Below are 114,249 nucleotides of genomic sequence, written 5' to 3'. Positions count from 1 at the left end.
TCGTCGTAGTCGTCTTCGCCGTAGAGGTCGTAGACGTCCGGCTCGTCGAATTCCTCGTCGTCGAAGGGCAACAGCTGCTCCTCCCAGTCCTCGGCCTGATCGGCGGCGAGCGACAGGACGTCGAAAAGCCGGTCGAAGTCGGTGAAAGACCCCAGGTCCAGGACCTCGTCCACGACGTCGGCGCCGCCGAAGAGTCGCTGCTTGTCCTCGTCGCTCAAGGTGGCCTCGGCGTCGGACTCCCAGAACTCGTCGATGACCTCGTCCAGCAGGTCGTCCTGCTGGGAGCCCACGGTCAAAAATTCCACGGCGGCGGTGGGCGTCTCGCCGACGACCTCGACCAGGACCTGCAGCTCCGAGTTCTCTCCGACCTCGGCGCGCACCAGGTTGGCGTTCACCGTGTCCTGGAAGAACTCCAGGTCGCCGATGCGCTCGTCGGTGCCCTCCAGCAGGTCGCGCAGCACGGTGACCACCTGGTCGGTGGCCACGTGGCGGGCGACGGTGCTCGCGGCGTCCGCCACGGAGAACACCACCGAGACCAGCACGGCCTCAAAATCCTCGTCGTCCTCGTCGACGTCGGCGGCGGCGATGTAGACGTTGGCCGCCGGCATCAACGCGTCGATTTCCACGAACTGGATCTCCAGATCGGACGTGATCGGCACGAACATGGTGTCGTCGTGAACTCGGGATTCGATGCCGTCCTGGTCGAGCGCTGCCGCGATCTCCTCGAAAAAGCTCATGTTAGACCGTCGTCCTTCCCTGATCGGGGTCCAAGGTGAATCAACCGCCCGGGCTTGGGCGGAGGACCTCCTCCAGCCTAGCCCCGCCGCCTACGCAACGCCGACCATAAGCCCCTGGTTCCCGCGTCTTTGCCGGGGGAACCCGGCTCCGGCGCAGCGGCCACCTCATCCGCCTCGCCGTCGACGTCCTCCGGGCGATCCCCGGCGGCGACTTCGGCGAGGAGGCCGAGCTCCGCGAGCAGGTCCGGACGACCCACGCCCCACTCGGTGAGGTCGAAGCCTTCCCAGGCGACGCGCTTTTCCGGCTCGGGGTCGTGGACGACCTCGGACTCGACGTTGAAGATCATCGTGGCCCGCTTCTCCCCCAGGCGGGAGTCGGTGACGTACTCGGGCCAATCCGGGGCCACGCCGCCGGTGTGGAAGAAGTGCGCCCACTCGTACTGCATGGTCTCCATGACCTCCTCCAACCCGCCGAGGCCGCCGTACTTGGCGAAGTTCACCGCCCGGTGCGCCCCCGGGTCGCCGAAGATGACGGACAGCTCCAACGAGTGCATCGCGCCGAGCCCCAGCCAGCGCAGCAGCTGCGGGGCGTAGTCGAAGCGGTAAAGCCAAGTGGGCGCCCACTGGCTGTGCGCCTCCGCGACGCGTACGGCGGGCGCCCAGAACACGGCGTCGCTGAGCAGGTCGGCAAAATCCTTGCGCTGGACGCCGCCGTCGTAGGCCTCGAGCACGCCTGGGGCGGCCAACGGGTCGAAGACCTTCAGCAGCTGCCGGGCGACGCTGCCGCGCTTTTTGGAGCGCTGGTACATGAAGCGGGAAAACCCGATCTCATCGAGGTTGGAGCCGATGACCAGCGGAATTTTCATCTGGTCGCCGGCCGCGAAAGCCTCGAAGGGGTGGTCCGGCAGCAGTTCACCGTCCACCGTCGGAGAAAAGCACGGGTTGAGGTGCATGAGTTCGCGCCCCTGGAAGAGCATGGTCTGCCCGGCACGCACGAGTTCGGCGGCGTCCAGATCGCGCAGGTCGCCGAGGGTGATGTCTTCGGCGGCGGTGTCGTCGACGTCGAGGCCGGCGAGCAGGTCGCGGATCCACATCGTGGATTGGGCGCGGGAGTGGATGGAGGCCACGGGCGGGGATTGGGCGATGGCGCGGTGGAAGAGTCCTTCGGCCGCGGGCACGCACATCAGGGTGGTCACGGCGGCGCCGCCGGCGGATTCGCCCATGAGGGTGACGTTGTCGGGGTCGCCGCCGAATTCGGCGATGTTGTCGCGGACCCATTCCAGGGCGAGGAGTTGGTCGTGGATGGCGGGGTTGGCCACGCAGGGCTCGTCGTCTTCGCCGAGGGGTACGGAGCGGTAGTCGAGGTAGCCGAGGGCGCCGAGGCGGAAGTTCACGGAGACGTAGACGACGTCCATGCCCAGCGCCATTTCGTAGCCGCGCAACAGGCGTTGGTGGCTGGCGCCCATGAGGAAAGAGCCGCCGTGGAGGTAGACCACGACGGGCAGGGTGGCGTGGGTGGCGGGGCGGACGATGTCGAGGTGGAGGCAGTCTTCGCTGCCGGCGACGGCGTCGTTCAGCGAGTAGGTCGGCTGCGGGGCGGGTGGGCCGAAGTCGATGCAGTCGCGGACTCCGGTCCAGGGTTGGGCCGGTCGGGGGGCGGAGAATCGGTGCGCCCCGGAGGTGTCGGCGCCGAAGGGGACGCCGCGCCAGGTCATCAGTTCCCGGTCCTCGTCGAGCAACCCGCGCACGTCGCCGGCGGTGGTGGGGACCACGGGGCCGGACAGTGTTGTGGCGGTAAGTGTCATGCTTTCCAGAATAACTTTCTTTACTGGATATTGCCTGTGCATTTTATGCGCTGACCTGCTTGTTTTCTCCTGGCTGGAATTAGCCGGTACCTGTTGATGTTGGAGAGGGTGTACCGGGCGGGAGTAGAACGTGAATCACGCTCCCCCGACCACCGCATCCGAAGAACAGTGAGGCGATCGACCATGGCCCGACACACCACCGACGCCGACTCCACGCGCCTCGACGACTCCGTCCTCGACGCGCTGGGCTCGGACCCCAAGACCATCGAGGACAACGCCGGACCGGCCGCGCGCGTGTTCATCCAGGCGCTCGACCGGGCGGTGGCGCTGCAGACCGGCGTCATCGTCAAGTACGTCGCCCGGCTGCGCCGCAAGAACCCGGACGCCTCCCCCGCCCAGATCCAGGACAAGCTCGACGCCCATTTCCGGCGGCTGGCGACCGGCTCCGGCGCGAGCGTCGGCGCGACCGCCGCCATTCCCGGCATCGGCCTGCTCACCGGCACGGCCGCCATCGGGGCGGAGTCGCTGCTGTTTCTGGACGCCGCGGCCTTCTACACCCTGGCCAGCGCGCACCTGCGCGGCGTGGACGTCACCGACCCGCAGCGCCGCCGCGCACTGATCCTGGTGGCCTTACTGGGCTCGCAGGGCTCCGCGATCGTCGACACCGTCGTCGGCGATTTGAGCTCCGCCAGTGCCGCACGCGCCGCGAAGGTCCCGGCCACCAGCTGGATCGGCCGCCTGTCGCCGGTCAAGCTCGGCGGGATCAACAGCCGGTTGTTGAAGGCGGCGCTCAAGCGCTTCGGCAAACGCCTGACCCGCGGTTGGGTGGGTAAAATCATGCCGTTGGGCATCGGTGCGGTCATCGGCACCGTGGCCAACCGCAAACTGGCCAAGGACGTCATCGCCAACACCGCGTTGTCCTTCGGCCCCGCCCCGCGCGATTTCACCGTCGAGCTCGACGCGCTGCCCCAGCCCACGAAGGAGGAGGCCGCCGTCATCGACGAGCTGGACGACTGACCCTTCCCCGACCATCATCCCCGCCACTGAAGGAGGCGCCCCCATGAGCCGAGGTTTCCGCCTCCTGACCCGCGCCGTCGTGCGCCGCAAGAACATCGCCGCCCTCGCCGTGCTCTTCGCTTTCCTCGCCGTAGGGCTGCAGGTGCTGGTGCCGCTGCTGACCGGCTCCGCCATCGACGTGGCCACCGGTGCAATCGGCGCGGACGAGACCACCGCCGCCGGCCGGCTGTTTCCGACCCTGACCACGCTGCAGGCCACCGTGGTCACACTCATCGTGGTGGCGGTGGGCCAGTACGCCTTCAACGTCGTGCGCCGGTGGGCGCAGGCCCGGCTGTCCGTGGACACCCAGCACGACATGCGCGTGCGCATCCTGGATACGCTGCAACGCCTCGACGGTCCGGGCCAGGACCGCATCGTCACCGGGCAGGTAGCCTCCCGCGCGATCAGCGACCTGGGCCAGGTCCAGACCGTCATGGCGTTGGGCCCCATCGTCGCCGGGCGCGCGCTGCAGCTGCTGCTGACCGTGGGCGTCATGCTCACCGTCTCCCCGCGGTTGACGGTCGTGGCGCTGGTGATGATCCCGCTGCTGGCGGTGACCGCCTTCGTCTCGCGTAAGTCGCTCTACGCGGCCACCTGGGTCAACCAGCAGGCCACGGCGGACCTGTCGACCCAGGTCGAGCAGTCCGTCACCGGCGTGCGCGTGGTCAAGGCCTTCGCCCAGGAGGACCGGGAGATCGACCGGCTGGACGCGTTGGGTCGGATCCTCTACTCGGTGAAGATGCGCGCGGCGAAGCTCACCGCGCGGTTCCAGCCCACCATGACGCAGCTGCCGCGCCTGGCGCTGGTGGCCACCATCCTGCTCGGCGGGATCCTGGTCATGCGCGGCGACATCACCGTCGGCGTCTTCTTCGCCTTCTCCGCGTATCTGACCACGCTCACCCAGAACGTGACCATGCTGGCCAACTCCTACATCACCTACCAGCTGTCCGTCGCCTCGGTCGAACGCATCGACGACATCCTGGCGCTGGAACCGGAGAACCCCGCCTACGACGAACCCGCCGATCCGGCCCCGCTCCCCGACGGCCCGCTGGGCCTGCGTTTCGACGGCGTCGAGTTCTCCCACGGCGACCACCGGGTGCTCGACGGGTTGAGCTTCACCGTGCCCGCCGGTGGCTCGCTGTCGATGGTCGGCCCGCCCGGGTCCGGCAAATCCGTCGCCGTCCAGCTCGCCGGCGGCTTCTACGCCCCCGACGCCGGGCGGATCTCGCTGCTGGACGCCGACGGAAACGCCCTCGGTTACGAGAAGGTCTCCACCACCGCGCTGCGCGACGCGGTGATCTGCGTCTTCGACGAGGCCTTCCTGTTCTCATCGTCCATCCGCGACAACATCGCGATGGGTTCGTCCGCCACCGACGCCGAGGTCGAGCACGCCGCCCGGCTCGCCCAGGCCCACGACTTCATCGTCGAACTCGACGAAGGTTACGCCACCGTCGTCGGCGAACGCGGCCTGACGCTCTCGGGCGGGCAACGCCAGCGCATCGCCTTGGCCCGCGCCCTGCTCGCGCGCCCGCGCGTGCTCATCCTCGACGACGCCACCAGCGCCATCGACGCCGCCACCGAACACGCCATCCTCACCGGACTGCGTGAGGAACTCACCGACGTCACCGTCGTGGCGATCGCCCACCGGCGTTCCACGCTGGCGCTGACCGAGGAGGTCATCGTCGTCGACCACGGACGCGTCGACGCCGACGCCGAGGTGCTGCCCGAGCGTCCCGCCGAGGCCGTCGAACCCGACCCGGCGCTGCTGTGGCCGGACGTCGAGGCCGGTAGTTCCGAGCACGTCATCGACGCCTCCGCCTCCCTCGGCGGGCACCGTTCCGCCGCCGCGATCACGGCGACCGAGGAGCTGTTGGCGGACGTCGACAAGCTCCCGCCCGCCACCGAGCAACCCGCCCTCGACGCGCAGTCGCTGCGCGCCAAAGACACCCCGTTCCAGGTCCGCGACCTTTTCGGCGCGGTCAAGTGGCTCATCGCCGCCGCCGTCGGCCTCATGATCGTCGGCGTGCTCGCCGACCTGGCGTTCCCCGCCCTGATGCGCGTGGCCGTCGACGACGGCACCCAGGACCCCACCGGGCGCACCCTGTGGCTGATCGCCGCCGCGGGCGTGGCCGTGGTCGCCGTGGCCTGGGTCGCCGCCTGGGCGCAGACCATCATCACCTCGCGCTCCGGCGAACGCCTGCTCTACGGACTGCGGCTGCGCTCGTACGCGCACCTGCAACGGTTGGGGGTCGACTATTACGACGCCACCCTGTCCGGCAAGATCCTGACGCGCATGACCACCGACATCGACACCCTGTCGCGCTTTTTGCAGACTGCGCTGGCCCAAGCCGTGGTCTCGCTGGGCACGCTGCTGGGCGTGCTCGTCCTGCTCGTGGTCACCGACCCGGGCCTGTCGCTGATCGCGGTGGCCGCCATCCCGCTGATCGTGGTGGCCACGGTCATCTTCCGGCGCATCTCCCGGCGCTACTACAGCGCCGCCCGCGAGCAGATCTCCGCCGTCAACGGCGATTTCCAGGAAAACATCTCCGGGCTGCGCATCACCCAGATGCACTCCATGACCGGGCATCTGCTGCGACGCTTCACCGCCGAAGCCGACGTCTACCGGCGCCTGCGCGTGCGCTCCCAGGTCATCGTCTCCCTCTACTTCGCCGGCATGCAGGCGATCTCACAGATCACCACGGCGATCGTCTTGGGATTCGGCGCGGTTGCCGTCGCGGACGGAGAACTTTCCGCCGGCGTGCTGGTGGCATACCTGATGTACCTGGGCCAGCTCTACGGGCCGATCCAGTCGCTGGGCTCGGTCTTCGATTCCTGGCAGCAGGCCTCCGTCAGCTTCGGCCGCATCACCGACCTGCTGGACACGACCCCGAGCGTGCGTGACGACGGCCGCCGCCCCGGCGCCGCGTCCGCCGCCCGCGGTGAACTCGCGCTCGAAGGCGTCGACTTCGCCTACTCCGCGGAGGCGCCGAACGTCGCCGAGGATCTGGACCTGCGCATTGAACCCGGCACCACCGTCGCCGTGGTCGGCCCGACCGGGGCCGGCAAGTCCACCGTGCTCAAACTGCTGGCCCGCTTCTACGACCCCGTCGCCGGGCGGGTGTCCGCCGACGGCACGGACGTCCGTGACTTCCCGCTGCCCGAGTGGCGCCGCGCCATGGTGCAGGTGCCGCAGGAGGCGCACCTGTTCATGGGCACCGTCGCCGACAACATCCGCTACGGCTTCCCGGAGGCCACCGACGCCGAGGTGGAAGAGGCGGTGCGCCGCATCGGCGCGCTCGACGTCATCGCCGACGTCCCGGGCGGCTTCCACGCGGCGGTCGGTGAACGCGGCCGCGGATTATCCGCCGGGCAGCGGCAGATCATCGCGTTGGCGCGCGCTGAACTCTTAGACCCGGACGTGATGCTGCTCGATGAGGCGACCGCCACCCTGGACCCCGCCACGGAAGCGGCGTTTTTGGCCGCGTCCGACCGCGCCACCCGGGGCCGGACCTCCGTCGTCGTCGCGCACCGGTTGGCGACCGCGCAACGCGCGGACCGGATCGTGGTCATCGCCGACGGACAGGTCATGGAAGACGGATCTCACATTCAGCTGCTAGAAAATGAGGGCATTTACGCGGAAATGTGGGCGGTCAACCGATAATGGGGGTGGCGCGCCTGATCGGCGCTGACTAGAGAAGGGCCGGATAAGCGCTACTCTGGGTAGGACACCTACAGTTGGTGAAAACCATACGCGAATCAATTTAGAGGAGAGCCTCTGCCGTGAGCAGCGCTAGTACTTTCGGCCAGAACGAATGGCTGGTAGACGAAATGTTCCACCAGTTCCAGCAGGACCCCAATTCCGTGGACAAGGAATGGCGGGACCTGTTTGAAAAGGGCGGGGCCCCCACCACCGCGTCCCGCTCCGGATCCCAGGACAAGTCCCAGGGCACCCTGCGCACCGAGTCGGCCACCGCCGACAAGGCGCGGGCCTCGGGCGCCAACAAGGAGGCCGGACGGGCCGGCGCCGCTGAGAAGAAGCAGGCCGAGAAGGCCGCTCAGCGCGAGTCCGCCGAGCCGAAGAAGCCGGCGAAGAAGGCCCCGACCTCGCCGATGGACCGCGCCAAGGACGCCCCGGAGGCCGGCTCTGCCCAGCTCAAGGGCATGTTCCGCGCGATCGCCAAGAACATGGATGAGTCGCTCGAGGTGCCCACGGCCACCACCGTGCGCGACATGCCGGTCAAGCTGATGTTTGAAAACCGGTCCCTGCTCAACGACCACCTCAAGCGGGTCGGCGGCGGCAAGGTCTCCTTCACCCACATCATCGGCTACGCGCTGGTCCGTGCGGTCATGGCCCATCCGGACATGAACGTCTCCTACGAGCTGGACGACAAGAACAAGCCGTCCGTCGTCACCCCGGAGCACGTCAACCTGGGCCTGGCCATCGACCTGCCCCAGAAGGACGGCTCCCGCGCCCTGGTGGTCGCCGCCATCAAGGAATGCGAGAAGATGTCCTTCGACGAGTTCGTCGACGGCTACGACGACATCGTCAAGCGCTCCCAGACCGGCGACCTGAAGCTGGACGATTACCAGGGCGTGACCATCTCCCTGACCAACCCGGGCGGAATCGGCACCCGCCACTCCATCCCGCGCCTGACCAAGGGCCAAGGCGCCATCATCGGCGTCGGCGCCATGGACTACCCGGCCGAATTCGCCGGCTCCTCCGAGGACCGCCTCGCCGAGCTGGGCATCGGCAAGCTCGTCACCTTGACCTCGACCTACGATCACCGCGTGATCCAGGGCGCCGAGTCGGGCGAGTTCCTGCGCACCATCTCCCAGCTGCTGGTCGACGACAAGTTCTGGGACCACATCTTCGAGTCCAAGAACGTCCCGTTCCAGCCGATGCGCTGGTCCCAGGACCTGCCGAACACCGGCATCGACAAGAACACCCGCGTCATGCAGCTCATCGACGCGTACCGCTCCCGCGGCCACCTGATCGCCGACACCAACCCGATCGGTTGGCAGCAGCCCGGACTGGCGATCCCGGACCACCGCGACCTGGACATGCGCTCCCACGGCCTGACGCTGTGGGACCTGGACCGCACCTTCAACGTCGGCGGTTTCGCCGGCCGCGAGACCATGACGCTGCGCGACGTGCTCACCACCCTGCGCGAGGCCTACACCCTGCAGGTCGGCACCGAGTACAGCCACATCCTGGACCGCGACGAGCGCGAATGGCTGCAGGACCGCCTCGAGGCGGGCATGCCGAAGATGACCACCGCGGAACAGAAGTACACCCTGCAGAAGCTCAACTCCGCCGAGGCCTTCGAGAACTTCCTGCAGACCAAGTACGTCGGCCAGAAGCGCTTCTCGCTGGAAGGCGCCGAGTCGCTCATCCCGCTGATGGACGCCGCCATCGACACCGCCGCCGGCCAGGGCCTCGACGAGGTCGTCATCGGCATGCCGCACCGCGGCCGCCTGAACGTCCTGTTCAACGTCGTGGGCAAGCCGCTGGCCCAGATCTTCACCGAGTTCGAGGGCCAGATGACCGGCGGCCAGGTCGGTGGCTCCGGCGACGTCAAGTACCACCTGGGCTCCGAAGGCCGCTACCTGCAGATGTTCGGCGACGGCGAAATCGACGTCTCCCTGACCGCCAACCCCTCGCACCTCGAGGCCGTCGACCCGGTCATGGTCGGCCTGGCGCGCGCCAAGCAGGACCTGCTGGACAAGGGCAACGAGGAGGACGGCTACACCGTCATGCCGCTGATGCTGCACGGCGACGCCTCCTTCGCCGGCCTGGGCGTGGTCCAGGAGACCATCAACCTGTCCCAGCTGCGCGGCTACACCGTCGGCGGCACCGTCCACATCGTGGTCAACAACCAGGTCGGCTTCACCACCACCCCGGACTCCGGCCGCTCGACCTACTACGCCACCGACCTGGCCAAGGGCTTCGACTCCCCGGTCTTCCACGTCAACGGCGACGACCCCGAGGCCGTCGTCTGGGTGGCCCGCCTGGCCACCGAGTACCGCCGCCGCTTCGGCAAGGACGTCTTCATCGACCTGATCTGCTACCGCCGCCGCGGCCACAACGAGGCCGACGACCCGTCGATGACCCAGCCGCAGATGTACGACCTCATCGACGACCGCCCGACGGTCCGTGCCCAGTACACCGAGGAGCTCACCGGCCGGCACGACCTGAGCGAGGAAGAAGTCGAGGCAGCCGCCCGAGACTTCGCCGACCAGATGGAGTCCGTCTTCCAGGAAGTCAAGGAAGCCGAGAACGCCGGTCCGGAAGAGCAGACCGGCATCACCTCCTCCCAGGAGCTGTCCACCGGCCTGGACACCTCCGTCACCCAGGAGACCCTCGACCTGCTCGGCGAGGCCTACGGCACCCCGCCGGAGGGCTTCAACTACCACAAGCGCGTCAAGCCGGTGGCCAAGAAGCGCTCCCAGTCCGTCACCGACGGCGGCATCGACTGGGGTTGGGGCGAACTGCTCGCCTTCGGTTCTCTCGCCGCCGAAGGCAAGCTCGTCCGCCTCGCGGGCGAGGACTCCCGCCGCGGCACCTTCACCCAGCGCCACGCCGTCGCCCTCGACCCGGAGACCGGCGAAGAATACAACCCGCTGCACGAGGCCGCGCAGGAGACCGGCAACGGCGGCAGGTTCCTGGTGTACAACTCGGCGCTGACCGAGTTCGCCGGCATGGGCTTCGAGTACGGCTACTCCGTGGGCAACCTCGACGCCGTCGTCGCCTGGGAGGCCCAGTTCGGTGACTTCGTCAACGGCGCCCAGACCATCGTCGACGAGTACGTCTCCTCCGGCGAGGCCAAGTGGGGTCAGCTGTCCAAGGTCATCCTGCTGCTGCCGCACGGCTACGAGGGCCAGGGCCCGGACCACTCCTCCGCCCGCCCCGAGCGCTTCCTGCAGATGGCGGCCGAAGGCTCCATGACCGTCGCCCAGCCGACCACCCCGGCCAACCACTTCCACCTGCTGCGCCGCCACGCGTTGGGCACCATGGCCCGCCCGCTGGTCGTCTTCACCCCGAAGTCGATGCTGCGCAACAAGGACGCCACCTCACAGCCGAGCGACTTCACCGACGTGAAGAAGTTCCAGTCCGTGATCAACGACCCGCGCCTGGTCGACCGCGACGGCAAGAAGGTCGGCGACGTCGACGCCGTCAAGACCGTCATGCTGGTCAGCGGCAAGATCTACTACGAACTGGAAAAGGAGCGCGCCAAGCGCGAGCGCGAGGACGTCGCCATCGTCCGCGTCGAGATGCTGCACCCGATCCCGTTCAACCGCCTGCGCGACGCCTTCGAGTCCTACCCGAACCTCGAAAACGTCCGCTTCGTCCAGGATGAGCCGGCCAACCAGGGCGCCTGGCCGTTCTACAACGAGCACCTGCACGAGCTGCTGCCGGAGATGCCGCGCATGACGCGCGTCTCCCGCCGCGCGCAGTCCTCGACCGCAACCGGCATCGCCAAGGTCCACCAGCTGGAGCAGAAGCAGCTGATGGACGAGGCCTTCGACTTCTAGCGCACTTCAAAGCGCCAGGCGAAGACCACGCCCCCGCCTCCCCCACCTCGGCGACATGCCGAGGGCGAGGGAAGCGGGGGCGTATTTTTGTGCCGGGGCTACGGCGTGTACAGGTAGCTCACGTCTTCCCGGTCGTCTTCGAAGGCGCCGCCGGAGCGTGCCTCGTTGTCCAGCACCCACTCATCCACCGCCTCCACCACCGAACCGGTCTCCTCCGCCGCCTCCTCCATGTCCTCGAGGTCCGCGGTGGTGATCAACCGGGTGATGCCGGTCAGCGCCTCGCGCTGCTCGCGGTCGAACAACGTCGCACCGAAAATCGGCACCACCTGCTGGGTCAACCCCTGCTCCTCGGCGGCGTCGTCGCAACTGGTGGCGGACGACGGGTCGGTGGCGGACAGCCGGGAGGGAAGGGAGGCGATCAGCTCGTCGTAGACGACGAAACCGCCGACGCCCTCCTCCTCGAGCTCCGGCCACTGGTCGATGATCTCCTCCGCCCCGGCCGGGTTGAAGTCCGCGAGCAACTCCCCCGTGCACCCGACGATGAAGTCGGCCTCCCCCGCCAGCAGCCGATCCGCGCTGGACACCGGATCCTGTGCGGAGTGGATCTCCAACTGCACGTCGTAACCGCCGCTGGTCAGCACCCGGGCGTAGACCTCGCCGAGGATGGCCAGGTCGACGTCGCCGTCCGTGACGGAAATCACCGTCGGGCGCGCGTCTTCCGCCCGGGGCGCCGCGCCGGGTTCCGCCGCGGTGCATCCGGTGACGGCCAGCGCCGCGGCGAGCAGCGCCGCCATTCCGGTCCGGGGACCGTAGGGGTGGCGCGGGCGTCGGCGGCGGTTCATCGTGCTCCCAGGGAAAGATAGGCGGTGAAAGGGGTTCCGCCGATTCTAACGCCCCTGGCCGTCGTCGCCTTCCTCCGGGCGCGGGGCGGGGTCCTCCTGCGGCGAGTGGCGCAAAGCGACGCCCATCTGGGCGATCATGTCGCGGGCCCGGGTGGCGTGATCCGGCGCGCAGAGAACGTCGTAGCGGCCGGCGACGATCTGGGTGTGGGAGGTGAAGTCGCGGTCACCGCCGCTCACGCCGTAAGGCACGGCGGCGAAGATGATGCCGAAGATCGCGCCGATGACGATGCCCCACAGCAGGGCGCCCAGCAGGGGCCCGCCCAGGATGCCGAAGAGCAGTCCGAAGAAGATGCCCATCCACGCGCCGGAGGCCGCGCCGCCGCCAATCACCTTGCCCCAGGTCAGCCGGCCGGTGACTTTTTCCACCTCGACGAGGTCCACGCCGACGATGGACAACTTCTCCACCGGGAACTTCTCGTCGGAGAGCCGGTCCACGGCGGCCTGTGCCTCGGCGTAAGTGGTGAAGCTGCCGACCGGCCAGCCGGTGGGGCGTTGGCGTGGTTGGTTGGAGCGGGCGGGCTGCGGGTTGGTCATGCCACTTCCTTTTCATAGGTTTACTTGATGAACTTTCCTCTATTCAACGATTATAACGAAAGATAAGTTCCCCCGCACGGGGGTTTACACTGGCGTCCATGAGTGAAACCGCCCGCGTCTACGCCGGACGCCTGTCGGGGCTGCAGGTCCGCGGCCCGGACTTCGAAGTCATCGGCCGCGTCCGCGACGTGGTCGTCACCGTCCGTCCCCTGCCGACGCCGTCCCGGGCGCTCGGACTCGTCGTGGAACTGGGCAACAGCCGCCGCATCTTCGTGCCCATGCTGCGCATCGCCGCCATCGAACCCGGCGACGTCACGCTCGCGACCGGTTCAGTCTCCCTGCGCACCTTCCAGCCCCGCGCCGGCGAAGCGACCGTCATGGGCGATCTCGTCAGCGCCAAGATCTACACCGACGACCCCGAGCTGCCGGAGCTGCACGGCAAGGCCGTCGAGATCGCCGACGTCGAACTGGCCCGCACCCGCACCCGCGACTGGGTCATCAGCCGGGTGGCGGTGTTCCCGCAGCGGGCGAAGTTCCGCCGCGCCCGCGCCCTGCACATCGTGCCGTGGGCCAGCGTCCACGGGCTGGACACGGGCGACGCCGGCGCGTCGGCCTCCTTGATGGAGTCGTTGGCCGCCATCGAGGACATGCGCCCCGCGGACGTCGCCCGCTACCTCAACCGGTTGCCCGACCCGCGGCGCCGGGAACTGGCCGGCGAGCTCGACGACGAACGCCTCGCCGACGTCATGGCGGAGCTGCCCGACGACGACCAGGCGCAGCTGCTCGAGGCCTTGGACATCGAACGCGCCGCCGACGTCCTCGAAGAGATGGACCCGGACGACGCCGCCGACATCCTGCATGACTTGGACCACGCCAAGGCGGAAGTCCTGCTGGAGCTGATGGACCCGGTGGAATCCGCCCCGGTGCGCCGCCTGATGACGTTCAAGGAAGGCACCGTCGGCGCCATCATGACCCCCGAACCACTCGTGCTGACCCCGCAGACGACGATCGCGGAAGCGCTCGCGCTGGCCCGGGACCCGGGTCTGCCGACGTCGCTGGCGTCCCTGATTTTCGTGGCCCGCCCGCCCACGGCCACCCCCACCGGCCAGTATCTGGGCTGCGTACACCTGCAGAAGCTGCTGCGCGAGCCGCCCTCCACGCTGATCGGCGGGGTGCTCGACCCCGACCTCCCCTCGCTGCGGGTGGACGACGACCAGGAGACCGCGGCCCGCTATTTCGCCACCTATAACCTGGTGTGCGGCCCCGTCGTCGACGGCGACGGCCACCTGTTGGGCGCCGTCGCCGTCGACGACCTGCTCGACCACCTGCTGCCCGAGGACTGGCGGGAAACCGGCATCCGACCGCATGAGAGGGAGACCCACCGTGGCTGACGACAACCGCTCGGACCTGTCCGTCCCGACCGGCGGCAAACGCCGCCGCCTGATCCGTCTCGACGACGAAACGATCGGCGCCGCCGCCGAAAAGGTCGCCCGCTTCTTCGGCACCGGGCGCTACCTGATGTGGCAGACCGCGATCGTGATCGTCTGGATCGCCTTGAACATCGGCGGCTTCTGGTGGAACTGGGACCCGTACCCGTTCATCCTGCTCAACCTGGCGTTTTCCACGCAGGCGGCCTACGCGGCGCCGCTGATTCTGCTCGCCCAGAACCGGCAGGAGGACCGCGACAAGGTCACCATCGCCGCCGACCGCCGCCGCGACGAACAGACCCGTGCGGACACCGAATTCATCGCCCGGGAGCTGGCCAACGTGCGGCTGAACATCGGCGACATGGTCTCCCGCGACTATCTCCGCCACGAGCTCGAGGACATGCGTTCCCTGCTGGAACGCATGGAATCGAAGCTCGACGACGTCTCCTCCGACCTCACCACCACCTCCCCCGAAGACCTGGCGGACCCCACCCAAGGCGATGTGGCGGACCCCTCGATTAACAACGAGCAAAATCGGGGCTAAGATCACCATCATCATGACCACTATTACTGAGCAGACAGTCCGCGGCGCGCTCGCGACCGTGGAAGACCCGGAAATCGGCAAGCCCATCACGGAGCTGGGCATGGTCAAGTCCATCGACATCGACGGCGCGGACGTCGCGGTCGAGGTCTACCTGACCATCGCCGGCTGCCCGATGAAAAGCACCATCCAAAACAACACCCGCGCGGCCGTCGCCGACCTCGAGGGCGTCGGTGACGTCACCGTCTCCCTCGACGTGATGAGCGACGAGCAGCGCAAGGAGCTGCGCAACAGCCTGCGCGGTGACGCCCACGAACCGACCATCCCCTTCGCCCAGCCCGACTCCACCACGCGCGTGTGGGCCGTGGCCTCCGGCAAGGGCGGCGTCGGCAAGTCCTCGATGACCGTCAACCTCGCGGTCTCCATGGCCCGTCGCGGCATGAAGGTCGGCGTCGTGGACGCCGACATCTACGGCCACTCCGTGCCCGGCCTGATGGGCTCCACCCAGAAGGCCACCGCCGTCGAGGACATGATCATGCCCCCGATCTCGCATGGCGTGAAGCACATCTCCATCGGCCAGTTCGTCGACGGCAACGCGCCCGTCGTCTGGCGCGGCCCGATGCTGCACCGCGCCATCCAGCAGTTCCTGGGCGACGTGTTCTGGGGCGATCTGGACGTGCTGCTGCTGGACCTGCCGCCGGGCACCGGCGACGTGGCGCTGTCGGTGTCGCAGCTGCTGCCCAACGCGGAGCTGCTCATCGTCACCACCCCGCAGAACGCCGCCGCCGAGGTCGCCGAGCGCGCCGGCTCCATGAGCCAGCAGACCCGGCAGCGCATCACCGGCGTCATCGAGAACATGTCCGCCATGGTGATGCCGGACGGCTCCACCATGGACGTCTTCGGCTCCGGCGGCGGCCAGACCGTCGCCGACCGCCTCAGCGTGCTCACCGGTTCGGACGTCCCGCTGCTCGGCCAGGTGCCGCTGGACCCGCAGCTGCGCGTCCACGGCGACGACGGCCACCCGGTGACCATCTCCGACCCGGAGTCCCCGTCGGCCAAGCGGATCGAGGAGATCGTCGAGAAACTCGTCGTGCGTCGTGACTCCCTGGCCGGCAAACCCCTCGGCCTGGGCGTGACCCGGAGCTAAAATTCCGGCTAGGTGACGTCCGCCCAGGAAAAGCCTCCGCCGGTGCCGTAGTCGCCCTTGGAGTCCCCAGACTCGGGCGCGGGCTGCGGCGGCTGTTGCGCCCGGCCGGACGGCTGCTGCCGCCGGGCGTTTTCAATCATCTGCTCGCGCCGCGCCTCGAGCGGATCCTTCTCCGCCGGCGCGGCCTTACGTTCCGGCCGCGTGGCCGAGGAGGACGTCGTGGTGGGGTCGCCGACGATCTTCTTCGGGTCGAAGTCATCCAAGAAAGAATCGTCGTCGTCGAACAGCGCCTTGGTCACCGCCTTACGCGGGCCCAGCCTACCCCATTCCGCCGCCTTGGAGATGGGTTCCCGCAGTTCATCGAACTCCTCCCCGAAACCGCCGTCGAGCTCGGCGCGGGCATTGTTGATCGCCTTACGGGCCGCGTACGCGGCGGCACGCACGTCCTTGATCAGGTCAGGAAGGCGTTCTGGACCGATGACGATCACCGCAATGATGATCAGGACGAGTATTTCGCCCCAGCCGATATTGTCAAACACACACTCACCTTAGTAAAAGCGCCGGGGGGAAGCTCATCGAACGCCCCACCCCAGGAGTCTCAGCGTTCGACGCCGCGCCCGTTGCGTCGACGCAAGGCCCGGAAAGTCGTCGCCATCCGGTCGAAGAAATCTTCCGTCCCGGCCGCCTGCAAGGAATCTGCGTCCGGCCCCGGCGTCAACGGGCCCGCGGACAGCGACGCCAACCGCGCCACCAGATCGCGGGGCGCGCGCACGTCCTCCGCCAGATGGGTCCCTCGCAGCCAGTCCGCGGTCCCGCGCTGGCTGTGCGTGTCGAAGCGGCATACGTCGCACTGCACCAGATGCACCCGCGCCCGATGCGCGGCGGAGCCGGCCAGCTCGTTGTCCGCGAACGCGGCCACGGCCTCCGGGCTCAGGTGCTCAGTCGAGCTGAAATGGCGTTTCCGGCGCGGTCGACGGGCCCGCGGGCCCGCACTGTGATCCAACAAAGACTTCAGTCCTCTCCTCACCGACGCCGGTCACCGCGAACGGATCAGCAGCTTCGCGTCCTCGTCTTCGCGGGCGACCGCCTCAATGTGGTTGCGCAGCTGCGTCCTGCCCCGGTGGATACGGGAACGCACGGTACCCATCTTCACCCCGAGTGTATCCGCGATCTCGTCGTAGCTCATGCCCACGACGTCGCAGAGCACCACCGTGACGCGGTAATTCGGGCTGAGCTCATCCAGCGCCTCCTGCAGCGTCGGGTCCAGGTTGGACACCGTGTAGGCCTGCTCCGGGGTCATCTCCCTGCCCGGGACCCGCTCGTAGTCGTCGGGCAGCGCCTCCATCCGGATCTTGCCGCGGTGCCGGACCATGTCCAGGAAGAGATTCGTGGTGATGCGGTGCAGCCAGCCCCGAAACGTGCCGGGGCGGTAGTCCTTGAGCGAACGAAACACGCGCATGAAGGTTTCCTGGGTCAGGTCCTCGGCGTCGTGTTGATTGCCCGACAGCCGGTACGCCAGGCGGTAAACGCTGTCCGCGTGCTCGGCCACCAGCTCCCCCCAGCCGGGCATGGCCCCCTTACCCGCGTCGAAAGCCTCGGTGGCGCTCAATTCTTCGCCCTCCGGGGCGCCCGGGGTCTGCGCCGGATCATGCGGATCCGAAGCGACCTCGCTGACGGGACCGGCAGGGAAAGGATCGTCTGAGCCACGCTTCTTCGTCATGACTCCCATTGTCACAAACGACGCTCACCACAGGCCAATAAAACTATGACATGACGCTGTGAATCCGACGCCGGGCCAGATTTTTTCGCCCTCGCTCCCCCGGGCCGCCTGGATCTGTACCGCTCGGCCACCCGGGGCACCTAGACTGTAGGCGTGACTGATCCGGCATATGACGCACTGACCACCTACATCGAAGAGACCAGCGAAATCTCCCCGGCGCTGCGGGACGCCCGCGCCGACGCCGCTGAGTTCGGGCTCACTGTCCCCGACGAGGTGACCGGGCAGTTGTTGAGCACGTTGGCGGCCTCCGGCGGACAGGGAGGCTCGGGCGCCGTCGCCGTCACCCCCGCGGCCGCGGTGGTGGGGTTGTACCTGCTCGCCGGCCTGCCCGCGAAGTCCACGCTCACCTGCATCGACCCGGAGGCCACGCACCACAACAAGGCCAAGCGCCTCTTCCGTCAGGCTGGCCACGCCGGGTCCCGGGTGCGGTTCCTGCCGTCCCACCCCTTGGACGTGATGGGGCGGCTGGCCACCGGCGCCTACCAGCTCGTCTACGTCGACGTGCACACCATCGACCTGCCCGTCGTCATCCAGTCCGCGTGGCCGCTGCTGAGCCCCGGCGGGACGCTGGTGCTGGTGGACGCGCTGCTCGACGGCACCATCGCGGACGAGACCCGCCGCGACCGCGACACTGCCGCCGCCCGCCAGGCCGAAGAGATGGTCCGGGAACTCGACGACGCCCTGGTCACCCGCCTACCCTTCGGCGCGGGCATGACGCTGGTGACGCGCAGCTCCTGACGCCGCGCCTAAAAGCTGCGACAGCACGAAAGCCCGCCCGGCGACCTCGTGACGGTGCGCCGGGCGGGCTGTTCACAGCCGGCCGGGGCTAGACCACTTCGTTCTTGCCCACGACCACGACGCCGCCGGCAGAGACCTTGAAGCGGGATTCGTCGCGGGTGCGATCCACCCCGATGATCTCGCCTTCCCGGACGTAGACGTTCTTGTCCAGGATGGCGTGGCGCACCACCGCACCCTTGCCGATGTGCACGCCCGGCAGCAGGACGGAGCCTTCGACCGTCGCGCCTTCGTCGATGTGCACGTCGGAAGAAACCACCGAGTTGCGGACGGTGCCGCCGGAGATGATCGAACCGGGGGCCACCATGGAGGACTGCGCGATGCCGCCCTGCACGAACTTCGCCGGCGGGAGGTTCGAGTCGTCCGTGGTGTGGATCGGCCACGCACTGTTGTACAGGTTGAACACCGGGTGCACGGAGATCAGGTCCATGTGCGCCTCGTAGTAGCTGTCGAGGGTTCCCACGTCGCGCCAGTAGCCTTGGTCGCGCTCCGTGGAGCCGGGGATCTCGTTCGCGGAGAAGTCGTAGACGTGGGCTTCCTCGCGTTCCACGAAGTACGGGATGATGTCGCCGCCCATGTCGTGCTGCGACTCCTGGTTCTGCTCGTCCTCGAGCAGCGCGGAGATCAGGTCCTCGGTGGTGAAGACGTAGTTGCCCATGGAGGCGTAGGCGGCGTCCGGGTCGTCGGGGGTGCCCGGGGGATCCGCCGGCTTCTCCAGGAAGCTGGTGATGGTGCCTTCCTCGTCGGCGTCGATGACGCCGAAGGCGGTGGCCTCCATGCGTGGCACGCGGATGCCGGCGACGGTGCAGGCCTTGCCGGAGGCGATGTGGTCGGCGACCATCTGCGACGGATCCATGCGGTAGACGTGGTCGGCGCCGAAGACGATGACGTAGTCGGGCTTTTCGTCGTAAATGAGGTTGAGCGACTGCACGATGGCGTCGGCGGAGCCGTTGTACCAGCGCTTGCCGCGGCGCTGCTGGGCAGGCACGGAGGCGATGTACTGGCTGGTGGGGCCCGAGAGGTTCCACGCCTGGGAGATGTGTCGGTCCAGGGAGTGGGACTTGTACTGCGTCAGCACGGCGATCTTCAGGAAACCGGCGTTGACCAGGTTCGACAGCACGAAGTCAATCAGTCGGTAGGTTCCCCCGAACGGGACCGCGGGCTTGGCGCGGTCTTCCGTCAGCGGAAAGAGTCGTTTCCCTTCGCCGCCGGCGAGGACGATGGCAAGAACATTTGGCTGTGTTTTCACAACACTAACCTTATTTAAGTTTCGCCACCTCTGCAGGGGTTCGTGGCCCCGTTTGGAGGCGGTCGTCGGAATTGCCCCCGAACGGGACTGCACCGAAAGTTTTTCCTGATTAGTCTGGCAAGCATGAGAGTCGGAATGATGACAAGAGAATATCCGCCGGAAGTTTATGGTGGGGCCGGTGTGCACGTGACGGAGCTGACCCGCTTCATGCGCGACGTCGACGGCGTGGAGGTCGACGTCCACTGCATGGGCGCCCCACGGGACGAGGCCGGCGTCTTCGTCCACGGCGTCGACCCCGTGCTCGAGGAGGCGAACTCCGCGGTCCGGACCCTGTCCACCGGCCTGCGGATGGCCAACGCCGCCACCGACCTCGACGTCGTGCATTCGCATACCTGGTACGCGGGCCTCGGCGGGCACCTCACCGGCCAGCTCTACGGCGTCCCCCACATCGCCACCGCCCACTCCCTGGAGCCGCACCGCCCGTGGAAGCGGGAGCAGCTCGGCGGCGGCTACGACGTCTCCTCCTGGTCGGAGCGCAACGCCATGGAATACGCCGACGCCGTCATCGCCGTGTCCGCGGGGATGAAGGGATCCATCCTCGACGCCTACCCCCGCATCGACGAGTCGAAGGTACACGTCGTGCTCAACGGCATCGACACGGCGATCTGGACTCCGCGCGAGGCCTTCGCCGAAGATTCCTACCTGACGCAGTTGGGCGTCGACCCGCAGCGTCCGATCGCCGCGTTCGTCGGCCGCATCACCCGCCAGAAGGGCGTGGAGCACCTCGTGCGCGCCGCCAAGTTCTTCGACGAGGACGTGCAGCTGGTGCTGTGCGCCGGCGCCCCGGACACCCCAGAGATCGCCGAGCGCACCCGCGTGCTCGTCGAGGAGCTGCAGGCTGAGCGTGACGGCGTGTTCTGGGTGCAGGACCACCTCAAGCAAGATCAGATCGCGCAGATCTATTCGGCCGCCGACACTTTCGTGTGCCCGTCCATTTATGAACCGCTGGGCATCGTGAATCTGGAGGCGATGGCGTGCGGCACCGCGGTCGTCGCTTCGGACGTCGGCGGGATTCCGGAGGTCGTCGTCGACGGAGAAACAGGTACGTTGGTGCATTACGACGAGAACGACACCGAAAGCTTCGAGCGCGACATCGCTGAGGCCGTCAACGCCATGGTCGCCGACCGCTCGCGGGCTCAGGCCTTCGGCGCAGCGGGACGCACCCGTGCGGAGGAGAAGTTCTCGTGGGCGACCATCGCCCGACAAACCGTCGACATTTACGCCTCGCTTCGTTAAGGAGAAAACTCAGTGGCAGCAGACATTCACCGCCCTGAACTTCATGTGACCGCCGAAATCGGTGTTCTGAATGCCCCCGCGGGCATTCTCAGCAACGGCAACGTGTGGCACATGTTTTATCAGTTTCAGCCCAAGCCGGGCGGCCCCGCCCGGTGGGGACACGCCATCGGGTCAGACGGCCCGCTGGACTGGGACTTCTGTGATGACGTCCTCGCGCCGGAGGGCGACGAAATCACCGTTCGGGCGGGCTCCGTCGTCGCGGAGGGCGACGGCATTGGCCTGTACTTCACGTCCGCTACGGAAGACAACAACACGATCAAGTACGCGGAGGCCGCGACCATTCCGGACGACTGCCCGATCTCCGATGAACCCACCGCGCTGGACGACCAGTTCCGCCGAGTCACCACCGCCGTCGCCGACCGTGACGGCCACGCCCGTTTCCGTTCCCCCTGCGTCGTACCCGGCTGGAACAGCGAGCAGGACCGCGACGCCGGACATGAAGGCTTTTTGATGCTGGCGGTCTCCGGCCCCATGGATGCCCCGCAGCCGGTCATCCTCACCAGTGAGGACGGTCGCGACTGGGACTTCCGGGGCCCGCTGACCTTCAGCGGCGACGCCGACATCGAGCTCTCCTCCCTGGTCGCGCCGCGCATCATGCGGCTGCGTGACGAAGTCGACGGGGAAATCTACGACATCCTCCTCGTCACCCAGGAACGCGACGGCATCGACCACTCCGGTTACCTGGTGGGTCAGCTCGAAGGCACGGAATTCACCATCACCCGTGGTTTCACCCGCATCGATTACGGGCACGACTTCACCCGCCCCCGCAACGCGACGTTCACCCCAGGCACCGTCCCGGAGGCGGAGCGCGATGACCAGGCCATCATGTTCGGACTGCTCAACGGGGTCGGCCGACAGGACGACGCCACGCAGCACTACTCCCTGGAGCTCGGGGGGTGGGTGAACGCGTTGTCCGTCCCCCGCGTGGTCACGCTGCAGGGCGGGCTGCTCTACCAGACGCCGGTCTCCGGTATGCCGGAGATGGTCCGTTCCACTAAGCGGGCCCGGTCCTGGACGGGGCTGTGCGAGATTCCGGAGGGTTCCACCCTGTCCGTGTCGCTGTTCAACGGCGAGGGTGAGGTCGCCTGCCGGATCACGCATTCGGGCGACGAACTCACGCTGGACCGGTCGATGGATCCGCGTTTCGCGGACGCGCCGGCCACCGCCCCACTGCAGGAGGGCGACACCGATTCCCTGACCATCCTCGTCGACGGCTCCACCGTGGAGGTCTTCGCGGACGGCGGCCAGGTCACGATGGCGTCGCGCGTGTACTTCGACGGCGGCTGCAGCGGCATCACCGCGGAGACGACCGGCGACGCGGAAATCCTGCGTGACTGGCAGGGGGCCGGCAGCCGGGTGTAGCGGTCTCCGTCACACGGTCAAGCGCGTGAGCGTGGCCTTACCGGTGACCGTCATGGTCTCCGGCAAGGACGCCACGCGCTCATCTAATTCCGCGGCCTCGATGTGTCGGGCGGAGGGGCTCATCGCGACCTGGGCCGCGATCGACCGCTTGTCCAAGGTCATGGGGAAAGTGATGTGCGTGCTCTCCCCCACCTGGCGCAGGTGCCCGGAGGCCTGCTCGAGCATGCGCTCGACCTTGCCTTCCTCCACGTCGATGATGCCCAGCGGCTCCCGCAGCTCGGCGAGATGCCCGGCGTCCGGGGTGAGCACGATGACTTCGCCGCCGTCCTTGAGCACCCGGGCGAACTCCGCCGGGTTACGCGGCGCGAACACCACGCAGATGACGTCGACGGACTTGTCCAGCAGCGGCAGCGACGACCAGACGTCGGCCACCACGGCGCCGACGCGGGGATGGGACTTGGCCAGGAGCTTCGCCGCGGAGGTGGACACGTCCAACCCCACGCCGCGGGCGCCGTCGATGTGATCGAGGGTGTGCGAGAGGTAATAGCCGGTCCCCGCGCCGACTTCCAGGATGACCGGGTCGGCGTCGTCCGGCACGGACGCTTCGTCGAGAGCGTCGAGCGTTGCCGCGGAGACGGCCTCCACTAAGGGGGCGAAGTGTCCCTGCGACAGGAAAGTCTCCCGGGCCGCCACCATCTCCGCGGAGTCACCCGAGTGATTGAGTCCGGCCCCGCCGGCGAGCGTCACGTAGCCCTGGCGGGCGACGTCGTAGCTGTGGCCGGACACGGAGACCAGTCGGGTGAAATCGTCGGCGCCGCTCAACGCGGTGCCGTCGACGGGGTCGGCGAGCACGTCGATGATGTGTGAAAGCATGATGTCAATCTACCCGGATCCCGGTGCGCGGGGACATTGTGCATCGGCCACGACACAAAACAACCCACGACATCGGTCGTGGGTTGTGGGCGCAGATGTGAGCATGGCGTTATTCGCCGGCGGCCTCCAGCAGAAGGCCACCCAGTTCGCTGGCCTCTTCCTGGGAGAGTTCGACCACGAGCCGGCCGCCGCCGTCGGATGGAATCCTCATGACGATTTTACGGTTTTCGACCACAGCTTCCATCGGGCCGTTCACACCGCGGGGCTTCATAGCAGCCATCTTGAATTGACTCCTTCTCCAAGGTATTGTTTCTCAGCCCATTCTACTCGATGGATCGTGGCGAGGTCCCATAATTTTTTTCTGCGCGCCCCTCACCAGTAATTTCTCCCAGCCGCGCGCGTAAAGCATCCCGTTCCGCGGTCGTTTCCAGCAGTCTCCGGTGCAGCTGATCCAGCACGTCGTCGACCTGCGCCGGGCGGTAACCGCGGGTGGCCAACTCGAAACGCACGTCCGCGACGTCGCCGCCGTCCACCAGCCGCCGGTTGTGTTCGACGGTGGTCTTCGGCTCCGGCATCGGGGCCAGCACCTCGCCGCGGCCGAAGATTTTTCCCCAGCTCCAGGTGCCCACGACGACGAGCGCCGCGAGGACGATGATCAGCAGGATCCAGGTGAGCATGTGCCGAGGATACCTGACAGCGGCGGGCGTTCGGCGACGTTCGCGCCGGACAGCCCGGCCCGGCCCAGAATGGTGGCGGCCACCACGTCGGCCATGGGGCCCAACTCGGCCAAGGGCCGGTTGCGGTGCCGGCGCGGCCCCAGCGGCACCTGGGCGACGGCGTCCGGCCCGAAGCGGCGGGCGACGTCGATGAGCAGCCCGGCCTCGACGCCGTAGCCGTCGACGAACGCCAGGTCCCAGGCGGTGGAGCGACGGATCGCGTACTCCCCGGCCAGCGGCTGGCGCACGTCCGCCAATTCTGGGAAGCACAGGCGCAGCAGTGGTTTGGCGGTCAGTTCGGTGACCCGGCCGCCGCCGGTGGACGCACCGTGGATGGTGCGCGGGTAGTCGGCCTTGACCAGGTGGACGCCGTCGTCGCCGAAAGGCTCGGCGAGGGCCGCGACGGCGCCCGGGGTGACGACGTCCAGGTCGGCGTCGATGAACACGACGACGTCGCCGCTCGCCGCCGCCACCCCGCGCCACAGGGACTCGCCTTTGCCGGGGCGCGGCGCAATCTCAGGGAGGACCTCACGCCAGCCGAGCACCCGCGCTCCGGCGCGGGCGGCTTCGGCGGCGGTGCCGTCGTGGGAGTCGGCGTCGACGACGATGACTTCGTGCGGGGCGTCGTCGAGCACGGCCGCAACGACGCCCGCGACGGTGGCTTCCTCGTTGAGCGCCGGGATGACGACGGAGACTCTCACGCGAGCCCCCGGACCGTGTTGAGCGGGGCGGCCTCGCCGGCCATGGCGGCGGTCATGCGGATGACGTCGACGGTTTCGGCGACCTCGTGGACGCGGAAAGCGGCCACTCCCCGGGTGGCGGCCCAGGCGGTGGCGGCCAACGTCCCGGCGACGCGGTCGCCGACGGGGCGGTCGAGGGTTTCACCGATGAAGTCCTTGTTGGACAGCGCCATGAGCACGGGCCAGCCGGTGGCGACGACCTCGTCGATGCGCCGCAGCAGTTCGAGGCCGTGGAAAGTGTTTTTGCCGAAGTCGTGGGTCGGGTCGATCAGCACCTGTTCCTCCGGCACGCCGGCGGCGACGGCCTTGTCCGCGAGCGCGGTGGTTTCGGCGATGACGTCGGCGACCACGTCGTCGAAGTGGACGCGGTGCGGACGGGTGCGCGGGGTGACGCCGCCGGTGTGGGAGCAGACGTAGCCGACGCGGTGGTGGCCGGCGACTTCGACGAGTTCGGGGTCCCACCCCGCCCAAGTGTCGTTGATCAGCCGCGCCCCGGCCCGGATGGCTTCGTCGGCGACGTCCGAGCGCCAGGTGTCGACGGAGACGGTGACCCCCGGGTGTCGGTGCGCGACGGCCGTGACCAGCGGAAGCACCCGGTCGATTTCCTCCGCGGCCGAGACGTCTTCGCCGGGGCCCGCTTTCACCCCGCCGACGTCGACGATGGTCGCGCCCTGGGCGATGACCTCGTCGCAGCGTCGCAACGCCTGCTCGAGGGCGAAGGTGGCGCCTTTGTCGTAGAAGGAGTCGGGGGTGCGGTTGACGATGGCCATCACTTGGGCCAACGGGTCAGTCATCGAGGCCCGGGTGCTGGAGGCGGCCGTCGGTGAGCGTCTGGTGGCGTTCGACGATGTGGTTGACGGCCTCGTCGATGGAGTCGGTGATCAAGAATAGATCCGTGTCCTCCTCGGAGATCAGCCCCTGGCCGCGGAGCCGCTCCTCGATCCAGGTGGCCAGCCCGGACCAGAAGTCGACGCCGATGAGCACGATCGGGAAGTTGGTGACCTTGCCGGTCTGGACCATGCACAGCACCTCGAAGAGCTCGTCGAGGGTGCCGAATCCGCCCGGCAGGGAGATGAACGCCTGCGAGTACTTGAGGAACATGGTTTTACGGACGAAAAAGTACCGGAAGTTCAGGCCGAGGTCGACCCAGGCGTTGAGCCCCTGTTCGTGGGGCAGTTCGATGCCCAGGCCGACGGACAGACCGTCGGCCTCGTGGCAGCCGCGGTTGGGGGCCTCCATCAGTCCGGGCCCGCCGCCGGTGACGACGGCGTAGCCCGCCTCCGCGATCGCGCGGCCGAGCGCCACCCCTTGGTCGTATTCGGGGGTGCCCTCACCCAGGCGTGCGGAGCCGAAGACGGTGATCGCCTTGGGCATGCGCGACAAGGCGTCGAAGCCGGAGACGAACTCGGACTGGATGCGCAGGATGCGCCACGGGTCGGCGTGCTGCCAGTCATGGTCCGCGCCCAGCTCCAGCAGCCGCTGATCGTATGTCGAGGTCTGCTCGTCGCTCTCGGTGCGCATGAGCACCGGTCCACGCAACTTGCGCTTCTTTTCGGGTTCGGGCTGGATGGTGGGGGCCATGGCGTGCGGTCTCGACTTCTCGTGTGCGGGGATGTTTATGTTCGGACTGCCCAGCGTAATTTACCCCCGCGACGCCGTCCACCCCGGCGAGACCTTCAAGATGTGGCGTCGCGCCGGGGGTCGTAGGATAAGCGCCATGACGAAGCAAGGCGCCCGCGCCAAAGGTATCGCCAACATCGCGATGGATGGGACGATCCTCGACACGTGGTACCCCTCCCCCGCCCTCATCGACGGCGCCGGCCTGGTGCCGGGCACGGTCCGGCTCGGCGCGGCGGACATCCCCGACTCTTACCTCAAGCTGATCATGCGCGACGACGACCGGCTGGTTGAACAGGTCGCCGTGGAGACCACCATCGCGGACCTGCAGTCCCAGGCCGTCGACGCGCACGACGTGTACCTTCGGCTCCACCTGTTGTCCCACCGGCTGGTCAAGCCGTTGACCATCAACATGGACAACGCGTTGCGGACGTTGTCCACGGTGGTGTGGACCAACAAGGGCCCGGCGTTGCCCGACAACTTCGAATTCCAGCGCACCGAACTGCGCTCCCGCGGGCTGATCCATGTCTACGGCATCGAGAAACTGCCCCGGATGGTCGATTACGTGGTGCCGTCGGGCATCAACATCGCCGAGGCCGAGCGCGTGCGGCTCGGTGCGTACCTGGCCCCGGGCACCCGGGTGCTGCGCGAAGGCTACGTCTCCTTCAACTCCGGCACCCTCGGCGCGGCGCGGGTGGAGGGGCGGCTGTCGTCGTCCACTCTCGTCGGCGAGAGCTGTGAGGTGGGCCTGTCATCGACGTTCATGGCCAAGCGCCGCCACGACACCCTGCGGGAGCCGATCACGATGGGAAACAACTGCCGCCTGGGCGTCAGCTCCGGGGTGTTGGGCATCTCCCTGGGCGACGATTGCACGGTGGAGCCCAACATCGTCATCGCCCCGGACACCCAGCTCTACGACACGAGCCTGGACCAGCACGTCCGGGGCTCCACCCTGGACGGTCTCTCCGCCTGGACGGTGCGGATGTCCCCGGATCACTCCGTCCCGGTGGTGCACTGGAACAACCGTCGGTGATTCCGAACCCGGCCCTTTTCACTGAGTGTCAGGTCACACGATAGGATTTCCCCTCATGAGCACGAATACCAGCCTCGGGAGCGGCCTTAAAACCCGCCATTTGACCATGATGGGATTGGGCTCCGCCATCGGCGCCGGCCTTTTCCTCGGGACCGGCGTGGGCATCCGCGCCGCCGGCCCCGCCGTCCTCCTCGCCTACATCGCGGCGGGCGCCATCGTCGTCCTCGTGATGCAGATGCTCGGTGAGATGGCGTCGGCCCGCCCGTCGTCGGGTTCCTTCTCCACGTACGGGCGTCAGGCTTTCGGCCACTGGGCGGGTTTCGTGCTGGGCTGGTTGTACTGGTTCATGCTGGTGATGGTCATGGGCGCAGAGATGACCGGCGCCGCCGCCATCATGGGTTCCTGGTTCGGCGTGGATCCGTGGATCCCGGCGTTGGTGGCCGTGGTGTTCTTCGCGTTCGTGAACTTCGCCAAGGTCCGCGGGTTCGGCGAGTTCGAGTTCTGGTTCTCCTTCATCAAGGTCGCCGTCATCATCGGTTTCTTGATCGTCGGCGTGCTGCTGTTCTTCGGTCTGCTGCCCGCCAGTGAGCCGATCCTGTTCAGCAACATCAGCGAGGTCGACTTCGCCCCAAACGGTCTGCCCGGCATCGCCGCCGGCCTGCTGGCCGTGGCCTTCGCCTTCGGCGGCATCGAGCTGGTGACCATCGCGGCGGCCGAGTCCGACAACCCTTCCCAGGCCATCGGCACCGCCGTGCGTTCGGTGATCTTCCGCATCATCGTCTTCTACCTGGGCTCGGTGCTGGTCATCATCATGCTGGTGCCCTACGACCAGATCCAGGACGCCTCCACCGCCGCGGAGTCCCCGTTCACGCAGGTGCTGTCTCTGGCGAATCTGCCCGGCGTGGTCGGCTTCATGGAGGCCGTCATCGTCCTGGCCCTGTTGAGCGCCTTCAACGCCCAGATCTACGGCACGTCCCGGCTGGTCCACGACCTGGCCCGAGAAGGCGACGCCCCGCGGATCTTCAAGGTGACCAACCGAGAGAACGTCCCCATCAACGCGGTCATCCTGTCGATGATCTTCGCCTTCATCTCCGTCGGCCTGCAGTGGTGGAACCCGACCGGCCTGTTGACGTTCCTGCTCAACGCGGTGGGTGGTTGCCTGATCGTCATCTGGATCATGACCACCGCCAGCTTCCTGAAGCTGCGCCCGGCCATCGAGGCCGCGGGCGAGACCCCCTCCGTGCGCATGTGGGGTTACCCGTGGCTGAGTTGGGTGACGATGGCCCTGCTCGTGGGGTTGGTGGCGCTGATGCTTTTCGACGAGGCCGCGCGCTCTCAAATCGTCTCAGTCGTCGTTGTCACCGGTGTTCTGGCTATACTGTCGCTGACCACGAAAAACAACAAGAAACGGAAGATCACGACGTGACCTCCAGCGCCTATGCCCGGGGCCTGGCCACCCTGACCTATGACGGCACCGTCCTAGATGTGTGGTACCCCGCCCCGAAGTTGGATGAGCCGGTGACCGCAGCCGGCACCGAGCGGCTGGAGACCACGCCGCAGCAGTTCGCCGCCCTGGCCGGCCCGGACGAGACCCGCGGCGTGGCCCGCGTGCCCGTCGCCACCCGCATCAGCGACCTCGGCCAGGCGCCGGTGGACGCCTACGACGTCTACCTGCGGCTGCACCTGCTGTCCCACCGGCTGGTCAAGCCCGGCGAGGTCAATCTCGAGGGCGCCCGTGAGCACCTGGCCAACGTGGTGTGGACCAATTACGGTCCGTGCGCGATGAAGGACTTCCAGATGATCCGTGGCCAGCTGGCCGGCGGGGCGCCGGTGACGGTGTTTTCCGTCGACAAGTTCCCGCGCCTGCTGGACTACGTGGTGCCCGACGAGGTCACCGTCGTCGACTCCGGTCGCGTGCGCCTGGGCGCCTACCTGGCGCCGGGCACGGTCGTCGGCGCGGACGCCTTCATCGACTACGGCGCCGGCTCGTTGAGCGCGGTGACCGTGAACGAGCGCGTCTGCTTCGGCGAGACCGTCGGTTAGCGGCCCAACGCCGCGTACACTTCCCTGCCACGTTCGGTGGCGGGGAAGTTTTCTATGATCTCACCCAGTTCGGCACGAGTGCCGTTGGCTCCGAAGGCCGGGCTGAACGGCTGCAGCCGCACCCCTTCGGGCAGCCCGCCGATGTAGAGCGGATCGAAGCCGACGTCGTCGATCAACCCCATCACGGTCTCGCCGGCGGCGCGTGGCCCGGCGACGGCGATCGCGCGACGATCAGGGTCTCCGGCGGGGCGGCCCAATTCGTCGAGGTCGTGGTAGCCCATGTGGTTGAAAGCTTTGACCACGGTGGACTCCGGCAGCTGGGACTGGATGAATTCGCTGGTGGAGGCGTCCGCCGCACCGAAGGGGCTGTCGCGCCCGTCGGTCTCCCACCAATAGTTCATGGCGTCGACGACGATTTTCCCGCGCAGCTGCTCCACGGGCAGGGTGTCGTGTTTGCGCAGCGGGATGGCCACGATCACCAGGTCCGCCTCCTCGGCGGCGTGCGCGCTGGTCGCGGTCGTGGCCCCGGGGGCGAGCACGCTGGCGATCAAGTCGATGTCGGCGGGGTCGCCGGAGGCCGCCAGGTAGGTCTCATACCCGGCCTCCACCGTCAGGCGGGCCAGAATCGTGCCCACTTTGCCTGCGCCGAGAATTCCGATCTTCACACAAACCTCCAGTTGTTGCCGTGTCACCATGGACAACGTCCGGAGGCCGCAGACTATTCCTGCGTGGCCGGCATACGCTCCTGCACCACCACCACTTTGGGCTTGCGGAAGGTCCAGAGCTTGTTGATGACGAAGTTCACCGGCATCGCCACGATCACGGAAATCGCCGCCGCCCAGTAGAACTTCGTCCGCAACCCAGTGGAGTTGTCGAAGATCTCGTCCGGCAACGCCACCGGCGACGTCGGGTTCATCATCAACGTGGCAGCCAGCTGGCTGACCAGAAACGCGAAGAAACCGGTGGCCAAAAACGGAAAGAATCCCCGCCACCAGCTGCGTTTGGTGACCCCGCGGAAAGTCCAGGAGCGGTTGAGCTGATAGTTCCAGGTGTTCGCCACCAAAAACGCGATCGTCATGATCACGTGGTACCAGCGGATGTTCCAGGGCGTGCCCGGCAGTCCGGCCACCACGTCCTCCGGCGTGAGCCCCGCGCCACTGAGCAGCATCCTGGTGACCACGTAGACGACGAGGAGGTTGACCAGGGTGCCCGACCCACCGACGAGGCCGAACATGAAAAACTGCCGCAGCGTCGAGAGCATGTCCACGGTGCTGAACTTCTTTTTCACCGCAGTGGAGCCCGATTCTCCCATGCCGCGTCCTCCCCTTGCCTGGCGTACCTGTAATCAATCAAGGTTAGCCGGTAGCCCCCGCAAAGACGTAAAGACCCGCTCGCGCCCGTCGACCGGGTCCGCGAACTCCACGCCCGCGGCCAGCAAGTGCAGCGGGGAAGAATAGTCACGCAGCTTGAGGCCGAGATCGCGCGGGTACACGTCGTCGCCGACGATCGACGCCCCGAGGTGAGCCAGCAACACCCGCAACTGGTGGGTGTGTCCGGTCAGCGGCTCCAGCTCCACGACGGTGCCCGCCCCGCGCAGGCGGGTGACGGTCATCGTCCCCTCGTCGTCGACGGCCACCGACCGCCCGCCCGGCTGTTTGCGCATGGGCACCGACAGCTCCCGCCACGTCGGCTGCCCCACAGCCGTCACCGTGCGCGCGAGGTAGCGTTTGCGCACTTTTCGATCCTGAAAGAGACGCTGGTAGGCGCCGCGGGTCGCCGGGCGCCGGGAACAGACCACCACCCCGGCGGTGAGCCGGTCCAGGCGGTGCAGCGGGGTGACGTCCTCGCCGAAGTCGCGGCGCAGGCGCGTCTGCACGGTTTCCCGGACGATCCGGCCGTTGCTGGTCGTCGGCAGAAAATGCGGCTTGTCCACGACGATGAGCTCTTCGTCGACGTGGAGCACATGGTAGTCGAAGGGGATCGGCGGTTCTTCGGGAATCACCGGAAACGTCCACGCCGGGACGGGACGCTCCAGGACTGTGCCCGGGGCGATCAGTTCGCCCGGCCGGTAGGGCGAGTCGCCGGCCCGGGCGGCGAAGAACTCGCCGACGGGAGTGGTGCCGCGTAGCACCGTGCGCACGGCGGTGAGGCCGCCGCGGGCGGGCGGGCGGCCGTCGGCACGCTCAGCCGACACGGAGTCGCTCGACGGCGGCGTCGATGCGCTCGTCCGTGGCGGTCAGCGAGACACGCACGTGCTCGCCGGAGTTCGGCCCGTAGAAATCACCCGGAGCCGTCAGGATGCCGCGCTCAGCCAGCCACGCGACCGTGTCGCGGCCCGGCTCCCCGCGGGTGGCCCACAGGTAGAGCCCCGCCTCGGAATCGTCGACCCGGAAACCGGCCTTGAGCAGAGCTGAGAGCAGCTTCGCGCGACGCGTGGCGTAGCGCAGCTTCTGCAGCTGCTCTTGACCGTCATCGTTTAAGGCGGCGATCATGGCGTGCTGGATCGGACCCGGCACCATGAGCCCCAGGTGCTTGCGCACCCCGGTCAGTTCGGCGATCAGCGCGGGGTCGCCGGCGAGGAAACCGGCGCGATAGCTAGCCAGGTTGGAGGACTTCGACAGCGAGTGCACCGCGATCAATCCGGTCAGGTCGCCGTCGTTGACGCGCGGGTCGAGGATGGACAGCGGCACGTTCTCGTCGTCCCAGCCCAGGCCGATGTAGCATTCGTCCGCGACGAGGATGACCCCGCGGCTGCGCGCCCAACCCACGACTTTGCGCAGGTGGTCGACGCCCAGCACCTTGCCGGTCGGGTTGGACGGCGAGTTGATGAACATCAGGTCCGGGGTGGCCGGGCCGATCTTCAACAACGAGTCGGAGCGCAGCGTGCGGCAGTCCGCGAGGGTCGCCGCGACCTCGTAGGTCGGGTAGGCGATCTCGGGGATGACGACGGTGCCGCCGCGCACCCCCAGCAGCGTGGGCAGCGTCGCGATGGCTTCTTTCGTGCCGGTCACCGCCAGCACCGCCTCCGTGTCCACACCCGTGACCCCGTAGCGGCGGCTGAGCCAGTCGGCGATCGCCTCCCGCAGCTGCGGCGACCCGGTGGTCGGCGGGTAGCCGGGGTCGCCGGCCGCCTCCGCCAGGGCCAGCTGGATGCCGGGTGCCACGGCGTCGACGGGGGTGCCGACCGAGAGGTCGACGATACCGTCCGGGTGGGCGGCGGCGGTGTTCTTCGCCTCGGTCAGCGTGTCCCAGGGAAAGTCAGGCAGCCGCTCCCCCAGCGGCGTTCGCGCAGCCAAGGCCTAGAGCTCGACGTCTTGGTTCTGCGGGGGCAGCGCGGCGATCTTCGGGTGGTCGAAGTCCAGCGGGCCGGACGCGGCGGCGCCGCCCGGGGAGCCGAGGTCGTCGAAGAAGGCCACGTTGACGTCGTAGTACTCCTCCCACTCGTCGGGGGTGTCGTCCTCGTAGAAAATCGCCTCAACCGGGCAGGCGGGTTCGCAGGCGCCGCAGTCCACGCACTCGTCAGGATGGATGTAGAGCATGCGCTTGCCCTCGTAAATGCAGTCGACGGGGCATTCCTCGACGCACGAGCGGTCGAGGACGTCAACGCAGGGTTGGGCAATGATATAAGTCATGAGATCTCCGTGTCTCCTGTCTTGGTGCTTGGTGCGGGATGGCAGACAGTATGTCATTTTCTCCGGATAAGGGGCCAAAGTCCACCGGATACACCCGCGACGAGCAGCAGAATCGATCGAATGTTATTTCCTACCAGTTGATCGCCACTGACTGCGGGCCCGATGACGAGCACCGCGTACGTGGCGATCCACGCGTACAGGGGGACGGCGGCGACGGCTCCCCTGTCCGTCCACAGCCTAGCGGTGCGCGTGAGCACGACGTTAAACAGGAACGCAATAATAATCGTGTACGGTGCGGCCACCCGCGTGCCGTCCGGCAGGGTGATCCAGGTGCCGAGGTACATCACTTCCAGGAAAGCGGACAGCGCCGCCGCCAGCGACAGCCACACCAACCCGCCGATCATCTCCCCGCGGGAGAAGTCCGTGCGGATGACCCTGTCCTCGGAAACCATCAGCGTTCGATTCCGGCCAGGAGGTCGGTGGGCCCGGCCAGCGGGACGCCGGCGCCGAACTGGTAGTGCTCGCGGCGCATGATCGGCTGGGCGATCAGGTTCGACAGCGCGTACACGGTATGCGGCGCCTGGGCGCGGGCGGCGCGTGGGTTGGTCGCGGAGACCCCGCCGTCGGCGATCCACAACTGGGTGGCGTGCGCCCGCATGGCTTCGCGCTTGCGGTGGTAGAGCTCGTCGTCGAGCTCCAGCCAGGCGTCGACCTTCTCGACGGCCGCCAACTCGCCGTCGCCGGAACGGCGCCACCCGGCGGGGATCTCCTCGATCGCCGCCAACGCCTCGTCCAGCTCGGCGCGGGAATGCACCGCCCACAGGATGCGGGGCACCGGGACGCGCTGCGCGGCGGCGTGGGTGATCTCGTGGGCGCGGATGTGGTCCGGGTGCCCGTAACCGCCGTCCGGGCCGTAGGTGAGCACCAGGTGCGGGCGCAGGCGCTCGAAGAGCCCGGCGAGTTCGTCGACGGCCGCCTCGCCGGAGTTGACGAAGGCGCGCGGGTTTTCCGCCGAGGGGGACCCGACCATGCCGGAGTCGCGGAAGCGTCCCGCCCCGCCCAGGTGGATCCCGCGCACGCCGAGTATCTCGAGGGCGCGCCCCAGCTCCCCGATGCGGAAGCCGCCGAGTTGGTCGGCCTCGTCGTTGACCAGGCGCCGGTAGGTCTCCCCGATCACCTCGCCCTCTTCGCCGAGGGTGCAGGTGATCACGGTGACGTCCGCGCCGCGGGAGGCGAAATACGCCAGCGCCCCGCCGGTGGTGATGGCTTCATCGTCCGGGTGGGCGTGGACGGCGACGATCCGGTATCCGCTCAGTTCGTTCATGGTTCTTGTCTCTTCCAGGTGGACGCCGCGCCGAGGCCCGTCGTCCAGGCGTTGAGGTCTGGGTCTGGGCCCACGATACCTTGCCCCAGCACCACGACCCGGCGCTCGTCCAGCAGCGGCACGACCAGCGTCTCCGCCTGGTTGACTCCCCGGAGGATCGCCTCCGTCTGCTCCGCGTCCAGCTCGCCGGCCAACGACGCGCTGAGCGCCTCCTGGGTCTCCGGGGCGCAGAAACCCGAGAAATTGCGCAGCCGTGGATCCGCGGGGTCCGCCGGGCACAGCAACGGCGACACCGCGGTGGGGCGGGTGTCGTCGTCGCGGGACCAGGCGACGACGGCGTCGACGTCGCCCGCCGGCAGGCGTCGACCGGCCACGTCAATCAGGTCCGTGGACACCAGCTCGGCGTCGACCTCGGCGCGGGCGAGCACGTTGACCAGGGTGCGGGCCGCCGCGGAAGCCTGCTCGCCGGCGGGGTCGGCGGCGATCCGCAGCGGTTGCCCGCCGGTGGCCTCCTGCAGCAGCGTCAGCGGCTGCCCGTTCGGCGGGATGTGTTCCGGCACCGCGAGATTCGCGCTGCGGCCGGCGGCCTGACGCGCGATGAAGGGCACGTCGATGAGCCCGGCGAATTCCGCCCGGGCCTCGGGCGCCGACAGGATGTCGGAGGTGACGGAAAAAGTCAGCTGCAGCTGGCCGGGGCCGTCGACCAGCCGCACCTGCGTGTCCGGCAGGAGCTCGTAGGCCGCCACCGACGTCTCCTCCGGCACGACGTCCAGGTAGGAGATCTGGCCGGTGCGCAACAGGTCGACGCCTTGGTTGACGGAGTCGACCTCCTTCAGGGACAGCACGTCCGTGTCCGCCGCGCCGTGGCCCCAGAACCGGTCGTTGCGGTGCAGGGTGATCATGCCCCGGGCCCGGTCCACGTTGGCGACCATGTAGCGCCCGCCCGAGGCGGGGATGGTGGCGAAGTAGGCGGTGGCGAAGTCGGAGGCGTCGGCCTCGGCGAGGTGGCTGGGCAGCAGGTGGTGAAACAGCGGGCGGAAGTCGTCGACGCGCTGGTGGAAGTCGACGTCGACGGTTTTGCCGCCGTCGGAGGTCCGGATGTCGGAGATCGCCAGGTACCCGGCGGGGTCGACGACGCCGGGGGTGGTGGTCAGAGCCCGCCACAGGTAGATGAAATCGGCGCCGGTGATCGGGGTGCCGTCGGACCACTGCGCCGCCGGAGAGATGACGTACCGGACGGTCTGGGCCGCCGGGCCGTCGATCTCTTCCGCCGACACCAGCAGGTTCGTGTCCATCTGCCCGCGCCAGAACGCGCTGGGCAGCACGAGGTCCGCGATCGATTCGACGGTGGCCATGCTGTCGCCCACCAAGTGCGGGTTCAGCCCGTTGCGCAGCGGCTCCACCCCCGCGCCGATGGACGTCCGAGTCGCGCTCGGCGGACGGCTGGTGGTGGTCGTGGTGGTGGCGGTCGGCTCAGGTTCCGGCTCCACGACCGGCGCCGGGCCTGGGCGGGCGGAGCAACCGACGAGGAGGCCGGCGGCCAGCATCGCCGCCGCCACGCGCAGACCGGGACGAAACGTCATTCTTTACTACCTACCAGCTCTTGTCCCCGGGCGCGCAATGCCGGTGCACAGAGCGCCGCAGCGACACCGACGACGACGAGCACGCCCAGCGCCACGCGCAGGCCGCTCCACTCGGCGATCAGGCCGATGACGGGGCTGGCCGCCAGGAACCCCACCCGCATCAGCCAGCTGACGGCGGTGACCCCGTCGCTGGGGCGCAGGCCCGGCAGCGTGCCTGCGGCGGCGTAGGCGCTGGGCACCAGCGTGGCGCAGCCGAAGCCAGCCAGAGCCAGGCCGGCGTACAGCGGGGCGGACTCGTGGGCGAAGATCACGAACACTCCCCCGGCGGCGATGAACAACCCGCCCGCGCGGGCCACGACGGCCCGGCCGAAACGGTTGATCAGCATGTCGCCGGTGAAGCGTCCGATCATCTGGGCGCTGAGCACCACGGTCAGGGCGACGCCCGCCTGCGGCAGCGGCACCCCGGCGAAAGACACGGCCGCCAGTCCGGCCCAGTTGTTGGCGACGTCCTCGACAACCGTGCCCGAGCCGGCCACCAGGGCGACGGGCAGCGACAACCACAGAATGCGAGTCAGCGGGACGCGGCGTGCGGCGGCGTTCCCGGGGTCGCCGACGGCCAGGGCCGGGCGCGGAAGTGGGCCGACCAGCCAGGCGGCGAGGACGACGGCGGCGGCGATGACTGCCGCGGCGACCGTCAGGTGGGTCGTGACGCCGACGCCGCTGGTCGCGGCCCAGGTGGCGGCGGCGCTGCCGACGACCGCCCCCAGGGACCAGCAGGCGTGCAGGGAGGACAAGATCGAACGGCCGAGGGCGTCCTGCACCCGCACGCCGATGACGTTCTGGGAGACGTCGACGACGGCGTCGAACACCCCGAACACCAGCAGGATGAAGGCGAACGCCCACGCCCCGGGGGCGACGCCGACGGCGGCGGCCGCCACGGCGAGCACGAGGGTGCCGGCCAGCACCGTGGCGCGGGGACCGAAGCGCCGCTCGGCCCAGGCGGGCAACGCCGTGGACAGCAGTGAGCCCGCCGCGAAGCAGGCCACCAGCAGGCCGAAGAGGGCGTCGGAAAGCTGCCACTGGTCCTTCAGCGTGGGGTACCAGGGCAGCAGGGACGCAAAGGCGGCGCCGTTGGTGGCGAACATCAGCCCGACCCCGGCGGGCGCCGTCGTGCGCACGAAAAGAAGCGTTACTTGTTGAGGTTCTTCTCGCGGGAGCGGGCGCGGCCGCGCTCGGTGGCGGAGAGGATGAGCTTGCGCACGCGCATGACGTCCGGAGCCACCTCGACGCACTCGTCGGCGCCACAGAACTCGACGGCCTCCTCCAGGGAGAGGGTCTTCGCCTTGTTCAGGGTGACGGTGGTGTCGGCGCTGGCCGCACGCATGTTCGTCAGCTTCTTTTCCCTGGTGATGTTGACGTCCATGTCCTCGTCGCGGTTGTTCGCGCCGACGACCATGCCCTCGTAGGCCTCCGAGCCCGGCTCGACGAAGAAGGTGCCGCGATCGGCCAGGGACTGCAGGGCGAAGGCCGTGATCTTGCCGGATCGGTCGGCGACCAGGGAACCGGTCGGGCGGCCCTTGATCTCGCCGGCCCACGGGCGCGGCTCGATCGGGAAGGAGTTGGCGATGCCCGCGCCGTGGGTCTCCGTCATGAAGGTGGTGCGGAAGCCGATCAGCCCGCGGGAGGGGACGTCGAACTCCATGCGGATCCAGTCGCCCGCGCCGGCGCTCATCGCGGTCATCTGGCCCTTGCGGGCGGCCATCAGCTGGGTGACGTTGCCCTGGTACTCGCTCGGGGCGTCGATGATCATGTGGTCGTAGGGCTCGTGGAGCTTGCCGTCGATCTCCTCGGTGACCACCTGCGGCTTACCGACGGTCAGCTCGAAGCCCTCGCGGCGCATGGTCTCGATGAGCACGGTCAGGGCCATCTCGCCGCGGCCCTGGACCTCCCAGGCGTCGGGACGCTCGGTCGGCAGGACCTGCAGCGAGACGTTGCCGATGAGCTCCTGGTCGAGGCGGTCCTTGATCATGCGGGCGGTCATCTTGTCGCCGCCGCCGCGGCCGGCCATCGGGGAGTTGTTGACGCCGATGGTCATGGAGATGGCCGGCTTGTCCACGGTGATCGGGGGCAGCGCGTCCGGGTGCTCCGGGTCGGCGAGGGTGTCGCCGATCATGATGTTCTCGATGCCGGAGATCGCGGCGATGTCGCCGGCGATGACCGGGCCGTCGGTGGAGACGCGGTTGACGCCGACGGTGGTCAGCAGCTCGGCGACGCGGACGTTCTTGATTTCCTGGTTGCCCTCCTCGTCATGGTGGATCCAGGCGACGGTCTGGCCCTTCTTGAGGGTGCCTTTGTGGATGCGGACCAGGCCGATGCGGCCCAGGAAGGAGGAGGAGTCCAGGTTCGTGACGTGCGCCTGCAGCGGGGCGTCGACGTCGGCGGACGGCTGCGGCAGGACGTTGTAGATGACGTCGAAGAGAGCCTGGAGGTTGTCGGCCGCCGGCGGGTTGCCGTTGCCCGGGTTCTCGGTCGAGGCCTTGCCCTCGCGGCCGGAGGTGAACAGCACCGGCAGATCGAGCAGGGTTTCGGCGGCCTCGGCGGCCTCCGGGTCATCGATGGCGGAGGCCAGCTCGAGGAGCAGGTCCTGGGCCTCTTCGACGACCTCGTCGATGCGGGCGTCCGGGCGGTCGGTCTTGTTGACGCAGATGATCACCGGCATCTTGGCGGCGAGCGCCTTGGACAGCACGAAGCGGGTCTGCGGCAGCGGGCCCTCGGAGGCGTCGACGAGCAGGACGACGCCGTCGACCATGGACAGGCCGCGCTCGACCTCGCCGCCGAAGTCGGCGTGACCCGGGGTGTCAATGACGTTGATGACGAGGTCAGAGCCGTCCTTGCCCTTGCCCTGGCGGCGGATGGAGGTGTTCTTGGCGAGAATGGTGATGCCCTTCTCGCGTTCCAGGTCGCCGGAGTCCATGACGCGGTCAGTCACGCCGCCGTGGTCGCCGAAGGCGCCGGACTGCTCCAGCATGGCGTTGACGAGGGTGGTCTTGCCGTGATCGACGTGTGCGACGATGGCGACGTTACGGAACTCGGGATAAGACGTCACGAAGGGGTTCTCCTTGGAGGATTGAAAGCGAATGCCCCGTAACGATACTCGCCAACCTCGCCCAATGCACTACCGGCGCATCCGGGTGTAACGAAATGGTCACGGGGGTCGACGTTATCCGCAGACGGTTGCTCGCCACCACAAAGCAGTTAGAGTTGCGTAAGTAAACTACTGAAACCCTAGTTGCGCATGTGACAATAATATCGAGAGGTTTTCGTGTCCCGCCCCCACACCCTCCCCGCGCGTCGCGCCATCGCGGCCATCGCCGCCACCCTGCTCGCCGCCGTCGTCGCCGTCGCCGCACCGGCACAGGCCTCCGCCTCCTCCCTCCCGAACCTTCCTCCCCCGCCGGAATTGCCCGACCTCTCCCAGAACGTCTGGCTGGATGAACTCGGCCGCCCGACGCAGCACACGCAAGACCAGGTCCGCCTCCTCGCCGACCAGCCCTGGGTGCCCGACGAGGCCAGCGACCTGATGCTGACCGCGCTGCACTTCTTCGCCGGCACCGGCGAGCCGGGCGGGCCGCCGCTGCCGGAGGAGGCCCCGACCTTCACCCAGTTCTACTGGCCCACGGTCTCCGGAAACTGCATCGGCGACGGGCTGAACTCCGTCGGCTCCGCCCTCGCCGTACCCGGGCCCGCGGACATTCCGGCCCCGGGTGCGGCGCCGGGCCAAACCGCGTTCCTGTTCACCGCGCTGGGCACCGCCCCCGCCGCGGGCGAGCAACACATGACCGTGCGCTGGTTCAACATCGACACCCTCACCTACGGCGAAACCCCGCTGACGGACCACGGCATCAACCCCGACGGCCCCGCCACCGTCTCCGGGGTCGGGGACACCGGTAACGGACGCATCCTGGCGCTGGTCGAAGGCACGGTCACCACCGAAGACAATGCCTGCTCTTTCCTCCCCACCGCCGCATTCATCGAAGCGAGATAGCACGTGGATCTGCACCCGATCAAGCACGAAAGTTTTGACGTCCGGTCGCGCATCAACACCGACCCCAAGGGATTCCTCCGCCAGGTGGACGCCTACCGACCCACCGATTTCGGCCTGTACATGGCCCGCGGCGCCGACCACCCGCGATTCGGTTACCTGGAATCCTGGCTGCTGCCCGACCTGAATCTGCGCGCGAACATCTTCCACTTCCGCGCCGGCGTCGATGAGCGCCAGGACTTCTACTTCGACGTCGCCCACGTCGAACGCGGCGCACCCGACGGCGGGATCTGGACCACCCGCGACCTCTACGTCGACCTGGTGTCCGTCACCGGCGAATCGGTGGACGTCCTCGACATCGACGAATTGTCCGCCGCCTGCGCCGCCGGCCTGATCAGCGCGCAAGACACGGAGTTGGCCATCGACGCCACCCTCACCGCCGTCGAGGGCATCACCCGCCACCACGACGACGCCATGGCGTGGTTGGGCTCCCTCGGCTACGACGTAACATGGGCCGAACACGTCGAACTCGCCCCGGAGATGTAAATGGATCGGATCTACCACAACCCCCAGTGCTCCACCTCCCGTGAAGCGTTGAAGACGCTCAAGGCCGCCGGCCGCGACCCCGAGGTAATCAAGTACCTCGACGCCCCGCCGAGCAGGGAGGAACTCGCCCGGCTGATCGCGGACGCTGGCCTGAGCGTGCACCAAGCCGTGCGCACCCGCGAGCCCGCCTACCAGGACGCTGGCCTGAGCAAGGACAGCAGCGACGATGAACTGCTGGACGCGATGATGAAGACGCCGCGGCTGATCCAGCGACCCATCGTGGTCACCGACAAAGGCGTCCGCATTCCCCGCCCCCTGTCACTGCTGGACGAGATTATCTAGCCCCCTTGCCGGCGCCGGTTTTTCTGCACGTGCAGAATCATCGTCGTCGAAACTCAGGGCGCCCGACTCATCCCAGTCGCCGCGCCACTCCGCCGCGGGGGCGTCGAATAACCCCGGCTCCTGCCCCACCTTCATCGGAAGGCTACGGTTCTGGGACAGGTAGACGCTGCCGTCGCGGAAAGAAAACCGCAACGCCGCGCCTTCGACCTCGATCTTCGCCATGCCGGAGGTCACCAACGCATGGCACGCGGAGCACAACGGGATGAGGTTGTCCGTGTCCGTGCATCCCCCGGCGGAATACTCCACGATGTGGTGGAACTCCAGGAAACGGGCGTGGTTGCACGCCGGCATCGCGCACTGAAACATCCACCGCGCCAGCAACGCCGTCTCTTGCCCCGGGGTCACCAGCCGGCGGGCCCGCCCCATCTTCATGGTCACCCCCTTGGCGTCGAGCAGATGCCCCCGGAACCGGCCGTTGAGAACCAGGTCCTTGAGCAGGTCGGAAGGCGCCCCCGGGTTGGCTGGCAGAAAGGCGTGGCCGTCCTCGGTGACCATCACGTGCACCTGCGCGCCCGGAGCCTGCCGCGCGCTCGTCTCGGCCGTGCGGGCGAGGTTCATCATGCCCAGCAACCCGGACAGCAACGCGGAGCGCAGTGGCGGTCCGAACCGGGTGACGGGGTGGCCTTTCCCGTCGGTGGCGGGCAGCGCCGGAGCTTCCGCCTCGGCGGCGTCGATGAGTTCGCCGACCGCTTCATCGTCGGCGCGCTCCTGCGGGTCGACGTCTGCCAGATCCCGCAGGTTCGCCAGTTCCCCGCACTTCAGGGCGGCGGCGAACTTCGCCCCGAGTTCGGGGCTCAGGTCCCCGGAGAAGCGGTACCGGCCGGTGTTTTTGTCGATCCACATCTTGAAGCTGTCCTCGCGCGGACCGTCATCGTCGTCGACGCTGCGACGGCCGGCGAGCGCTAAGGCCAGTTCGTTCAGGCTCAGCGCGACCGCCAGCGCCAACAGCTCGGCCTCGTTCTCGGGCGTCAGGTGCGAGGCCAGAAGACGGATCTTCGAGTAGGACAGCTCCGCCGCGAGGAAAGCGGCGGCGATCAGCGGAAATTTTCCCAGTGTCCGGGAGACGCCGAGGTATTCGTAGGCGGTTTTATCCGCGACGTCCAGGGCGCGGCCCAGCCAACACACCGTGGAAGGCGCTCCGGCCGCGCGAGCCAGGTCGCGGGCGTCGAACTCCGCGAGCGAGATCAAAAAACGGGCTTTGTGGCGGGTCAGGTCGTCGTGGGCGCAGGTCAGAGAGGTCAGTAGGTCGGTGTCGGTCAGGTCGTGGCCGTCAGCGAGCGTGGTGGCCAAGGCGAATTCCCCCGAAGTAGAACATCGTTGCGACTACGCCCCCATCATGCACCATCGCACAGACATCCGCTACGAAAAATCGAAACTCAGTTCGATAAACATTCGTCGACCGCCACGTGCCCCGGGCCCGCGAAATGCACCGCCTCCTGCGCCGCCCACATCTCCCACCAGGGTGCGTAACCGGGGTCACGCCGCAACGCCCGCTCTTTCCGCACCTGTTCCGGCGCCGTGATCCGCACCGTACGCACCCTCCCCGACCTAGACGCCGCGGCGATCGAGTCTTCGGTCACCGCGCCCGCCCCCTCGACGATCAGCGAGTCCGCCGGATCCAACGGGACCCACTCCGCCCGCCGATCGTGCACCCAATCCCAGCGCCAGAACCCCGGCCGCCGCGGATGCAGCACATCCTCGGCCACCATGCGTGAACCCTCCGCGAGTCCGCCCCACCCCGGGTAGAAGTCGTCGAGGTGCACCAGCGTCATCCCGGTCTTCTGCGCCAGGCGGCGCGCATACGTCGTTTTGCCGGAGCCGGAAGGTCCGTCCACGAGCACGACACTACGTTCAGACATACCCGTCACCCCAGCCCCAGAAACCGGAAAGTGCCCGCCCACACGGCCACACCCAGCGATCCAACCCCCACGATCAAGGCCACAGACATGACCAGCCAGTCCCGGGCATGCAACACAGACCGCCGGGCCCACGTGCGCCGTCCCTCCCGACCGAAACCGCGCGCCTCCATCGCCGTCGCCAGCTTCGCCCCACGGCGCAAGGAGGAGACCAACACACCAAACGCCAGGCCCACCCAGTACCGCGGCCCCGTCCGGTCGGACATCCCGCGGGCCCGGCGCGCCCGGCGCATGGATTCCACGTCCTCGCGCAGCAGCCCCACCAGTCGGAGGGCGGCGACGGAACCGATGACGAATCGCGGTGGCAGGCGCAGCACTTGGGACAGTCCGTCGCCGAGGTCGGTGGGGTCGACGTCGGCGCTGAGCACGATGACCGGCAGGGCGACGGCGAGCACGCGCAGGAAGATGGCGGCGGCGAGCCACACGGAGTTGTCGGTGACGGTGATCAGCCACCAGGAGAAGTAGACTTCGCCGCCGGGTTGGCCGTAGAGCAGCATGGAAACGGCCGCGACGGCGGCGGCGACAATCAACCACCAAGAGCGTCGCAGCAGCCGCCACCAGGACATCCCGCACAGCGGCGCCATGACGAGCGTGAAGGCGAGCACCACCGTCGCGGAGACGGGGTCGATGCTCAGCAGCAGCGGGGTGGCGATGAGGATGACCGCGAGGATGCGGGTCACGGGGTTGACGCCGGCGAGCAGGTTCATAGCCTCACCTCCTGGTCGCCGAGGGCGGCGGTGAACACGTCGTCGTGGGTGATGGAGGCGACGGCGACGCCGGCGTCGGTGAGTTCTCGCAGCAGTGTCACGAGTTCGATGAACGTGGTCTCGTCCTGTCCGAAGGTCGGTTCGTCGAGGATGAGCACGCCGGGGGTGTCGACGAGGGCGGTGGCGACGGACAAGCGGCGTTTTTCTCCGCCGGAGAGGGTGAACGGGTTGGCGTCGAGCAGGTGTGTCAGCCGTAGGCGTTCGAGCAGGTCGTCGGCGCGTGGGGAGTCCCCCACTTCCCCGCGCACGGTGCGGGCGATGAATTGGTGCTCGGGGTCTTGGAAGACGTAGCCGATGCGGCGGGCCAGGTCCGAGGATTTCCAGCGTATCGACGGCCCCGTGAGCCCTCTGCGCACCGACTCGGCGTAGTGGACTTTCCCGTCGAGCGGGGCGAGCAGCCCGGCCAGCGTCAGGGCGAGGGTGGACTTTCCGGCGCCGTTGGGCCCGGTGATCACGGTGGACGCTCCGGCAGGCAGGGCCAGGGTGCGCGGCGGGCCCCATTCGGTCACCAGTTCCTCGGCCCACACCAGCGGTTCTCCGGTGGCGGGGCGGGCCGGCGGCACCTCGGGCACGGGCGGCAGCGCCGCGATCTCGGACAGCCCGTCGCCCAGGTGCAGAATGCGGTCCACGACGGGCAACCAGTGGGTGGCCCGGTGTTCCGCGACAATCAACGTCGCGCCGGTGCGCTTGACGACGCGCGCCACCGCCGCGACCACCTGCTCCCGGCCGGCGGGGTCCAGGTTGGCGGTGGGTTCGTCGAGTAAGAGGATGCGTGCGCCCATGGCGATGACCCCGGCGAGTGCGAGGCGTTGCTTCTGCCCGCCGGACAGGTGCCGGGTGGGGTGGTCCAGCGGGAGGTCGAGGCCGACCAGTTCGAGGGCTTCCTCGACCCGGGGCCAGATGTCGGCGCGCGGGACGCCGAGGTTTTCACAGCCGAAGGCCACGTCGTCGCCGACGCGGGTGGAGATGACTTGTGCGTCCGGGTCCTGCAGGACCATGCCGACGGCGCCGTCGACGTGCAGATCGCCGCGGCTTTCGCCTTCTTCGTCGTCGCTGAGCAGGCCGGCGATGGCGGCCAGCAGGGTGGATTTTCCGGCGCCGGAATCGCCGGTCAGCAGAATCCGCTCCCCCGGCGCGACGTCGAGGTCGACTGCGCTCAGGGCCGGGTGCGGGCGAGTCGCGTGCCGGTAGGAGTAGCCGCGGGCGGCGATACGGCCGGTCATGTGGTCCGCTCCCGGTGTTCCCGGCCGGCGGCGAAGCGGTCGAGCACGCCCGTGGCGGCCAGCGCTCGGACGATGATCCAGCCGAGCACGCCGGCCAGCACCGCGCCGGAGACGAGCAGGGAGGACAGGTAGATGAGGTTGAATTCGAGGGTGCGCGCCAGGTTGCCGGCGGTGAACAGCTCGAGGACGAAGGCGCCGAGGGCGGAGACGGCGCCGGCGAGGGCGGCGGGGGCGACGCCGAAACGTCGATAAGCGAAGGCCGCGAAGACCAGCTCGGCGCCCAGTCCTTGGGCGACGCCCGAATACAGTGTGCCGATGCCCCACACGTTGCCCAGCAACGCGGAGACGATGGCGGCGAGCAATTCGACGAATAACGCCGCGCCCGGTTTACGGATCACCAGCCCGCCGATGACGCCGCCGAGCAGCCAGGGGCCGGCGAACAGTCCGCCGAGCCCCGGCGCCAGGGAGTCGAGGGCCAGGAAAGCGAAGTAGCCGGTGTAGTTCCAGAGGAAAAAGATCACCCCGCAGGCCACGCCCAGGACGGCGGCGATCACGATGTCGACGACACGCCATCTCACGACGCGTGCGGGGGTGGGAGTGTCGGCCATGGTTGTCTTGTCCTTCCTAGCGCCGGTGCTAACCGGATCAGGTTCGACGGTTCGCCGTGTGACGGCGTCTCAGCCCGGACTTACACCGGGTACCCGTGGGATCGAGGACATATTCTAGCCCACAGAAAAATCGACTCCCGAACTGGTGCTTTGGCCCGAGAAATATAAATGGCCGGTGTGTTGAGCTGCGTTTTCCGCCTCCCTCCTTGCGGTGCGCGTCACTTTTCAGTTCGCTCGGTGTCAATAGCGAGACGAAGTCATAAGGAGCACACCATGCGAGTCGCCGTCATCGGAGCCACGGGCAACACCGGAACCGCGGTGTTGCGCGCCCTCAAAGACACCCCGGAGGTCACCGAGATCATCGGCGTCGCCCGCCGCCTGCCCGACCCCGAGACCGAGCCCTACACAGACTGCCGGTGGGAATCCGTGGACATCGGGGCCAGCACCGACACCCCCGAACGCGGGGAAGAAGTCATCGGCGAACTCACCGAACTTTTCGACGGCTGCGACGCCGTCATCCATCTCGCGTGGCTCATCCAGCCCAACGACCGCCGCGAGCTGCTGCGCCGCGTCAACGTCACCGGCACCGAGCGGGTCGCCGAAGCCGTGGCACGCGCCGACGTCCCCCACCTCGTGGTCGCCTCCTCCCTCGGCGCCTACGAGCCCGACCCGGCTCGCCAAGAACACTCCGACACCCCTCCGCCGGCGCGCGACGAGACCTGGTCGGTCACCGGCATCCCCGGCTCCCACTACAGCGAGGACAAAGCCGACCAGGAACGCGCGCTGGACGCCTTTACTGAACGCCACCCGGAGGTCACGGTCACCCGCCTGCGCCCCGCCCTGATCTTCCAGGGGCTCGCCGCCTCCGAAATCCAGCGTTACTTCCTCGGCGAATGGCTTCCCCTGCAGGCCCTCAATGCAGGGGACCTGCCCGGTCTGCCGGTGCCGTCGAATCTGTTTGTGCAGGCCGTCCACGCCGACGACGTCGGCCGGGCGTATGCCGCCGCCGTCGTTCACCGCCTCCCCGGCGCCTTCAACATCGCCGCCGACGACATCCTCGGCCCCCAGGAACTGGCGGACATCGTCGACCACGGCAGGGTGATCCCGGCGCCCGCCGCCGTCGTCCGTGCTGCCCTGGCCGCCGCGTACAAGACCGGCGCCGTCCCCGCCGACCCGGGCTGGATCGACATGGCCATGAACGTGCCCATGCTCGACTCCACCCGCGCCCGGGAGGAACTCGGCTGGCGGCCCACTCACTCGGCGGCCGACGCGCTGGCGGAGCTGCTCGACGGCCTCGCCCACGGCAGCGGGCACAACTCCCCGCCGCTGCAACCCCGCGACCTCAACGACGCCGACGTCCCCGAAGTGTCCGAACCGGCCGCCCGCGGCGCCTCTGCGGGAGAATCGACCGACCCGGGCATCTCCGAGGACCTGTCGGCAGACATTCTCGGCCTGTACGTCTCCGACCACCTCACCGGCGCCACGGCGGGGGCCAACCGCATCGAACGCATGGCCAATGACTTCGTCGACACCCCCGTCTACCCGCTGCTGGCGCAGGTCGCCCTCGAGATCAAGGCCGAGCGCACTTTCCTGCGCAATCTGGTCCACGACCTCGACATCAAACAGCGCCGCTACCGTCAGGTCACCGCCTGGGCCGGCGAGCGCGTCGGCCGCCTGAAATTCAACGGCCGCGTGATGGAACGCTCCCCCATGACCATGCTGCTGGAAACAGAACTCATGCGCGGGGCCATCACCGCCAAGCGGGGCGGCTGGCTGACGCTGCGGGCCAACGCCGAGAACCTCGGCCTCGACCCGGACGTGTTCACCGACCTGGTCACCGCCGCGGACAAACAACTCGAATCATTAGAGCGCGTACATGAGTACGCTCGGGTCAGGGCCTTTGACGAGGATCGCCGGATCTACCGCGAAGAGTCCTGACCCATACCCTCACTACACACCAAGGAGACAAAACAATGACTGAAGCCAACCGCTCCAACCCGAACCCGGCCGAACCGGACCACCGCGACGAAAACGACGCTCAGGACGCACCGAAGAGCCCGGATCAGAACGTCGACGACGTCGCCGCGGCCAAGAAGGCCGAGGCCGACAACGCCAACCCGTCCCCCAAGAAGGAGGACGCCGGCACCCTCGACAACGACGATCTCGCCGACGAGCAGGGCGAAGAATCCTTCCCCGCCTCTGACGCGCCGGGCAACTACTAAGCGAGAGATCATGTCCACTCCCACCGCAGACGACCTCGCCGACCGCATCGGCCAACTGGCCCAGGCGGCCGACATCGAGGTCGCGGTGGCCGAATCCCTCACCGGCGGCGCCATTTCCAGCCGCCTGGCCGCCGCCCCCGACTCCTCCACCTGGTACGCCGGGGGCGTCGTGGCCTACGAAACTCACGTCAAATACGAGGTGCTCGGCGTTCCCGACGGACACCCCGTCGTGACCGAAGAAGCCGCCGCCGCCATGGCGGCCGGCGTCGCCGACCTCATGCGCGCCGACGCCGCCGTCGCGGTCACCGGCGCGGGCGGACCGGAGCCACAGGAAGGACAACCACCGGGCACCACCTGGATCGCCGTCTGCCTCCGCGGTGAGGTCACCACCGAACTGCACCACTTCTCCGGCGAACCCGCCGACATCGTGGAAAAAACCGAGTTGCACGCACTGCGCTCACTGCACGACCGACTACCGCAGAAGGAAGAGCACACGTGAAAGCACTGACCTGGCAAGGCAAACGAAAAGTCAGCGTAGAAACCGTCCCCGACCCGAAGATCGAAGCCGCCAACGACGCGATCATCGAAGTCACCTCCACCGCCATCTGCGGCTCCGACCTCCACCTCTACGAGGTCCTCGGCCCCTTCATGGAACCCGGTGACGTCATCGGCCACGAACCCATGGGGCGCGTCGTCGAAGCGGGCCCGTCCTCGAACCTGTCTGAAGGCGACCGCGTGGTCATCCCCTTCACCATCGCCTGCGGCAGCTGCTGGATGTGCGACCGCGGCCTGTACTCCCAGTGCGAGACCACCCAGGTGAAGGAATACGGTTCCGGCGCCAAACTCTTCGGCTACTCCAAACTCTACGGCTCCGTCCCCGGCGCCCAAGCCGAATACCTGCGCGTGCCCCACGCCGACTTCGGCCCCATCAAGGTCGGTGAGGACCTGCCCGACCACCGCTACCTCTTCCTCAGCGACGTGCTCCCCACTGCCTGGCAGGCCGTGCAGTACGCCGACGTCGGGGAAGGCGACGCCCTCGCGGTCTTCGGCCTGGGTCCCATCGGCCAGATGTGCGCACGCATCGGCCGTCACCTCGGCGCCCGCGTCTTCGGAATCGACCCGGTCCCCGAGCGCCGTGCCATGGCCCAACGCCACGGCGTCGAGGTCTTCGACTACACCGACGAGACCAACGACGCGATCCGCGACGCCACCGACGGCCGCGGCCCCGACGGCGTGGTCGACGCCGTCGGCATGGAGGCCCACGGCTCCCCGCTGGGCAAGGCCGCCCACCAGGCCGTCGGCCTGCTGCCCGACGCGCTCTCCGAACCGCTGATGGAAAAAGCCGGCGTGGACCGCCTCGCTGCGTTGCACTCCTCGCTCGACCTGGTCCGCCGCGGCGGCGCCGTCTCGCTCAGCGGCGTCTACGGCGGCGAGGCCGACCCCATGCCGATGCTCACCCTCTTCGACAAGCAGATCCAACTGCGTGCCGGCCAATGCAACGTCAAGGCATGGATCGACGATCTCCTGCCGCTGGTGGAAGACTCTTCTGACCCGTTGGGCGTCGACGACCTGGTCACCCACCGCGTGCCGCTCGATGAGGCGCCGGGCGCCTACGAGATGTTCCAGAAAAAGGAGGACGACTGCATCAAGGTGGTCCTGGATCCGAAGGCGGAGAGCTGATGAATACCCCGTTCTGGCCCCAACCCGTCACCAATCACCCGGTGGATTTCCCCGCCGACGCCCACGTCGACGTGGCCGTGGTCGGGGCGGGCTTCACCGGCCTGATCACAGCCTTGCTTCTGGCCGAAGAAGGACGCAGCGTCGCCGTCCTCGAGGCCCGGGGCGTCGGCGCCGGAGCCAGCGGATCCACCACCGCCAAGACGACGTTGCTGCAGGGCATCCGCTTATCGACGCTCGCCCGCACCCACTCCATCGACGTCGCCGCCGACTACCTCGCCGCCCACCGCTTCGGGCAGGGCTGGTTGCGGCACTTCTGTGAGGACAATGCGGTGGACGCCCACACCGTCAGCGCCTTCACCTACGCCCCCACGGAAGATTCCGTCGCCGACATCCGCCGCGAGTACGAGGTGGCGCAGGAACTCGGCCTACCCGTCGCCCTGCACGACAACCTGCTCACGCCTTTCCCCGTCCACACGGCCGTGGAACTGCCCGAGCAATTCCAACTCAACCCCGCCGACCTGCTCACCGCGCTGGCCCGTCGCGTCACCGACGCCGGGGCCACCGTCACCGAAGGCGCACGCGTCACGGACCTGACCGCCGACGATGAGGCCGGCCGGGTCACGGTGACCACCACTGCCGGGGACATGACCGCGGGCCACGTGGTGCTGGCCACCGCCACCCCGATCCTGGACAAAGGAACGTCCACGATGTCGCTGGTGCCCGAGCGGTCTTACCTCTGCGCCTACGACCCCGCCCCCGGTTCCGTGCTGCCCGACGGGATGTTTTTGTCCGTCGGCTCCCCCGGCATCTCCCTGCGCACCTACCTCGATGGAGAGGAGCCCCGGCTGTTGGTCGGCGGCGCCGGGCACCGGACGGGCCAGTCCCGCGACACGAACGAACAGATCGCGGAAATCGACGCCTGGACAGACGAGCACTTCCCCGGCGCGCGGCGCACCCACAGCTGGTCCGCGCAGGACTACCACCCCGTCGGGATGGTGCCGCTGGCCGAAACGATGTCCTGGGGTGACGGCCGCGTCCACTTCGCGGGCGCGTACAGCAAATGGGGCATGACCGGGGCCCCGGCCGCCGCGCGCCGGGTGACCGACCTCATCCTGGGCCGTCCGGAACAGATCAGCTTCGGTTCCCCGTCGGTCGTGGGCTCCGCCGCGACTACGGCCACACAACAGACCGGAGCGGTGACCGCCCAGGTAAGCAACATCGTCGACACGGTCCGCGACCGGAACCGTCAGGTCAGCCGGGTGTGCCCGCACATGGGCGGAACGCTGGCGTGGAACGAGGCCGAGCAGTCCTGGGACTGCCCGCTGCACGGTTCCCGCTTCACCGCCGACGGCGCGCTGTTGGAGGGCCCGGCGACACAGGATCTGAAACGTCTTTAACTCTTCGTCAGGAGCACATCATGAGCCCATCCCCGCAGAACACGACCTCCGACCTGATCGTCCGCCGGCTCCGCGACTGGGGAGTAGAGCGGGTCTACGGCTACGCCGGCGACGGCAACAACCCGTTGCTCGGTGCCTTACGTCGGGCCGGGGGCTCGCCGGAGTTCATCGGCTCCCGCCATGAAGAGGGCGCCGCGTTCATGGCGGTCGGCGAGGCCAAGTACGGCGAACGCGTCGGGGTGGTCACCTCCACGCAGGGACCTGGCGCGGTGCATCTGCTCAACGGCCTGTACGACGCGAAGTTGGACAGCGCACCCGTGGTGGCGCTGGTGGCCCAGCAGCTGCGCTCCGTGCTGGGGTCGGGGTATCAGCAGGAAATTGACCTGCAGCATCTTTTCGCCGATGTGGCCAGCGGTTTCGTGCAGACGGTCTCCGCCCCGGAGCAGCTGCCCATGGTGTTGGACCGGGCGTTTCGTTCCGCGTTGGCCCACGGCGGCCCGACGGTGGTGATTCTGCCGCACGACGTGCAGCAGGAACCCGCCCCGGAGTTGGGGCAGGAGCACGGTGAAGTGGTCACCGCCCCGCGGTGGACCACCGGGGTGACGGTGCCCGCGGAGGCAGACGTGCGGGCCGCGGCGAAGGTGATCTCGGAGGGCGAGAAGGTGGCGATCCTGGCGGGCCAGGGGGTGCGCCACGCCCAGGCCGAGGTCATGGAGTTGGCGGAGCGGCTCGGCGCGGCGGTCACCACCAGCCTGTTGGGCAAACCCTATGTGGATGAGTCGCATCCGCTGGCGGCGGGAACGATGGGGCATCTGGGCACTCCTGCCTCGGCGCATGCGCTGCAGAACTGCGACACGGTGGTGCTCATCGGCACCGATGACCCCTGGACGGAGTTTTATCCGGCGCCCGGTCAGGCACGGGCAGTGCAGATCGACGTGGATCCATCCGTTCTGGGTAACCGTTATCCGGTGGAAGTCGGACTGGTCGGCGACGCCGCGGAGTCGATCGAAGCGCTGCTGCCGCACCTCATGGAACGCGCCGACACCGACTGGCGCGCCGAGGTCGAGGCCGCGGTGGCCGCCTCCCGGGAGATCGCGCGTCGACGAGCTGACGTCGAGGCCGCGCCGCTGAATCCGGAGCTGGTGGTGCGCAGCTTCGGCGAGCGCGTCGCCGACGACGCCCAGGCAGCGATCGACGTGGGCAGTTGCGTGTACCACTACGTGCGCCAGACTTCCTGGCCGACGTCCGTGCCGGCGCACCTGTCGAGCACGCTGGCGTCCATGGGCTGCGGGGTGCCGTACGCGCTCGCCGCGAAAGAGACGGACCCGGGGCGTCCGGTCGTGGCGCTCGCCGGCGACGGGGCGATGCAGATGCTCGGGATCAACGAATTGATCACGGTGGCGCACCGGTGGCGTGACTGGCAGGACCCGCGGTTCGTGCTGCTGGTGCTACAGAACCGCGACCTGGCGGAAGTCAGCTGGGAGCAGCGGGAAACGGAGGGCGAGCCGCGTTTCGCGGCCTCGCAGGAGGTGCCCGGCTTCGATTTCGCGGCTTATGCGCGACAGCTCGGGCTCGTCGGGCTGCGGGTGAGCGACGCCGCTGAGGTGGACGCGGTGCTGGCGGAGGCGTTTGCGGCGGACCGGCCGGTGGTCATCGACGCGCACACCGATGCGGACGTGCCGCTGCTGCCTCCCCTGCCGCACGGCGAGGAGCTCGCGGAGTCCATGAAAACCGGCCTCGCCGAAGAAGGCGAGGCCGGGCGGCGCGGGTACGAGCTGCTGGAGCAGTACCTGCGTATCGAGCGGGAACTGCGCAGTTAGCCTTCCGGAGTCGCGAGCTGGGTGGTGCCGTCGACGCCGCCGGGTCGTTTCCAGGCGACCGTGAGCTCGTCGCGGAGGCCGAATTTCACCAGGTGGCGGCCGATGACGTTTTCCAGGTGCTCGATGTGTTCGGTCGGGGCCTCCAGCTGCAGCAGCAGGACGCCTTCGCCGGCGATCATCTCGACTTCGCCGGGGGTCTCGCTGCCGAAGCTGAGATGCCCGCGGCCGGCCTCCGGATCCCAGCGCGTCTCAAGCTTCTTGGAGAAGTGCGACGCGAGTTGCTTTCCGTAGCGTCCCGGGCGATCGCAGGTAACACGGGCGGTCGACGAGGTAGTCATACCGCGACACCTTACCTGAGCAAACCATAAAGAAGATCATGCAAACGGACGTCTTCCCCGTGGTATGTGCCCAACCGCATAATTGCCCCGACCTGAGCGTCCAGCTCACTGTCGCGCCCGGCGGCCAGATCGCGCTGCATGGAGGACGTCGCTCCGGCGGGCATACGGTCGGCGAACGCCATGGTGCGGTCCACGGCGTCCTCGGCGAGCGGGACCCCGGTGGCGCGGGCGACGGCGGCGACCTCCTCCATGAGTCCGCGCAACGATCCCCGCAGACGGGTGCGCAGGTGCCCCAGGGGCGCTCCCGCGGCGGAGCCGAGCGCGCCGAAGCAGGTGACGAACATGGCCTTTTCCCAGACGTCGACGAAGACGTCGTCGCGCAGGTGCGCCTGGATCCCGGCGCCCGTCAACGCCTCGGCGAAGGTGCGGGCCGTGGGGTCCTCGTCGCCGTCCCAGGCGCCGAAGGAATACGAGATCGGCCCGCCGTGGAATTCGACGCGCCCGGGCCCGGTGTGATGGAAGAAGCCGCGCACGACGCCCGGCCACACCCGCCGCCGCCCGACGATCTCCGCCACCAGGTGCGGGGCCTCCACGGAGTTTTGGGTCACGGCGACCACCGCCCCGGCGGGTAAGTCCGCGAGCATCTCGCGCAGGTGCGTGTGCCCGGTGGCTTTGACCGCCAGCAGCACCACGTCGACGTCGTCGATTTCTGCGAGTTCCACGACCGCGCGCACGGGCAAGGGTGAAGCGTCGTTGAGCGTCAACCCGGTGTCCCGCAACACCCGCAACGTGTCGCCGCGGGCCACGAAAGTCACGTCGTGGCCGGCCTGCGCCAATGAGCCGCCGAACCAGCCGCCGACGGCCCCGACGCCGAGCACCGCAATCTTCATGGCCGTCATCCTACTGCGGTTCTGGGTGTAGGATGTCGGTTCCTCAATGATTCCCGTATGAAAGGCGCCCGTTCATGTCCGGTGGTCTTCTCGCTCTTCTCGACGACGTGGCGTTGATCGCCCGCAAGGCTGCGGCCACCGTCGACGACGTCGCCTCCTTGGCAGGCAAAACCTCCCTGAAATCGGCGGGCGTGGTCATCGACGACGCCGCCGTCACCCCGGGCTACCTGGAGGGCGCCAGCCCCGCCCGGGAACTGCCCATGATCTGGCGGATCACGAAGGGGTCGTTGATCAACAAGCTGATCATCATCCTGCCCATCGCCATGGCCCTGTCCATCTGGGCGCCCGGGCTATTGACCCCGCTGCTGATGCTCGGCGGCACCTACCTCGCCTTTGAAGGGGCCCATAAAATCGTCGGCGCCCTCACCGGCCACGGAGAGCACGACGTCTCGGTGAAGGAGACGGGCCCGGAGGCGGAGGACAAACTCGTGCGCAGCGCGATCACCACCGACCTCATCCTGTCCGCGGAAATCATGGTCATCTCGCTCAACAGCGTGCTGGACTATGGTTTCTGGCTGCGGTTGGCCACGCTGATCGTCGTGGCCGTGCTGATCACCGCGGTGGTCTACGGCGCCGTCGCGCTCCTAGTCAAGCTCGACGACATCGGGCTCGGCATGGTCAAGCGCGGACAGGCCCCCAACCTGGGCCGCGGCCTGGTCAAGGCCATGCCGGTGATCCTCAACGTCATCGCGGTGGTGGGCACCTTCGCCATGCTCTGGGTCGGCGGCCACATCCTCGTCCTCGGGATGGACGAGCTGTTCTGGTCCTGGCCGTACGAAACCATCCACGGCTGGGAGACCACCGTCGGCGGCGGGGTCCTGGGCTGGCTGGTCAACACCGCCGGTTCCCTGGTCGTCGGCTTGATCTGGGGTCTGGTCGTCTACGCCTTCATCGAGGTCTTCCGCGCCAGTCAGCGCCTGGGTCGGGACTCCGCGGAAAAGTCCGACCTGAAGATCGCCGAACGCGACGCCGACGACAATCGCCGCCTCGTCGAGCACGCCGCGCGCGAGGACGATTAGCCCAGCAGGAGCAGCGACAGGGCCATGATCGCCATGCCCGCGATCAACCCATAGACGGCGTGGTGGTGCTTGCCCGTGGCCTCCGCGGTCGGCAGCAACTCGTCGAGGCTGACGAACACCATGATGCCTGCGACCGCCGCGAAGGACAGCCCCATCGCCGCCGGCCCGATGAACGGCGCCAGGATCACGAACCCGATGATCGCGCCCGCCGGCTCCGCTAGGCCGGAGGCCGTCGCCCACCAGAACCCCTTGGCCCGCGAGCCGGTGGCCTCCCGGATCGGCACGGCCACGGCCACGCCCTCCGGGATGTTGTGGATGGCGATGGCCGCGACAATCGGCACCGCGACCATGGGGTCTTCGAGCGCGGCGATGAAGGTGGCGAAGCCCTCCGGGAAATTGTGCAGGGCCAACGCCACCGCGGTGAGCACCCCGGCCTTCATCATCTTGCGTTTGCGGGCGTCGCCCGCCACCCCCGTCACGGTCGACGGTTCATGCGGGTTGATCTCCTCCGGCACGAACCGGTCGATGACGGCGATGAGTGCGACGCCGCCGAAGAAGGCGGCCACTGCGGCCCACGGCCCGGCGCGCTGCCCCCAGGCCTCCGAGAGGTCCTCCACTCCCTTGGGCAGGATCTCCACGAAAGAGACGTACAGCATGACGCCGGCGGATAAACCGAGGGCGCTGGCCATGAACCTGTCCCCCGGCGCGCGTTTGACCACGCCGATCAGCCCGCCGAGGCCGGTGGCCAGGCCGGCGACCAGCGTCATGGCGAAAGCCACGGCCATCGTCGAGAGATCGTACATAGGCGGCCAGTTTAGTGGGTCGCGTCGTCGTCTTTGCAGTCGACGGTGGTTTTGCGCAATTCGATGAGCACGATGCGGTTGCCGGCGACTTCTTTGATCTCGACTTGGTAATGGATTCCGCTGTCACCGTCGTCGGCGGGGTCAGCGGTCAACTCCGCGGGGATCGGGATGACGTCGCCTGTTTTGCCCAGGCGGCCCAGTTCGGTGAGCAGCCAGCCGGCGACGGTCTCGTAGGGCCCGTCGGGCAGGGCGATGCCGGTGGCGTCGGCGAAGTCCTCGATGTTCATCGTCGCTTCCAGGGAGCGGGACTCGTGCAGCGCCAAGGCGGCGCTGCGTTCGTCGCGGTCGTATTCGTCCCAGATTTCGCCGACCAGTTCCTCCACGAGGTCCTCGAGGGTGACCATGCCGTCGGTGCCGCCGTATTCGTCGACGACGATGGCGATGTGGTTGCCGGAGGCGCGCATCTGCGACAACGCCCGCGGCAGCCGGTTGGTGCCGGGGAATTGGGCGATCGGGCGCATGAGGGAACGCAGTGGGGCGTCGTAGTCGTTGTCGGCGGCGCGGCCCAAGACGTCGCGGACGTGCACGAAGCCGACGATCGCGTCGACGGTGCCCTCGTAGACGGGATACCGCGAGTACGGCTGTTTGTGCAGGTCGGAGAGAATCTCGGCGATGGTGGCGTCCGCTTCGTAGGCGATCATGTCGGAGCGGTGGCGCATGACCTCGCCGACGAGGCGTTGCCCGGCCTCGAAGACGTCGTCGAGGATCTCCCGTTCGGTTTGTCCGAAGCCTTCGTGGGCGGCGACAATGTCGCGGACTTCTTCGGTGCTCATTTCCTCGGTGCGGGCGGTGGGGTCGAAGCCCAGCAGCCGCAGGATCACGTTCGAGGAACTGTTGATCAGCCAGATGACCGGGCGCATGAGGGCGGCGAAGACGTTCAGCGTCGGGCCGACGGCCAGGCTGAAGCCCTCGGCCTTCTGCATCGCGATGCGTTTGGGCACCAGCTCGCCGAGCACCAGCGACAGGTAGGACACCAGCAGCGTCATGACGACCAGAGCCACCCCGCCGGCCATGGCTTCGCTCAGACCGAGGCGCGTCAACCACGGGGCGATCTGCGGGGCGATGGTCGAGGCGCCGAACGCGGAGGAGAAGAACCCGGCGAAGGTGACTCCGATCTGCACCGCGGACAAAAACCGCCCCGAGTCGCGGGCCAGTCCGGCGACGGTGCGGGCGGACGTGCCGCCGCGTTCCATCTTGCGGATCTGCGATTCGCGCAAGCTGACCAGCGCCATCTCCGTGGCGGCGAAGACCCCGCCGACGAGCACGAACAGCAGCACCAGCAGCAGGCTGACCCCGATGCTCATCGTTCGGGGCCGATCGCCAGGCCGGAAAAGTCAGGGTCGGGAACGCTCATACCCGTGTCAACGCCGAGTGACTGTCCCGTGTTCCCTGCTCGGGCACTAACGTCGGAGAACATGACCACCCACCACCATTTCGAAATCAAGGTCCCCGGCGGAAAGCTCGTCGTCGCCGACGTCGAGGTCGATGACGACACTATCACCGCGTCGCAGATCTCGGGGGATTTCTTCCTGGAACCCGACGACGCCTACGAAGCCCTCGGCCCGGCCTTGGTCGGCGCCGCCGTCACCGAGGACGCCGCGGCGTTGACCGCCCGGCTGGATCAGGCGTTGAGCGCTTTCGACGGGCTGCAGCTGCACGGGTTCAGCACCCGCGACGTGGCCGTCGCCGTCCGCCGCGCCGTCACCGGGGCCACGGACTTCACCGACCACGAGTGGTCCGTGATCCACTCCCCGACCCTGCCGACGCCGCTCAACGTGGCCCTCGACGAGGTCCTCACCCGCGAGGTCGCCGCCGGGCGGCGCGGGCCGACGCTGCGGTTTTGGGAGTGGGGGGACAAGGCGGCCGTCATCGGTTCCTACCAGTCCTACGTCAACGAAGTGCATCCCGACGGCGTCGACGAGCACGGCATCACCGTGGTGCGCCGCATCTCCGGGGGCGGGGCCATGTTCATGGAGGGCGGCAACTGCATCACCTACTCGCTGTACGCGCCCGAGTCGCTGGTGCGCGGCCTGTCGTACGAGGACAGTTACCAGTACCTGGACCAGTGGGTGCTCGCCGCGCTGGGCGGGCAGGGCGTCAATGCGTGGTACGTGCCCATCAACGACATCACCTCCGACGGCGGCAAGATCGGCGGCGCCGCGCAGAAGCGGCTGGGCGCGGCGGTGTTGCACCACGTGACCATGAGCTACGACATCGACGCCGACAAAATGAGCGAGGTCCTGCGCACCGGTAAGGTGAAGTTGGCGTCGAAAGGCCTGCGCAGCGCGAAAAAGCGCGTCGACCCGCTGCGGCGGCAGACCGGGGCGTCGCGCACCGAGCTCATCGAGGCGATGATCGAGACGTTTGTCTCCCGCTACCCGGCGGCGCGCGGTGAGCTGACCGACGACGAGCTGGAGCGAGCCCGTACGCTCGTCGACGAGAAGTTCGCCACCGAGCAGTGGACGCACCGGGTCCCCTGACCCCTGTAGACGACAAGGAGTGTGACGTGCCGCCACCCACCTACCCCCTGGCGCCCACCGCGCTGGGCGAGGCCCGCGCCTACGAGGTCGAGGAGCTGGCGCTGGGGCCCGCCTGGAATCACGCGGCGAGCACCGACCTGCTGCAGGTCTCGCTCGCCCCGAACCCGGTGACCGGCGGGTGGTTCGTGCGTACCCGCCACGGCGCCTTGGGGCAGCTGAACGCCGAGGCACGGGAGGAGTACCCGCAGCTGCAGCGGGTGCACCGCTCCGGGATGGAACCGGCGACGATCGCCCAGCTCTCCCACCTCGGCGACGGGCTGCTGGCCATGGACGTGCTGCTGCCCGCCCCGCCTTTTGCCGTGCCCCGCAACGCCCTGCCCGCGGCCGCCTTGCTGCTGCCCCAGGGTGAAGGCCTCCTGCTGGACACCTCCACCGCGGACGGGGTCAGCGCAGAGGAAATCGCGGCGGTCTCCCCCGCCCAGCTGCTGGTGACGTTGAGCAGCGTCGCCGACGAAGTCGTGGCCGTCTACGACAACCGGCCGCTGGGCGTGTTGCCGGCGGCGCGGACGCCGTTGGGTTTCGCGGGCCAGGTCGCCGCCTTCCAGCAGGCCGGCACCCCGCTGGCCGCCCGGGCCTTCTGCGGCGACAACCTCATCGCCGTGGACGTCGCGGCGGATCTGATCGACGCCGCGCAACCGCTGCCGGCGCTGTCGGAGCCCCCGCCGCAGCCCTATCAACCCATCGACTTGAGCGCCGACTGGGAAGCGCTCATCGACGCCACCGAGGTCAGCCTCGATCCTCCGCGGGGTCCTCGTCCGGTGGCAGGGCCGTGATCACGCCCGCCTGCAGCGCCGCCTCCCCGTAGGCGCGCGCCAGGTCCGGGACCTGGTAGTGCGCGTTGAGCCCGCTGGGGTTCGGCGCGAGAAAGACCCCCACGTCCTCCCACGGCGAGTCCTGCCACCCGACGCTCGCCTTCTTGCGCCCCGTCCCCTGGCGCCAGGCGGTGATGCCCACGATGGCCACCACCGCCGGGCGGCGCTTGTCCACGAGCTCACGCAACCGGGCCAGGCCCTCCTCGATCTGCTGCTGGGTCAACTCGTCGGCGCGCGCCGTGGCCGCCGACACGATGTTGGTGATGCCCACCCCGCGCTCGTGCAGGTGCGCCTCATCCTCCGGGCGGAACCCCTCCGAGGCGTCGATGAGCCACTCGGTGATCCCGGCGCGGTGCAGCGCCGGCCAGAACCGGTTGCCTTTGCGGGCGAAGTGCGAGCCCGTCGCCGCCGACATCAGCGACGGGTTGATCCCCACGAACAGCAGCTTCAGCGGCTCCGGCAGCAGGTCGGGCACGGTCGCGCCGTAGTAGTCGGTGAGATCCATCTACAGCACCTCGCGGTTCGCCCCGTCGCGGCGCCGGGTCATGCCGCGTGCGTCCATGTGCTCGAGCAGAGGGATGGCCACGCGTCGGGTGGTGCCGAGCTTCTTACGCGCCTGCGAGGTGGTGAAGGGCTGCTCCAAGGAGGCGAGCAGGGCTTTGGCTTTCACCGCGGCGTCGGGAAGTAAGACGATGCCGTCGCCTAAGCGCAGCAACCGGCCGGCACGTTCGGCGGCGGCGAGTTGCTTGGCGCCCAGCCCTAGCGCGGCGAGGTCGTCTGCCTCGGGCGCCTCGAAGGGGGTCTCGCGCAGGCGTCGCTCCAGCGTGGCGACGCCCTCTTCCGCGGCGCCTAAGTCGACGGCGGCGCCGGGACGGCGCAGCACGCCGTCGGTCTGCTCGAGCTTGGCGGCGACGATCACCAGCGCCAACAAGTCGTCGCCGGGCAGGTTCAATTCGGTCAGCGCCGCACCGCGCGTCAGCCCCGGGGCGAGCGGGTGCTCGGCGGCGTGCTTGTCGACGGCCGCGGTCAGCGCGTCGCGCCAGGCGATCAGCCGCGGGGCGTGGATCCACCAGTCCCGGTAGGCGACGATCCCCTTCGGTGGCTCGGCGGGCGCGTCGACGCCGGCGCGCACCAGCTCCGCGCGTTTCATCGCGCCGCGGCGGGTGACTTCGTGGACGACGTCGCCGGCCGCGTCCATGCCGGCCAGGGTCGCCTCCCGGCGCGTCGCGTCGCCGCGGCGGCCGAGTTGCGGCGGCTCCAGGTCCAGGACGGACACGCCCGCGAACACGGAGCGCGAGCCTGGTTTGCGCAGCACCAGCCGGTCGCCGATGATCAGCGGCAGCGGCCGGCCCAGCGTCAGGCGCAGGTGGTCTTCGCCGAAGGGGCGGGCGGTGGCGGTCACGGCGGCGGTGCCGACGTGGACCACGACCTCCTTGGGGGCGTCTGTCAGCGGGGAGCCGGTGGTGCGTCGGACGTCGACGAGATCGACCAGCGGCCAGGCGCCGGGGGTCAGCAGGACGTCGCCGCGGGCGATGTCGTCGGCGGATTCCCCGCGCAGGTTCACGGCCACGCGGGTGGCCGGCCCGAGGCTTTGGTGCGCGGTCTCCTCGGATTGCAGGGAACGCACGGCGGTCTCGCGCACCCCGTCGGCGGTGGCCAGGGAGAGCACGTCGCCTTCGGCGAGCGTGCCCGCGGACAGGGTGCCCGTGACGACGGTGCCGGCGCCCTTGATGGAAAACGCGCGGTCCAGCCACATGCGCACCCGGGCCTCCGGATCGGGCTGCGGGGCGTTCGCGAGCATCTCGTCGAGGGTGGCCTTGAGCTCCTCGACGCCTTCGCCCGTGCGGGCAGAGACGGTCACCAGCGGGGCGTCGGACAGCGTGGTGTTCGCCAATTCGCGGCGCACCTGCGCCTGCGTCTCCGCTCTGCGGGCGTCATCGGCGCGGTCGGCGCGGGTGAGCACGATGACCGCGTCCGTGACGCCAAAAGCGTCGACGGCGTCACGGTGGTCGTCGGACTGCTCCTGCCACCCTTCGTCGGCGGCGACGACGAACAGCACCGCCGGCGCCGGGCCGACGCCGGCGAGCATGTTGCCCAGAAACTTCTCGTGCCCCGGCACGTCCACGAACGCCACGTCACGGCCCGAGGGCAGTCGGGTCCACACGAACCCCAGGTCGATGGTCAGGCCCCGGACCCGTTCTTCCTCCCACCGGTCCGGCTCCAGGCCCGTCAGGGCCTTGACCAGCGTGGACTTTCCGTGGTCGACGTGACCGGCGGTGGCGACGACAAACACTTTAAGACTGCTCCTTCTCGGCGCGCGCGATGGCCGCGGCGACCGTCTTATCCAACTCCGGCGGCACGCATCGCAGATCCACCAGGCACGTGCCCTGATGCACCCGCGGCAACACCACCGGATCCCCGGCGCGCAACCTCGCCGCCAGATGCTCCTCCAGCTCCACGGCGTAACCGGGCAGCGGGAAGCCGGGCGCCCCGCCCCCGCCGACCCGGCCGTCATGGGCGACGACGACCCCGCCGACGGATCCCGCGAGCGCCTCAGCGCGGCGTTTGAGCTCCGCCGGATCGGCGTGCAGGTACTGTTTGACCGGCGCCTCGCGGCCCGTGAGCGTGGCCTCCAGCGCGGCCAGGCGCAGCTTGTCGGTGCGCACCGCCCGGGCCAGCGGGTGCTTCTTCAACTTCTGGATCGCCCACGATCTGCCCAGCACGATGCCCGCCTGCGGACCGCCGAGCAGCTTATCGCCGGAGGCGATGACCACGTCCGCCCCGGCGGCGATCTCCGCGGCGACGTCCGGCTCCTCCGGCAACGCGGGATCATGAGTGAGCAGCCCGGAGCCCAAATCCACGATCAGGGCGAGGTCTTTCTCGTCGGCCAGCGGCCGCAGCCGGGCGGTGCCCACCGCGGCGGTGAACCCCTCGACGCGGAAATTTGAAGGGTGCACCTTCAAGATCGCCTTGGCCCGCTCCCGCTCGGCGGCGCGCTCGTAGTCCGCCGGGTGGGTGCGGTTGGTCGCCCCGATCTCGTGCAAGCGCACGTCCGCGGTCTCGATGAGCTCGGGCAAGCGGAAACCGGCGCCGATCTCGATGAGCTCCCCGCGGGAGATGATCACCTCGCCGCCCTCCGCCAATGCCGTGGTCGCCAGCAGCAGGGCGGCGGCGCCGTTGTTGACCACCAGCGCGTCCTCCGCGCCGGGGCAGGCGGCGAGCAGGGCGCTCTTCGCCCCCAGGCCGCGGTTTGTGGAGCGCAGGCCGGTGCGCAAATCCATTTCGACGTCGGCGTATCCGGCGGCGTCGATGAGCGCGCGCTGGGCGTCCGGGGAGAGCGGGGCGCGGCCGATGTTGGTGTGCACGACCACGCCGGTGGCGTTGATCACCGGCGTCATGGACGTCGCGCGGGCGGCGGTGACGCGGGCCCGGACGCGGTCGACGACGGCCTCGGGGGTGATCTCTAAGGCGCGGGCGGCGGCTTGGGCCTCGGCGACGATGCTGCGGACGGCGCTGTCGGACAGGGGCGCGTCGACGACCTCGGGGAGGGCCAGCAGCTGGTCGGTGCGCGGGATACGCCGGCGCGGATCGGTGACGTTCACGGGCCCTCCTGGTGGAAAAGATTGGCGGAGACGGACAGGAATCGAACCTGCCAAACCGAGATACTCGGCTTCACCGGTTTTGAAGACCGGGGCGCCCACCAGGACACGTACGCCTCCACGGGAAAGATTAACACTTTAAAAAATGAGCGAAAACACTAAGGTGGGACTTATGACACCGGAACTGCTCGAATCCTACAAAATGACCAGCTACGCCAGCGGGGGCGGGTGCGCCTGCAAGATTCCGCCCGGCGAGCTCGAAGACGCCGTGCGCGGATTGACCGGTGTCCAAGACCCCAACGTCATCGTCGGGCTCGACGACGGCGACGACGCCGCGGCCGTGCGTATCGCCGACGGCATCGCGGTGATCTCCACCGCGGACTTCTTCACTCCGGTGGTCAACAACGCCTACGACTGGGGCCGCATCGCCGCCGCCAACGCGCTGTCTGACGTCTACGCCATGGGCGGGACCCCGGTGACCGCCATCAATCTGCTGGGCTGGCCGCGCGACGTGCTGCCCACGGAGCTGATGAGCGAAGTTCTGCGTGGCGGACTCGACGTCGCCACCGAGGCGGGCATCTCGGTCACCGGCGGGCACTCCATCGATTCGCCGGAGCCGACCTACGGCATGGCCGCCACGGGGGTGGCCCACCCCGACCAGCTGATGCGCAACGACCGCGCGGAGGCCGGCCTGCCGATCACCCTGACCAAGCCGATCGGCGTGGGTATCCTCAATAACCGGCACAAGTCCACCGGCGAGAATTTCCCCGAGGCCGTGGAGCTGATGACCACGCTCAACCGCGACGCCGCGCAGGCCGCCAAGGACGCCGGGGTCAAGGCCGCCACCGACGTCACCGGCTTCGGGTTGCTGGGGCATCTGTACAAGATGCTGCGCGCCTCCGGGATTTCCGCGACGATCGACGCGGCCGCGGTGCCGAAGCTCGACGCCGCCGTGCGCTCCATCGACGAAGGCTTCGTCTCCGGCGGCTCGCGCCGCAACCTCGACTGGGTGCGCCCGAACGTGCGCGCCGAGGGCGTCGACGAGGACACCCTGATCCTGCTTGCCGACGCCCAAACCTCCGGCGGACTGCTGGTCATCGGGGAGGTCCCCGGCTACCCCGTCATCGGCGAGACCACCGCGGGTGACGCGGGAATCGTCACCGTGAAGTAAATTCCGCGACCCGTCCCCCGGCCCGGCGCAGGGCATCGGCGTCGGAGGCGACGATGATCTCGGCGAAACGTTCGGCGTAAGCGCCCAGGTCATCTCCCACGCTGCCCACGACCGCGATGACCGGCAACCTGCCATGGACGCGGTGGAGCACGGCGTCGATGATCTTGCCCTGCGCCGTCTGCCCGTCGAGGCGCCCCTCCCCCACCACGACCGCGTCCACGTCGGTGAGCAGCGCGTCGAAGCCGAGGACGTCGAGGACCCGGGCCGCGCCGTCGGCTAATTCTGCGTCAAAGTGCGCCCACATCCCGCCGGAAAAACCGCCGGCCGCCCCTGTGCGGGCCACACCGCGGGGATCACGCGGAAAACTGGCCGCTTGCTCGTCTAAGCGTTCAGTCAACTGTTTCACCTGCTCCGGTCCCGCCCCTTTTTGCGGGCCGAAGACCGTAGCGGCGTCGACGAAGGCTGTGGTCACGTCGCACAGCACCGTCAACCGGGCCCCGCGCACGCCCCCGCGTTCGGTGATCGCCCGCACGGCGTCGGTCCCACCGTCCGTCGTGGCGGAGCCGCCTGCGGCGACGAGCACCTCACGGGCTCCGCGGTCGATGGCCGCTGCGATGAGCACGCCGGTGCCGTACGTCGAGGCACGCACCGGGTCGCCGGGGCCGTGGTGCAGCCCGGAGGCTCGGGCCAGCTCCACGATCGCGGTCTCTCCTGCCAGCGCGAGCTGGGCAGCAATAGGTCTGTGCCATGGATCGACGGTCTCGACGTCGATGAGCTCGGCGCCGAGGGCACCGGCCAACACGTCGAGGGCGCCCTCGCCGCCGTCGGCGAGCGGGAGGTGGACGGGACGCCCGCCCGCGCCGCGCACGCCCTCGGCGATCAGATCGGCGACCTCTGCGGCGGTGAACGTGCCTTTGAAACTGTCCGGGGCGATCAGGATGCGCATGCCCGCCATTATGGCGGGAAGACTACTTCTCGGTCAGCGGCGGAAGGATCTTCGCCTCGATGAGCTGGTCGAACAGCTCGAGCAGGCGCGACTGTGTGTCCAACGCGTCGGCGAAACCGGCCTGGCGGACCTTCACCGTCGAGGTGATGTTGTCGGCCTCGTGATGGAAGAGGAAGTCGCCGACGCCCCAGCCGACGAGCTCGTCAAAGGGGGTGTCGATCAGCCCGTGGCGCTCGACGAGGCGCTCCCAGACGTCGCGGCGGGTGGGCATGGCCTCGGCCAGCGACATCTGTTGCGGTTCGGCGTAGTCCATGCGGAAATGCTTGGCGAAGGCAGGCCACAGCTGCGACCAGCGGAAGACGTCGCCGTTGGTGACGTTGAACGTTTCCCCGGCCGCCGAATCAGCCGAGCCCGCCCACACCGTCGCGCGCGAGAGCAGTTCGGCGTCGGTGGTCTGATACAACACGTCGTAGGCCGCGCGGGTCCCCGGGAAGCGCATGGGCAGGCCGAGTTCCTTGTTGATCGCCGCGTACACGCCGATGACCATGAGCAGGTTCATCGGGTTGCCGGTGGCGTAGCCGGTCACGCCCTCCGGGCGCAGGGCGGTCCAGGCGAAGCCGCGCTGCTCGGCGTTCGCCTTCAGCAGGTCTTCCTGCGTGTAGTAGAAGTGCGGGGCGATCAGACGGGGTCGGTCTCCTTGGCCGGGGTGTTGAAGAACCCGAGGTGGTGGCCGTAGGCCTTGCCGCCCTGGTAGAGAGTGACGTGCTTGAGCGGCGCCCCGGCGTCTCGGAGTGCGTCGAGGGCGTTCTGCAGGAGCGCGTCGTTGACCTCGATGAGTTCGGCGTCGGTGGGCTTTTCAATGTACGCGCCGAAGACCAGGTGGGTCACGCGCGCCAGGACGTCCGTGGGCAGGCCTTCACCGGTGAGCAGGTCGGCGCGGTGATGGGTCCACTCGACGTCGAGGTCGCGGCGGGAGACGCCGTGCACCTCCCAGCCGAGCTCGTGGTATGTGCGGGCGGCGTAGGAGCCGATGAGGCCGCCGTCGCCGGCGACGAGGACGACGCCGTTGGGTTCGGGCATGGGGGTCAGGTTCAGTCCAGCTGAGTTGTTCATGGTTTCACCCTACCGCAATTGGTTTAAACTTCAACCTTCCGGATGTTTAAGACCATCTCCGATCCGAAAAGACGCCGAGCGGCGCTCACTTTCTGCAGCTGCAGAATAAGTGGCGGCCCCACGAATCCACCGGCATCCCGGAAATGACGAAGCGCCCGCCCCGGCTACTGCCGGGAACGGGCGCCTCATTCAGCCAGAGACACTAGCTCAACGTCGTGATGTTCTCCGTGACCACGCCTTCGGCACGGTCCTTTTCCATCCGACGCTTCTGCGGCTCCACCACGTACTTCGGGTCCTTGACCGAGTTGTGGCCGGCGTGCAGGATGCCGAAACGGGTCAGCGCGGAACCCGTGAGCAGCGACAGCCCCGACAGAGCGGACACCACGCGGTTCTTGCGCCCCAGCACGGCGCCGACGGCGCCGGCGATCACGCACACCTCGGAGAGGTTCAACAGCTTGCCGGGGGCGTCCTTCTCGTAGACCTCCCGGATGGTCGGATCCATGTCGTCCTTCATGGCTTTCATGGCGACCAGCTCAGCGGCGGTGCCGCCGACGGCGAAGGCACGGGCCGGGCCCGCGTTCTCCGGAGAGGTCGTCACCAGCGCCAAGCCGCCGGCGGCGAGGCTGCCGGAGGAGACGAAGACGTACGGCAGGTGGTTCTTCGCCCCATTCCACGCCGGGTTCGACGTGTCGGCGAAGAGCACGCCGGTGTACGAGGCCAGCAGCGGCCCCAATGCACCGGTGACGGTGGCTCCGGCCGCCGACGCCCCGCGCAACACCTTGCGCAACACACCGCCTAGAGGCAGCGTGTACTTCTTCTTCTTCTCGATGAGCAGCTCATCGACCTCAGAGGCGGCCTGGATCGCGGACACGCTGGCAAACGACAGCAGCAGCCACGAGCCCATGGACATCGGCGAGTTGACCTTGAACACACGGAACATGTTCAAGGCCCGCTCCGGGCGGCCGAGGTCGCCGACCAGGGCTAGCGAACCCCCGGCGGCGGTGACGAAGGAGGAAAGGCGGGTGGTACGCAGCAATTCCTTGTTGTCCGTCACCTGCGCGCCGAGGGCGATCAGCGACGACCCACCGGCGATGCCGCCAAGGAAGAGGTACACGCCGATCGGCCAACCCCACGGCGGGGCCTTGACGATGGGCCGACCGTAGTAGGAGCTGAACTCAGCGTCCGGCACCATGGCCTGTTCCAGCCCGCCGGTCTTGCCGCCCTTGCGATACTTGCGCTTCTTGGCCTGCTCATCGGCGAACTCTTCGGCCGCCTTACCGGCGGCGGCGCGAGCCTCTTCTTGCTCGGCTTTCTTTTGCTCGTCGACGTAGTCGAGATGCAGCCGCGGCTTACCCTTCGACGGGCCGGTGGCCGGCGGACTCCAACGCCCGGTTATCCGGTTGACGATGTCCGGGATGATCTTCGGAATCCTCATTTACGTCCCCCCACCAGGAATGCCGCGGCGACGGCGCCGGCCATGCCGGCCGCCGCCTTGAACATGGTCTTGTACATGTTCGGCAGATCGCGGGTCGGCACCTCCGGGTACGGCGGCAGTCCGTAAACCTCCGGCTCGTCCAGCAGCAGGAAGATCGAGCCCGTGCCGCCCACGCCGTCCTCGTCGTTGGCGCCGTACAGGCGGGCCTCGGTCATGCCCTGGGCGTGCAGCTCGTCGAGACGCTCGCGGGCGACCTGCAGCATTTCGTTTCGGGTGCCGAACTTGATGGACGTGGTCGGGCAGGCCTGGGCGCACGCCGGGGTGTCGCCGACCTTGAGACGGTCGTAGCACAGGGTGCACTTCTGGGCGACGCCCTTGTTCTTCATCGGCGCTTCTTCGCCCGGGGTAAAGTCCTCGCCCTTGTCGTGGTGCGACTCGCGGATGGAGATCCCGCCCTGGTCACGACGCTCGATGACGCCGAACGGGCAACCCGCGACACACGTGCCGCAGCCGTTGCACACGTCATCCTGCACCACCACGGTGCCGTGCTCGGTGCGGAACAGCGCGCCGGTCGGGCATACGTCCAGACAGCCGGCGTTGGTGCAGTGCTTGCACACGTCCGATGACATCAGCCACCGGAAATCCGGGGTGTCCGGCGGCGTGGTGTCCACCGGCTTGTCCTTCCCCGGTGAGCCGATGGACGGCATGCCCAGCCCCACCAGGTTCTGGGTGGACTTTTTGGCGGCGTCGATGCGCTCTTCGCTCTGCTCGACGAACGCCACGTGGCGCCAAGTGTTCGCACCCAGGTCGCCGGTGTTGTCGTACGACGAGTTGAGCATCTCGTAGTCGCCGTCCTGCGGGACGCGGTTCCACTCCTTGCAGGCGACCTCGCAGGCCTTACAACCGATGCAGATCGACGTGTCCGTGAAGAACGCCTTGCGCTCATCCAGGTCGTAACCGATCGAATTCGATTCCAACATGGTCATTATTTAAACTCCTTGCGGCTTCTCGGGTCGCTCTTGCTCGTTCGCGTTCTCGACGTCCTCCACGGCCGTCGGCTGGAAGTCCTGCTCCTCTTCGCCCGGCTTGGTGATCCGGTCCATGCCGGTCTCCAGGTCAATGCCGGCGCGCTGGCGGTACTCCTCGACGAACGTCGTCAATTCCGGACCGCGCGGGCGGCGGCCCGCGATGATGTCGCACGCGGTGACCTTGGCCTGCTGGATCGAGGCGTTCGGCTCCAGGGTGACGCCGATCAGGTCGTTGGCGGAATCGCCCTTGACCTCGGCGCCGTCGCCGTAGTTGGCGAAGTGGAACGGAATGCCGATCTGGTGGAATTCCTTGCCGTTGACCTTGCGCGCCTTCATGCGCTCGGTGACCAGCACACGAGCTTCCATGGCGGAACGCGGCGACACGATGGTGGCCCAGCCGCCGTTTTCCAGTCCGCGCAATTTCGCCAGCTCCGGAGAGACCTCGACGAACTGCTCGGGCTGAAGCTCAGCCAGGTACGGCACCCAGCGGCTCTTGCCGCCGGCGCCGTGCTGTTCCGTGACGCGGTAAGTGGTGAAGGTGAACGGGTAGACGTCCGAGCCTTCCGTGCCCGCCGGCGGGGTCTGCAGGTTGTCGCTGCGGCTGAAGAGTCCACGGTTCGGGGAAGACTGCACCTCGTACAGCGGGTTCTCCACCCTAGACTCCTGCGCCTCATAGTGCGTCGGCAACGGGCCGTCGACGATCGCGTCCGGCGCGAACAACCAACCCTTGCCGTCGCCCTGCATGATGAACGCGTCATCACCGGACAGCGCAGCCACGCCCTTGAGGCTCGGCTCCGGACGGTAGTGCGGGCTCAAGGTCGCCGGGAAGTCGACGACGTCACCGGTGGACACCCACTTCTGGGAATCCTCGTCCCACCACACGTACTTCTTGCGCTGCGACCACGGGTTGCCCTCGCGGTCCGCAGAGGCGCGGTTGTACAGGACGCGGCGGTTCGCCGGCCAGATCCAACCCCAGTCCGGGGCGGGGTCCGTCGGGAATTTCGCGCGGTTTTTGTTGGCCGCGTGATTCTGTCCGCCGGCCATGACGCCGGAGTAGATCCAGCAGCCGCCCGAGGTGGAGCCGTCGGACTTCATGTCGGCGAACTTGTCCAGCGGCTCACCGGCGCGCGGGCCTTCGAGGTACTGGCCGTTGATCTCGAGCAGCACCTTCTCGGCGTCCGCGATCTCCGGATCGTCGCCCGTGGCGTAGTCCCACGTCATGTTCAGCAGCGCCTGGTCCCGCGGGTCGGTGGAACCGGCCTTGCGCTCGCGCAGACGGCGGCCCAGCTGGTAGAAGAAATCCAGCTCGGATTGGGAGTCTCCCGGCGGCTCTATGGCCTTCTCCCGGTATTGGAGCATGCGCTGGGTCTGCGTGAACGTTCCGTCCTTCTCCACGTGGGAGGCGGCCGGCATGAAGAAGACCTCGGTGCCGATGTCTTCGGCGGTGACTTCACCGGCGTCGTGCTCCGGCGATTCCTTCCAGAAGTTGGCGGACTCGATGATCGTCGTGTCGCGCACGACCAGCCATTTGAGGTTGCGGAAGGCTTTGCGGTGCAGTTTGCCGTTGATCGAGGAGACCGCCGGGTTCTGCCCGAAGATCATGTAGCCGTCGACCTTGCCGTCGGCCATGTCCATCGACGTCTGGTACGTGCCGTGTTTGCCGTTGATGCGCGGCAGCCACTCGTAGCCGTAGTCGTTGTCCTTCGTGGCGTTCTCACCGAAGTACGCCTTCAGCAGGCTGACGTTATACGCCGGCGCCATGGACCAGAAGCCCTTGGCCTCGACGGTGCCCGAAGCCTCGATCCACTTGTCGATGCTGGTGTGGTTGACCGCCGGCATCGGGATGTAGCCCGGCATCAGGTGGTACAGCGTCGGGATGTCCGTGGAGCCCTGGATGGAGGCATGCCCGCGCAGCGCCATGACGCCCGATCCCGGGCGACCGACGTTGCCCAGCAACAGCTGCAGCACCGCGGAGGCACGGATCACCTGGGGGCCCAGCGTGTGCTGGGTCCAGCCGAGCGCGTAGGCGAACACGGTGGTGCGTTCGCGGCCGGAGTTGGCCACGATCGCGTCCGCGAGATACGCGAACTCCTCCTGCGTGATGCCGCAGGCCTGCTCCACCATCTCCGGGGTATAGCGGGAATAGTGGCGCTTGAGGATCTGGAAGACCGACTGCGGGTCCTCCAGCGTCTCGTCGCGCTCGTAGTTCCACACGGAAGCTGACTCCGGAGCGTCCTTCGCGCGCTGGTACTGCCAGGTCGCGTCGTCGTAGGCTCCGGTTTCCTCGTTGTACCCCGAGAACAACCCGTTGAGGTCTTCTGGACCCCGGTAGCCCTCGTCCACCAGCGTCGCGGCGTTAGTGAAGGCCACGACATAGTCGCGGAAGTACAGGTCGTTGGACAGGACGTGGTTGATCAACGCACCGAGCAGGACGACGTCCGAACCGGCACGAATCGGGATGTGACGGTCAGAGACCGCCGAGGTACGCGTGAAACGTGGATCGACGTGGATCACCTTGGCGCCACGTTGCTTGGCTTCCGTCACCCACTGGAATCCCACCGGGTGGTTTTCAGCCATGTTTGACCCTTGAATGACAATGCAATCGGCATTTGCCATATCCTGCAGCGGCTGGGTCGCGCCACCGCGGCCGAACGAAGCTCCCAGACCGGGAACTGTGGCGGAGTGTCAAATACGGGCGACGTTTTCGATCTGTACCGCACCGAGGTTGGTGTACAACTTCTTGATGAGGTAGTTCTCTTCGTTGTCAAGCACCGCGCCACCAAGGCCGGCGAAGCCCATCGTGCGGTTGAGCTTACGTCCTTCCTCGTCGACGTCCTGCCAGCCCTTGTCGCGGGCTTCTAGGACACGGTCGGCGATCATGTCGATCGCCTCATCCAGCTCCAGCTCGGTCCACTCGGTGGCATAAGGCGCACGGTGGAGGACCTTGGTCTGGCGTCCGGCGGAGTTGATCAGCTGCTCGGAGGCGGAACCCTTCGGGCAAAGACGGCCACGGGAGATCGGGGAATCCGGATCGCCCTCGATTTGGACGACCTTGTCGTCCTTGACATAGACATTTTGAGCGCAACCAACCGCACAGTAAGGGCAGACGCTCTTGTAGACCTCAGCCCCCTCCGTTCGCGGAGTGAGCTCCTTGCTCTTTCGGGACTGGGTGCTCTCGTCTCGCCCGAACGGATCCCTCGCCCGGAGCTGTCGGAGAACTGGCCAATCCAGCTTTATTTTACGCGACATACAGCTCATAGTAGTCATGGAGATTAAAACAAGCCAGCCTATAAAAATTACCTTTGAACTGCGATTACACTATCCGACAAGAGGCAAATTAGAACATACCAACGTGGTCTAATTCTCTGCCGGGACGTCGCCGAGGTTGACGTCCGCACCATATGGTTGACTTTGGCAGTACCCATCGGGGTCGCGTCCCGCGCCCCGCGCCCCACCGCTGAAAGAAGGTGCCGGACGTGAACGTCCCAGAGCTCGACCAACAGTCCGGCGTCCCGCTCTACCGGCAGATCAAGGACATCCTGCGCGAAGAGATCGTCACCGGCGAGGCCGACCCGACGGAACCCATCACCGAGGCGTTGCTGCTGAAGCGTTTCGGCGTCAGCCGCGCACCGGTCCGGCAAGCCCTGGGGGAGCTCGCCGACGAGGGGTACGTTTACCGAAAGCAGGGGCGGGGGACGTTTCCCGCCACGTCGGCCCGCGTGGAGCGGCCGGCGGGGGTCCGAGCCGGAAACTTGCAGCGCTTCCTCAACGACAGAGGCCTGAACCCGACTTCGACGGTCACGCCCGCAGTCCGCGCCGAGGCGCCCAGTCGCGTGCGTACACGGTTGGGGCTGGACAAAAACACGGAACTACTGAACTTCACCAGGATCATCTCCGTCGACGGCGTGCCACTCGTGGTGGCGACCATGTACATGGACGCACCCGTGGACTTTCACCCCACCGATAAAGAGCTCGAGTCGTCCGGCTCGGCCTTCGAGCTGCTCGAACAAAGCCACGGCGTGAAGCTGGGACGCACCGAAAACGAGGTGTGGGCCACGACGGCGGACGACACGCAGGCCCGCCGCCTGAGCGTCGAACCCGGCGACGCCTTATTGGCCATCGCCACGACATTTTTTCTGGAGTCCGGTCAGGCCACCGGATGGCGCATCGCCTTCCACCGCGCGGAAGAGTTCACCTACCGCTTCTCCGAGACCTTCCGCTAGCGCCGCCATACCCTTTCAAACGTGTGACCAGTGCCAAAGTCGTTGACTTTGGCATAACAATATGTCATTCTGGTTGCACAACGTAAGGACGGTCACACCCCTTCCCCCACTGTGGGCCACGGCCCCTTTTCGGAAGAACGACGACCGCCCGCCCGCGTTGCCCAGTCGCCGGCGCCGACGTTCCCACGGTGCCCGATCCGACACGGACCCACCTCCCCCACTCAGTCGCATCCCCTGAGTGATCGTCCGCAGAAAGGCATGAGCCATGGCAGAGGCATCCCCAGCCACCGGCACCGTCAACACCGTCCTGGGCCCCGTCCCGGCAGAAGAGCTCGGCGTCGTCGCCGTACACGAATCCCTTCTCTCCGTGTACCCCGGCGCCGAATACGGCTACGACGTCACCATCGACAAGGCCGCGATCTTCGACACCCTCAAGCACAAGCTGACCGCCTTCAAAAACGCCGGCGGCGGCACCATCGTCGACTCCACCGGCATGTTCCACGGCCGCGACGTCTACCTCTACGAGTCACTGGCCAAGGCCACCGGCGTCCACGTCATCGCCTCCACCGGCCAGGGCCCGGAGGCCATGCTCGGCGGGTACTTCCTGACTCCGCAGACCAACCCGCCGACCCCGTGGCCGGCCGAAAAGTTCGCGAATCTTTTCACCGCGGAAGTCACCGAGGGCATGGTCGTGCCGCGCATCGAGCGCCGCGCCAGCGCCGGTCTGGTCACCACCGCCGGCACCCGTGCCGGGCTGACCGAGACCGATGAGTCGCTGTTCCGCGGCGCCGCCCGCGCCGCCGCGTCCACCGACACGGCCGCCTCCTTCCGCTACGGCGCCGACGCGGCCGCCGAGCTGGAAATCATCCTCTCCGAGGGCCTCGACCAGTCACGGGTTCTGATCGGCGGGCTCGACCGTCGACAGGCAGTCGACGCCGGATATCCCGACGCCGTCGCCGAGCGGGGCGCCTTCGTGGGAATCGACCACGTCGGCGTCAACGACGACGAGGAGCTGCTGCGTGACGACGAACGCGTGGCCCTGGTCCTGGAACTCGTCGCCGCCGGCCACGCCGACAAGATCATCCTGTCCTCGAACTCGACCGGCGTCGCCGTGGCCCACAAAGACAACGGCGTCGCGTACACCGCGGTCCTCGAGCAGTTCATCCCGGCGGCCACAGCCGCCGGCCTGTCCGATAAGGACGCCCGCCGCATCCTCGTCGACAACCCGCGCACCCTGCTGGCCGGAAAATAAAGGAGAACCACCATGCCCCACGTCAACACAGTCCTGGGACCGGTCGCTCCGGAAACCCTCGGCTACGTCGCCATCCACGAGCACATCGGGTACGGCATGCCCGGCTCCGAACTCGACACCAAGTGGTGGAAGGACCCGGTCGTCCGCTACGAGGAGACCGTGCCGAAGCTACAGAAATTCGCCGAGTACGGCGGACGCACCTTCGTCGACGCCACCGGCATCTGCAACGGCCGCGACATCGACTACTACAAGTCACTGTCCGCCAAGACCGGCGTGCACATCGTCGCCTGTACCGGCTTCGTCGGCGGCGACACCGCCCTGCCCTTCTTCGAACACGCCTCGGTGGACTACCTCTACCGCCAATTCATGCACGAAATCACCGTCGGCATCGGCGACACCGGCGCCAAAGCCGGCATCATCAAGGTCGGCGTCTCCCGCGGCGGCAAAATGACCGAGCTGGACAAGCGCATCTACCGCGCCGCGGCCCGCGCAGCCAAGGACACCGGCGTGCCGATCTTCACCCATCTGGCCATCGACCCGCAGCCGGCCGTCGAAGTCCTCACCGACGAAGGGCTCAGCCTGGACCGGGTGCTCTTCGGACACGTCGACGACGGCGTCAACGCCCCGAACACCCCCGACGAGTGGATCGTCGAACAGGGCGGGATCCTCGGCTTCGACACCTTCGGCTATGAAAAGCAGCTGCCGGACCCGCCGTTTTGGGCCCGCGACCGCGACGAGCGCATGGAGCACTTCATGAAGTGGGTCACCAAGGACGTCGACGCCGTGCTGGCTTCCGCCGACGCCAACTGCTCCCCGCTCGGCTGGCCGGGCGTCAAGGGCCACACCGTCAACTACATCTTCGAGGACCTGATCCCGGATCTGAAGGACAACGGAGTGGACGACGAGACCATCGAGCGCATTTTCGTCACCAACCCCGCCGCGTTCCTCACCCTCGATTCCTAAAGCACTTCCCCACCATCTGCCCCACCCCCACAAGAAAGAGGCAAGACCATGAAGAAGGAAGACATCCAGAACCTGAAGATCGGCGTCATCGGCGGCGGCTTCGCGGGTTCCACCGCGGGCCTGGCGCTGTCCCGGATCGGCGCAGACGTCAAGGTCTACGAGCAGGCCCCCAAGTCCGGTGAAGTCGGCGCAGGCATCGGTCTGCGCCCGGCGACCGTCAAGCTGTTCAAAAAGCTCGGCGTCTTCGAAGCCATCGAGAAAGTCACCTCCCCCTCCGACTATTTCGAGATCCTCGACGCGAAGGGCAACGTGCTCAACCGCGAAGTCTGGCCCCACCTCGAAGAAGGCGGCGAAAAGCACAACACCCGCATGATCCACCGCCGCGACTTCGTCGACGCCCTGCACTCCCAGCTGCCCGAAGGCGTGCTCCAGCTGGGCCACCGCGCCGAAGAGATCACGGACAACGGCGACTCCGTCACCGTAAAATTCACCGACGGCACTGAAGAAACCTTCGACGTCTTGGTCGGCGCCGACGGCATCAAGTCCAAGGTCCGCGCACTGTGGTCCGACTCCCAGCCCGTCCCTGCCTACGCCCACGCCTACCGGGCGGTCATCGACGGCTCCCTCGGCGAGGGTCTGCTCATCGACGACAACCTGCGCATGTACCTCGACACCGAGACGGGCGGCATGATCTACTTCCTGCCGCTGCGCCACCGCGGCGAGAACGGCCAGATCTCCTTCGACATCACCTTCCCGCACCCGGACACCACCTGGAACCCGAACGTCTCCCAGGAGGAGGTGCTGGAGATGTGCCGAAACTTCGACGAGCGGCTGCTCAAGATCATCGCCAAACTCGACTGGGCCACGGTCAACCAGCGCGCCGCCGCTGACCTGGACCCGCAGGAGCAGTGGAACACCGACGCCGTCGTCCTGATCGGCGACGCCGCCCACGCCATGCTGCACCACCAAGGCCAGGGCGCGAACTCCGCCGTCCTCGACGCCGGTGTGCTGGCCGACTGCCTCGTCTCCGAGGATTCTGTCCCGGCCGCACTGAACAAGTACACGGAACTGCGCAAGGAGCCGGTCCAGGAACTGCAGCGCATCTCGCGAGAGTCCTGGGACGCCGAGTCCGCCGGCAAGACCGCGTTCCCGGAGAAGGAGAAGATCGACTACTGACCGGGCCGGCGTAGCTGAGCGCCGCCGGCGGCGGTGTTCGCCTGTCCGTGCTCAGCCGACGGTGGTGATTGAATCGTCCACCGTGCCGGCGCGGCGGCGCTCCTCGAGGCGGCGCTTCTGCGGATCCACCACATATTTCGGGTCCCTCACCGAAGCGAGGCCCGCCTCCAACACTCCGAAACGGGTCAACGCGGAACCGGCGAGCAGTGCAGCGCCGGATAGCCCGGCAATTACCCGGCTGCGGCCACCGACCGCGGCGCCGACGCCGCCGGCGACTACGAGACGTTCCGCCCATTTCAGCAGCCTGCCGGGCTTACCGCTGCGGTAGGGCTCATTCGAGACCTCGTCCATGCGCGCGTCCTGGATCTTGGTGGCGGCGACGTCGCCGACCGCCCCGAGAACCGCGAAGCCGCGCGCGGGCCCGGTCTCTTCGACCGGGGTGGTGATCATGGCCAGTCCGCCGGACGCGGCGGCCGCCGAACTGACGAAGAGAAACGGCAGGTGGTCCTTGGCGGAGTTCCACGCGGGCACGGCGGTGTCACTGAAGAGGATCGCGGTGTAGACCGCCAGTGGTGCGCCCAGCACACCGGTGACCGCCCCGGCCGGGCTCGCCGCGAGCTTCAGGGTGTTGCGCAGCATGTCCGGAAGCGGGATCTTCCGGCCGGTCAGCTCATCGAGTTCCGCCGCCGCCGCGACGCCGGAGGTCGTGCCGAAGGCCGCCAGCAGCCAGGAACCCATGTTCATCGGCGAGGACGGTTTGAACACGCGGAACATGTTGAACAGCCGTTCCGGACGTCCGAGGTCGACGATCAGAGCCAACGAACCCGCCCCCGCCGTGCCGAGGGCCGCGAGGCGGCTGTTGCGGCGCAGCGTGGGCCGGCCGGTCAGCTGCGCGCCGAGGCCCAGGATGGCGGAGCCGCCGGCGGCGCCGCCGAGGAAAAGGTAGGCGGCGATCGGCCACTCCCACGGCGGTGCCTTGACCACGGGGCGGTTGTAATAAGTGTCGAACTCGACGTCCGGCACCATCTGCATCGGCTTGGAGCCGTCGTCCGCGCCGGCCCTGCGGCGACGTTTCCGTCCGGGCTTGCCCCTAGCGGAGAATCTGGGTGCGGTCACTTGCGGCCTCCCATCAGGAAGACGCCGACGGCGGCGCCGACCATGCCCAGCGCCGCGGCGCCGGCGGTCTTGACCATCCGGGGCAGATCCGCGGTGGGCACCCGCGGATCCGGCGGTAGCCCGTAGACCTCCGGTTCGTCGAGCAGCAGGAAGATCGAACCGGTGCCGCCGACGCCGTCGTTGTCGTTGGCGCCGTACAGTCGGGCCTCGGTCATGCCTTGGGCGTGCAGCTCAGCCACGCGTTCCTTGGCGGTGGCCAGCAGGTCGTCGTACTCGCCGTATTTGATGGAGGTGGTGGGGCATGCCTGCGCACACGCCGGGGTTTGGCCGTCTTTCATCCGGTCGTAGCACAGGGTGCACTTCTGGGCGACGCCCACATTGGTGGGTTCCCCCTCCCCCGCGGCGTGATGCCCGTCGTCGCGGCCATGGCTCTGTTTTTTCTCCACGCCACCGTCGGTGCGGCGTTCGATGACCCCGAACGGGCAACCCGCGACACACGTGCCACAACCGTTGCACACATCATCCTGCACGACCACGGTGCCGTGCTCGGTGCGGAACAACGCACCGGTCGGACACACGTCCAGACAACCGGCGTTCGTGCAGTGCTTGCACACGTCCGAAGACATCAACCACCGAAAATCCGGGGTATCCGGCGGCGTGGTGTCCACCGGCTTATCCTGCTCCGGCGAGCCGACGGACGGCATCCCCAACCCCACCAGTTGGCGCCCAGACTCGCGCGCCTTCTCGATTTGTTCGTCGTCCTGCTCGATGAAGGCGACGTGGCGCCAGGTGTCGGCGCCGAGGGCCTCAGTGTTGTCGTAGGAGGATTCGGAGAGTTCGTAGTCCGAGTCCACCGGGTTGTGGTTCCATTCCTTGCAGGCGACCTCGCAGGCCTTGCAACCGATGCAGATGGAGGTGTCCGTGAAAAAGCCCTTGCGGGGGTGCTCGTCGGCCCCGTACCGGAGCTCCTCGGGCGTCTCGATCAACGGGTTGATCGTCATCTATTCTTCCTTCCCGCCGTCGTCGTCGATGTCTTCCTCGTTGTCGTCCTTGACTGTCTGGGTGAAAGCGTCCTCCATGGTCAGCAGCTTATTGCCGGTTTCGGTGGTCAGACCCGCGCGCTCCTGATACTCCTTGACCAGCCTGGTCAGGGCCTCGCCGCGGGGACGGCGCCCCGGGATGATGGCGCAGGAACCGACCTTCGACTCCTGGATCTGGATGTTCGGATCCAAGGTCACGCCCAGCAGGTCGTTGGCCGCGTCCCCCTCGACGACGGCGTTGCCGCCGTTGGCCCAGTGGTACGGCAGGCCGATCTGATGGAAGGTCTCGCCGGCGATGGTCAGGGGTTTGACGCGTTCGGTGACCAGACACTTGACCTCGATGGCCGAGCGTGGCGAAATGATCGTCGCCCACCCATAGTCCTCTAGGCCGTGCTCGTCGGCGAGTTCCGGCGAGATCTCGCAGAACATCTCCGGCTGCAGTTCCGAGAGGTAGGGCAGCCAACGGCTCATTCCGCCGGCGGTGTGGTGCTCGGTCAACCGGTAGGTGGTGAAGATGTACGGATACACCTCCGCACCCGGCGCGCCTGCGCTGGGGGCGCTGAGGTTGTCCTCGCGCGGCAGCGTGATGCGGGCGGGACTGGCCTGCTGCTTGTACACCGGGTTGGCCACGGGGGATTCCTGCGGCTCGTAGTGGGTGGGCAGCGGGCCGTCGACGGTGCCGTTGGGAGCGTAGAGCCAGCCCTTGCCGTCGGACTGCATGATGAACGGATCGTTGCCGGAGAGGGCGGCGACGCCGACGTCGTTCTCCTCCGGGCGGTGGTCCGGGTGTAGGTTCGGCGGGAAGTCGACGTTGTCGGCGCTGATCCACTTGCCGTCTTCGTCGCTCCACCAGACGTATTTCTTGCGTTCGCTCCAGGGCTTGCCCTGTGGGTCGGCCGAGGCGCGGTTGTAGAGGATGCGACGGTTGGCGGGCCACGCCCAGCCCCATTCGAGGGCGACGTCGTTTTGTTCCCGGCCGGGTGTGCGTCGGGCCGCCTGGTTGACGCCGTCGGCGTACACGCCGGTGTAGATCCAGCAGCCTCCGGCCGTGGAGCCGTCGGCCTTCATCTCGCCGTAGGCGGACAGCGGCTGGCCGGCCTTGTCGCCGGTGACGTGGTAGCCGTTGATCTCGGCCAGCACGGCCTCCGCGTCTGGGTCGCCGTGCTCGTCGGTCGGGTAGTCCCAGGTAATGGCCTGGAGCGGGAGGTCGCGGGGGTCGGTGGAGTCGGCGACCTTTTCGCGGAGCCGATTGCCGAGCTTGTGGAAGAACTCGAGTTCGCTGGTGGCTTGTCCCGGCGGTTGGACGGCCTGGTGGCGCCACTGCAGCATGCGTTGGGTCTGGGTGAAGGTGCCGGCCTTTTCGACGTGGTTGGCCGCCGGCATGAAGAAGACTTCGGTGTCGATCTCCTCGGTGACCAGTTCGCCGGTCTCGATTTCGGGGCCGTCCTTCCAGAAGGTGGCGGTTTCAATTTGTTGGAAGTCGCGGACCACCAGCCACTTCAGGTGCGACAGGCCCATGCGTTGGAACTTGCCGTTGGCGGATCCGACCGCGGGGTTCTGTCCGAAGACGAAGTAGCCGTCTACTTCGCCGCGCATCATTCCTTCCACGGTGTGATAGGTGTCGTGGTGGCCGGTGATCTTCGGGATGAAGTTGAATCCCCAGTCGTTGTCCTCGGTGGCGTAGTCGCCGTACCAGGCCTTGAGCAGGCTGACCATGTAGTCGGGGGCGTTGTGCCAGAAGCCCTTCTGGTCGATCGACCGGACATTGTCCAGATACTTGTCGAGGCTCTGGGCGTCCACGCTGGGCATCGGCAGGTAACCCGGCAGCAGGTCATAGAGCGTCGGAATGTCGGTCGAGCCCTGGATGGAGGCGTGTCCGCGCAGCGCCATGACGCCACCGCCCGGGCGGCCGATGTTGCCCAGCAGCAGTTGCAGGATGGACGCGGTGCGGATGAACTGCGCGCCGAGGGTGTGTTGAGTCCAGCCGAGGGCGTAGGCGAAGCACGTGGTGCGTTCGCGGCCGGAGTTCTCGGTGATGGTTCGGGCCAGGTAGTCGAAGTCCTCGCGGGAGATGCCGCACGTCTCCTCCACCATCTCCGGGGTGTAGCGGGAGTAGTGGCGCTTGAGGATCTGGAAAACGGTCCTAGGGTGCTCGAGGGTGGAGTCGAGGTCGTAGCGCCAGGAGCCGATCGTCGGTCCGCCGGCGCCGGCGACCTCGGCGCGGCCGCGTTTGGACTGTTCGTCACCGGAACGTCCTTCCTCGCCTTCGCTCTCCATCTGCTCGCCCGAGCGGTGCTGGTAGGCCCAGGAGTCCATCTCGTACTGGCCGGTCTCGGGGTTGTAGCCGGAGAAGAGCCCTTCGAGGTCTTCGGTGTCGCGGAACTTCTCGTTCACGATGATGGGCGCGTTGGTGTAGTTCAGGACGTAGTCCTTGAACCACAGGTCATTGTCGAGCACGTAGTTGATCAGGGCGCCGAGCAGCGCCACGTCGCTGCCCGCTCGCAGGGCGATGTGCCGGTCGGCCACGGCAGAGGTGCGGGTGAACCGCGGGTCGACGTGGATGACCTTGGCGCCGCGCGCCTTGGCCTCGGTGACCCACTGATAACCGACGGGGTGGTTTTCGGCCATGTTGGAGCCCTGGATGACGATGCAGTCAGAGTTCGCCATGTCCTGCAGCGGCTGGGTCGCGCCGCCGCGTCCAAACGAGGTCCCCAGACCGGGAACGGTGGCGGAGTGTCAAATTCTGGCCTGGTTTTCGAGCTGCACCGCGCCAGCGGCGGTGAACAGCTTCTTGATCAGGTAGTTCTCTTCGTTGTCGAGGGTGGCGCCGCCCAGGCCGGCGAAGCCGAGGGTGCGGTTGAGGGGGCGCCCCTGCTCGTCAGTGTCCTCCCAGTGGTTGGCACGCGCCTCGAGGACGCGGTCGGCGATCATGTCGATCGCCTGATCCAGGTCCAGCTTCTGCCACTCGGTGGACTTGGGTGCCCGATAGAGGACGTCGGTGACGCGGCGGGAAGAGTTGACCAGCTGCTCGCTAGCGGCCCCCTTGGGACAGAGCCGCCCGCGGGAGATGGGCGAATCGGGATCGCCTTCGATCTGGACGACCTTCTCGTCCTTGACGAAGACGCGTTGACCGCAGCCGACCGCGCAATAAGGGCACACGCTTTGTACGACGCGATCGGCGTCCGTGGTGCGGGCGGAGAGGTTCTTGGACTTGCGGGACTGAGTGGTCTCGCCGCGCCCGAACACATCGCCCGAGCGGAGCTGCCGGAACACCGGCCAACCGAGGACACGCTTAGTGGACATGCCCCCACGGTAACCATCCTCCGCCGGTCCCGCCACGTGCAGGGGCGCATAGGAGACACACTGCCGAATCGTTGACCGGAGACCTCACCCGCACCGTTGACTTTGGCATGACATTATGCCAATCTGGGGCCAGGGTGTAACCCAGGTCATATCCCGGAAGGGGGACCCGCACCCCGACGCCCACCACGACTGCCCCGTTCGGGTGACCGCGCCGACCCTGGCGCCCATACTGGGCCACGTGGCCGCTGTCCCGGCGCCATCGTGTCAGACACCTCGAGCAAAGGACCCACTATGACTGCCCAACCCCTGCACCCGGAAATCCAGAAGATCGTCGAGCAGATCCCGCCGGCGTCGACCACCCCGCCGGACCCGGCCGCCCTGCGTGCCGGTGAAGCCGAGCAGGTCAAGCCGGTCGACGAGCGCGAACCCATGCTCGGACTCGTCGAGGACGTCACCGCCGTCACCCCGGTCGGCGAGGTTCCGGTACGCATCTACGCGGACGACGCCGACGCCCAGGAATACGGGCTGATCGTCTACTTCCACGGCGGCGCCTTCTTCTCCGGGTCGCTGGACACCCACGACCACGTCGCCCGCTCCCTGGCCAAAGAAACCGGCGCCAAGGTCATCTCCGTGGGATACTCGCTCGCGCCCGAGGCCGAATTCCCGGTCGCCATCAATGAGTGCTTCGGGGTCGTACGCTGGGCCGTGGAGCACGCCGACGACCTGAAGTGGGACCACCGGACCCTCGCCCTGGCCGGCGACTCCTCGGGCGCCAACTTCGTCGCCGCCGTGACCTTCCTCGCCCACGACGCGGAGTTCACCCGCATCACCCACCAGATCCTCTACTATCCGTCCGTGGACCTCGACTTCGACCAGGACCGTTGGCCGTCGCTCAAGGACAATGCCGAGGGCTACGGGCTGGAGTACAACGGCCTGGCCCCGTTCAACTCCTTCTACCTGGACAACGGCGCCGACCCGGCGGACCCGCTGGTCTCCCCGATTAAGCGCCCCGACCTGTCCGGCCTCCCGGCCGCCTTGGTGGTCACCGCCGGCTACGACCCGCTGCGCGATGAAGGCGTCGCCTACGCGGACAAACTCGCCGAGCACGGCGTGGACGTCACCCACCTGCCCTACGACAACGCCAACCACGGGTTCGTGGTCAACTTCAGCTGGATTCCGGAGTTTTACGACGTGTTCCGGCAGACCGCCGAGTTCCTGAAGAAGTAACCGCACCTCTCACACCAACCACCCCAGGGTCGCACCCGCTTCCGGATTTCCGGGTGCGGCCCTTTTTCCTACCCGAAAACTCCCCTCCGATACAGAGCCGAGCCTTAAGGCTGCACTGTGTGACCCGAAAGAGGCCACCATGTCGACACGCTCCACCATCACCCCGCCCACGGACTCCCGGAAGTCGGGCTCCACCGGTTTCTGGACCTACGAAAACAAACTCGTCACGGTGTTCTTCTTCGCCGTCGGCCTAGTCTTCTTCGACCGCTTGATCATCAACTTCCTCATGCCCTTCATCCAGGAAGACCTGGGCCTGACCAACGCCCAGGTGGGGCAGCTCGCCGGCGCCGCAGCCTTGACCTGGTCAATCGCCTCCATCGTCGGCGGGCGCATCTCCGACCGGGTCAAAAGCAAACGCTTCTACCTCGTCGCCCTCCTCGTCGCTTTCTCCGTTGTGTCGTTCACCCAAGGCTTCGTGGGCACCTTCGTGCACCTGATCATCCTGCGCCTGATGATGGGCCTGTTCGAGGGCCCCACCATTCCCGTCACGCAGTCGGTGTTGGCGATGGAGTCATCCCCGCATCGCCGCGGGTTCAACCTCGGCTTCACCATGAACACCGCCAACGGCCTGTTCGGCGGCGTGCTCGCCCCGATCGTCATCGTCGCCCTGGCCAATATCTTTGACTGGCGTACGGCTTTCTTCTTCACCATCGTCCCGGGCTTGCTCATGGCCTTCGTCATCTGGAAAGTCATGCGCGAACCCCGAGCCACCACTGTGGAAGCCGCCGAATACGGCGCCCCCGACCACGAGGGCGGCCTGCGCGAGGTCCTGCGCAACCGCAACGTGTGGCTCTCCATCGTCATGTTCTCCGGTTTTATGGTGTATCTGATCTCCCTGCAGGTCTTCGGCCCGCTCTATATCACGGGCGTCCACGGGTGGACCGTCAGTTCCATGAGCCTCATCCTCGCGGCCTTCGGCGTCGGCACCGCCGTGTGGGGCTTCGTCGTCCCGCTGATCTCCGACAAGATCGGTCGTAAGCCCACCGCCGTTTTCTTCGGCCTCATGTCTGCCCTCGCGCCGCTGGCCATAGTTTTCGTCGAGGAACCCGGACTGATGGGCGCAGCGGTCTTCGTTTTCGCGGCCGGCATGGGAGTCGGCGGTCTGGCGATGTCCGTCATCCCGGCGGAATCCGTCCGCCCGGCCGTCGCCGGCCTCGCGGTGGGGCTGCCCGTGGGCGTCGGCGAGTTCATCGGTGGCTTCCTCAACCCGGTGATCACCGGCGCCGTCGCTGACCAATACGGCCTGGCCTCCGCCCTGTTCATCTCCTCAGGCGGCGCACTGGTCGCCACCTTCTTCGCCCTGTTCCTCAAGGAATCGGCGCCGAGCAAAGTCAGCGACTCCACTGCTGCCGCCAGGCAGTCCTCGTAGATCAGTAGATGTGCACCAGATCATAGACGTCCAGTGAATCGAAGAAGACCTCCGCGTCCCCGGGTGGAAGCCGGACACAGCCGTGGGAGTCTCCGTTCGGGTCCCCTTCATGGAAGGCGTGGCCGGAATTGGTGAAGTACACCGCGTAAGGCATGGGCTCCATGTCGTAGATGTAAGAAACCTCGTCCTTGACCTTCCTGGTCACGTGGAACTCGGACCGCGGGGTCTCATAACCCGGGCCGCCCTGGCCGATCGGCACGGCGCCATAAGTGACCTCGCCGTTTTCCTGCAACCAGGCGCGCTCACCGTCGAGGTCGACGCAGGCGCGGGCGACGGGCGGGCACTCCCCATAGTCGAAGGGCGCCGGTTCGATGACTTCAGGAACCGGCTCGGGGGCCGGCTCAGGAACAGGGTCGGGCGCGGTTTCTAGGGCGAGATCGGACGAGGGCGCCGAAGATTCTGCGGGGACGCCGGATTCTCCGCTGAATCCGACGGTGGCGCCGATGGCCAGGCCCGCCACCGCGACAGTGGACACGACGCCTGCCACCCAGGGGCGGAAACCTCGGCGCGGGCGGGAAGGGGAATTGTCTGCAGTCACGCCGCTCAGTGTAGGCAGTCCCCTCAGCACTGTCTATGGCCGCAAGTTATGCGCGGCCGTGCAGGCGCCGGTACCCGTCGAGCGTCGTGAAGAAAGGCGACGGTTCCAGCGTCGGGTCTCCCTCGTACCCCAGTGCTTCGGCGATGGCTTCAAACGGCGAGTAATGCGAGTCGGTGTCTGCGATTCCCTGTTCGAAGGCCTGCTGCGCGACAGTGCGGATGCGCTCTTCGATCTCGAGGGATTCCCGGATCGCCTTCTCCGCGGTCTCCTTCTCCAGGATCACCGGGTACGGCGTCCCCTGGCTGGTGCGGTAAGGGTGTCCCATGTACATGTTGTCGGGGGCGAGCTCGAGAATCGTCTCCAGGGACGCCCGGTAGGCGTCCGGGTCCTCGTAGCCGGGGAAGCCGTTGGCGGCGCCGTGGACTTGGACGGCGTCACCGACGAAGACGTCGTTTTGCCCGTCGACGACGTAGGCGACCGAGCCCATGGAATGTCCCGGCGTGTGGACGACGCTGACGGTGACGCCACCGCCCAGGTCAAGGGTCTCACCTCCGGAGACCACCACGTCTGCGGCCATTTCCCCGGAGATCGCCCGCTCAGCCATCTCGGTCTGCCGGGCCTCGGCCTCTGGGTCGTCAATGTAGTCGGCGCGCAGCGCCAGATAGTTGTCCACGTGCGCCCGGCGCGCCTGCAGGTACTTCAGGTCGGCTTCATGGATGACGACCTTGGCCGTGCGTCCGGTCATCTCCCAGAGAGCGTGCGCGCCGCCGAGGTGGTCGATGTGTCCGTGGGTGAGCAGGATCCACTGGACGTCCTGCACGCGCCTGCCCAATTTCTCCAGTTCGGGGGCGATGCCGTCTACGGGGGTGCCGGCGATGCCGGTGTCGATGACCGCCGGTTGTTCGGCGTCGATGAAGAAGGTGTAGAGACTGAAGCGTCCCCAGGGGGCGATGAGCGGGGTGATGTCGACGGTCATGCGGTGCTCCTTATGTCGTTGCGACGGTCAGCCGGGGCGTAAGTCTCAGCCTAATCCTCTTGCCCCGTACACTTTGTCATAATAATATAACTAGTAGCGGTGTGGCGAGCTCCACACCCCGACGGCCCACCGATCAACGTCATACCGACACAGAAGGGATGGCCCATGACCGCCTCCTACCCGGGATTTCCCGCCGAGTCCGTCTCCACCATCACCACCGGCGCCACAGACATCCACGTCCGCAAGAACCTCCGCGTGCCGATGCGCGACGGAGTCAACCTCGCCGCCGACGCCTACCACAAGCCCGATGACGCCCCGCGCCCCGCGCTCATCGCCCTGTCTCCCTACGGCAAAGAACTACAGGCCTACTCCCTGAAGATGCCGGGCCAGTACCGGCCGTCCGTGACCTGGGACGGCTGCATCGAAGCCGGTGACATCGCCCGCGTCGTCGAGGAAGACTACGTCCACGTCATCGGCGACCTGCGCGGGTCCGGTTATTCCGAGGGCACCCACAGCGGCAACTACAACGCCGGCGGCGTGCCCCTTGGCGAAGACGCCTACGATTTCATCCAGTGGGTCGCGGAACAGCCGTGGTGCGACGGCAACGTCGGCATGATCGGCACCTCTTATTTCGGGTCCATGTCCGTGCTGGCCGCGGCGGAGAACCCGCCGGCGCTGAAGGCGATCTTCGTCAACGGCGGCCACTACGACTTCTACGAGACCACCTATCACGGCGGGGTGATGTGGCTGATGCCGCGCGCTGCCCGGGAAGGCCGCGGCGGTGACTCCGGCTGGGCCTTCACTGACCGGGTGACCTCCCGTGTGCTCGACGAGCACACCCCCGAAGAAGTGCAGAAAATGGTCGAGGAACGGCTGCGGGACCCGGACGTCGCCGGCTGGCCCAACATGTTCCACACCCTCATGTACCCGAAGCACCACGAAGCCTGGTTCGACATCGTCCTCAACGACCTCGACGGCGAGTGGTACCAAGAGCGCAACCCGAACGAATTGGCGCACCAGATCGAAATTCCCTCCTATTTTCAGATCGCCCAGGGGCGCGGCTGGACCATGGACGGCACCATCGAGATGTTCGACAAGGTCTCCGGGGTGAAGAAGCTGGACATCCTGGCGTACCCGCCGATGAATTCGCGTCCCTTCGTCGACGCCCACGACGAAATGTTCCGCTGGTACGACTACTGGCTCAAGGGCGTCGACAACGGCGTCATGGAGGAACCGGCCGTCACCGTCCACGTCGAGGGGTCCCACCATACCGAGACCGGCGACTCCTTCCCCACCAAGGACACCGAGCACCGTCCCCTGTACCTGCGCCCCCGCCACATCCTCTCCGACCGCCCAGAACCGCTGAGCGCGGACTACGCGGAGCCGGAGGCGTTCACGCAATTGCCGATGACGCTGACCAACGACACCGCGAAGCTTTCCTGGGCCACCCCGGCATTCACGGAACCGGCCGAGATGCAGGGCGTCGGCGCCGCCCACATCTTCGCCGCGATCGACCAGGACGACACCAACTTCATCCTGAGGTTCTTCGACCAGGGCCCCACCGGACAACGCCAGCTGATCACGACCGGCTACCTCAAGGCGAGCCAGAACGAACTGTCGCCGGAATCCACCGAGGGAAACCCCGTTCACCCGCACACCTCGAAGACCCCCGTGACTCCGGGCGAGATCAACGAATACGTCATCCGCGTCTACCCCTTCGCGGCGACTTTCATGCCGGGACACAAACTCGTCGTGGAGCTGTCCAACAACGAGCCGATGGCCGACGAACACAACGCGCTGCTGCCGCCGGACGCGTTCCACCTGCCGATCGGGCGCAGAACCACGACCACGGTCTACCGCGACGCCGAGCACCCGTCGCGGCTGCTGTTGCCATACGTGAAGTGACCGGTCACCGCGTCGGGCGCGGCTGCCCTTCCGCGTAGCCCGCGGCGGACTGCACCCCGACGACCGCCCGGTCCTGGAACTCGGCGATGGAGGCGGCGCCCGCGTAGGTGAACGACGAACGCACCCCCGACACGATCGAGTCGATGAGGTCCTCCACTCCCCCGCGTCCGGGCTCCAGGAAGATCCGCGCCGAGGAGATGCCCTCCTCGAACATTTCGCGGCGCGCCTTCTCGAAGGTCTCGGTCGCCGCGTTGCGGTTTTCCACCGCGCGGCGCGAGGCCATGCCGAAGGACTCCTTGTATTCGCGTCCGTCCGGATCCTTCAGCAGGTCCCCGGGAGACTCGTAGGTGCCGGCGAACCAGGAGCCGACCATGACGTTCGACGCCCCCGCCGCCAGCGCCAGGGCCACGTCGCGCGGATGCCGTACCCCGCCGTCCGCCCACACGTGGGCGCCGAGCTCCCGGGCCGCGGCGGCGCACTCGAGCACCGCGGAAAACTGCGGACGCCCCACCCCGGTCTGCATCCGGGTGGTACACATCGCGCCCGGGCCCACGCCCACCTTGACGACGTCTGCGCCCGCCTCCACCAGGTCGCGTACGCCGGCGGCGGTGACGACGTTGCCCGCGACGACCGGCGCCGGCGGATCCAGGGCGCGGACCCGTCGGACCGCGTCCAGCGCCGAGGTCTGATGCCCGTGGGCGGTGTCGACGACGAGGACGTCGGCGCCGGCGTCGACGAGCGCACGGACACGCCCCTCCACGTCGCCGGTCACGCCGATCGCCGCCCCGACGCGCAAGCGCCGGTCGGCGTCGACGGCCGGTTCGTAGAGGCTGGCGCGCAGAGCGCCTTGACGGGTGAGCACGCCCAGCAGGGCGCCGTCGGCGGACACGACCGGGGCCAGCTTGCGTGAGGCCTCCGTCAGGCGTCGAAAAGCCTCCTGCGGGTCGATCCCGTCCGGCAGGGTCAACAAGGACGTCGACATCAGGGCGCCGACCTGCGCGAAGTTATCCGCCCCACGCAGGTCTTTCTCGGTAAGGACGCCGACCGGTTCATTCGTCGCCGGGTCCACCACGATCGCCGCCCCGTGCGCGCGCTTGGGCAGCAGGTGCCGGGCATAGCCGGCGGTGTGGTGGGGCTTGACGGTGATCGGCGTGTCGTAGAGCACGTGGGAGGCCTTGACCTTGCCGATCGTCTCCGCGACGATGTCGGCGGGCACGTCCTGCGGCAGGATGACGAGCCCGCCCCGGCGTGCGACCGTCTCCGCCATGCGTCGGCCCGCCACGGCGGTCATGTTCGAGACCACGAGCGGGATGGTGGCGCCGGCGCCGTCGGGGGTGGACAGGTCCACCGACATCCGGGAGCCCACCTCGGACAAGGACGGCGCCATGAACACGTCGTCGTACGTCAGCTCGTGCTGGGGTTGTCTATCGTTGAGGAAGCGCATGCCGCCCAGGATAGGGACGTGGCAGACTTGGGGAATGCTGCGTTTGAAAGAGCACGGCGGCGCCGTCGACTTCCTCACCTCCGACCACCATTTCGGTCACAAGCGGATCTCCGCGTTCGCCGGACGCGGCTACGACGACCGCCTGGACGACATGAAAGAAATGATGATCCAGCGGTGGAACGACGTCGTCTCCCCATCGGACACGGTGCTGCATCTCGGGGATTTCGCTTTGGGGCCCCGCAGCAAGACGCTGCGTGCGGCGCAGCGTCTCAACGGCGTCATCCTGTTCATGCCCGGCAACCACGACGCCGTCTCTCAGCTCTGCGGGGGACGACGGCGCAAGCTCTATGAGACGCATTTCGTGGAGTTGTTGCCGGAGACCGGCGACCGGCTGGTCACCGCCGCAGGCAACGAGGCAGTGGTCTCTCACTATCCTTTCGATGACCCATACGCCTCAGACGCGATGCGTGCGCTCATGCCGCACGATGACGGTCAGGTGCTGCTCGTCCACGGGCACACGCATCAGCGCGACACCGTGCGCGGCCGACAATTTCACGTCGGCGTGGACTCCCATGACTTTTTGCCCGTCCCGGCGGCGCGGGTCGCGGAGTGGATCGACGCTAACGCGTGAGCGGTCCCCGGTTGCGCAGCGCCTCGCGGAAGGCGGCTTCCGCCCGGGAATCGAAGGCCACGAAGATGACCTCATCGATGTCCGTGCCCAGCTCCCAGGCCAGGGAGTGCACCGCCTCCACCGCGATGCGGGCGGCGTCGGCCATGGGCCAGGAGTAGGCGCCCGTCGAGATCGCCGGGAAGGCGACCGTGCGTGCGCCCAGATAGAGGGCCGTGTACAGCGATTCCGTGTAGGCCGAGGCCAGCACATGCGACAGATCCTCGGAGATCGAGTACACCGGCCCGACCGTGTGGATCACCCACTTCGCGGGCAGGTCGCCGGCCGTCGTGGCGATCGCCTTGCCCGCCGGCAGCCCCTTCTTCAGTTTCGTGCGCCGGATCGTCTCGCAGGCGGCGAGCAATTGAGGTCCCGCGGCCCGGTGGATGGCCCCGTCGACGCCACCGCCGCCCAGCAGCGTGGAATTCGCGGCGTTGACGACCGCGTCGACTTTCATCGTGGTGATGTCCCCGGTCACTGCGCTCAGTTTCATGGCCTCGAGCCTAGTCCCCGTCCGTGCCGTCGACGACGGGCGATTCCTCCCGTTCTCGATTGTCAAAACGTCACTGAATATTTTTAAAGCACATTTTTCAGCGTCGTCGGCCACCCCTCGACCCACCCCTTCATTCGCCTCATGAGCTGCTGTTTTCGACTTAAGAGAGAGAAAATCCAGGGAGGAAATCGCTCACAGTCTCAACCCTTCAGTGAGACTTCAGCTTCCGCGCCGCTTTTTATACGTATCTTGGTAATCACCCGATCTTAAAGGAGTGAAGAATCCATGAAGAAGTCACGCATTCTCGCCGCCGCCGGTATCGCCACCAGCGCCGCCCTGTTCCTGAGCGCCTGCAACGACACGCAGGACGACACCACCACCGTGGAAACCACCACCGCCACCGACGCTGCTGAGGCCACGCAGGACGACACTGCGGACAGCGCTGAAGAGGGTCGACAGGAGGCGGCCGGCGAAGAGACCCAGGATGACGGCACCGTCACCGAAACCACCGTCGCCGATGACGCGGCCGGCGGGGATGACCCGGTCTTCGGCGCCATTGACGCCGTCATGGCCGACTACCCCGAGGGCATCATCATCAGCATCGACCGTGAGGACGACACCGACGCCTACGAGGTCGACGTCGTCGAGGGCGACGAGGTCTTCGAGCTCAAGGTCGAAGAGGACGGCAACGTCGTCGAGGATGACCGCGAGCACGACGGCGAGGACATTTCCTACGCCCAGGACACCACCGTGTCCATCACTGATGCCATTCAGGAAGCACTCGAGCAGCACGAGGACGGTTTCCTGGATGACGCCGAACTGGACGAGGACAACGGCACCCTCAGCTGGGAGATCAGCTTGGACGACGTTGACCGCAACGACCTGACTGAGGTCCGGATCGCAGCGAACTAGTCGCCGGCTTCTTTAACCGCACTGCCGCATAGGGGTCATCCCTATGCGGCTTTTGCCTGTGCAGACCAGGGTTTTCAGCCACAATGGACACCATGAAGATCACCCGCCGTTTCCATTCCTGCGTCGAGCTCGCGAAAAACGAGACGACCCTGCTCATCGACCCGGGTTCCTTTGAGGTGCCCGCCAACCTAGCCGAGGTCGACGCCGTCCTGGTCACCCACATCCACCCGGACCACGTCGACGCCGAGGCGCTGGCCACCGCCCAGAAACGCAGCCCGGGGCTCAAGGTCTACGGACCCGCCGAACTGCGCGAGCACGCGGACGTCGACTACACCGCCGTCACCGACGGTGACGCCTTCACCGTCGGCGACTTCGACGTCTCGGTCCACCGCTGGCCGCACGGCGCCATCACCGAATCCACTCCCCTGCCGGACAACCTCGGATACCTCGTCGACGGCCGGGTCCTGCACACCGGCGACTCCTTCCCGGACCTCGAGGGCGTCGAGGTCGCCCTGGTCCCGGTCAGCGCGCCGTGGCTGAAGATGCTCGACGTGGAGGCCTTCCTCAAGACCACCAAGCCGACGTCCTTCATCGGCGTCCACGACGGCATCGACAACGACTTCGGGCTCGCCCTGCGCAAGAACCTGCTGACCAAACTCGCCGAAGAAAACGGGCTGAACTACCTGCCTCTGCGTCCCGGCGACGCCACGGAGATCTGACCGGGCTCGCAGACGCCTCGGAGGCGCAGGGGCGAGAGACAGCATTTTTCTGGGCAGCGGACATGATTTCGCTGCTAAAATGATCACCGTGAAGCGCTGTACTGCAATTCACGCCGACTTCTTCGGGCGCATCGGCTGCGTCGGCGACCGCATGCACGTCCACCCCGCTCGTCGAAGGGCAGCCGGGCGAGCCCATGGAGGTTTTCCCATGAACCGTGTCAGCCAAGCCATGAAATCCGTCCACCGCATCGGGTTTCTCCCCGATTCCTGCCGTGAACACTGGCGGGTGGACGCCCCGCTGCCCATCGGCCACGGACAGACCAATTCGCAGCCGAGCACCGTGGCCAACATGCTCGAACTTCTCGACGTCCGACCAGGTCAGCGCATCCTCGACGTCGGCACCGGCTCCGGCTGGTCCACCGCGCTGCTGGCCACGCTCACCGGGCCGGACGGCACCGTCACCGGCACCGAACTGGTGCCCGAGCTGACGGCGTTCGGGCAGAGGAACCTCTCCGCGCATGACCTCCCGAACGCGCAAATCCGGCAGGCCGTGGACGGGGTGTTTGGGCTACCCGACGAAGCTCCCTTCGACCGCATCCTGGTGTCGGCGGAAGCCCCGGAACTGCCCACGGATCTGGTGGCACAACTCGCCGATGACGGAGTGCTGGTCATTCCGGTGGCGGGTGACATGCTCCGGGTGAGGATGGTCGACGGCGCGGCGGAGACTACCCGCCACGGCCGCTACCGCTTCGTGCCGCTGTTGCGTGGCTGAACTGGTTGCAGCGCTATCACTTACTCCACTCCATGCCCGTTCTGAGCTCTGCGGCAGTGTCCCGGAGGAAACGGATGACCACCTCCCGTTCCTCCCTGGTCAGGCGGGCGGCGGCATAAAACCGGCGGGACTGTTGGGCGCCGACGGTCTCCACCGCCGAGGCATGCGTTTCCCGGGTGATGCTGATCGCTTGGGAGCGGCGGTCGCTGGGATGCGGGGTGCGGACGATGTGACCGCCGCGCTCCAGCCGATCAAGCAGTTTCGTGGTCGACGCGCTGGTGATGTTGAGGTGCGCCGCCAACATCGACGCCGTGACCACCTGTTCCTGATGTTCGGACACGATGAGCAGGTGCAGGGCCCGCATGTCGGTCTTGCCCAGTTTCATGTACTCCAGCGAGGCGTCGTTGAGGTGATTCTCCGCTTCCCGCAGGTCCCCCATCGCCTGCATCAGATCGTTGATCTGCTCGATGTCTTCCGGCGACACGTCAGCGCGGTCAATGAGTCGCTTATGCGGGTCGTTGGAGTCGACGGCGTAGAGGCTGATCTTATTGGGCGGGGCGCCGCCTTGGCCGTCGTCCTCCGGCTGCTTCGAATTCATGGCCTGATCCTAACACTCGGATATTGCATGCTAGGCTAACATCTTGCTTGGTTAGCTAATTGGCCACACCATCATACTCCCACCCCCGGAAGCCCCACGGAAGGACCAGCATGCTCTCTCGCGTGCCCCGCTGGCTGCGTATCTTACTGCCGGCCCTTTTCATCGTCGTCTGGCTGGCGGGCGCCGCCGTCGGCGGACCATACTTCGGACGCGTCAGCGAAGTCTCCACCAACGATCAAACCCTCTACCTGCCCGAGTCCGCGGACGCCTCGGTGGTCCAGCAGAAATTGGGGGAATTCACCGACAGCGACGCCATCCCCGCCGTCGTGGTCTTCGTCGGCGAAGAAGAGCTCAGCGAACCACAGCTGGGCGCTATCGCTGCACAACTCGACGAAGCCGCCGATCTGGAGGTGGCCGCCGACGAGATCTCTCCGCCCATCCCCTCCGAGGACGGGCTCGCCGCGCAGGCCTTCGTCCCCCTCGACTCCGCGGCCGACACCGGCGACGCGGTCGCCGAACTCAGCGAGACCCTCACCGACGGGGCCCCCGAGGGCGTGTCCGTCTACGTCACCGGCCCGGCCGGCTTCTCCGCCGACCTGGGCGCCGCCTTCGCGGGCATCGACGGGCTGCTGCTCGCCGTCGCGCTGATCGCGGTGTTCATCATCCTGATCATCGTCTACCGCTCCCTCCTGCTGCCCATCGCGGTGCTCGCGACCAGCATGTTCGCCCTGTGCGTGGCGCTGTTGTCCGTGTGGTGGCTGGCGAAGGCGGAGATCGTGCTGCTCAGCGGCCAGACACAGGGCATCCTGTTCATTCTGGTCATCGGCGCGGCCACCGACTATTCGCTGCTGTACGTCGCCCGCTACCGCGAGGAACTCCGGCACACGCAGAACAAGTGGGACGCCACCGGCAAAGCGCTGCGCGGCTCCGTTGAACCAATCCTGGCCTCCGGCGGCACCGTCATCGCGGGTCTGCTGTGCCTCCTACTCAGCGACCTGAAGTCCAACAGCACGCTCGGCCCCATCGCCTCCATCGGCATCGTCTTCGCCATGGCCTCGGCGCTGACTTTCCTGCCCTCCCTGCTCTACGTGCTGGGCCGCAGCGCCTTCTGGCCGCGCCGCCCGCTCTACGACCCGGCGGCGGTCGAAGGCGCGGCGTCCACCCGCGGCCCGTGGGCCTGGGTGGCCCGTCACGTCGGACGCCGTCCGCGCGCCATCTGGATCACGACGACAATCGTCCTGATTTTTGGCGCGCTGGGCGTCACCCAACTGCAAGCCAGCGGTGTGCCGCAATCCGAGTTGGTGCTCGGCCAGTCCGAGGCCCGCGACGGACAGGAGGCGCTCGGCGAGCACTTCCCCGGCGGCTCCGGCTCTCCCGTCTACGTGCTCGTCGACCAGCAGCACGCCTCCGAGGCAGCCCGCACCATGTGGGACAACGGGGAGATCGGCGCCGTGACCGCCACGGCCCAGGACTCCCCCACCGGCTCCGCGCCCCTCGACGAGCAGGGCACCGTTCAGCCCGCCTTCGAGGGCGGCCCGTCGGCCGAACCGACGACGATCGACGGCCAGGTCCTGCTGCAGGGCACGTTGGCCTCGGCGGCGGACTCCGCTGAGGCCGAACAGGCCGTCCGCGACCTGCGTACGCAGCTGGAGTCCGTCCCCGGCGAGGCTCTCGTGGGCGGCGTGACCGCCACCTCCATCGACACCAACGACACCGCCATCGACGACCGCAACCTGATCATCCCGATCGTGTTGTTCGTCATCCTGCTGATCCTGATGCTCCTGCTGCGCTCGATCATCGCCCCGGTGCTGCTGGTGGCCACGACGGTGCTGTCCTTCGGCACTGCGCTGGGCGTGTCCGCGCTGGTGTTCAACGGCATCTTCGACTTCCCGGGCGCCGACCCGGCCGTCCCGCTGTACGGCTTCATCTTCCTGGTCGCCCTCGGCATCGACTACAACATCTTCCTGATGACGCGCGTGCGCGAGGAATCCCTCACCCACGGCACCAGAGCAGGCGTGCTACGCGGGTTGACCATCACCGGCGGGGTGATCACCTCGGCGGGCGTCGTGCTCGCCGCGACCTTCGCCGCGTTGGCCGTGATTCCCATCCTGTTCCTGGTTCAGCTCGCGTTCATCGTCGCGTTCGGCGTACTGCTGGACACGTTCATCGTCCGCTCGCTGCTGGTGCCCGCGCTGGTCCACGACATCGGACCCAAGGTCTGGTGGCCGTCGAAGCTGGCACGCTTCTACGGCCAACCACAGCCGAAGACCCACACCAAAGCCAGCCTCAGCGTCTGATGCCCGCGGCCGCTCACTCGAAGTCGAAGATGAGCCGGACCAGGTCCATCCGGAACCAGGTCTCGCTGATCAACAACGGCTCCCGGGTGCGCGCGTCGACCGTCATGGACAGGATGCGCCACGCCAACGCCGGCTTCCGGTGCCGCAGCTTCGAACGCACCTCCGCGGGGACGTCCTCCACAGAGGCGATGCTGCGGCCGCGTTGCGGCTCGAAGCCGAAGGCGCACAACGACTCGTACACCGACTCGATCACGCCCAGCGCCGCGTCGAGGTTGCGGGCGCGCTCCGGCAGCACCCACTCCCGGGAATAGGTCGCCGGCAGTCCGTCGATGTCCCCCACCCGCACGAGCCCCAACGCCTCCTGATTCGCGGGCAATCCCAACTGGGCGGCCTCGCAGGCGGGGACCACGTCCTCACCGGAGGACACCAGGCGGGTGCGCAGCTCACGGTCGGCGGCGGCCGCGGCCGCATGCAGTGACGGGGGTTGCCGGTTGGAGATCGGCAGATCCACCCGCGAAACCACGAAAGTGCCCGCCCCGGGGACTCGGCGCACCAGGATGCGTGCCTCGAGGGAAGCCAGGACCCGGCGGATCATCGGGCGGGAGACCTGGAAACGCTCCATCAGTTCGCGCTCCCCCGGCAACCGGTCGCCCGGCGCCAAGGCGCGGACGTCTTCCAGAAGGCGCGACTCCAGTACCTCGACGGGGACGGGCGCGACCCCTGTTTCCGGCAGTACCCCCACTTGTTTTCCTCCCCTAAAGCTCTTTCCGGGAGAAGACGATAACCCACTCTCCGCACCTCGGCTGGGCGAGGCCGAGCCGGGGACCCCCGATCGGGCTTAATTCGGACGCAGCTCCAGCAACCGTCCGCCTGCTCCGTCCTCCAACACCCAGAGCGCGCCGTCCTGCCCCTCGGTGACCGCACGGATCCTCTCGCCCGCGTCCCACTCCTGCCCGGCCTCCGCCGCCTCGCCCTCGAGTTCGACGCGCACCAGCCGCTGACCGGAGAGCCCGCCGAGGAAGGCGTCGCCGCGCCATTCCTCGAATAGCTCGCCCTGGTAGATCATCAGGCTGCCCGGGGAAATCGCCGGCACCCAATGTTCCGCCGGGGCGACGAACCCGTCCTCCTCACTGTGGTCCGGGATCGGGCTCCCGTCGTAGTGGACGCCCATCGACGCGTCCGGCCAGCCGTAGTTGCCGGCCTCTGTCAGGAGATTGAGCTCGTCGCCGCCCTGCGGCCCCATCTCGGAGACCCAGAGCGCGCCGTCCGCGTCTTCGGCGATCCCCAGCGGGTTGCGGTGCCCGACGCTCCACAATTCGGCGGCGGCGCCCCCGTCCTCGAACCAGGGGTTGCCCGGCGCGGGATCGCCGTCGAGGGTGAGGCGGACGACGGCGCCGAGGTTGGTGTCCCGCTCCTGGGCGGGGTCCTCCTGCTGCCGGTCGCCGGAGGTGATGAAGAGGTGTTCGCCCTGGACGAGCAGCCGCAGCGCGAAGTGCCCGGCGCCCGGGGCAGGGGCCTGTTCCCAGATGATCTCGAGGTCGCGGAGCTCGGCGTCCGCCGCGTCCAGAGTGGCGCGGGCGGCGACGCCGTGGACCGTGTCTCCTTCGCGCGCCCAGCTCAGGTACACCGCGCCGTCGTCGGCGAAGCTCGGGGCCGGGATGACGTCGTGCAGGCCAGCCTGGCCTTCGTGGTAGACCTCGGGCACGCCGTCGACGGCGGCGGGCGTCGTTGGCGTCGGGGTCGTAGAGCTGGAGGGAGCCGCCGCGTTCGGTGACGGCCAGCAGGTCCGTGCCCGGCAGGAAACTCATGGCCCAGCCTTCGTCGAAGGTGGCGTGTTCGACCACCGTGAAATCTTCGTGGAGTTCGGCGTGGCCAGAGGACGACGGGTTCGACGACGACAGGTCGGAGGTTTGTCCGGCGGCAGGGGCGGTCTCGGATGGGGCGTCGTCGGTGCAGGAGAGCAGCGCCAACGACAACGTGGCGGTCAGGGCGGGGACGACAAGTCGGCGCATGCGCCCCAGACTACCACCCAGTGACCTAGATCACTCCTACTGTGGCGTCGGGAGGGCAGGCGTCGAGGAGCGGCGCCCAGACGCGAGGGAGACGAGCATCGTCGCGAAGGTCAACACCCACGCGATCACCCCGACCCACACCCATGCTCGGCCGATCCCGGCGGCCAGCGGCAGGTCGTCGGCCCAGCCCAGCTGCATGCCTGCGACGGCGTACATTCCGAGCGGGAAGACGATGCTCCATTGCGCCGCCTTGTAGTGCAGGGGAATGCGGTGCACGACGTGGCGCCAATAGCCGATGGCCAGCAGGGCGGGAATCAAGGCGGTGGCGAAGCACCACATGATCACGCTGACGCCCGAAATCAGCCCTTGGGTGGCGTACACCATCGGTGAACTCGCCGCGTCGAGGGAAACGATCATCGAACCGGCCACGATGGTGATGGCCATGGCTCCCATGGTGATCCAGTAGGACTGGTTCATGTCCGCGGGGCCGACCGGCCGGGAGGACAGCCGCACGATGATCAACGCCGCGACGACGACATAAAGCACGGCGCCGGAGGACCAGCCGATCACCGCGATCGTGGACAGCGTTCTGGTCAGCGGCGGGAACTGCGGGGCCAGCAGAGTGGCCAGCACCGCGATCGACTGAGCGGCGACGACCCAGACGAACCAGGAGCCGTCGACGTTTTTCAGCGGAGGGTCTCCCCCGCCAAGCACGGCCAGCCACGGTACGACGTACCCCAGGACGACGCCGACGGGCAGGGAGAGGGCGAGCAACGCCAGCGCCGCGCGCGGCCACCCCTGCACCGCCAACGCCACCCCGAGCACGTTGGTGCCCGCGACGAACGTGAACGATCCGAAGGAGCGGGCGGAGTTGCGCAGATCCGCGGCCACCAACCGGCGCCAGCCGAGCACCCGCGCCAGACTCAACCCCGCCAGCAGGACGTAGCCGACCGCGGCCACCCCCAGCATGGTCCGGGCGGCCGTCTCGCGTCCGATCTGGTCCAGCCCCACGGAGACGATGCCCGCGGCCATCACGAAGGCGAAGGACCCCAGGGGAAGGCTCCGCACGTGGTCACGCGCCCGTATCCGCAGGTTCTCTGACATCGTTCCCCTTTTCTTTTTCGACGGATCCATTCAATCACGCGGGCGCCGGCACGCTTCGTCCTGGCGAGAACCTGCTCAGATAGCCATCATGGGGGCTCATACCCCACATGCCCGAGGAGGCTAAGAATGACGACAGACCGCACCATGCTGATCACCGGGGCCACCAGTGGCCTGGGCCGGGAATTGGCTCGGCAGTATTCGCTGCAACCCGGCCACCTGATCCTGCACGGTCGCGACCCCGACAAACTCACGGAACTCATCGACGACCTGTCTCCCGCCCGTGCGCACCTGGATCCGGTGACCGCCGACCTCGGCGAGCTGGCGCAGGTGGAGCGGCTGGCCCAGGACGTGGCGGGGCTGACCGATCATGTGTCGGTGCTGGTCAACAACGCCGGCGTCGGGCAGGGTCGCGGAGACGTGCGCGAGACGTCCGCCGACGGCCACGAGCTGCGGTTGGCGGTCAACCATCTGGCGCCCTTTTTGTTGACGATGCGGCTTTTGCCGTTGCTGCGGGCGGGTGCGCCGAGCCGGGTGGTCAACGTGGCATCCGCGGCGCAGACCCCCGTCGATTTCGACGACCCGCAGCTGGTGAACGAGTACACGGGCAGCCGGGCCTATGCGCAGAGCAAGTTCGCGATGATCGCCGCCGGGTTCCGGTTGGCGGGGCAGTTGCCGGCCGGCGAGGTGACGGTCAACTCCCTGCATCCGGCGACGCTGATGCCCACCGCGATGGTGGAGGAAGGATGGGGCGCCAACGTCGACAAACTCGCCACCGGGGTCGCCTCGACGCGCCACCTGATCGATTCCCCGCGGCTCAACGGTGTGACGGGGCAGTACTTCTTCCGGACATCTCCCGAGGAGGCGCTGCCGGAGGCGTACGAGCAGGACGTGCAGGATCAGCTGTGGCGGCTCAGTGAGGAGCTGACCGGGCTGGCCTAGCAGTACAGCCCGGGGAAATGGGCGCGGCAGCGGGGCTCGTAGAGTTCCGCTCCGCCGACGAGCGGCCCGGAGGGGCGGGGCGATCGTCGATCAGCTGTTGGTGGACCGCCGCCGCGCCGCAGATCGCGCAGGTGGCGACGAGTTTTATGACGTCTTCCGCCTGCGTCATCAGCGTGGCCACCGGTTCGAAGGGGTGGCCGCCGTGGTCCTGACATAGCCCGGCGACGTCCACGTCCGTGCCCGCCCGCAGGATCTCTGCGACGACGGGTGAGAGCCCGGGCCCGAAGAACTGCGCCTCATCGAGCGCGACCACGTCCGGACGGGCGGAGGCGGCGAAGAAATGCTCCCGGAGCTCCTCCGCCCCACCCAACGCGACGGCGTCGACGCTCAGCCGGTCGTGGGAGGCGATCAACCCGACGCCGAAGCGGTCGTCGAGGCGGTGCGTGACGGCCAGGACTTTCCGACGTCGACGCTTCTCCCGGGTGATGTTACGCAGCAGCGCACTGGTTTTCCCCGCAAACATCGGGCCCGTGATCACTGTCAATTGCCCCGCCCGCGGCGGGTCGTCTCCCTGCCCCATGCCCCGGACTGTACCGGGCTACGCCCCGGGATTCGTGCCGGGTCAGCGCTCGCAGGTGACGCCGTCGCCGTCGCCGTCGCGGTACCAGCCGTATTCTTCGTGGATTCCTTGCGTGTACGGGCCGTAGCCTGCGGCGATGGCCTCACGGCACGTGCCGAAGTGCGGGTCGGTGCCGCCGCCGAGGGACGCGACCTCAGCGGGCGCCTCCTCCGCGGGAATCTCAGCGGGGGGCGCCGCCGGGGCGGGTTCCTCCTCGAGCGGCGGGATCACGTCCGGCCAGGGCTCGGTGTAGTTCAAGGCGCTGACCTCGTCCGGGAGCGGATGACCGGGGCAGGTGCCCAGCACGTCGTGCATGGCGTCCTTTTCCGCCGGGGTCACCCAGAGCGCGTAGCGGGCCTTGACGGCGATCTGGCGGGCGACGTAATCGCAGCGGAACGCCCGGTTCGGCGGCAGCCAGGTCGCGGCGTCGCCGTCACCCTTCTGCGAATTCGAGGGGCCGTCGACGGCCAACAGGTTGAGCGGGTCGTTGGAGAACTGGCGGCGCGTTTCCTCGTCGAGCTGCTGGGCGCCCTTCTGCCAGGCGTCGGACAAGGCGACGACGTGATCGATCTGGACGGCCGACGAGGTGTCCTGGCCGCGGACGAACTGGATTTCGGCGCCGGTGAACGGGTCCTGGAGCACGCCGCTGGTGACGATGCAGTCCTGCGTGCCGGGACGGTGGGTGACGTCAGACAGGTCCCGTTCGAGGATGTCGTTGCGGGTGTCACAGCCGTTGTGGTCGACGTCGGCCCAGGCCGGGCCGAATTGATCGCGGTCGTAACCGGTCCGCGGAGCTCGTCCCTTGACCGCCAAAGTCTCCAGCGTCTCCGCGGCTTCGCCGACCTCTTCTTCAGCGGGAGCCTCTTCGACGGCGTCCCCTTCCGTCGAGGAGACGGTGGATGTGTGGGTCTCCACCTCCGCAGTGACGGACGTCGTATCGGACACCGCCTCCTGTCCCGATGTGGTCTCTTCCGCCGGGCCGCAGGCGACGGCAGTCAGCGCCATCGTCATAACCGCCGCCGAAGCCGTGAGCCAACGCCGCACCTTCACCATGAACCTCCTGGCATTATTCTGAGTATTCGCTCAGTCTCCCACGCAGGGGCGGAGAGAAGAAATTACTGCGCGGGCTCCCGTTTCAACGCCTTCGCGCCGCCCCACACCCCGGCGGCGGCCAGCAGCGCGGTAGCCAGCATGACGACGGTCATCGAGACCGGTGAGGAGAGTCCCAGGGAGGCGGCCAAAGCCACCAGCGGGGAGAGCAGGCCGGCCACGATGAACTGGCCCGCCCCCATGAAGGCCGAGGCGGATCCGGTCAGCGCGCCCGCCCGGGAGATCGCCAGGGCGGAGTTGTTGGCGAAGTTCACGCCCATGGAGGCGACCACGACGAAGAGGCCGACGAGCAGGAACCAGCGGGAGGCGTCGAGAAGCGAGACCACGACGAGGTAGAGGACGGCGGTGAGCAAAACGACGTTGCCGATCTTGGCCAGCGGCAGTGCCCCGATCCGGCGCACCAGGCGGGCATTGAGCAGCGCGACGAGGAACATGCCGGTCGTGTTGACGGCGAAGATGATCGAGTACTGCACCGGGGTGAAACCGTAGTAGTCCTGCAGCAAGAATGGGGAGGCGGAAACGTAGGCGAACATCGTGGAGAAGCTGAAGATGAATCCCACGGTGAAGCCGACGTAGGCTCGGTCGCGCAGCAATAGCCCGATCGCGGAGGACAAGCGGCGCGGCCCGCCGCTGGAACGCTCCTCGTGGGGCAGGGTCTCCGGGATGGCCAGCCACACGCCGATCGCCATGACGAGGTTCAGTGCGGCCAGCACCCAGAACACACCGCGCCAGCCGACGCCGTCGACGACTAGACCGCCGATGATCGGCCCCACCACAGGCGCTGCGCCGGTGAGCAGCTGCAACAGCGAGAACACTCGCGCCAGTTCAGGGCCTTTCGCCAGGTCGCCGGCCACGGCGCGCGCCAACACCACGGCGGTTCCGCCGGCCGCGCCCATCAGGAATCGGGCGAGAAACAGCATCCATGCCTGGGTGGCCAGGGCGCTGGCCACGGTCGCGATCACCAGCAGGGCGACGCCGCCGCGGAACAATCCGCGCCGTCCGCGGGCGTCGGACATCGGCCCGGTGACCAGCTGGCCGACGGCCATGCCGACCAAGAAGAAGGTCAGGGTCAGTTGTGCTCCGGCCTGACTGATCCCCAAATCACGGCCGAGCTGCGGCAAGCCGGACAGGTACATGTTGATCGATAAGGGCTCGACGGCGGACACGAGCGCGAGCACGCCCAGGATGATGGGCGGGATCACGGCCCTCGTGGCCGCGCCGGCAGGGACGGGCTGAGTCGGGGTGGAGGGGGAATTCGCCTTATTGAACATGATTTCATTTAACAATAAAAACCACCCCTTTTATACCCGTGGGGGTATATGGGGGTGGTCGGATTATCCGGCGAAATTTTCAGCCGCGTTACCGTGGAGTTCCTTGAACTTGTTTCACGCGCGCATCGACGGATCGGAGGATCAGTGAGCGGTCAGACCCAGAGACATCGCGCACCTCGCCCTTGGCACCTGTGGGTGGTGGCCATCGCCGTGTTCGCCCTCTACCTCGGCGGGGCCCGTGACTATCTCCTGCTCCTGGTGGGCGACACCGAGTACATGCAGGCGCAGTTCGGAACGGAGGGGGTCGCGTACTTCACCGACTACCCGCTTCTGCTCCGTCTCGTCTGGACACTCAACATCCTCGGAGGCTTGACGGCTCCCCTGCTCTTGCTTGCCCGCAGCCGTTGGGCGGTTCCCGCCGCGGTGATCTCAGCTGCAGCTCAGATAGTGGTTCTCGCGGTGACTTTCGCCTTCTTCGACCGATGGGCGGCACTCGGCGCGGCGATCGCGTGGTTCGACATCGGAATTGGCCTCGTGACGGCACTCTTCGCTTGGTATTGTTGGACAATGCACAGACGAGGGGTCCTCACCTGAGGTTCCAGGGGCGCATCGCTTCCTCCTCTTGGCCCCTGTTCCTGGCCCCTGCCGCGTAGCCATCGACCGGAAGCGTTGACGCACATCTCCACGTCAGTGGCTCTCCCGGGCCCGCTCCACTTGACGTCCGCGCTGATCCGTCCGCAGTAACGGCGTGCGCGCCGCCACCAGACCCATCACCAACGCCCCCAACCCGCCTATCGCCATGTCACCGATCGTGTCCTCGTAGGTGACGAAGATGTCGGGCGTGACGTAGGTGACGCCCACCCACTCGACCATTTCCCACAACGCCCCCAGCGCCAGCCCGAAAGTGGTGGTGAGCACCACTGCGGCCACGGACGACCGGTCCCAGCCGGCGGAAAGAACCGGCACGATCCCCCATTGCGCCAACAGCAGATAACACACCACCGACAGCATACCCGCGCAGAAGAAATGCACGACGTTGTCCCAACCCGGCACCGTGGTATACAGATCGAAAACGTTGCTCCATGCGGCGATCAGCAGCACGACGGAGACGACGATATCGCCCCACGCCACCATTCCGATGAACCGCGCCAACAGCAGGCCGGGCAAAGTAAACGCCAAGATGCCGACGTCCGTCCACTCCAGAAACAGCGCCGCGGCGACTACTCCCGCCAGGCCGAGGAGGCGTAACGCGTCCGCCAGATGCTCAAGCGTGCCGCGCGGCGGACGGAGGAAATTATCGATCATCGACGGCGGAACCTTCGGGTGGAATCAGTACGGCGTGCACCGGCAGGTGGTCGGAAGGCCACCCGTTGGCGTAGCGCCGCGGGTTGTGGGCAGCGTAGAGCACCTTAATCTCGGGAGAAACGAGCACCCAATCGAGGCGGCGCCCCTCGAGCCGCGGTGGACGGTAGTTGGGGAAAGTCCCCCACCGCGCGCCGGAATCGGCCGCGAGAGACCAGACGTCCTCCAGCGTGCCCGAAGCCACAAGCGCCCGCAGCGTGTCGCTGCGGGCGTCGGCGTTGAGGTCGCCGGTGAGCACCGTCGGCACACCGCTGGCCTCCGCCAGCTTTAAGATCATGTCGACGGAACGGCGCCGGGAGCGAGCGGACAGGTGATCGAGGTGGGTGTTGGCGGCGAAAAACCTCCCTCCCGTCACACGGTCTTGAAACGTCGCCGTCACGACGACGCGGGGAATGAGGTTTCCCCATGACCTCGACCCCGCCCGTTCCGGGTGGTCGGACAACGCCAACTGGCCGCTGCTGACCAAGCTCAGGCGGGTGGAGTCGTACAACAGCGGTGAGGCCTCGCCGCCGCCGTCGGCGCCCCGGCCGCGTCCCACCGCTCGGTAGCTTCGACCGAGGCTGCGGAGGAGAAAATCCACCTGCTCGGGCAACGCCTCCTGTGCGCCCAGCAGGGTGGGCGCTTCGCGGCCCAGCAACTCCGCCATTCCGGGGGACCTGCGGTCCCACCGGTCTGCCTTCCGGGTCAGCGGGGCCGGCAGGATGCGCCGGATATTCCAGCTCATCACATGCAGGGCGGGCGGGACCGCCTTACCTACCAGCGGCTCCACTACTCCGCGCGGTGGCGACCGCCTGCGGCGTCATCGCCCTGCGGGCGGTGCGGCACGGCCTCCAGCACTTCATCCTTGTCGGCGTATTCCCGGTCGGGAATGGCGTCCAGGGCATGGAGGGTCTTCGGGCTGTCCTGGACACGCGCCCGGGCATATTCCAGCAGTTCAGCCTTAGCGGCCGGGAAGGACGCGCCCTGCAGCGCCTTGTCGATGCGAATCTCGTCGCGTTCCGTCATGGTCAGCTCCTTAATCTATTGGGTGCCTCCCTGTGTACCAGGACACCCGGGTACCGTGCCGGGACGTTTTTCTTTCACCGCCTTCACCTCGTGCCTCAAATCCGGTGATCTCCCCTGTTCACGACGTCGTGCTCCCAGGTAGGCAGACAACGAAGAGATAACTTTCCCGACATCAATGGCAGCGCCTCGGTACCGTGGCGGACACACCGGACCCGGGCACGTCGACGACAGGCGCATGGGCCGGGCGACTCGCAGAATCCCGACCGAGAGGAACCCATCATGCACCGTTCACACCGCACTCTGTCCCGGAGCGCTTTCGCCCTGGTCGGCGCGGCCGGCCTACTCGCCGTCAGCGCCTGCGCCACCGAAGAAGACCAGGATGCGGACACCGCCACCGCCACCGCCACCGACGCGGTGGTCACCGATGAAACGACGGCGGAGGAGACCACGGCCGCCGACGACGGCGCGGACAGCGACCTGAGCGCCACGCTCAACGACGCCGACGGCAACGAGATGGCCACTGTGGACGTCACCGAGCAGGACGGCGCCCTCGAATTCACCGTCTCCGCCTCCGGCATGGAGCCCGGCTTCTACGGTTTCCACATCCACGGCATCGGCGAGTGCGAACCGGACAGCGCCGCGCCGGACGACCCGGAGGACACGGGCGACTTCATGTCCGCCGGCGGCCACGTCGGCGGCGACGAAGCCGAACACCCCAGCCACCAGGGAGACCTGCCGCAGCTGCTGGTCATGGAGTCCGGCGACGCCTCCATGACTTTCCAGTCCGACCGGCTGACGCTGTCGGACCTGGACGACGAGGACGGCTCGGCCATGATGATCCACTCCGACGCCGACAACTACGCCAACGTGCCGGAGCGCTACGCACCGGAGGGCGTCGACGAAGACACCCTGTCCACCGGCGACGCCGGCAGCCGCCTGGCCTGTGGCGTCCTCGGGGCTTAAGGCACGGACCACACCATGAACGCCGACCACGCGGATCCCTCGGCCATCCTGGACCTGGCCTCCCGGCACGGTCTGCACCTGCGACCCGACTCGCTGCGCGTCAACGAGATGGGGCTGGATTTCCGGGTGGTCCTGGCACGCACCACCGACGGCGAAGATTGGGTGCTGCGTCTTCCCCGTCGCCGGGAGGTGATGGGCCGCGCCGCCGTCGAAGACCGCGTGCTGTCCCTCATCGCGCCGTACCTGTCCGTGGCCGTGCCCGACTGGCAGGTCCACAGCCGGCACCTGATCGCCTACCCCCTGCTCCCGGGCCAGCCCGGCCTGGAGATCGACGAGCGGGGCGAGGTGCTCTGGCGGGTCGATCCCTCCTCAGACAACTACGCGCGCGCCCTCGGGGAGCTGATCGCCGACCTGCACGCCATCGACCGCAAACTCGCGTTGGCCACCGGCGTGACCGTGCGCACCCCGGAGCAGAACCGACGGGCGTGGCGCGCGGACATCGCGCGGGTGTCCGAGTCCTTCACCGTCGCCCCGCACCTCCTCGCCCGGTGGAAGGCCTGGCTCGACGAGGACAGCTACTGGCCGGAGCACAGCGTGCTCACCCACGGCGAGCTCTACCCCGGCCACACCATGATCGAGGACGAACGCATCACCGGGGTGCTGGACTGGACCACCGCCTTAATCGGCGACCCGGCCCGGGACTTCGCCGTGCACCGCACCCTGGCCACCCGGGAGGCCTTCGACCTGACCGTGGACCGCTATCGGCGACGCGGCGGGCGGGTCTGGCCTCGTCTGGCGGACCACGCCGCCGAACTGGCCGCGGCGGGGCCGGTCTCCTACGGCCTCTACGTCCTGGACACCGGCGACGAATCGCAGCGTGCCGCCGCCCAAGCCCAACTCGACCCCGCCCGGGAGCCCTGACCGCCATGCCCGTGTTCACCGTCGGCCACTCCACCCGCTCCCTGGAAGAGTTCCTGGACCTGCTCCTCGACGCCCGAGTCACCGCGCTCGTCGACGTGCGTAAACTCCCCGGATCCACCAAATATCCGCACTTCAACGACGACGTGCTGGCAGCCCGCCTGCCGGAGGCCGGGATCTCCTACCGCCGGGAAGAGGCGCTGACCGGGCGACGCCCCGTGTCCAAGACCGTGCCCTTCGAAGTCAACGGCAACTGGCGCAACCGCAGCTTCCACAACTACGCAGATCACGCCCTGTCCGCCGAATTCGACGAGGCGCTGGGCCGGCTGCGACGTGCCGGCGAAGAAGAGCACACCGCCGTGATGTGCTCCGAAGCCGTGTGGTGGCGCTGCCACCGCCGCATCATCGCCGACCACCTGCTCGCCGCGGGCGAGGACGTCCGCCACATCATGGGCGCAGGAAAGGTCACCGCGGCGACGCTGACCGAAGGAGCCGTCGTCGGCGACGACGACGTCGTCCGCTACCCCGCCCACCCCACCGACAATGAGAAAGAGAATCGATGACCCCTGAACTGCCGGACACCGTGGACGCCCTCGTGGTCGGCGGCGGGCCCGCCGGCTTGGCCGCCGCCACCTGGCTCGGCCGGTACCAACGCTCCACCCTCGTCGTGGACGCCGGCGCACACCGCAACCGCGCCGCCGACCACGCCCACGGGGTGCTCACCCGCGATCCCGTGACCCCGGCCGACCTCATGTCCGAAGCTCGCGCCGGCCTCGCCCAGTACCCGCAGGTCCACCTCCACAACGGGACGGTGAATACGATCCGTCGCAGCGACGACGGCACATTCCACGTGCTCATCGACGATCACGCCGAGGTCGCCGCCTCCCGGATCGTCCTGGCCACCGGCGTGAAGGATCAGTTGCCGCGGGTCATCGGCGTCGACGAACATTACGGCACGGACGTCCACCACTGTCCCGCCTGCGACGGGCTGACCGTCGCCGGCAAAGACGTCATCATTCTCGGCGACGGCGCCCACGTACCGGCCTACGCCGCTGAGCTGTTGGACTGGGCCCGTACCGTGCGCATCGTCACCGACAGCTCCGACCCGGGATTCGACCAGGCGCAGCGCGAGGTGCTCGACGAGCACCGTATCGAGGTCGTCGACGGCGCCGCCGAGAAGTTCGTCGGCGAACCGGGGGATCTGCGCGGGGTCCTGCTCACCGACGGCACGTTCGTCGCCGGTTCCGCCGTGTTCTTTTCCTACGGCCACCAGCCGGCCACGCACCTGGCGGCGGAACTCGGATGTGAACTCACCGACGACGGTTCCATCGCGGTCAACGGCTTCCAGCTCAGCAGCGTCGACGGGGTCTACGCCGCCGGCGACATCACCACCGACCTGCAGTTGATCCCCGTCGCTGTGGGGCTGGGGACGACGGCCGGCGTGGCGTGCGCGACCTCGTTGCGCGGCCACGGCACTGACGGCCCCTCCCCCGCCCCGCCGACCCGGCGTTTTACTTGACCGCGTGCCGGGCGTGGATCGGGCCGGAAGTCTCAGTCAACGACCGGGCGGTGCCGCCGCTGCGGGCGGCGATGATTTCCGCGAGGATGGACACCGCCGTCTCCTCCGGGCTCAACGCCCCTAAGTCCAGGCCGATCGGCGATCGCAACCGCTCCAACTGGGTTTCATTCACCCCGCGCTGCCGCAGCCGCTCCCGGCGGTCGTCCGCCACCTTCCGAGAACCCATCGCCCCGATGAACTGCGCCGGCGTGGTCACCGCCGCCGCCAACAGCGGATCGTCGAATTTCGGGTCGTGGGTCATCGCGCACAGCACCGTCCGTGTATCCACGTCCGTCTCCGCGAGGTAGGCGTGCGGCTGGCGCACCACGATCCGGTCCGCGTCCGGGAAACGCCCGCGGGTGGCGAACAGCGGGCGGGCGTCGCAGACGGTCACCCGGTAACCGACGTGCGCCGCCAGCCGACACAGTGCCGCAGCGAAGGCGTTGGAGCCGAAGACGATCATGCGTTCCGGCGCGGCGTAGCTGCGCACCAGGTGCTGCTCCCCGTCGATGACGACCACTCCGGAGCGGTTTTCTCGCAGCATCTCCTGCGCTCGCGCGTCCCCTCGGTCGGGGCCCGCCTCGAGGGTGAGCAGTCGGCGTGCGGGATACTGGGCGCCGTCGAGGGAGGTGATCAGCGCGACAGACCTGCCGAGACGGATGTGCTCGGCCAGCTCCCGGAATGGTTCGACTTCCACCGGATCCAACCGTTCCAGTAGCACCCGAATGGTGCCGCCGCAGGTCAACCCCACCGTCCAGGCGTCGACGTCGCTGTATCCGTAGTCCTGCAGGTGCGGTTTACCGGTCTCTGCGACGTCTTCGGCGCGAGCCACGACGTCGGCTTCGACGCACCCGCCGGACAAGCTGCCCACGACCATGCCGTCGGGGCCGACCGCCATCTGCGTGCCCGCCGGTCGCGGGGCGCTCGCCGACGTCTCCGTCACGGTGGCCAGGACCACCGGGCGGGGGTCGGGGGCGTTCAGCCACTCCACGAGGTGGTGCACGACCTCATCGGGGACGGGGCGGCTCACGGCCGCCCCTGATCCCGCCACCGGCGCAGATCGTCCGGGGTGTCGATGTCACGGCCGGTGGCCCACTTCCTCACGTCGATCACTTCCACCAGGTGGGGCCGTTCCTGCAGCCAGCGCCGGGCGCCCGCATCCCCGTGCGCCGACGCGGCCGCCGCGCGGGCCATCGCCAGCGGGAAGACGACGGGGTGCCCGCGTACCACCTCGCCGTCTTCGTCCAGGTAGCCGGCGGCCACCACTTTGGTGGGAGACGCCGCCTTCTTCAGGTGTGCGATGACGCGGTCGTCGACGTCCGGTTGATCGATCAGCGCCACCATGATCGCTCCCTCCGGGCGGCTGTCGAGCAGCCGCTCGGCGACGCTGACGCCGGCCTTGAAGCTCGAGGCCAAGCCTGCCTCCCAGTCGGGATTGTGGATCACGCGGCAGGTGCCGGGGCTCAACAGGTCACGCACGCGTTGGCCCTCCGCGCCGACGACGACCACGATGTCGTCGCAACCGCCGGCACGCAGGGTGGCCACCGTCCGCTCCACCTGGGTCTGCCTCTCTCCGTCGTCGACGAGGTCCAGCAGCGCTTTCGGCCCCCGGCCCAGGCGGGCGCCGGCCCCGGCCGCGAGGATCACTCCCACCATCATGCCGAGCCTCCTTGCCTCAGGAATTTGTCCGGCGTGGCCGGCAGCTCCCGGACCCGCACGCCGGTGGCGTGGTAGGCGGCGTTGATGACCGCGGCCGAGGTGCCGACGATCCCGATCTCCCCGATGCCTCGTGAGCCCATCGGGGTGGCGTGCTCGTCGACGTCGTCGAGCCACTCCACCTCCAGGTCGCCGACGTCCGCGGGAGAAGCCACGTGGTAGGAGGCGAGGTCCTGGGTGACGGTGTGCCCGAACCGGGGGTCACGGACGGCCTCCTCATACAACGCCGCCGACTGGGCCATGATCATGCCGCCGAGGAATTGGGAGCGCGCCGCGACCGGGTTGATCACCCGCCCCACCGAGAACACCCCCGTCATGCGCGGGATCCGCACCTCGCCAGTCCAGCGGTGGACCCGGGCCTCTGCGAACACGGCGCCGAAGGAGTGCATGGACAGGTTCTCCATGTCCGGGTATTCCTCCGTGGTGGCGATGGAGTGCACCCCTTCTTCTGGGTCGTCGCCGTGATCGGCGCGGAATTGCTGGGCGGTCTGCACGATCGCGGTGCCCCAGGAGCCGGTGCCCGAGGATCCGCCGGCCACGGTGGCCTTAGGCAGGTCCGTGTCACCGATGCGCAGATCCACGTCCGGGACCGGCACGGCCAGCGCGTCGGCGGCGATCTGCAGCAGGGCGGTGCGTGACCCGGTGCCGATGTCCACCGCGCCGATGGACACGCGGTAGCGGCCGCTGCCCAGGGCGTCGATGCGGGCGGAGTTGCCGGGGAAGAAATTCGCCGGGTACGTCGCCGACGCCACCCCGGTGCCCACCCACCAGTCGCCGTCGAGCGTCGCGCGCGGATGGGCGGGACGAGAATCCCACCCGAAGCGTTGCGCCCCGCGGCGCAGGCACTCGATCAGGCGGCGGCTGCTGAAGGGGTTGCCGGTATCGGGGTCGACCTCCGGTTCGTTGCGGATGCGCAGCTCCACCGGATCGACGCCGGCGGCCACCGCGAGATCGTCCATCGCGACCTCCAGCGAGTGCGCTCCGGGCATCTCCCCCGGCGCGCGCATCCAGGACGGCACCGCCACATCCAGGGCGACGGCGCGGTGGCTGGTGCGCCGGTTGTCTCCGGCGTACATCATGCGCGCGGGCACGCCGGCGTGCTCGATGAATTCCTTGACGTTCGAGGACTGGGTGAAGACCGCGTGCTCGAGGGCGGTGATGCGGCCGTCCTCCTGCGCGCCGAGACGGATGTGCGAGCGGGTTTCTGCGCGGTAGCCGGTCATCGCGAACTGTTGTTGGCGGGTCACGGCGAGTTTGACCGGTCGTCCGTCGGCCCATTGCGCGGCCAGCACGAGGGCCAGCTCCGGGCCGTGCGCCAGGCCTTTGCTGCCGAAGCCGCCGCCGACATACGGCGCCTGCACGCGGACTTTCTTTCTGTCCACGCCGAGCATCGTCGCGATCTTGCCCGCCACCCGGTGCACGCCCTGGGTGGAGTCCCACATGGTCAATTCGCCGTCGTGCCACACGGCGGTGGCGGCGTGCGGCTCCATGGCGGCGTTTTGTTCCTGCGGAGTGGTGTAGACGTGATCCGTCGTGACCGGGGCGGCGGCCAGGGCGGCGTCGACGTCGCCGGTCTGCGTGTCCGGCGGGGAGCCGACGGCTTTTTCGGTGGGTTTGTACCACTCGACGGACTCGTCGTCCATGCTCAGTGCGGCGGGTTCTTCTTCTTGTGTGACCGTGACCAGGCGCGCCCCCTCCCGGGCCGCCTCCGGGGTTTCGGCGAGCACGACCGCGACGATCTGGCCGCGGTAGCCGATCCGGTCGTCCTGGAGCACGGCCAGTTCGCCGTCGCTGGTATCCGCCAGGCGCGGGGCGTTGGTGTGGTCGAGCACGGCCGTCACGTTCGGGTGCCGCAGCGCTGCGGCGGCGTCGACGTCGGTGACCCTGCCCTTGGCGACGGTCGAGGTCACCAGCCAGCCGTGCAGCGGCGGCCGGGACAGCTCGTGGTCTTTCTCCACTGCGTAGGTGGCGCGGCCGGTGACTTTCTCCTGCCCGTCGACGCGCTCTAGGGGCGAGCCCATGGCGGCGGCGGTGATCGGTGTGGCGGTCATTTAGTTCTCCTCCCCGCCCAATTGGAACAGCGCGGAGGTGGTGGCGCCGCGCAGCATGGGGCGTTTGTAGGCGGTGTCCGCGCTGAACTGCGCGTCCTGCAGCTCGGCGTCCACGGCCGCGGCGATGTTGTCCTCGGTCAGCTGCTGGCCGAGGAGGGCGGCCTCCGCGCGGGTCGCCCGCCACGGGGTGTGGGCGACCCCGCCCCACGCGAGTGCGACCTCGGCGATGAATCCGTCTTCCATCCGCAGCGCGGCGGCCACGGACACCAGTGCGAAGGCGAAGGAGGCGCGGTCCCGGACCTTCACGTAGGTGGAGTTGCGTGCCAGCTCCGTGGCCGGAAGATCGACCGCGGTGATCAGTTCGCCGTGCTCCAGAACGGTGTCTTTGTCCGGGTGCTCGCCGGGCAGGCGGTGTAGGGCGGCGATGGGGACGCGTCGTTCACCGGCCTGTCCGACGACGGTTGCTTCCGCATCGAGCGCAGTCAACGCCACCGCCAGGTCCGACGGGTGGGTGGCTACGCAGGCGTCGCTGGCCCCGAGCACCGCGTTGTAGCGTTCGTACCCGCCGATCGCGGAGCAGCCTGAGCCGGGTTCGCGCTTGTTGCAGGGGGTGGTGACGTCCTGGAAGTAGACGCAGCGGGTGCGCTGCAGGAGGTTGCCGCCGGTGGTGGCCTGGTTTCGGATCTGGGCGCTCGCGCCCGCCAGCAGCGCGCGGGACACACCTGGCCACCCGGCGCGCACGGCCGGGTGCGCGGCCAAGTCACTGTTGGCCACGTTCGCTCCGATCCGCAGTCCGGCGTCGGTCTCTTCGACGTCGTGGAGTGGGAGTTTCCGGACGTCGATGAGCGTGCCCGGGGTGCGCACCCCGAGTTTGAGGTGGTCAACGAGGTTGGTGCCGCCGGCGAGAAATTGTGCCTGCGGATCGCCGGAGACGGCGGCCACGGCGTCCGCCACCTCAGTGGGAGCGAGATATTCGAGTTGTTTCATCGTCCGCTCACCTCTTTGACGGCGGCGAGGATGCCGGCGTAGGCGCCGCAGCGGCAGAGATTGCCACTGAGTCGTTCGCGGATCTCTGCGTCGGTGAGTTCGACCTCGTCGTCAAAGTCTTCGGTGACGTGGCTGGGGTGTCCCTGCGCGGCTTCGTCGAGCATGCCGACGACGGAGCAGACCTGTCCCGGGGTGCAGTAACCGCACTGGAAGCCGTCGTGGGTGATGAAGGCCCGCTGGACGTCGTGCAGCTGGCCGTCTTCGGCGAGTCCGTCGGCGGTGACGATCTCCGTGCCGTCGTGGGCGACGGCCAGCGAGAGGCAGGACAGCTGGCGGCGGCCGTCGATGAGCACGGTGCAGGAGCCGCATTGGCCGTGGTCGCAGCCTTTTTTCGGCGAGGTGTTGCCCAGGTGTTCTCGCAACGCGTCGAGCACCGTGGTGCGCGCATCCAGCGTCAGCTCATGGTCGGTCCCGTCTATGGTCACGTTGATGGTGTATTCCATCGTTTCTCCCAGGGTCGAGGGCGGGGGCTGCACAGGTCACAAGGGCAGGGTGAACGCCAGGCTAATCACATTCCCACTGATGCGCTAGGACGCATGCCCGTGCGGGCGGCTCGACGTAGGCTGGCGGCAAAGGAGTGTGGTCGGCGTGAAACGTGAGGTCCGGATCATGGCCGTGATGGCAGGTCCCCTCGTCCTGGCCGGGTGCGTGGCTGAGGAGCCGACGTGGGACGGGGGCCAGGCCACGATCTCACCCCGCCCGGTCGTCTCCACCGTCACCGAGAGCGTCACGATGACTGAGGCAGACGCCTCGGCCCCCTCATCCTCCTGGGAGATCGGCGTCCCCGGCAGCCGCTTCGTCGGGGAGATCGCCGCCGTCCCCGAGACCGACCCCGCCCCGTTTGCGTCCTCCCTGATTTTCCCCGCCCAACCCGGCCTGCAGTTCCATGGCCCGGACGGCACCTACTGCGAGATATACGGCGACGACGACCCGACCGTGCTGTGCGCACACGACGGCGAAGGCGACGTCAACGCCGTCTCCCTCCGCCGGGGTGAGCCGGCGACGACGCATCACGTCAACCGGATCTTTGCGCCGCACGAGCGGACGCGCGTGCTGGAGCCCGGAACCAGGCTTGTCGACGGCCCCGTCAGCTGCGCCGTGCCCGCAGATGACGTGCGGGTGATGTGTGCGATCGACCCCTGCAGTTTCGCCGTGAGCCGGGCGGGCGTGGCGTTGAGTTGATCGCCCAGTGTTCACGTGTGGCTACGTCCGCGGGACCGAAAGAGATCAGCGGCGGGCCGA

107 protein-coding genes, 1 tRNA gene and 1 pseudogene (1 of these 109 cut by a window edge) are annotated in these 114,249 nt (G+C 67.9%); 44 read left to right on the top strand and 65 right to left on the bottom strand.

Going from position 1 to position 114,249, the window contains the following annotated elements; all coding sequences use genetic code 11:
- Both B841_RS14040 and B841_RS05425 read right to left on the bottom strand, forming a co-directional pair.
- Positions 1-737 carry the 5' portion of a hypothetical protein gene (locus B841_RS14040; RefSeq protein WP_020934482.1) on the bottom strand. Its footprint begins 106 nt before the window's first position, so the window shows 737 of its 843 coding nt (coding positions 1-737); its start codon is at positions 735-737; its stop codon lies beyond the left edge, outside the window.
- A gap of 77 nt (positions 738-814) precedes the next feature.
- A complete protein-coding gene (locus tag B841_RS05425; RefSeq protein ID WP_020934481.1) occupies positions 815-2,542 on the bottom strand; it encodes a carboxylesterase/lipase family protein in 1,728 nt (575 codons plus the stop codon).
- 183 nt (positions 2,543-2,725) lie between these two features.
- On the opposite strand from B841_RS05425, the gene B841_RS05420 reads away from it, so the two are divergent.
- The 3 genes from B841_RS05420 to B841_RS05410 all read left to right on the top strand — a co-directional run bounded on the left by B841_RS05420 (position 2,726) and on the right by B841_RS05410 (position 11,131).
- Positions 2,726-3,559 (top strand): hypothetical protein, encoded by an 834-nt coding sequence (locus tag B841_RS05420; protein WP_020934480.1) that lies wholly within the window; start codon positions 2,726-2,728, stop codon positions 3,557-3,559.
- A 43-nt stretch (positions 3,560-3,602) separates the two neighbouring features.
- Positions 3,603-7,259, top strand: coding sequence for an ABC transporter ATP-binding protein (locus B841_RS05415; RefSeq protein WP_020934479.1), 3,657 nt, complete (start codon positions 3,603-3,605; stop codon positions 7,257-7,259).
- A gap of 119 nt (positions 7,260-7,378) precedes the next feature.
- Positions 7,379-11,131, top strand: coding sequence for a multifunctional oxoglutarate decarboxylase/oxoglutarate dehydrogenase thiamine pyrophosphate-binding subunit/dihydrolipoyllysine-residue succinyltransferase subunit (locus B841_RS05410; protein ID WP_020934478.1), 3,753 nt, complete (start codon positions 7,379-7,381; stop codon positions 11,129-11,131).
- A gap of 98 nt (positions 11,132-11,229) precedes the next feature.
- Here the strand turns inward: B841_RS05410 and B841_RS05405 are convergent, their stop codons facing one another.
- Both B841_RS05405 and B841_RS05400 read right to left on the bottom strand, forming a co-directional pair.
- Complete coding sequence (locus tag B841_RS05405; RefSeq protein ID WP_156844716.1) at positions 11,230-11,973, bottom strand: type 2 periplasmic-binding domain-containing protein; 744 nt, start codon at positions 11,971-11,973, stop codon at positions 11,230-11,232.
- Positions 11,974-12,018: 45 nt separating this feature from the next.
- Positions 12,019-12,567, bottom strand: coding sequence for a general stress protein (locus B841_RS05400; RefSeq protein ID WP_020934476.1), 549 nt, complete (start codon positions 12,565-12,567; stop codon positions 12,019-12,021).
- Between the two features lie 98 nt (positions 12,568-12,665).
- Between B841_RS05400 and B841_RS05395 the strand changes: the two genes are divergently transcribed.
- The 3 genes from B841_RS05395 to B841_RS05385 are packed head-to-tail and all read left to right on the top strand — an operon-like array spanning position 12,666 to position 15,682.
- The gene (locus B841_RS05395; protein WP_020934475.1) at positions 12,666-13,958 is read left to right on the top strand and encodes a magnesium transporter MgtE N-terminal domain-containing protein; all 1,293 of its coding nucleotides are present in this window, start codon (positions 12,666-12,668) and stop codon (positions 13,956-13,958) included.
- Positions 13,951-14,538, top strand: a complete 588-nt coding sequence (locus tag B841_RS05390; protein ID WP_020934474.1) for a DUF1003 domain-containing protein — start codon at positions 13,951-13,953, stop codon at positions 14,536-14,538. Before B841_RS05395 ends, B841_RS05390 begins: the two co-directional genes overlap by 8 nt.
- A 13-nt stretch (positions 14,539-14,551) precedes the next feature.
- A complete protein-coding gene (locus B841_RS05385; RefSeq protein ID WP_020934473.1) occupies positions 14,552-15,682 on the top strand; it encodes an Mrp/NBP35 family ATP-binding protein in 1,131 nt (376 codons plus the stop codon).
- A gap of 8 nt (positions 15,683-15,690) precedes the next feature.
- Here the strand turns inward: B841_RS05385 and tatB are convergent, their stop codons facing one another.
- The 3 genes from tatB to sigE are packed head-to-tail and all read right to left on the bottom strand — an operon-like array spanning position 15,691 to position 17,402.
- Positions 15,691-16,221: a Sec-independent protein translocase protein TatB gene (gene tatB, locus B841_RS05380; RefSeq protein WP_020934472.1), complete on the bottom strand. Its 531-nt coding sequence runs from the start codon at positions 16,219-16,221 to the stop codon at positions 15,691-15,693.
- A 59-nt stretch (positions 16,222-16,280) separates the two neighbouring features.
- Positions 16,281-16,688, bottom strand: a complete 408-nt coding sequence (locus B841_RS14185) for a hypothetical protein (RefSeq protein WP_041631762.1) — start codon at positions 16,686-16,688, stop codon at positions 16,281-16,283.
- Positions 16,689-16,718: 30 nt separating this feature from the next.
- Positions 16,719-17,402 (bottom strand): RNA polymerase sigma factor SigE, encoded by a 684-nt coding sequence (gene sigE / locus B841_RS05370; protein ID WP_020934470.1) that lies wholly within the window; start codon positions 17,400-17,402, stop codon positions 16,719-16,721.
- A gap of 153 nt (positions 17,403-17,555) precedes the next feature.
- On the opposite strand from sigE, the gene B841_RS05365 reads away from it, so the two are divergent.
- Positions 17,556-18,200: an O-methyltransferase gene (locus tag B841_RS05365; protein ID WP_020934469.1), complete on the top strand. Its 645-nt coding sequence runs from the start codon at positions 17,556-17,558 to the stop codon at positions 18,198-18,200.
- A gap of 88 nt (positions 18,201-18,288) precedes the next feature.
- Here B841_RS05365 and glgC read toward each other — a convergent pair whose 3' ends face one another.
- On the bottom strand, positions 18,289-19,506 hold the full coding sequence (gene glgC, locus B841_RS05360; protein WP_020934468.1) for a glucose-1-phosphate adenylyltransferase: 1,218 nt from the start codon (positions 19,504-19,506) through the stop codon (positions 18,289-18,291).
- Positions 19,507-19,629: 123 nt separating this feature from the next.
- Here glgC and glgA point away from each other — a divergent pair, with 123 nt between their 5' ends.
- On the top strand, positions 19,630-20,802 hold the full coding sequence (gene glgA, locus B841_RS05355) for a glycogen synthase (protein ID WP_020934467.1): 1,173 nt from the start codon (positions 19,630-19,632) through the stop codon (positions 20,800-20,802).
- A gap of 12 nt (positions 20,803-20,814) precedes the next feature.
- The gene (locus tag B841_RS05350; protein ID WP_020934466.1) at positions 20,815-22,224 is read left to right on the top strand and encodes a glycoside hydrolase family 32 protein; all 1,410 of its coding nucleotides are present in this window, start codon (positions 20,815-20,817) and stop codon (positions 22,222-22,224) included.
- 9 nt (positions 22,225-22,233) lie between these two features.
- Here the strand turns inward: B841_RS05350 and B841_RS05345 are convergent, their stop codons facing one another.
- The 6 genes from B841_RS05345 to B841_RS05325 all read right to left on the bottom strand — a co-directional run bounded on the left by B841_RS05345 (position 22,234) and on the right by B841_RS05325 (position 26,134).
- Positions 22,234-23,097, bottom strand: coding sequence for a methyltransferase domain-containing protein (locus tag B841_RS05345; protein WP_020934465.1), 864 nt, complete (start codon positions 23,095-23,097; stop codon positions 22,234-22,236).
- Positions 23,098-23,206: 109 nt separating this feature from the next.
- Positions 23,207-23,377: a DUF3117 domain-containing protein gene (locus B841_RS13595; RefSeq protein WP_020934464.1), complete on the bottom strand. Its 171-nt coding sequence runs from the start codon at positions 23,375-23,377 to the stop codon at positions 23,207-23,209.
- Positions 23,378-23,420: 43 nt separating this feature from the next.
- Positions 23,421-23,774, bottom strand: a complete 354-nt coding sequence (locus B841_RS05340) for a DivIVA domain-containing protein (protein WP_020934463.1) — start codon at positions 23,772-23,774, stop codon at positions 23,421-23,423.
- Complete coding sequence (locus B841_RS05335; RefSeq protein ID WP_020934462.1) at positions 23,753-24,514, bottom strand: glucosyl-3-phosphoglycerate synthase; 762 nt, start codon at positions 24,512-24,514, stop codon at positions 23,753-23,755. Before B841_RS05335 ends, B841_RS05340 begins: the two co-directional genes overlap by 22 nt.
- On the bottom strand, positions 24,511-25,347 hold the full coding sequence (gene folP, locus B841_RS05330) for a dihydropteroate synthase (protein WP_211215548.1): 837 nt from the start codon (positions 25,345-25,347) through the stop codon (positions 24,511-24,513). Before folP ends, B841_RS05335 begins: the two co-directional genes overlap by 4 nt.
- Positions 25,340-26,134 carry an LOG family protein gene (locus tag B841_RS05325; RefSeq protein WP_020934460.1) on the bottom strand — a complete coding sequence of 265 codons (795 nt, stop codon included), beginning with the start codon at positions 26,132-26,134 and terminating at the stop codon, positions 25,340-25,342. The genes folP and B841_RS05325 overlap by 8 nt, the downstream gene beginning before the upstream one ends.
- Before the next feature lie 136 nt (positions 26,135-26,270).
- On the opposite strand from B841_RS05325, the gene B841_RS05320 reads away from it, so the two are divergent.
- The 3 genes and pseudogenes from B841_RS05320 to B841_RS05310 all read left to right on the top strand — a co-directional run.
- Positions 26,271-27,203 carry a DapH/DapD/GlmU-related protein gene (locus B841_RS05320; protein WP_020934459.1) on the top strand — a complete coding sequence of 311 codons (933 nt, stop codon included), beginning with the start codon at positions 26,271-26,273 and terminating at the stop codon, positions 27,201-27,203.
- Between the two features lie 55 nt (positions 27,204-27,258).
- Positions 27,259-28,629, top strand: a complete 1,371-nt coding sequence (locus tag B841_RS05315) for an amino acid permease (protein ID WP_020934458.1) — start codon at positions 27,259-27,261, stop codon at positions 28,627-28,629.
- Positions 28,626-29,243: pseudogene (locus tag B841_RS05310) on the top strand (2,3,4,5-tetrahydropyridine-2,6-dicarboxylate N-succinyltransferase); the annotation flags it as partial. The gene B841_RS05315 and the pseudogene B841_RS05310, both read left to right, overlap by 4 nt.
- Here the strand turns inward: B841_RS05310 and B841_RS05305 are convergent.
- The 10 genes from B841_RS05305 to typA are packed head-to-tail and all read right to left on the bottom strand — an operon-like array spanning position 29,243 to position 38,891.
- Complete coding sequence (locus tag B841_RS05305; RefSeq protein ID WP_020934456.1) at positions 29,243-29,911, bottom strand: NADPH-dependent F420 reductase; 669 nt, start codon at positions 29,909-29,911, stop codon at positions 29,243-29,245. The pseudogene B841_RS05310 and the gene B841_RS05305 overlap by 1 nt on opposite strands.
- Before the next feature lie 53 nt (positions 29,912-29,964).
- Positions 29,965-30,558 carry a GtrA family protein gene (locus tag B841_RS05300; protein ID WP_020934455.1) on the bottom strand — a complete coding sequence of 198 codons (594 nt, stop codon included), beginning with the start codon at positions 30,556-30,558 and terminating at the stop codon, positions 29,965-29,967.
- A gap of 33 nt (positions 30,559-30,591) precedes the next feature.
- Positions 30,592-31,377, bottom strand: a complete 786-nt coding sequence (locus B841_RS05295; protein ID WP_211215556.1) for a pseudouridine synthase — start codon at positions 31,375-31,377, stop codon at positions 30,592-30,594.
- Positions 31,378-31,429: 52 nt separating this feature from the next.
- The gene (dapC, locus tag B841_RS05290; protein ID WP_020934453.1) at positions 31,430-32,542 is read right to left on the bottom strand and encodes a succinyldiaminopimelate transaminase; all 1,113 of its coding nucleotides are present in this window, start codon (positions 32,540-32,542) and stop codon (positions 31,430-31,432) included.
- Positions 32,543-32,545: 3 nt separating this feature from the next.
- Complete coding sequence (fdxA, locus tag B841_RS05285) at positions 32,546-32,878, bottom strand: ferredoxin (protein WP_020934452.1); 333 nt, start codon at positions 32,876-32,878, stop codon at positions 32,546-32,548.
- A 53-nt stretch (positions 32,879-32,931) separates the two neighbouring features.
- Entirely contained in the window at positions 32,932-33,330 is a 399-nt protein-coding gene (locus tag B841_RS05280; protein ID WP_020934451.1) for a hypothetical protein, read from the bottom strand.
- On the bottom strand, positions 33,330-34,202 hold the full coding sequence (mshB, locus tag B841_RS05275; protein ID WP_020934450.1) for an N-acetyl-1-D-myo-inositol-2-amino-2-deoxy-alpha-D-glucopyranoside deacetylase: 873 nt from the start codon (positions 34,200-34,202) through the stop codon (positions 33,330-33,332). Before mshB ends, B841_RS05280 begins: the two co-directional genes overlap by 1 nt.
- On the bottom strand, positions 34,199-35,785 hold the full coding sequence (locus tag B841_RS05270; RefSeq protein WP_020934449.1) for an ABC transporter family substrate-binding protein: 1,587 nt from the start codon (positions 35,783-35,785) through the stop codon (positions 34,199-34,201). Before B841_RS05270 ends, mshB begins: the two co-directional genes overlap by 4 nt.
- Positions 35,782-36,963, bottom strand: a complete 1,182-nt coding sequence (locus B841_RS05265; RefSeq protein WP_020934448.1) for an MFS transporter — start codon at positions 36,961-36,963, stop codon at positions 35,782-35,784. Before B841_RS05265 ends, B841_RS05270 begins: the two co-directional genes overlap by 4 nt.
- A gap of 11 nt (positions 36,964-36,974) precedes the next feature.
- The gene (gene typA / locus B841_RS05260) at positions 36,975-38,891 is read right to left on the bottom strand and encodes a translational GTPase TypA (protein WP_020934447.1); all 1,917 of its coding nucleotides are present in this window, start codon (positions 38,889-38,891) and stop codon (positions 36,975-36,977) included.
- Positions 38,892-39,107: 216 nt separating this feature from the next.
- On the opposite strand from typA, the gene B841_RS05255 reads away from it, so the two are divergent.
- From B841_RS05255 to arsC, 3 genes are read left to right on the top strand one after another with little or no spacing between them, the layout of a single operon-like run.
- Entirely contained in the window at positions 39,108-39,830 is a 723-nt protein-coding gene (locus B841_RS05255) for an Rv1157c family protein (RefSeq protein WP_020934446.1), read from the top strand.
- A 3-nt stretch (positions 39,831-39,833) separates the two neighbouring features.
- The gene (locus tag B841_RS05250; RefSeq protein ID WP_020934445.1) at positions 39,834-40,373 is read left to right on the top strand and encodes a DUF402 domain-containing protein; all 540 of its coding nucleotides are present in this window, start codon (positions 39,834-39,836) and stop codon (positions 40,371-40,373) included.
- Positions 40,374-40,715, top strand: a complete 342-nt coding sequence (gene arsC, locus B841_RS05245) for an arsenate reductase (glutaredoxin) (protein WP_020934444.1) — start codon at positions 40,374-40,376, stop codon at positions 40,713-40,715.
- Here the strand turns inward: arsC and B841_RS05240 are convergent.
- The 5 genes from B841_RS05240 to B841_RS05220 form a co-directional block, all read right to left on the bottom strand.
- Positions 40,692-42,065, bottom strand: a complete 1,374-nt coding sequence (locus B841_RS05240; protein WP_020934443.1) for an HNH endonuclease signature motif containing protein — start codon at positions 42,063-42,065, stop codon at positions 40,692-40,694. The two genes, arsC and B841_RS05240, sit on opposite strands and share 24 nt — an antisense overlap.
- 86 nt (positions 42,066-42,151) lie before the next feature.
- On the bottom strand, positions 42,152-42,634 hold the full coding sequence (locus tag B841_RS05235) for an AAA family ATPase (RefSeq protein ID WP_041631760.1): 483 nt from the start codon (positions 42,632-42,634) through the stop codon (positions 42,152-42,154).
- 5 nt (positions 42,635-42,639) lie between these two features.
- A complete protein-coding gene (locus tag B841_RS05230) occupies positions 42,640-43,398 on the bottom strand; it encodes an energy-coupling factor transporter transmembrane component T family protein (RefSeq protein ID WP_020934441.1) in 759 nt (252 codons plus the stop codon).
- Positions 43,395-44,681, bottom strand: a complete 1,287-nt coding sequence (locus B841_RS05225; RefSeq protein ID WP_020934440.1) for an ABC transporter ATP-binding protein — start codon at positions 44,679-44,681, stop codon at positions 43,395-43,397. Before B841_RS05225 ends, B841_RS05230 begins: the two co-directional genes overlap by 4 nt.
- A complete protein-coding gene (locus tag B841_RS05220; RefSeq protein ID WP_020934439.1) occupies positions 44,678-45,289 on the bottom strand; it encodes an ECF transporter S component in 612 nt (203 codons plus the stop codon). The genes B841_RS05225 and B841_RS05220 overlap by 4 nt, the downstream gene beginning before the upstream one ends.
- Before the next feature lie 273 nt (positions 45,290-45,562).
- Here B841_RS05220 and B841_RS05215 point away from each other — a divergent pair, with 273 nt between their 5' ends.
- The 6 genes from B841_RS05215 to B841_RS05190 are packed head-to-tail and all read left to right on the top strand — an operon-like array spanning position 45,563 to position 52,408.
- Entirely contained in the window at positions 45,563-47,227 is a 1,665-nt protein-coding gene (locus tag B841_RS05215; protein WP_020934438.1) for an NAD-dependent epimerase/dehydratase family protein, read from the top strand.
- 35 nt (positions 47,228-47,262) lie between these two features.
- Positions 47,263-47,511 carry a hypothetical protein gene (locus tag B841_RS05210; RefSeq protein WP_020934437.1) on the top strand — a complete coding sequence of 83 codons (249 nt, stop codon included), beginning with the start codon at positions 47,263-47,265 and terminating at the stop codon, positions 47,509-47,511.
- Positions 47,512-47,521: 10 nt separating this feature from the next.
- Complete coding sequence (locus B841_RS05205; RefSeq protein ID WP_020934436.1) at positions 47,522-48,010, top strand: CinA family protein; 489 nt, start codon at positions 47,522-47,524, stop codon at positions 48,008-48,010.
- Positions 48,007-49,191: a zinc-dependent alcohol dehydrogenase gene (locus B841_RS05200; protein ID WP_020934435.1), complete on the top strand. Its 1,185-nt coding sequence runs from the start codon at positions 48,007-48,009 to the stop codon at positions 49,189-49,191. The genes B841_RS05205 and B841_RS05200 overlap by 4 nt, the downstream gene beginning before the upstream one ends.
- Positions 49,191-50,588 (top strand): FAD-dependent oxidoreductase, encoded by a 1,398-nt coding sequence (locus tag B841_RS05195; RefSeq protein WP_020934434.1) that lies wholly within the window; start codon positions 49,191-49,193, stop codon positions 50,586-50,588. The genes B841_RS05200 and B841_RS05195 overlap by 1 nt, the downstream gene beginning before the upstream one ends.
- Positions 50,589-50,608: 20 nt before the next feature.
- Positions 50,609-52,408, top strand: coding sequence for a thiamine pyrophosphate-requiring protein (locus tag B841_RS05190; protein WP_020934433.1), 1,800 nt, complete (start codon positions 50,609-50,611; stop codon positions 52,406-52,408).
- Here B841_RS05190 and B841_RS05185 read toward each other — a convergent pair.
- Both B841_RS05185 and B841_RS05180 read right to left on the bottom strand, forming a co-directional pair.
- Complete coding sequence (locus tag B841_RS05185; protein WP_020934432.1) at positions 52,405-52,746, bottom strand: DUF2218 domain-containing protein; 342 nt, start codon at positions 52,744-52,746, stop codon at positions 52,405-52,407. The genes B841_RS05190 and B841_RS05185 overlap by 4 nt on opposite strands.
- 11 nt (positions 52,747-52,757) lie before the next feature.
- A complete protein-coding gene (locus B841_RS05180) occupies positions 52,758-53,636 on the bottom strand; it encodes a 2-dehydropantoate 2-reductase (RefSeq protein ID WP_020934431.1) in 879 nt (292 codons plus the stop codon).
- A gap of 74 nt (positions 53,637-53,710) precedes the next feature.
- On the opposite strand from B841_RS05180, the gene B841_RS05175 reads away from it, so the two are divergent.
- A complete protein-coding gene (locus tag B841_RS05175; protein ID WP_020934430.1) occupies positions 53,711-54,715 on the top strand; it encodes a DUF808 domain-containing protein in 1,005 nt (334 codons plus the stop codon).
- On the opposite strand, the gene zupT is transcribed toward B841_RS05175, so the two are convergent.
- Positions 54,712-55,518 carry a zinc transporter ZupT gene (gene zupT, locus B841_RS05170; protein ID WP_020934429.1) on the bottom strand — a complete coding sequence of 269 codons (807 nt, stop codon included), beginning with the start codon at positions 55,516-55,518 and terminating at the stop codon, positions 54,712-54,714. The two genes, B841_RS05175 and zupT, sit on opposite strands and share 4 nt — an antisense overlap.
- A gap of 11 nt (positions 55,519-55,529) precedes the next feature.
- Positions 55,530-56,882 (bottom strand): hemolysin family protein, encoded by a 1,353-nt coding sequence (locus tag B841_RS05165; RefSeq protein ID WP_020934428.1) that lies wholly within the window; start codon positions 56,880-56,882, stop codon positions 55,530-55,532.
- Between the two features lie 111 nt (positions 56,883-56,993).
- Between B841_RS05165 and B841_RS05160 the strand changes: the two genes are divergently transcribed.
- Together B841_RS05160 and B841_RS05155 are read left to right on the top strand one after the other, a co-directional pair.
- Positions 56,994-58,058: a lipoate--protein ligase family protein gene (locus tag B841_RS05160; RefSeq protein ID WP_020934427.1), complete on the top strand. Its 1,065-nt coding sequence runs from the start codon at positions 56,994-56,996 to the stop codon at positions 58,056-58,058.
- Positions 58,059-58,084: 26 nt separating this feature from the next.
- On the top strand, positions 58,085-58,891 hold the full coding sequence (locus B841_RS05155) for a hypothetical protein (RefSeq protein ID WP_020934426.1): 807 nt from the start codon (positions 58,085-58,087) through the stop codon (positions 58,889-58,891).
- Here B841_RS05155 and B841_RS05150 read toward each other — a convergent pair.
- From B841_RS05150 to B841_RS05135, 4 genes are all read right to left on the bottom strand, one after another.
- Positions 58,845-59,435: a mismatch-specific DNA-glycosylase gene (locus B841_RS05150; protein ID WP_020934425.1), complete on the bottom strand. Its 591-nt coding sequence runs from the start codon at positions 59,433-59,435 to the stop codon at positions 58,845-58,847. The two genes, B841_RS05155 and B841_RS05150, sit on opposite strands and share 47 nt — an antisense overlap.
- Complete coding sequence (gene selB / locus B841_RS05145) at positions 59,436-61,223, bottom strand: selenocysteine-specific translation elongation factor (protein WP_020934424.1); 1,788 nt, start codon at positions 61,221-61,223, stop codon at positions 59,436-59,438.
- 1 nt (position 61,224) lies between these two features.
- A complete protein-coding gene (gene selA, locus B841_RS05140; protein ID WP_020934423.1) occupies positions 61,225-62,532 on the bottom strand; it encodes an L-seryl-tRNA(Sec) selenium transferase in 1,308 nt (435 codons plus the stop codon).
- Between the two features lie 22 nt (positions 62,533-62,554).
- Positions 62,555-62,649 (bottom strand) — tRNA-Sec (locus B841_RS05135).
- 52 nt (positions 62,650-62,701) lie between these two features.
- Between B841_RS05135 and selD the strand changes: the two genes are divergently transcribed.
- Positions 62,702-63,700 carry a selenide, water dikinase SelD gene (selD, locus tag B841_RS05130; protein ID WP_020934422.1) on the top strand — a complete coding sequence of 333 codons (999 nt, stop codon included), beginning with the start codon at positions 62,702-62,704 and terminating at the stop codon, positions 63,698-63,700.
- Here the strand turns inward: selD and B841_RS05125 are convergent.
- The 6 genes from B841_RS05125 to fdnG form a co-directional block, all read right to left on the bottom strand.
- On the bottom strand, positions 63,687-64,646 hold the full coding sequence (locus B841_RS05125; RefSeq protein WP_041632103.1) for a glycerate kinase: 960 nt from the start codon (positions 64,644-64,646) through the stop codon (positions 63,687-63,689). The genes selD and B841_RS05125 overlap by 14 nt on opposite strands.
- 22 nt (positions 64,647-64,668) lie before the next feature.
- Positions 64,669-65,289 (bottom strand): Rossmann-fold NAD(P)-binding domain-containing protein, encoded by a 621-nt coding sequence (locus B841_RS14035; protein ID WP_404825475.1) that lies wholly within the window; start codon positions 65,287-65,289, stop codon positions 64,669-64,671.
- Positions 65,290-65,324: 35 nt separating this feature from the next.
- On the bottom strand, positions 65,325-65,759 hold the full coding sequence (locus B841_RS14030) for an NAD-dependent epimerase/dehydratase family protein (protein WP_211215546.1): 435 nt from the start codon (positions 65,757-65,759) through the stop codon (positions 65,325-65,327).
- Positions 65,760-65,961: 202 nt separating this feature from the next.
- Positions 65,962-67,194: an NrfD/PsrC family molybdoenzyme membrane anchor subunit gene (gene nrfD / locus B841_RS05115; RefSeq protein ID WP_020934420.1), complete on the bottom strand. Its 1,233-nt coding sequence runs from the start codon at positions 67,192-67,194 to the stop codon at positions 65,962-65,964.
- The gene (locus tag B841_RS05110) at positions 67,191-68,180 is read right to left on the bottom strand and encodes a 4Fe-4S dicluster domain-containing protein (RefSeq protein WP_020934419.1); all 990 of its coding nucleotides are present in this window, start codon (positions 68,178-68,180) and stop codon (positions 67,191-67,193) included. The genes nrfD (B841_RS05115) and B841_RS05110 overlap by 4 nt, the downstream gene beginning before the upstream one ends.
- Before the next feature lie 3 nt (positions 68,181-68,183).
- Positions 68,184-71,471 (bottom strand): formate dehydrogenase-N subunit alpha, encoded by a 3,288-nt coding sequence (fdnG, locus tag B841_RS05105; protein WP_245561064.1) that lies wholly within the window; start codon positions 71,469-71,471, stop codon positions 68,184-68,186.
- Between the two features lie 227 nt (positions 71,472-71,698).
- Here fdnG and B841_RS05095 point away from each other — a divergent pair, with 227 nt between their 5' ends.
- From B841_RS05095 to B841_RS05080, 4 genes are all read left to right on the top strand, one after another.
- Complete coding sequence (locus tag B841_RS05095; RefSeq protein WP_020934416.1) at positions 71,699-72,445, top strand: GntR family transcriptional regulator; 747 nt, start codon at positions 71,699-71,701, stop codon at positions 72,443-72,445.
- A gap of 265 nt (positions 72,446-72,710) precedes the next feature.
- A complete protein-coding gene (locus B841_RS05090) occupies positions 72,711-73,697 on the top strand; it encodes a phosphotriesterase family protein (protein WP_020934415.1) in 987 nt (328 codons plus the stop codon).
- A 12-nt stretch (positions 73,698-73,709) separates the two neighbouring features.
- Positions 73,710-74,660 carry a phosphotriesterase family protein gene (locus B841_RS05085; protein ID WP_020934414.1) on the top strand — a complete coding sequence of 317 codons (951 nt, stop codon included), beginning with the start codon at positions 73,710-73,712 and terminating at the stop codon, positions 74,658-74,660.
- A 48-nt stretch (positions 74,661-74,708) separates the two neighbouring features.
- Positions 74,709-75,836, top strand: a complete 1,128-nt coding sequence (locus B841_RS05080) for an FAD-dependent oxidoreductase (protein WP_020934413.1) — start codon at positions 74,709-74,711, stop codon at positions 75,834-75,836.
- A gap of 51 nt (positions 75,837-75,887) precedes the next feature.
- On the opposite strand, the gene nrfD (B841_RS05075) is transcribed toward B841_RS05080, so the two are convergent.
- Genes nrfD (B841_RS05075) through fdh form a run of 3 tightly spaced genes read right to left on the bottom strand, consistent with a single transcriptional unit; the run spans position 75,888 to position 81,295 of the window.
- Positions 75,888-76,952, bottom strand: coding sequence for an NrfD/PsrC family molybdoenzyme membrane anchor subunit (gene nrfD, locus B841_RS05075; protein WP_041631758.1), 1,065 nt, complete (start codon positions 76,950-76,952; stop codon positions 75,888-75,890).
- Positions 76,949-77,953 (bottom strand): 4Fe-4S dicluster domain-containing protein, encoded by a 1,005-nt coding sequence (locus tag B841_RS05070; protein ID WP_020934411.1) that lies wholly within the window; start codon positions 77,951-77,953, stop codon positions 76,949-76,951. Before B841_RS05070 ends, nrfD (B841_RS05075) begins: the two co-directional genes overlap by 4 nt.
- Positions 77,954-81,295, bottom strand: coding sequence for a formate dehydrogenase (gene fdh, locus B841_RS05065; RefSeq protein ID WP_245561063.1), 3,342 nt, complete (start codon positions 81,293-81,295; stop codon positions 77,954-77,956). It lies immediately after the preceding gene.
- Between the two features lie 291 nt (positions 81,296-81,586).
- Between fdh and B841_RS05055 the strand changes: the two genes are divergently transcribed.
- Both B841_RS05055 and B841_RS05050 read left to right on the top strand, forming a co-directional pair.
- Complete coding sequence (locus B841_RS05055; protein WP_020934408.1) at positions 81,587-82,522, top strand: alpha/beta hydrolase; 936 nt, start codon at positions 81,587-81,589, stop codon at positions 82,520-82,522.
- Positions 82,523-82,661: 139 nt separating this feature from the next.
- A complete protein-coding gene (locus tag B841_RS05050; RefSeq protein ID WP_020934407.1) occupies positions 82,662-83,951 on the top strand; it encodes an MFS transporter in 1,290 nt (429 codons plus the stop codon).
- Position 83,952: 1 nt separating this feature from the next.
- Here B841_RS05050 and B841_RS05045 read toward each other — a convergent pair whose 3' ends face one another.
- Positions 83,953-84,549, bottom strand: a complete 597-nt coding sequence (locus B841_RS05045; RefSeq protein ID WP_245561062.1) for a L,D-transpeptidase — start codon at positions 84,547-84,549, stop codon at positions 83,953-83,955.
- 46 nt (positions 84,550-84,595) lie between these two features.
- Positions 84,596-85,525: an MBL fold metallo-hydrolase gene (locus tag B841_RS05040; protein ID WP_020934405.1), complete on the bottom strand. Its 930-nt coding sequence runs from the start codon at positions 85,523-85,525 to the stop codon at positions 84,596-84,598.
- A gap of 165 nt (positions 85,526-85,690) precedes the next feature.
- Here B841_RS05040 and B841_RS05035 point away from each other — a divergent pair, with 165 nt between their 5' ends.
- Complete coding sequence (locus B841_RS05035; protein WP_020934404.1) at positions 85,691-87,430, top strand: CocE/NonD family hydrolase; 1,740 nt, start codon at positions 85,691-85,693, stop codon at positions 87,428-87,430.
- A gap of 4 nt (positions 87,431-87,434) precedes the next feature.
- Here B841_RS05035 and B841_RS05030 read toward each other — a convergent pair whose 3' ends face one another.
- On the bottom strand, positions 87,435-88,874 hold the full coding sequence (locus B841_RS05030) for a GuaB1 family IMP dehydrogenase-related protein (protein ID WP_020934403.1): 1,440 nt from the start codon (positions 88,872-88,874) through the stop codon (positions 87,435-87,437).
- Between the two features lie 34 nt (positions 88,875-88,908).
- Between B841_RS05030 and B841_RS13315 the strand changes: the two genes are divergently transcribed.
- Entirely contained in the window at positions 88,909-89,505 is a 597-nt protein-coding gene (locus B841_RS13315; protein ID WP_020934402.1) for a metallophosphoesterase family protein, read from the top strand.
- On the opposite strand, the gene B841_RS05020 is transcribed toward B841_RS13315, so the two are convergent.
- Positions 89,495-90,034, bottom strand: coding sequence for an O-acetyl-ADP-ribose deacetylase (locus tag B841_RS05020; RefSeq protein ID WP_041631757.1), 540 nt, complete (start codon positions 90,032-90,034; stop codon positions 89,495-89,497). The genes B841_RS13315 and B841_RS05020 overlap by 11 nt on opposite strands.
- Before the next feature lie 285 nt (positions 90,035-90,319).
- On the opposite strand from B841_RS05020, the gene B841_RS05015 reads away from it, so the two are divergent.
- The 3 genes from B841_RS05015 (at position 90,320) to B841_RS05005 (ending at position 92,437) form a co-directional block, all read left to right on the top strand.
- Positions 90,320-90,946 (top strand): PepSY domain-containing protein, encoded by a 627-nt coding sequence (locus B841_RS05015; protein ID WP_020934400.1) that lies wholly within the window; start codon positions 90,320-90,322, stop codon positions 90,944-90,946.
- 92 nt (positions 90,947-91,038) lie between these two features.
- Positions 91,039-91,665, top strand: coding sequence for an MBL fold metallo-hydrolase (locus B841_RS05010; RefSeq protein ID WP_041632096.1), 627 nt, complete (start codon positions 91,039-91,041; stop codon positions 91,663-91,665).
- Positions 91,666-91,744: 79 nt separating this feature from the next.
- Positions 91,745-92,437 (top strand): protein-L-isoaspartate O-methyltransferase family protein, encoded by a 693-nt coding sequence (locus B841_RS05005; RefSeq protein ID WP_318532937.1) that lies wholly within the window; start codon positions 91,745-91,747, stop codon positions 92,435-92,437.
- A gap of 16 nt (positions 92,438-92,453) precedes the next feature.
- Here the strand turns inward: B841_RS05005 and B841_RS05000 are convergent, their stop codons facing one another.
- A complete protein-coding gene (locus B841_RS05000) occupies positions 92,454-93,035 on the bottom strand; it encodes a MarR family winged helix-turn-helix transcriptional regulator (RefSeq protein ID WP_020934397.1) in 582 nt (193 codons plus the stop codon).
- A 110-nt stretch (positions 93,036-93,145) separates the two neighbouring features.
- On the opposite strand from B841_RS05000, the gene B841_RS04995 reads away from it, so the two are divergent.
- Positions 93,146-95,332: an MMPL family transporter gene (locus tag B841_RS04995; RefSeq protein ID WP_020934396.1), complete on the top strand. Its 2,187-nt coding sequence runs from the start codon at positions 93,146-93,148 to the stop codon at positions 95,330-95,332.
- A 13-nt stretch (positions 95,333-95,345) separates the two neighbouring features.
- Here the strand turns inward: B841_RS04995 and B841_RS13310 are convergent, their stop codons facing one another.
- The 3 genes from B841_RS13310 to B841_RS04980 all read right to left on the bottom strand — a co-directional run bounded on the left by B841_RS13310 (position 95,346) and on the right by B841_RS04980 (position 98,448).
- Positions 95,346-96,074, bottom strand: a complete 729-nt coding sequence (locus B841_RS13310; RefSeq protein WP_020934395.1) for a GntR family transcriptional regulator — start codon at positions 96,072-96,074, stop codon at positions 95,346-95,348.
- Between the two features lie 96 nt (positions 96,075-96,170).
- Complete coding sequence (locus tag B841_RS04985; protein WP_020934394.1) at positions 96,171-97,037, bottom strand: PQQ-dependent sugar dehydrogenase; 867 nt, start codon at positions 97,035-97,037, stop codon at positions 96,171-96,173.
- A gap of 343 nt (positions 97,038-97,380) precedes the next feature.
- The gene (locus B841_RS04980) at positions 97,381-98,448 is read right to left on the bottom strand and encodes a tellurite resistance/C4-dicarboxylate transporter family protein (protein ID WP_020934393.1); all 1,068 of its coding nucleotides are present in this window, start codon (positions 98,446-98,448) and stop codon (positions 97,381-97,383) included.
- A gap of 126 nt (positions 98,449-98,574) precedes the next feature.
- Between B841_RS04980 and B841_RS04975 the strand changes: the two genes are divergently transcribed.
- Positions 98,575-99,387, top strand: coding sequence for an SDR family NAD(P)-dependent oxidoreductase (locus tag B841_RS04975; RefSeq protein WP_020934392.1), 813 nt, complete (start codon positions 98,575-98,577; stop codon positions 99,385-99,387).
- Here the strand turns inward: B841_RS04975 and B841_RS04970 are convergent.
- From B841_RS04970 to B841_RS04960, 3 genes are all read right to left on the bottom strand, one after another.
- A complete protein-coding gene (locus tag B841_RS04970; RefSeq protein ID WP_052337731.1) occupies positions 99,359-99,967 on the bottom strand; it encodes a thymidine kinase in 609 nt (202 codons plus the stop codon). The two genes, B841_RS04975 and B841_RS04970, sit on opposite strands and share 29 nt — an antisense overlap.
- A 42-nt stretch (positions 99,968-100,009) precedes the next feature.
- Positions 100,010-101,011 (bottom strand): GmrSD restriction endonuclease domain-containing protein, encoded by a 1,002-nt coding sequence (locus B841_RS04965; protein WP_245561061.1) that lies wholly within the window; start codon positions 101,009-101,011, stop codon positions 100,010-100,012.
- 110 nt (positions 101,012-101,121) lie between these two features.
- Positions 101,122-102,387: a multidrug effflux MFS transporter gene (locus tag B841_RS04960; protein ID WP_020934389.1), complete on the bottom strand. Its 1,266-nt coding sequence runs from the start codon at positions 102,385-102,387 to the stop codon at positions 101,122-101,124.
- 198 nt (positions 102,388-102,585) lie between these two features.
- Between B841_RS04960 and B841_RS04955 the strand changes: the two genes are divergently transcribed.
- Positions 102,586-102,981 (top strand): hypothetical protein, encoded by a 396-nt coding sequence (locus tag B841_RS04955; RefSeq protein ID WP_156844712.1) that lies wholly within the window; start codon positions 102,586-102,588, stop codon positions 102,979-102,981.
- 93 nt (positions 102,982-103,074) lie between these two features.
- Here the strand turns inward: B841_RS04955 and B841_RS04950 are convergent, their stop codons facing one another.
- Genes B841_RS04950 through B841_RS04940 form a run of 3 tightly spaced genes read right to left on the bottom strand, consistent with a single transcriptional unit; the run spans position 103,075 to position 104,754 of the window.
- A complete protein-coding gene (locus B841_RS04950) occupies positions 103,075-103,692 on the bottom strand; it encodes a hypothetical protein (protein ID WP_020934387.1) in 618 nt (205 codons plus the stop codon).
- On the bottom strand, positions 103,682-104,518 hold the full coding sequence (locus tag B841_RS04945; RefSeq protein WP_020934386.1) for an endonuclease/exonuclease/phosphatase family protein: 837 nt from the start codon (positions 104,516-104,518) through the stop codon (positions 103,682-103,684). The genes B841_RS04950 and B841_RS04945 overlap by 11 nt, the downstream gene beginning before the upstream one ends.
- Positions 104,518-104,754: a DUF2795 domain-containing protein gene (locus B841_RS04940; RefSeq protein WP_020934385.1), complete on the bottom strand. Its 237-nt coding sequence runs from the start codon at positions 104,752-104,754 to the stop codon at positions 104,518-104,520. The genes B841_RS04945 and B841_RS04940 overlap by 1 nt, the downstream gene beginning before the upstream one ends.
- Positions 104,755-105,033: 279 nt before the next feature.
- On the opposite strand from B841_RS04940, the gene B841_RS04935 reads away from it, so the two are divergent.
- From B841_RS04935 to B841_RS04920, 4 genes are read left to right on the top strand one after another with little or no spacing between them, the layout of a single operon-like run.
- Entirely contained in the window at positions 105,034-105,717 is a 684-nt protein-coding gene (locus B841_RS04935) for a superoxide dismutase family protein (RefSeq protein WP_020934384.1), read from the top strand.
- A 15-nt stretch (positions 105,718-105,732) separates the two neighbouring features.
- A complete protein-coding gene (locus tag B841_RS04930; RefSeq protein ID WP_020934383.1) occupies positions 105,733-106,638 on the top strand; it encodes a macrolide 2'-phosphotransferase in 906 nt (301 codons plus the stop codon).
- A 5-nt stretch (positions 106,639-106,643) separates the two neighbouring features.
- On the top strand, positions 106,644-107,198 hold the full coding sequence (locus B841_RS04925) for a DUF488 domain-containing protein (RefSeq protein WP_020934382.1): 555 nt from the start codon (positions 106,644-106,646) through the stop codon (positions 107,196-107,198).
- On the top strand, positions 107,195-108,154 hold the full coding sequence (locus tag B841_RS04920) for an NAD(P)/FAD-dependent oxidoreductase (RefSeq protein ID WP_020934381.1): 960 nt from the start codon (positions 107,195-107,197) through the stop codon (positions 108,152-108,154). Before B841_RS04925 ends, B841_RS04920 begins: the two co-directional genes overlap by 4 nt.
- Here the strand turns inward: B841_RS04920 and B841_RS04915 are convergent.
- From B841_RS04915 to B841_RS04895, 5 genes are read right to left on the bottom strand one after another with little or no spacing between them, the layout of a single operon-like run.
- Positions 108,147-109,223 (bottom strand): XdhC family protein, encoded by a 1,077-nt coding sequence (locus B841_RS04915; protein ID WP_020934380.1) that lies wholly within the window; start codon positions 109,221-109,223, stop codon positions 108,147-108,149. The genes B841_RS04920 and B841_RS04915 overlap by 8 nt on opposite strands.
- The gene (locus B841_RS04910; protein WP_020934379.1) at positions 109,220-109,852 is read right to left on the bottom strand and encodes a nucleotidyltransferase family protein; all 633 of its coding nucleotides are present in this window, start codon (positions 109,850-109,852) and stop codon (positions 109,220-109,222) included. The genes B841_RS04915 and B841_RS04910 overlap by 4 nt, the downstream gene beginning before the upstream one ends.
- Complete coding sequence (locus tag B841_RS04905) at positions 109,849-111,960, bottom strand: xanthine dehydrogenase family protein molybdopterin-binding subunit (protein ID WP_020934378.1); 2,112 nt, start codon at positions 111,958-111,960, stop codon at positions 109,849-109,851. The genes B841_RS04910 and B841_RS04905 overlap by 4 nt, the downstream gene beginning before the upstream one ends.
- Positions 111,961-112,947 (bottom strand): FAD binding domain-containing protein, encoded by a 987-nt coding sequence (locus B841_RS04900; protein WP_020934377.1) that lies wholly within the window; start codon positions 112,945-112,947, stop codon positions 111,961-111,963.
- The gene (locus tag B841_RS04895; protein WP_020934376.1) at positions 112,944-113,450 is read right to left on the bottom strand and encodes a 2Fe-2S iron-sulfur cluster-binding protein; all 507 of its coding nucleotides are present in this window, start codon (positions 113,448-113,450) and stop codon (positions 112,944-112,946) included. The genes B841_RS04900 and B841_RS04895 overlap by 4 nt, the downstream gene beginning before the upstream one ends.
- Before the next feature lie 145 nt (positions 113,451-113,595).
- On the opposite strand from B841_RS04895, the gene B841_RS04890 reads away from it, so the two are divergent.
- Entirely contained in the window at positions 113,596-114,189 is a 594-nt protein-coding gene (locus tag B841_RS04890) for a hypothetical protein (protein ID WP_156844710.1), read from the top strand.
- The last annotated feature ends 60 nt before the right edge of the window (positions 114,190-114,249 follow it).

It is taken from the genome of Corynebacterium maris DSM 45190, from assembly GCF_000442645.1.
Classification (GTDB): domain Bacteria; phylum Actinomycetota; class Actinomycetes; order Mycobacteriales; family Mycobacteriaceae; genus Corynebacterium; species Corynebacterium maris.
Note: the sequence above shows the minus strand (reverse complement) of the source record. Positions and strands in the feature narration are given on the sequence as shown.

Bases quoted from the DNA above. Each gene is read 5' to 3' on its own strand.
- B841_RS05425 (WP_020934481.1), bottom strand. From the start codon at position 2,542: ATGACACTTACCGCCACAACACTGTCCGGCCCCGTGGTCCCCACCACC.
- B841_RS05420 (WP_020934480.1), top strand. From the start codon at position 2,726: ATGGCCCGACACACCACCGACGCCGACTCCACGCGCCTCGACGACTCC.
- B841_RS05415 (WP_020934479.1), top strand. From the start codon at position 3,603: ATGAGCCGAGGTTTCCGCCTCCTGACCCGCGCCGTCGTGCGCCGCAAG.
- B841_RS05405 (WP_156844716.1), bottom strand. From the start codon at position 11,973: ATGAACCGCCGCCGACGCCCGCGCCACCCCTACGGTCCCCGGACCGGA.
- B841_RS05400 (WP_020934476.1), bottom strand. From the start codon at position 12,567: ATGACCAACCCGCAGCCCGCCCGCTCCAACCAACCACGCCAACGCCCC.
- B841_RS05395 (WP_020934475.1), top strand. From the start codon at position 12,666: ATGAGTGAAACCGCCCGCGTCTACGCCGGACGCCTGTCGGGGCTGCAG.
- B841_RS05385 (WP_020934473.1), top strand. From the start codon at position 14,552: ATGACCACTATTACTGAGCAGACAGTCCGCGGCGCGCTCGCGACCGTG.
- sigE (WP_020934470.1), bottom strand. From the start codon at position 17,402: ATGACGAAGAAGCGTGGCTCAGACGATCCTTTCCCTGCCGGTCCCGTC.
- glgA (WP_020934467.1), top strand. From the start codon at position 19,630: ATGAGAGTCGGAATGATGACAAGAGAATATCCGCCGGAAGTTTATGGT.
- B841_RS05345 (WP_020934465.1), bottom strand. From the start codon at position 23,097: ATGCTTTCACACATCATCGACGTGCTCGCCGACCCCGTCGACGGCACC.
- B841_RS13595 (WP_020934464.1), bottom strand. From the start codon at position 23,377: ATGGCTGCTATGAAGCCCCGCGGTGTGAACGGCCCGATGGAAGCTGTG.
- B841_RS05340 (WP_020934463.1), bottom strand. From the start codon at position 23,774: ATGCTCACCTGGATCCTGCTGATCATCGTCCTCGCGGCGCTCGTCGTC.
- folP (WP_211215548.1), bottom strand. From the start codon at position 25,347: ATGACTGACCCGTTGGCCCAAGTGATGGCCATCGTCAACCGCACCCCC.
- B841_RS05325 (WP_020934460.1), bottom strand. From the start codon at position 26,134: ATGGCCCCCACCATCCAGCCCGAACCCGAAAAGAAGCGCAAGTTGCGT.
- B841_RS05320 (WP_020934459.1), top strand. From the start codon at position 26,271: ATGACGAAGCAAGGCGCCCGCGCCAAAGGTATCGCCAACATCGCGATG.
- B841_RS05315 (WP_020934458.1), top strand. From the start codon at position 27,259: ATGAGCACGAATACCAGCCTCGGGAGCGGCCTTAAAACCCGCCATTTG.
- B841_RS05300 (WP_020934455.1), bottom strand. From the start codon at position 30,558: ATGGGAGAATCGGGCTCCACTGCGGTGAAAAAGAAGTTCAGCACCGTG.
- fdxA (WP_020934452.1), bottom strand. From the start codon at position 32,878: ATGACTTATATCATTGCCCAACCCTGCGTTGACGTCCTCGACCGCTCG.
- B841_RS05280 (WP_020934451.1), bottom strand. From the start codon at position 33,330: ATGGTTTCCGAGGACAGGGTCATCCGCACGGACTTCTCCCGCGGGGAG.
- mshB (WP_020934450.1), bottom strand. From the start codon at position 34,202: ATGAACGAACTGAGCGGATACCGGATCGTCGCCGTCCACGCCCACCCG.
- B841_RS05270 (WP_020934449.1), bottom strand. From the start codon at position 35,785: ATGACGTTTCGTCCCGGTCTGCGCGTGGCGGCGGCGATGCTGGCCGCC.
- arsC (WP_020934444.1), top strand. From the start codon at position 40,374: ATGGATCGGATCTACCACAACCCCCAGTGCTCCACCTCCCGTGAAGCG.
- B841_RS05235 (WP_041631760.1), bottom strand. From the start codon at position 42,634: ATGTCTGAACGTAGTGTCGTGCTCGTGGACGGACCTTCCGGCTCCGGC.
- B841_RS05230 (WP_020934441.1), bottom strand. From the start codon at position 43,398: ATGAACCTGCTCGCCGGCGTCAACCCCGTGACCCGCATCCTCGCGGTC.
- B841_RS05225 (WP_020934440.1), bottom strand. From the start codon at position 44,681: ATGACCGGCCGTATCGCCGCCCGCGGCTACTCCTACCGGCACGCGACT.
- B841_RS05220 (WP_020934439.1), bottom strand. From the start codon at position 45,289: ATGGCCGACACTCCCACCCCCGCACGCGTCGTGAGATGGCGTGTCGTC.
- B841_RS05215 (WP_020934438.1), top strand. From the start codon at position 45,563: ATGCGAGTCGCCGTCATCGGAGCCACGGGCAACACCGGAACCGCGGTG.
- B841_RS05210 (WP_020934437.1), top strand. From the start codon at position 47,263: ATGACTGAAGCCAACCGCTCCAACCCGAACCCGGCCGAACCGGACCAC.
- B841_RS05205 (WP_020934436.1), top strand. From the start codon at position 47,522: ATGTCCACTCCCACCGCAGACGACCTCGCCGACCGCATCGGCCAACTG.
- B841_RS05195 (WP_020934434.1), top strand. From the start codon at position 49,191: ATGAATACCCCGTTCTGGCCCCAACCCGTCACCAATCACCCGGTGGAT.
- B841_RS05190 (WP_020934433.1), top strand. From the start codon at position 50,609: ATGAGCCCATCCCCGCAGAACACGACCTCCGACCTGATCGTCCGCCGG.
- B841_RS05185 (WP_020934432.1), bottom strand. From the start codon at position 52,746: ATGACTACCTCGTCGACCGCCCGTGTTACCTGCGATCGCCCGGGACGC.
- B841_RS05180 (WP_020934431.1), bottom strand. From the start codon at position 53,636: ATGAAGATTGCGGTGCTCGGCGTCGGGGCCGTCGGCGGCTGGTTCGGC.
- B841_RS05175 (WP_020934430.1), top strand. From the start codon at position 53,711: ATGTCCGGTGGTCTTCTCGCTCTTCTCGACGACGTGGCGTTGATCGCC.
- zupT (WP_020934429.1), bottom strand. From the start codon at position 55,518: ATGTACGATCTCTCGACGATGGCCGTGGCTTTCGCCATGACGCTGGTC.
- B841_RS05165 (WP_020934428.1), bottom strand. From the start codon at position 56,882: ATGAGCATCGGGGTCAGCCTGCTGCTGGTGCTGCTGTTCGTGCTCGTC.
- B841_RS05160 (WP_020934427.1), top strand. From the start codon at position 56,994: ATGACCACCCACCACCATTTCGAAATCAAGGTCCCCGGCGGAAAGCTC.
- B841_RS05150 (WP_020934425.1), bottom strand. From the start codon at position 59,435: ATGGATCTCACCGACTACTACGGCGCGACCGTGCCCGACCTGCTGCCG.
- selD (WP_020934422.1), top strand. From the start codon at position 62,702: ATGACACCGGAACTGCTCGAATCCTACAAAATGACCAGCTACGCCAGC.
- B841_RS05125 (WP_041632103.1), bottom strand. From the start codon at position 64,646: ATGCGCATCCTGATCGCCCCGGACAGTTTCAAAGGCACGTTCACCGCC.
- B841_RS14030 (WP_211215546.1), bottom strand. From the start codon at position 65,759: ATGAACAACTCAGCTGGACTGAACCTGACCCCCATGCCCGAACCCAAC.
- nrfD (WP_020934420.1), bottom strand. From the start codon at position 67,194: ATGAGGATTCCGAAGATCATCCCGGACATCGTCAACCGGATAACCGGG.
- B841_RS05110 (WP_020934419.1), bottom strand. From the start codon at position 68,180: ATGACCATGTTGGAATCGAATTCGATCGGTTACGACCTGGATGAGCGC.
- B841_RS05090 (WP_020934415.1), top strand. From the start codon at position 72,711: ATGGCAGAGGCATCCCCAGCCACCGGCACCGTCAACACCGTCCTGGGC.
- B841_RS05085 (WP_020934414.1), top strand. From the start codon at position 73,710: ATGCCCCACGTCAACACAGTCCTGGGACCGGTCGCTCCGGAAACCCTC.
- B841_RS05080 (WP_020934413.1), top strand. From the start codon at position 74,709: ATGAAGAAGGAAGACATCCAGAACCTGAAGATCGGCGTCATCGGCGGC.
- B841_RS05070 (WP_020934411.1), bottom strand. From the start codon at position 77,953: ATGACGATCAACCCGTTGATCGAGACGCCCGAGGAGCTCCGGTACGGG.
- B841_RS05055 (WP_020934408.1), top strand. From the start codon at position 81,587: ATGACTGCCCAACCCCTGCACCCGGAAATCCAGAAGATCGTCGAGCAG.
- B841_RS05050 (WP_020934407.1), top strand. From the start codon at position 82,662: ATGTCGACACGCTCCACCATCACCCCGCCCACGGACTCCCGGAAGTCG.
- B841_RS05040 (WP_020934405.1), bottom strand. From the start codon at position 85,525: ATGACCGTCGACATCACCCCGCTCATCGCCCCCTGGGGACGCTTCAGT.
- B841_RS05035 (WP_020934404.1), top strand. From the start codon at position 85,691: ATGACCGCCTCCTACCCGGGATTTCCCGCCGAGTCCGTCTCCACCATC.
- B841_RS05030 (WP_020934403.1), bottom strand. From the start codon at position 88,874: ATGCGCTTCCTCAACGATAGACAACCCCAGCACGAGCTGACGTACGAC.
- B841_RS13315 (WP_020934402.1), top strand. From the start codon at position 88,909: ATGCTGCGTTTGAAAGAGCACGGCGGCGCCGTCGACTTCCTCACCTCC.
- B841_RS05020 (WP_041631757.1), bottom strand. From the start codon at position 90,034: ATGAAACTGAGCGCAGTGACCGGGGACATCACCACGATGAAAGTCGAC.
- B841_RS05015 (WP_020934400.1), top strand. From the start codon at position 90,320: ATGAAGAAGTCACGCATTCTCGCCGCCGCCGGTATCGCCACCAGCGCC.
- B841_RS05010 (WP_041632096.1), top strand. From the start codon at position 91,039: ATGAAGATCACCCGCCGTTTCCATTCCTGCGTCGAGCTCGCGAAAAAC.
- B841_RS05005 (WP_318532937.1), top strand. From the start codon at position 91,745: ATGATCACCGTGAAGCGCTGTACTGCAATTCACGCCGACTTCTTCGGG.
- B841_RS05000 (WP_020934397.1), bottom strand. From the start codon at position 93,035: ATGAATTCGAAGCAGCCGGAGGACGACGGCCAAGGCGGCGCCCCGCCC.
- B841_RS04995 (WP_020934396.1), top strand. From the start codon at position 93,146: ATGCTCTCTCGCGTGCCCCGCTGGCTGCGTATCTTACTGCCGGCCCTT.
- B841_RS04980 (WP_020934393.1), bottom strand. From the start codon at position 98,448: ATGTCAGAGAACCTGCGGATACGGGCGCGTGACCACGTGCGGAGCCTT.
- B841_RS04975 (WP_020934392.1), top strand. From the start codon at position 98,575: ATGACGACAGACCGCACCATGCTGATCACCGGGGCCACCAGTGGCCTG.
- B841_RS04970 (WP_052337731.1), bottom strand. From the start codon at position 99,967: ATGGGGCAGGGAGACGACCCGCCGCGGGCGGGGCAATTGACAGTGATC.
- B841_RS04965 (WP_245561061.1), bottom strand. From the start codon at position 101,011: ATGGCGCTGACTGCCGTCGCCTGCGGCCCGGCGGAAGAGACCACATCG.
- B841_RS04960 (WP_020934389.1), bottom strand. From the start codon at position 102,387: ATGTTCAATAAGGCGAATTCCCCCTCCACCCCGACTCAGCCCGTCCCT.
- B841_RS04950 (WP_020934387.1), bottom strand. From the start codon at position 103,692: ATGATCGATAATTTCCTCCGTCCGCCGCGCGGCACGCTTGAGCATCTG.
- B841_RS04940 (WP_020934385.1), bottom strand. From the start codon at position 104,754: ATGACGGAACGCGACGAGATTCGCATCGACAAGGCGCTGCAGGGCGCG.
- B841_RS04935 (WP_020934384.1), top strand. From the start codon at position 105,034: ATGCACCGTTCACACCGCACTCTGTCCCGGAGCGCTTTCGCCCTGGTC.
- B841_RS04930 (WP_020934383.1), top strand. From the start codon at position 105,733: ATGAACGCCGACCACGCGGATCCCTCGGCCATCCTGGACCTGGCCTCC.
- B841_RS04925 (WP_020934382.1), top strand. From the start codon at position 106,644: ATGCCCGTGTTCACCGTCGGCCACTCCACCCGCTCCCTGGAAGAGTTC.
- B841_RS04920 (WP_020934381.1), top strand. From the start codon at position 107,195: ATGACCCCTGAACTGCCGGACACCGTGGACGCCCTCGTGGTCGGCGGC.
- B841_RS04910 (WP_020934379.1), bottom strand. From the start codon at position 109,852: ATGATGGTGGGAGTGATCCTCGCGGCCGGGGCCGGCGCCCGCCTGGGC.
- B841_RS04905 (WP_020934378.1), bottom strand. From the start codon at position 111,960: ATGACCGCCACACCGATCACCGCCGCCGCCATGGGCTCGCCCCTAGAG.
- B841_RS04900 (WP_020934377.1), bottom strand. From the start codon at position 112,947: ATGAAACAACTCGAATATCTCGCTCCCACTGAGGTGGCGGACGCCGTG.
- B841_RS04895 (WP_020934376.1), bottom strand. From the start codon at position 113,450: ATGGAATACACCATCAACGTGACCATAGACGGGACCGACCATGAGCTG.